Raw genomic sequence first — 100,535 nt, 5'->3', positions numbered from 1 at the left:
CCGTTGTTCCGTGTCAGTGGAGGCGCATTATAGGGAGTTTATTCTGGCTGACAAGCGTAAATTCAAAATAATTTATCGCTCGCTTTTTTTTTCACCAAATTGTGTATCAATACAGCGTAAAAAGCCCAGACTGCTGTTTTTAACACCGATCCAGTACGTCAAATGGCATACTAAAGAAAGATAAATAATAGGAATGGCCTTTATGTCTCTTAGCGCACAGCAACTTGCAGCCCAAAAAAACATCTCCTGGGTCCTGGCGGAAAAAATAGCCCAGAAGATATTAACCGGTGAATATCCACCGGAAAGCATCCTCCCCGGTGAAATGGAGCTGGGTGAGATATTCGGCGTAAGCCGCACCGCCGTCCGTGAGGCGGTAAAAACGCTCTCGGCAAAAGGTATGCTGCTTCCGCGCCCGCGCATCGGCACACGCGTAATGCCTCAGGCGCACTGGAACTTCCTTGATACCGAGCTAATCTCCTGGTGGCTAACCACCGATAACTTCCAGGCCGTCATGAAGCACTTCCTGGTGCTGCGCCGCAGCCTGGAACCACAGGCGTGTATGCTGGCCGCCACGCTCGGCACCGCCGAACAGAAAGCGCAGCTGAACACCTTAATGGCGGAAATGGCAACGCTGGAAAAATCCTTCGACCGTGAGCGATGGATCGATATCGACACCACCTGGCACGAACATATCTATGAAATGAGCGCGAATCCGTTCCTGACGTCCTTCGCCAGGCTCTTCCATTCCGTGTACCACATCTATTTCACGTCAATTACTGAAGATGAAGTGATTGAACTGGCCAGCCACCAGGCCATCGTGGATGCCATCCAGGAAGGCGATGGTCCAGGCGCATTTCAGGCCTGCCAGGCGTTATTAAACGCGCCACACATCCTGGCCGCAGTATAAAGGACAATGCATGACTGAAAAGAAAGCGCGGAGTATGGCCGGGCTACCGTGGATAGCCGCGATGGCCTTCTTTATGCAGGCGCTGGACGCCACCATTCTGAATACGGCGCTTCCCGCCATTGCGCATAGCCTCAACCGTTCACCGCTGGCGATGCAGTCGGCAATCATCAGCTATACCCTTACCGTGGCCATGCTTATCCCGGTGAGCGGCTGGCTGGCCGATCGTTTTGGTACCCGACGTATCTTTATGCTTGCGGTTAGCCTGTTCACGCTCGGTTCACTCGCCTGCGCGCTTTCCTCCTCGCTCGGTGAACTGGTTGTTTTCCGCGTAATCCAGGGCATCGGTGGCGCGATGATGATGCCCGTTGCCCGTCTGGCTCTCCTGCGCGCCTACCCGCGTAGCGAACTGCTGCCGGTGCTCAACTTTGTCACGATGCCTGGGTTAATTGGGCCAATTCTCGGCCCAGTGCTTGGCGGCGTGTTCGTCACCTGGGCCAGTTGGCACTGGATATTCCTGATTAACATTCCGATCGGCGTCGTCGGCATGCTGTACGCCCGTAAATATATGCCGAACTTCACCACGCCACGGCGGCGTTTCGATCTGGCCGGATTCCTGCTGTTTGGGCTGAGCCTGGTACTGTTCTCTATCGGCATGGAACTGCTAGGCGAGCAGATTGTGTCGGGGTGGGTTGCGTTGATGGTCGTGTTGTTCAGCTTGATTCTGCTGCTGGCCTATATCCGCCACGCGCGTCGTCACCCGACGCCGCTCATCTCGCTGGGCCTGTTTAAAACGCGCACCTTTTCTGTCGGCATCGCCGGTAACCTGGCCACCCGCCTGGGGACCGGCTGCGTACCGTTCCTGATGCCGCTGATGCTGCAAGTCGGGTTTGGCTACCCAGCGCTGATTGCCGGCTGCATGATGGCGCCAACGGCCATCGGCTCAATTATTGCAAAATCGACGGTCACTCAGGTGCTACGCCGTTTAGGCTATCGGAAAACGCTGGTAGGGGTGACATTATTCATCGGCCTGATGATTGCGCAGTTCTCGCTGCAGTCGCCATCCATGCCGGTATGGCTACTGATCCTGCCGCTGTTCGTGCTGGGGATGGCCATGTCGACGCAGTTCACCTCAATGAACACCATCACGCTTGCCGACCTCACGGATGACAACGCCAGCGGCGGCAACAGCCTGCTGGCGGTGACACAGCAGCTATCAATCAGCTTAGGCGTCGCCATCAGCGCCGCGGTGCTTCGCTCCTACCAGAGCATGGTGGATTCGACGATCGATCAGTTCCACTACACCTTTATCACCATGGGCGTGATTACGGCAGTTTCAGCGCTGATGTTTATGCTGCTGCGGCCGAAGGATGGCCGCAACCTGATAAAAGAAAAGCATTAGTCTCAGACCGAGCCTCGCACCACCAGCTCGGGCGTCAGCTGCATACGCTGCTGTTTTTGCCCGGGCTGCGTGATACGGTGAATGAGTACATCTATCGCCAGCTCGCCCAGTTCATCTTTGGGTTGATGAATAGTGGTCAGCGGCGGCGTCATATAGCGCGCCAGTTCGATATCGTCATAACCGATTACCGCCATATCCTGAGGAATGCGCAGTCCGGCCTGATACAGCGCCTGATAAGCACCCACCGCCATCGCATCGTTGCCGACGAAGACCGCATCCGGACGTTCAGGATGCGCCAGCAGTTTCTGCATCGCGTCAAAGCCGCCGCCAAACTCGAAGTTGCTGGTAATTTCATAGCCGTCCGGGATCGGCAACTGCGCGTTATGCATCGCTTCCCGATACCCTTCCAGACGCAGCCGCGCCGGCGTTTTATCCAACGGACCGGCAATACAGGCAATTCGCGTATGCCCGCGCGCGATAAGGTAGCGGGTGGCCATGTCGCCGCCCAACAGCGAATTATCCTGAATCAGATCGCTGTCGCCGTCGAACGGCGCCCAGTCCATCATGACAGAAGGAATCGAAGGGTAGCGCTGCATAATCTCCAGCGACGGCTGGTGCGTTTCGGTACACAGCAATAGCAGCCCGTCGACGCGCTTTTGCATCAGCGTCTCCAGGTTGCGATTCATTCGCTGTTCATCACCTTCGGTATTGCACAGTACCAGGCTATAGCCGCGCTCAAAGCAGCTGCGCTCCACGCCGCGTACCAGTTCAGAATAGAACGGGTTGGTACTGGCAGTGATTAGCATGCCAATGGTATGGGTCTGATTTAGCTTGAGGCTGCGCGCCAGCGCCGACGGCGCGTAGTTCAGTTCTTTAATCGCCGCATCAACTTTCTCAGTAATGGCATCGCTGACAAACCGATCTTTATTAATAACGTGAGATACCGTGGAGGTGGAAACGCCCGCCAGGCGAGCAACATCCTTCATCGTGGCCAAGCGTTACCCCTGCTGACGTAAAAATTCGTCGATCTCTTCACGCCAGGGCACAGAAGGCTGCGCGCCTTTACGCGTTACGGCAATGGCCGCTGCCGCATGCGCAAAGCGCAACGCCTCGGCCAGCGGCGTGTTTTCCAGCAGCGCGGTCATCAGAGCACCGTTGAAGGTATCACCCGCAGCAATGGTATCAATGGCCTGGACCTTAAAGCCCGGCACGCGACGGCCTTCACCCTTAACGCTGGCCCAAACGCCACGGCTGCCAAGGGTAATAATCACCGTATCGATGCCCTTGTTGTGCAGCACCTGTGCAGCCTTCGCGGCATCGTCATCGTTTTCAACCCGCACGCCCGTCAGCTTCTCAGCCTCGGTTTCGTTCGGCGTAATAATATCCACCAGCGACAGCAGCGCATCCGGCAACGCACGTGCCGGGGCCGGGTTTAATACCACGGTAGTCTGGTTCTGGTGGGCTATCTGCGCGGCCAGCAGTACGCTGTCCAGCGGGGATTCGAGCTGCATCAGCAGCGCATTCGCATTGGCAATACGTTCACGCTGTGCTTCCACCAACGCAGTAGACAGCGCCGCGTTGGCACCGGCGTGAATACCAATGACGTTCTCGCCTTCGCCGTTAACGAAGATCAGCGCGACCCCGGTAGATTCGCCGCTAATGGCGCTCACCGGTGCAACATCAATGCGATCGGTGACGAGCTGCTTACGGATACGTTCGCCAATATCGTCATCGCCGGTACAGGCGATAAACGCGATATCAGCACCGCTGCGCCCGGCTGCAACCGCCTGATTTGCGCCTTTGCCGCCAAAAGCAACCTGATAATGGCTACCGGTGACGGTTTCGCCAGGCAGGGGGAAAGATTCAAGATTGAGAATGTGATCGGCATTGATGCTGCCAAGGACGACGAGTTTGCCTGCGGTTTTCATTTTCAGAGTGTCCGGTAAGATGCGCCACCGGCATCCCGGTGGCGCGTGCCCTGCTTTTCTTTATTGATGTTGTCCCTCAGGCTTCTGGAGCCTGAATCGCATTCGCGTTTATTACTGCTTAATTACCAGCTTCAGGTCAACAGGATATTTTGCCTGTACCTTTTCGCCTTTCAGCACTTTGTCAGCGGTTTCAACGCCTTTAGCACCGATCTGGTCCGGTAACTGAGCGATAGTTGCCGCCAGTTTACCGTCGTTAACGGCCTTTTCACCGTCCGGAGTACCGTCAAAGCCCACCACCATCACATCGGACTTACCGGCTGTTTGCAGCGCACGCAGTGCACCCAGCGCCATTTCATCGTTCTGTGCGAACACGGCTTTCACATCCGGGTGAGCAGTCAGCAGGTTCTGCATCACGTTCAGACCTTTAGTACGGTCAAAGTCAGCCGGCTGGCTGGCCAGTACATTAAATTTGTGAGCAGCAACGGCCTGCTGGAAGCCTTCGCCGCGTTCACGCGCTGCTGAGGTCCCGGCAATGCCCTGCAGTTCGATAACTTTGGCGCCTTCACCGGCTTTCTTCGCGATGTAATCCCCAGCAATTTTACCGCCCAGAACGTTATCAGAAGCGATATGGCTCACGACTTCACCTTTAGACGCTACGCGGTCCAGGGTGATGACCGGGATTTTAGCCTGGTTAGCCATCTTGATGGCGTTACCCACGGCATCGGAATCAGTCGGGTTGATCAGCAGAATTTTGGTACCGCGAACCGTTAAATCCTGAACGTTAGCCAGCTCTTTCGCCGGGTTGTTCTGCGAGTCCAGAACCACCAGGTTGTAACCCAGTTTGTCGGCTTCTTTCTGCGCGCCATCCTTCAGGGAGACGAAGAACGGGTTATTCAGGGTAGAGATAACCAGCGCGATAGTATCTTTCGCCATCGCGTTCGCACTGACGGTGGCGCTCAGCGCAACCGCGGAAACCAGGGTAGCCAGTTTTTTCATGTTCATATTTAAGATGTCCTGTAGTGTCGTTAGTTACTGCTTTTTGTTGTCCACCAGCACCGCCAGCAAAATCACGACTGCTTTAACGATCATCTGGTAATAAGAAGAAACACCTAACAAATTCAAACCGTTGTTCAAGAAACCAAGAATCAGCGCACCGATAAGCGTGCCGACGATACGACCTTTACCACCCGCCAGGCTGGTCCCCCCCAGCACCACCGCCGCAATGGCATCCAGCTCATAGCCGGTACCTGCCGTCGGTTGCGCAGAGGAGAGACGCGCCACTTCGATAATCCCCGCCAGCGCCGACAGCAGCCCGCACAGAGAGTAGACGATAATTTTGACTTTGTTGACGCTGATGCCGGAAAGACGCGTTGCTGCTTCGTTACCGCCTAGCGCATAGATGTAACGGCCCAGGCGGGTATGGTGCAGCATGTACCACGCGGCCAGGAAAACAATCGCCATGATCCACACCGGCGTCGGTATCCCCAGCGGACGGCCAATACCGAACCAGCCAAAGATATCGGCGTTATCGGTAAACCCGGTGTTCACCGGGCTGCCGTTGGTGTACACCATGGTCACCCCGCGCAGCAGCAGCATCATCACGAGGGTGGCGATAAACGCCTGTACGCGCCCTTTTGCAACAATAACGCCGGTAACGGCCCCGATTGCGGCACCCAATGCGAGTGCGGCAGCAACCGCCACCAGCGCATTGACTTCAATGCCGACAATCGACGCGGCGACCGCGCCGGTCAACGCCAGCAGCGAACCGACGGACAGGTCGATCCCCGACGTTAAAATGACCAGCGTCATCCCGACCGCCATGATCGCGTTCACGGAGGTTTGCTGCAGGATGTTGAACAGGTTATTGACGGTAAAAAAGTTCGGACTCATGGTCGACACAATCGCTATCAGCACCAGCAGGGCAATCAGCGATTTTTGCTCCAGCAGCCATGCTTTAGTGAAATAGCGGCGACCCGCCACAGACTGGGTTGTCATCTTTTTTACTCCTGGTTCACGCGGTTAAGCTTGCCCACAGCGGCAGCCATTAATACTTCCTGGGTGGCCTGCTCGCGTGAAAACTCACCGCCGAGATGCCCTTCATGCATCACAATAATGCGATCGCTCATCCCCAATACTTCCGGCATCTCGGACGAGACCAGAATGATGCTCAGACCGTCGGCCTTGAATTGGTTGATCAGCTGATAAATCTCTTTCTTTGCCCCCACGTCGACGCCGCGCGTCGGCTCATCGAGGATCAGCACTTTCGGGCGAGTCATCAGACCGCGCGCAATCGCTACTTTTTGCTGGTTACCGCCGGAAAGCAGACCGATAGCCTGTTCCATCGAAGGGGTCTTCACGTTGAACAGACGGATAAAATCACCGACCGCCTGCTGCTCATCTTTATGCTTCAGGCCGCCGCCGGCGCGGCTGAAATAGCGCAGCGCGGTCAGCGACATGTTCTCTTTCACCGACATGCCCAGCACTAAACCATCGCGCTTACGGTCTTCGGAGATGTAGACAATGCCGTTGGCCAGGCCATCCTGCGGCGAGCGCGTGACCACCTCATGGCCGTCGAGGGTGACGTAACCACTGGTGCGCGGCAGCGCGCCATACAGCACCTTCATTAATTCGGTACGCCCTGCGCCCATCAGGCCGGCAACGCCAAGAATTTCACCTTTACGCAGCGTAAAAGAAACGCCGTCCACGCCAGGGCCGCACAGCGCATCGACCTTCAGGCGGATCTCACCCGGCTCTTTATCCAGATGCGGGTACTGATCTTCGAGCTTACGTCCTACCATCATTTCAATCAGACGGTCTTCATCAAGGCTTGCCACTTCACGCTCGGCAATAAACTGCCCGTCACGGAAGACCGTAACGTCGTCGCAAATCTCGAAAATCTCTTTCATGCGGTGAGAAATATAGACAATGCCGCGCCCCTGCGATTTCAGCTCGCGGATCACGCGGAACAGGGACTCAGTTTCGGTATCGGTCAACGCATCGGTGGGTTCATCCATGATGATGACCCTGGACTCAAAGCTCAGCACCTTGGCGATCTCTACCATCTGCTGATCGCCGATGGAGAGGTCCCCGACCAGACGGTCGCTCTTAAAGCGCAGGTTTAGCTTCGCCAGCAGGACGTCCGCTTCCGCATACATCTTCTTCCAGTCGATTTTGCCAAAGCGGTTCACGAACTCACGGCCGAGGAATATGTTCTCGGCAATCGTGAGCTGTGGGATCAGGTTCAGCTCCTGGTGAATGATGCCGATACCGGCTTCCTGCGAGGATTTCGGGCCGTTGAAGGTGGTATCTTTACCTAACCACAGAAGGGAACCTGCATCGCGGGTGTAGATCCCGGTCAGCACCTTCATCATGGTCGATTTACCAGCGCCGTTTTCGCCCACCAGCGCCATCACGCGACCGGCATAGACGTTTAGCGCGGCGCCGGAAAGGGCCTTCACGCCTGGGAACGATTTATCGATCCCTTTGAGTTGTAAGAGTGCGTCCATGATGGCCTCAGAAGGTGACGCCAGCACAGAGAATGATATTCGCATACGGGGAACATTCCCCGCTGCGAATCACCGCCTGACTGTCTGCGGTTTGTTGTTTGAACTGCTCATGCGAGACGTAACGAACGTCAATGCGATTTCCCTGGTGTTGCTGCAGCTGCTCAAGGTGTTTGAGCAACGCTTCGTGGAGCTGCGGATTATGCTGTTGAATTTCCGCGGCGAGAATGGCGGCCTCGACCTGCATCTCCTGCGTCACCACGCCCAGCACCTGCATAAAGGTGGGAACGCCCTGGGTGAGCGCCATATCAATGCGCGCCGTGCTGCGAGGGATGGGTAAACCCGCATCGCACACCACCAGCGTATCGGTATGACCCAGACGGGAAATGACCGATGAGATTTCAGAATTGAGTACCGTACCTTTCTTCATTTATTTTCTGGCTCCACTAGCGAAACGTTTCGCTGTTATCAGTGTAGTCTTAAGAACGTGCAGAAAACCATCGGCAGGTTATAGAAATGTGATCGCCATCGAAACGTTTCGCGAACAATGAGAAAGGGATAAAAAAACGCCCTCCGTCAAAATGAGGGAGGGCGTTGATAGCGTTAGATTTCGACCTGGGTGCCCAGTTCGATAACGCGGTTCGGCGGGATCTCGAACTGATCCGGCGCGCGCAGCGCATTGCGTTGCAACAGCAGGTACAGCTTGCCGCGCAGGCGCAGGTACCACGGACGCTTGCCGACAATCAGCGACTCATGCGACATAAAGAAGGAGGTTTCCATCATCCGGCAGCTTAAGCCTTCCAGGCCGCAGCGGTGGAACACCTCTTCCACGTTCGGCGTCTCACGCCAGCCGTAGCTGGCTACCACGCGCCAGAAGGTCGGTGAGAGCTGCTCAATCTGCACGCGCCTAACGTTGTGCACGTACGGCGCATCTTCGGTGCGCAGCGTCAGCAGGATAACCCGCTCGTGCAGCACCTTGTTATGCTTGAGGTTATGCAGCATAGCAAACGGGATCACGTTGAGCGCACGAGACATATACACCGCGGTGCCCGGCACACGTACCGGCGGTGATTTCTCCAGTGAGGCGATCATGGCCTCCAGGGAGTTACCGTGTTCATGCATCCGACGCAGCAGGCGGAAACGCTCGCTTTTCCAGGTGGTCATGATGGTGAACATGATCAGCGCCAGGCTCAGCGGCAGCCAACCGCCGGAGACGATTTTATCGAGATTCGCCGAGAACAGCGGAATGTCGATGCACATAAACGCCACGAACAGCAGCGCCACAAAGAACTTATTCCAGCGCCAGTTCTTCCGCGCCACCGTGGTGAACAGAATCGTCGTCAGAACCATGGTCCCCGTAACCGCAATACCGTACGCCGCCGCCAGGTTTGAGGAGTGCTCAAAGCTGACGATCACCACCACCACCGAGATATAAAGCAGCCAGTTGATAAACGGGATATAAATCTGGCCGGACTCCATTTCCGAGGTGTGAATAATGCGCATCGGTGACAGATACCCCAGGCGCACCGCCTGGCGAGTCAGCGAGAAGACCCCGGAGATAACCGCCTGAGAGGCGATAACCGTCGCCAATGCGGCAATCACCAGCATTGGAATCAGCGCCCAATCAGGGGCCAGCAGGAAGAACGGGTTCTTAATGGCTTCCGGGTGTTTTAACAACAGCGCGCCCTGACCAAAGTAGTTCAATACCAGCGAAGGCAGCACCACCGAGAACCAGGCCAGGCGAATCGGTAATTTCCCGAAGTGACCCATGTCGGCATACAGCGCCTCCACGCCGGTGATCGACAGCACCACCGCGCCCAGCGCCACGAAAGAAACGGTTTTGTATTGCAGGAAGAAGTTCACCGCCCAGTAAGGGTTAAGGGCATGCAGGACTTCAGGGTTTGCAATAATGCTCCGCGCGCCCAATACCGCCAGCAGCAGGAACCAGATAAGCATAATGGGCGCAAACAGTTTGCCGACCATGCTGGTACCGTGCTTCTGGATAGCAAAAAGCAGCGTCAGAACAATAATCGAAATGGGGACAATCCAGGTATCGAGCGTGGGGGCGATAATTTCCAGCCCTTCAATCGCCGACATCACCGAGATAGCCGGGGTAATGACCACTTCGCCATAGAAGAAGCTTCCCCCAATGAGTCCAAGGATCACCAGGATGGATGTCGTCTTCGCAGAGGTGTTACGCCCGGCCAGTGACATCAGCGTGAGGATCCCGCCTTCGCCGGCGTTGTCCGCCCGCATCACGAAGGTAATGTATTTGAGTGAAACCGTAAAAACGAGCAGCCAGAAAATTAATGACAGAAAGCCAAAAACCGCGTCACGTTCGACGCCAAAACCAAACTGCCCAGACAAACATTCACGAAGCGTATAAAGAGGGCTGGTACCAATATCGCCGTATACCACGCCAATTGCAGCGAGTGTAATCGCTGATAAAGATTGTTTCTTATCAGTGCTCATAGACTAGTCTTTCGTTTTTGAAACAAATGTGTGCCTAGTCCCTTGGCCCACGAAAAGCGCACAGTATGCACGATTAACGCCAAAATCGTACCCCTTAATCACATCATATTAACCTGCCTCAAGAAATTGCGAGGTAGTATTGAGGCTATTCACCTAAAGACTTAAACGTCTATACTCAGCCAGTTAGCTGATTAAACGGCGAAAGGACGCAAGTTAATTATGGCCCAACCACATTTATTAGCAGAAAGAATTTCGCGGCTGAGCGGCGCGCTGGAGAAAGGGCTATTTGAACGTAGTCATGCCATTCGTCTGTGCCTGCTGGCAGCGCTGAGCGGCGAAAGCGTCTTTTTACTTGGCCCTCCGGGCATCGCAAAAAGCCTGATAGCCCGTCGCCTGAAATTTGCTTTCCAGCACGCCCGCGCTTTCGAGTACCTGATGACGCGCTTTTCTACGCCGGAAGAAGTGTTTGGGCCACTCTCTATCCAGGCGTTAAAAGATGAAGGTCGCTATGAGCGCCTGACCGCTGGCTATCTGCCGGAAGCCGAGATCGTGTTTCTGGATGAAATCTGGAAGGCGGGCCCGGCCATTCTGAACACCTTACTTACCGCCATTAACGAACGCCATTTCCGTAACGGCGCCAGCGTTGAAAAAATTCCCATGCGTCTGCTGGTTACCGCATCGAACGAACTGCCGGAGGCCGAAAGCAGCCTGGAAGCACTGTACGACCGCATGCTGATTCGCCTGTGGCTCGACAAAGTGCAGGACAAAGGCAATTTCCGCTCCATGCTGATTAGCCAGCAGGACGAAAACGACAATCCGATCCCGGCCAGTCTTCAGGTAACGGATGAAGAGTACTTCCAGTGGCAGAAGGATATCGGCAACGTCAAGCTGCCGGACGCGGTGTTTGAGCTGATTTTCACCCTGCGCCAGCAGCTGGATAACCTACCAAACGCACCTTATGTTTCCGATCGTCGCTGGAAAAAGGCGATCCGCCTGCTGCAGGCCTGCGCCTTCTTCAGCGGCCGAGATGCGATCGCACCTATCGATCTGATCCTGCTCAAAGAGTGCCTGTGGCACGATGCTGAAAGCCTGAATCTGCTTAAACAACAGATAGATATTTTGATGACCGGACATGCGTGGCAGCAGCAGGCCATGCTCAATAAGCTGGGCGCGATTACCCAACAGCGCCTGCAAATTCAGCAACAGCAAAGCGACAAAACGGCATTGAAAGTCATCCGCCTGGGCGGCATGTTCAGCCGCAAGCCGCACTACGAGCTGCCGCCGGAGTTACAATCGCCTACGATCACCCTACTGCTGCAGCAGCCGCTGAAGCTGCACGATATTGAAGTCATTCACATAACCTTCGAGCGCCAGGCGCTGGCTAACTGGCTGGAGAAAGGCGGTGAAATTCGCGGCAAACTGAACGGCATAGGCTTTGCACTAACGCTGAATATGGAAGTCGATGCTGCGCAGCACCTGGTGGTGCGCGACGTCAGTCTGCAGGGTACCCGGCTATCGCTGCCGGGCTCCGGCAGCACGGAAAATATGCCGAGCGAAATCCGCCAGCAGCTGCTCGCCTTAGAGGAAGAATGGCACCAGCAGCACAACCGCTTTAGCGAACAGCAAAAATGCCTGTTCATCAATGAAGAGTGGCTGGGGCGTATCGAAGCCAGTCTGCAGGACGTCGCAGCGCAAATTAAGCAGGCGCAGCTTTAATGCTCACCATCGACACGCTCAACGTCATGCTGGCGGTCAGCGAAGAGGGGATGATCGAAGAGATGATCATCGCCCTGCTGGCTTCGCCGCAGCTGGCCGTGTTCTTTGAAAAATTCCCACGACTGAAAAGCGCCATTACCGACGATCTGCCCCGCTGGCGTGAGACCTTCAGAAACCGCTTAAAGGGCGCGCCGGTGCCGCAGGAGCTGGAAGAGGAGGTTATCTGCTACCAGCAGAGCCAGATTCTCTCCACCAGCCAGTTTATTGTGCAACTGCCGCAGATTCTGGCGCTGTTGATTCGGGTGCAGTCGCCGTTTGCCGGCCAGGCTCAGCAGCTGGTGGCAAACAACACCACCTTTACACCGGCCCTTCATACCCTTTTTCTACAACGCTGGCGGCTAAGCTTGGTGGTTCAGGTCACCTCGCTCAACCAACAGCTGCTGGAAGAAGAACGCGAGCAGCTGCTGAGCGAAGTGCAGGAACGTATGACCCTAAGCGGCCAGCTGGAGCCGCTGCTGGTGGAAAACGACAGCGCGGGCGGGCGACTCTGGGACATGAGCGCGGGTCAGCTTAAGCGCGGCGACTATCAGCTGATTGTTAAATACGGCGAGTTTCTCAGCCAGCAGCCAGAGCTGCTGCGCCTGGCCGAGCAGCTTGGTCGCTCACGGGAAGCGAAATCTGTGCCGAAAAAAGACGCACCGATGGAGACGTTCCGTGCGCTGGTTCGTGAACCGTCGACCGTGCCGGAACAGGTCGACGGCATCCAGCAAAGCGATGACATTCTGCGCCTGTTGCCGCCGGAGCTGGCGACGCTTGGGATCACCGAGCTGGAATACGAGTTCTATCGCCGGCTGGTGGAAAAGCAGCTGTTAACCTACCGGCTGCACGGCGACGCGTGGCGAGAGAAAATCACTGAACGTCCGGTCGTGCGCCAGGATGTCGACGAACAGCCCCGCGGGCCGTTTATTGTCTGCGTCGACACGTCTGGCTCAATGGGTGGCTTCAACGAACAGTGCGCCAAAGCGTTCTGCCTGGCGCTGATGCGGGTGGCGCTGGCCGACAACCGCCGCTGCTACATTATGCTGTTCTCCAGCGAAGTGGTGCGCTACGAGCTAACTGGCCGTCAGGGGCTGGAGCAAGCGATCCGCTTTTTGAGCCAGCGGTTTCGCGGCGGCACCGACATGGCCAGCTGTTTCCGCGCCATTATTGAGCATCTGCAAAACCCGCAGTGGCAGGACGCCGATGCGGTGGTGATTTCTGATTTTATCGCCCAACGGCTGCCGGATGAGGTGGTCAAAAAGGTAGGGGAGCTGCAGCAGAAACATCAGCATCGTTTTCACGCGGTGGCGATGTCCGCACACGGCAAACCCGGGATCATGCGCATTTTCGATCATATCTGGCGCTTTGATACCGGGTTAAGAAGCCGCCTGCTGAGGCGCTGGCGGCGTTAGACTGGGTTACAGCAGAGCAGAGACGCTTTCACGAACCTGGGCTGGCCATACGCCGCACTGCACCTGGCCGATATGAGACAGTTGCAGTAGCAGCATCGTCAAACGAGACTGACCAATACCGCCGCCGATCGTCTGCGGCATGTCACCGCGCAGCAGCGCCTGGTGCCACTCCAACTGTAAACGATCTTCATCGCCGGTGATCTGCAACTGGTGTTTCAGCGCTTTCGCATCCACGCGGATCCCCATGGAAGAAATCTCAAACGCGTCTTCCAGCACCGGGTTCCACACCAGGATATCGCCGTTTAGCCCGGCAAAACCGGAAGCGGCCTGAGTGCTCCAGTCATCATAGTCCGGCGCACGGACGTCGTGCCGCTGGCCGTCAGACAGTTTACCGCCGATACCAATCAGGAAGACCGCGCCCAGCTCTTTGGCAATTGCGCGCTCGCGCCCTTTCGCATCCAGGCCCGGGTAACGGCTCAGCAGCGTTTCGCTGTGTACAAAGTGAATCTGCTCTGGCAGGAACGGCGTCAGACCAAATTCTTTGCTTACGGCGGTTTCTGTTTCTTTAATACCCGCCCAGATAGCCTTCACGGTGCTTTCCAGCGTGCCGATATGGCGTTCATCATCACCCATCACGCGTTCCCAGTCCCACTGGTCAACGTAAACGGAGTGAATCGGAGAAAGTCGGTCTTCATCGGGGCGAAGGGCCTTCATGTGCGTGTACAGCCCTTCGCCCGCGCTGAAGTCGTGTTGTCCCAGGGTTTGACGCTTCCACTTCGCCAGTGAATGAACCACTTCGAACTGGGCGTCTGGCAGTGTTTTCACTTTCACCTGAACCGCCTTCTCGCAGCCAGACAGGTTGTCCTGTGTCCCATCGCCCACGCGGCTTAAGATCGGCGCCTGGACTTCTACGAGCCCTAGCTTCTCTTCCAACTGACGGGAAAAATAGGATTTAACGAAACTAATCTGGCGTTGTTTTGCGATGTATGCGGTTTTCATTATTTTTACTCCTGCGTCCTGTTGCCACTGATTAAGCAACAAAACCGGCCAACAATTCAATAATCAAACAACAAAAAGCCCATCTCACTTTTAATTCATCAAAATTAAAGGCTAGAATAGAAAGAATCACTAATCTTCATAAGAAAAACCTATGGAAAATTATCAGATCGACAATCTGGACCGCGGCATCCTGGAAGCGCTAATGGCCAATGCCCGTACCGCTTACGCCGAATTGGCCAAACAGTTCGCCGTGAGTCCGGGGACCATCCATGTGCGCGTAGAGAAGATGAAACAGGCAGGGATCATCACCGGTGCGCATGTGGACGTCAGCCCCAAACAACTCGGTTATGACGTAGGGTGCTTTATCGGCATCATTCTCAAGAGCGCCAAAGACTACCCATCAGCGCTGGCACGCCTGGAAAGCCTGGATGAAGTCACCGAGGCGTATTACACCACCGGCCACTACAGCATCTTTATTAAGGTGATGTGTAAATCTATCGATGCGCTGCAGCAGGTACTTATCAACAAGATCCAAACAATTGATGAAATTCAGTCCACTGAAACGCTGATCGTTCTGCAGAACCCGATCATGCGTACCATCAAGCCTTGATCGCTTTTTTTAATCCCACATTTTTCCACAGGTAGATCCCAGCTCGCTCACAGCGTACAATGCGCTCTCTCTATAAAGGTGGGCGAGCATGGCAGACATCACTTTAATCAGCGGCAGCACGCTTGGCAGTGCGGAATATGTCGCGGAACACCTGGCCGAAAAGCTGGACGACGCCGGCATGACCAGTGAAATACTGCACGGGCCGATGCTGGATGAGGTTCCGCATGAAGGAATCTGGCTGGTGGTCAGCTCAACGCATGGTGCCGGTGACATTCCGGACAACCTTCTGCCCTTATATGAAGCATTGCATGAGCAAAAACCGGATCTCTCTCAGGTTCGCTTCGGGGCTATTGGCATCGGTAGCCGCGAATATGACACCTTTTGCGGCGCGATCGATAAGCTGGAAGCCGAATTGAAAGCCTGCGGGGCAAAACAGATCGGGGAGACGCTGCGGATCAACGTACTGGAACATGAAATTCCGGAAGATCCGGCGGAAATATGGCTGCGATCGTGGCAACCAATGCTCTGAGATTTGTAAAGATCGAACTTTTTTATGTGGATAACTCTGGTTAAAAGCTTGGATCAACCGGTAGTTATCCAAAGAATAACCGTTGGCTAGTTTTTGAGTTGTGTATAACCCTCCACTTTGATCCCAGCTTATACGGTCCAGGATCACCGATCATTCACAGAAAACGATCCGCCTTAACCGGTTGATCTTAATGTCAGGATCGTACTTATCCACAAGACTTGCCGATCCTAATAAGAGATCACAATAGAACAGATCTCTAAATAAAAAGATCTTCTTTTTAATACCCAGGATCCAGACGCTTTCTCCATCGACTAAAGTTGAGTAGAATCCACGCCCGGACTTCAATCCATTTAAAAACCGCAGTACGCGAGGCAAACCACCATGTTTTATCAGGATCCTTTTGACGTCATCATCATTGGCGGGGGTCATGCAGGCACTGAGGCCGCGATGGCCGCAGCGCGAATGGGCCAACAAACCCTGCTTTTGACACACAATATCGACACTCTGGGGCAGATGAGCTGCAACCCGGCGATTGGCGGCATTGGGAAAGGACACCTGGTAAAAGAAGTGGATGCGCTTGGCGGCCTGATGGCAACGGCGATCGACCATGCAGGTATTCAGTTTAGGATACTAAACGCCAGCAAAGGCCCGGCCGTTCGTGCCACTCGCGCCCAGGCAGATCGCGTGCTTTACCGTCAGGCGGTGCGTACCGCACTGGAGAATCAGCCAAACCTGATGATCTTCCAGCAGGCGGTAGAAGATCTGATTGTCGAGAACGATCGCGTTGTCGGTGCTGTCACCCAGATGGGGCTGAAATTCCGCGCGAAAGCGGTAGTGCTGACCGTGGGGACCTTCCTTGACGGTAAAATTCATATCGGTCTGGATAACTACAGCGGTGGCCGTGCGGGCGATCCGCCGTCTATCCCGCTGTCTCGTCGTCTGCGTGAACTGCCGCTGCGCGTCAGCCGCCTGAAAACCGGTACGCCGCCGCGCATTGACGCACGGACTATCGACTTCAGCGTACTGGGCCAGCAAAACAGCGACGACCCTATGCCGGTGTTCTCGTTCCTGGGCGATGTCTCTCAGCACCCGCGTCAGATGCCGTGCTACGTGACGCACACCAACGAGAAAACCCACGACGTCATCCGCAATAACCTCGATCGTAGCCCGATGTATGCTGGCGTGATCGAAGGGATCGGCCCACGCTATTGCCCGTCGATCGAAGATAAAGTGATGCGCTTTGCCGATCGTAATCAGCACCAGATCTTCCTCGAGCCGGAAGGGCTGACGTCTAACGAAATTTATCCGAACGGTATCTCCACCAGCCTGCCGTTCGATGTGCAGATGCAGATTGTCCGCTCCATGCAGGGGATGGAAAATGCGCGCATCGTGCGCCCTGGCTACGCCATTGAATACGATTTCTTCGATCCGCGTGACCTGAAGCCAACGCTGGAAAGCAAGTATATCCACGGCCTGTTCTTTGCCGGCCAGATCAACGGCACCACCGGTTACGAAGAAGCTGCCGCACAGGGGCTGCTGGCGGGCTTGAATGCCGCCCGTCTGTCTGCCGACAAAGACGGCTGGGCGCCGCGCCGCGATCAGGCCTATCTTGGCGTACTGGTCGATGACCTCTGCACGCTGGGCACCAAAGAACCGTACCGCATGTTTACCTCACGCGCTGAATATCGCCTGATGCTGCGCGAAGACAATGCTGATCTGCGCCTGACTGAAATTGGTCGCGAGCTGGGAATGGTCGATGATGTCCGCTGGGCGCGCTTCAACGAGAAGCTGGAGAACATCGAACGTGAACGCCAGCGCCTGAAATCCACCTGGGTCGCGCCTTCGGCAGCGACGGCGGCAGAAGTGAATGCTCACCTGACCGCGCCGCTGTCTCGTGAAGCTAACGGTGAAGACCTGCTGCGTCGCCCGGAAATGACCTACGCACAGCTGACCTCTCTGACGCCGTTCTCACCGGCGCTGGACGATGTACAGGCGGCGGAACAGGTTGAAATCCAGGTGAAATACGAAGGTTATATCGCGCGTCAGCAGGATGAGATCGAAAAACAGCAGCGCAATGAAAATACGCTGCTGCCTGAAACGCTGGACTATCGCCAGGTTAACGGTTTGTCCAATGAAGTGATCGCGAAACTTAACGATCACAAACCGGTTTCTATCGGCCAGGCGTCACGCATTTCCGGGATCACCCCGGCGGCAATCTCTATTTTGCTGGTATGGCTGAAAAAACAAGGTCTGCTGCGCCGCAGCGCGTAATGATTGAACATTGCCCGGTGGCGCTATGCTTACCGGGCCTACTTTGTAGGTCGGATAAGGCGAAGTCGCCATCCGGCAGATTATCGCTAACAGGTATTCTCTGTGCTCAACAAACTCTCTCGACTGCTGAATGAAGCAGGCATTTCCCTCTCCGATCACCAGAAAAATCAGCTTGTCGGCTATGTCGATATGCTGCATAAGTGGAACAAGGCGTACAACCTGACGTCGGTGCGCGATCCGAACGAGATGCTGGTTCGCCACATCCTCGACAGCATTGTGGTGGCACCGTCGCTGAAAGGTGAACGTTTTATCGATGTCGGTACCGGGCCGGGCCTGCCGGGTATTCCGCTGTCTATCGTGCGTCCGGATGCGCACTTCACGCTGCTCGATAGCTTGGGCAAGCGCGTTCGCTTTCTGCGCCAGGTTCAGCACGAACTGAATCTGGACAACATCACGCCGGTGCAGAGCCGCGTTGAAGCATTCCCCGCTGAGCCGCCGTTTGACGGTGTCATCAGCCGCGCCTTCGCCTCGCTGACCGATATGGTGAACTGGTGTCATCATCTCCCGGGTGCGGAAGGGCGCTTCTACGCGCTGAAAGGGCAGCTGCCGGAAGATGAAATTGCGCAACTTCCAGAGGGATTTAGCGTGGAGTCCGTGGTCGAATTACGGGTTCCTCAGTTGGAAGGGGAGCGTCATTTGGTGATTATTGCACCAAACAAAATTTAATTTTTATCAAAAAAAGTAGAAAAAAAAGGCGGGTTCAGGTGTTAACAAACTGGCGACACTGCCCGCCGTTGTATGACTGAATTTTACTAGGACTTAACCTGTTTTTATCTTATCGATAACCAAGCTTTTTTTGTTAATGATGAGAATAGTAAACGTGGAAAATATCAGTCTGCTATAAATCAGCAGGTAAGTCATTTGTTCATGTTAATAATTTATTATAAATGTCAACGAATGGTTTTTGTTCTGTATCTACGTTTTTTTAAAAGAGTACTCAGATTTAGCCTTAGATATCAAAACGATGAGAACTCATATTTTGCGACGTTGATACAGAAGCCAGGCGCTAAAATGTTTAATATGTGATCTTGTGCACGCTTTATAGTCACTGTTTTCGCTGTATTTGCACTTTTGTACGATCGTTCACACTTTGACGAAAAGTAGGAAAATAGCGCGAATGAAAAATATTTAAATATTTATTCACCTTTTGGCTACTTATTGTTTGAAATCACGAGGCACCACCGTATAATTTGACCGCTTTTTGATGCTTGACTCTGAGCTTTAAAGAACGTTTTATACGACACGCGGCATACCTCAAAGGGAGCAGGAGTTCAAACGTGATGTCTATGTCGCTCGTGAGTCGAAATGTTGCTCGTAAGCTTCTGTTCATTCAGCTTCTGGCAGTGATAGCAAGTGGATTGCTGTTCAGCCTTAAAGACCCCGTCTGGGGCATCTCCGCCGCGTGTGGAGGCCTGGCAGTGTTACTGCCTAATATGTTGTTTATGATTTTTGCCTGGCGTCACCAGGTGCATACACCCGCGAAGGGCAAAGTGGCCTGGACGTTCGCCTTCGGCGAAGCGTTCAAGGTGCTAGCGATGCTGGTGTTACTGATTGTGGCGCTGGCGGTTTTAAAGGCGGTATTCTTACCGCTGATCGTTACATGGATTTTGGTGCTAGTGGTTCAGATACTGGCGCCCGCTGTAATTAACAACAAAGGGTAAAAGGCATCATGGCTTCTGAAAATATGACGCCGCAGGAATACATAGGACACCATCTGAATAACCTTCAGCTGGACCTGCGTACTTTCTCGCTGGTAGATCCGCATAACCCCCCAGCCACCTTCTGGACGCTCAATATTGACTCCATGTTCTTCTCGGTGGTGCTGGGTCTGTTGTTCCTGCTTATGTTCCGTAGCGTTGCCAAAAAAGCGACCAGCGGCGTACCAGGTAAATTTCAGACCGCGATTGAGCTGGTAATCGGCTTCGTTCATGGCAGTGTCAAAGACATGTACCATGGCAAAAGCAAGGTTATCGCTCCGCTTGCCCTGACGATCTTCGTCTGGGTCTTCCTGATGAACCTGATGGACTTACTGCCTATCGACCTGCTGCCGTATATTGCTGAGCATATACTGGGCCTGCCGGCGCTGCGCGTGGTTCCGTCTGCGGACGTAAACATCACCCTGTCTATGGCACTGGGCGTGTTTATCCTGATTCTGTTCTACAGCATCAAAATGAAAGGCATCGGTGGCTTCGCGAAAGAGCTGACACTGCAGCCGTTCAATCACTGGGCATTTATTCCTGTCAACTTAATCCTTGAAGGGGTAAGCCTGCTGTCCAAACCAGTATCTCTGGGTCTGCGACTGTTCGGCAACATGTATGCCGGTGAGCTGATTTTCATTCTGATTGCTGGTCTGTTGCCGTGGTGGTCACAGTGGATTCTGAATGTGCCGTGGGCCATTTTCCACATCCTGATCATTACGCTGCAAGCCTTCATCTTCATGGTTCTGACGATTGTCTATCTGTCGATGGCGTCTGAAGAGCATTAATTTACCAACACTACTACGTTTTAACTGAAACAAACTGGAGACTGTCATGGAAAACCTGAATATGGATCTGCTGTACATGGCTGCCGCTGTGATGATGGGTCTGGCGGCAATCGGTGCTGCGATCGGTATCGGCATCCTCGGGGGCAAATTCCTGGAAGGCGCAGCGCGTCAACCGGATCTGATTCCTCTGCTGCGTACTCAGTTCTTTATCGTTATGGGTCTGGTGGATGCTATCCCGATGATCGCTGTAGGTCTGGGTCTGTACGTGATGTTCGCTGTCGCGTAGTAAGCGTTGCTTTGAATTAAGTAAGAGCAATATCAGAACGTTAACTAGATAAGAGGCATTGTGCTGTGAATCTTAACGCAACAATCCTCGGCCAGGCCATCGCGTTTGTCCTGTTCGTTCTGTTCTGCATGAAATACGTATGGCCGCCGTTAATGGCAGCCATCGAAAAACGTCAAAAAGAGATTGCTGACGGTCTTTCTTCTGCAGAACGAGCTAAAAAGGATTTGGACCTTGCACAGGCCAATGCGACCGACCAGCTGAAAAAAGCGAAAGCGGAAGCCCAGGTGATCATCGAGCAGGCGAACAAACGTCGTTCTCAGATCCTGGACGAAGCTAAAGCTGAAGCAGAGCAGGAACGTACTAAAATCGTGGCACAGGCTCAGGCAGAAATTGATGCCGAGCGTAAACGTGCTCGCGAAGAGCTGCGTAAGCAAGTCGCTATCCTGGCTGTTGCTGGCGCCGAGAAGATCATCGAACGTTCCGTGGATGAAGCTGCTAACAGCGACATCGTGGATAAACTTGTCGCTGAACTGTAAGGAGGGAGGGGCTGATGTCTGAATTTGTTACGGTAGCTCGCCCCTACGCCAAAGCAGCTTTTGACTTTGCCGTCGAACACAAAAGCGTAGATCGCTGGCAGGACATGCTGGCGTTTGCCGCCGAAGTGACAAAGAACGAACAAATGGCAGAGCTTCTGTCTGGCGCACTGGCGCCGGAAACGCTCTCTACGTCGTTTATCGCTGTATGCGGTGAGCAACTGGACGAAAACGGCCAGAACCTGATTAAGGTCATGGCTGAAAACGGTCGTCTTAAAGTGCTCCCTGATGTTCTTGAGCAGTTCGTGCATCTGCGCGCCGCGAGTGAAGCTACCTCTGAGGTAGACGTTATCTCCGCCAATGCGTTGAATGAAGAACAGCTCGCGAAAATCACCGCCGCGATGGAAAAACGTCTGTCACGCAAAGTTAAGCTGAATTGCAAAATCGATAAGTCTGTAATGGCAGGCGTTATCATCCGTGCGGGTGATATGGTCATTGACGGTAGCGTACGCGGCCGTCTTGAACGCCTTGCAGACGTCTTGCAGTCTTAAGGGGACTGGAGCATGCAACTGAATTCCACCGAAATCAGCGAACTGATCAAGCAGCGCATTGCTCAGTTCAATGTTGTGAGTGAAGCTCACAACGAAGGTACTATTGTTTCTGTAAGTGACGGTGTTATCCGCATTCACGGCCTGGCCGATTGTATGCAGGGTGAAATGATCTCCCTGCCGGGTAACCGTTACGCTATCGCACTGAACCTGGAGCGCGACTCTGTAGGTGCTGTAGTCATGGGCCCGTACGCTGACCTTGCCGAAGGCATGACCGTCAAGTGTACTGGTCGTATCCTGGAAGTTCCGGTTGGCCGTGGCCTGCTGGGCCGTGTGGTTAACACCCTGGGTGCACCAATCGATGGTAAAGGCGCGCTGGACAACGACGGCTTCTCCGCCGTTGAAGCTATCGCACCAGGCGTAATCGAACGTCAGTCCGTTGATCAGCCAGTTCAGACTGGTTATAAATCCGTTGATGCCATGATCCCAATCGGTCGTGGTCAGCGTGAACTGATCATCGGCGACCGTCAGACCGGTAAAACCGCGCTGGCAATCGACGCCATCATCAACCAACGTGATTCCGGCATCAAGTGCGTCTACGTGGCTATCGGCCAGAAAGCGTCCACCATTTCTAACGTGGTACGTAAACTGGAAGAACACGGCGCGCTGGCTAACACCATCGTTGTTGTGGCAACCGCGTCTGAATCCGCTGCACTGCAATACCTGGCACCGTATGCCGGTTGCGCAATGGGCGAATACTTCCGCGATCGCGGCGAAGATGCGCTGATCATTTACGATGACCTGTCTAAACAGGCTGTCGCATACCGTCAGATCTCCCTGCTGCTTCGTCGTCCACCAGGACGTGAAGCATTCCCGGGCGACGTATTCTACCTCCACTCCCGTCTGCTGGAGCGTGCTGCGCGTGTTAACGCCGAATACGTTGAAGCCTTCACCAAAGGTGAAGTGAAAGGGAAAACCGGTTCACTGACCGCTCTGCCGATTATCGAAACCCAAGCGGGTGACGTTTCTGCGTTCGTTCCGACCAACGTAATTTCCATTACCGATGGTCAGATCTTCCTGGAAACCAACCTGTTTAACGCCGGTATTCGTCCTGCGGTTAACCCGGGTATCTCCGTATCCCGTGTAGGTGGTGCAGCACAGACCAAGATCATGAAGAAACTGTCCGGTGGTATCCGTACCGCGCTGGCACAGTATCGTGAACTGGCAGCGTTCTCCCAGTTCGCCTCTGACCTTGACGATGCAACCCGTAAGCAGCTGGACCACGGTCAGAAAGTAACTGAACTGCTGAAACAGAAACAGTATGCGCCGATGTCCGTCGCGCAGCAGTCTCTGGTTCTGTACGCAGCAGAACGTGGTTATCTGGCGGATGTTGAACTGGCGAAAATCGGTAGCTTCGAAGCCGCTCTGCTGGCTTACGTTGACCGTGATCACGCTCCGTTGATGCAAGAGATCAACCAGTCTGGTGGCTATAACGACGAAATCGAAGGCAAGCTGAAAGGCATCCTCGATTCCTTCAAAGCAACCCAATCCTGGTAAAGTCTGACGGCCTGTCTTAGGGCAGGCCGTAGGCATTGAGGAGAAGCTCATGGCCGGCGCAAAAGAGATACGTAGTAAGATCGCAAGCGTCCAGAACACGCAAAAGATCACTAAAGCGATGGAGATGGTCGCCGCTTCCAAAATGCGTAAATCGCAGGATCGCATGGCGGCCAGCCGTCCTTATGCAGATACCATGCGCAAAGTGATTGGTCACCTTGCGAACGGTAATCTGGAATATAAGCACCCATACCTGGAAGAACGCGACGTTAAGCGCGTGGGCTACCTGGTGGTGTCTACCGACCGTGGTCTGTGCGGTGGCTTGAACATTAACCTGTTCAAGAAACTGCTGGCGGATATGAAGGCATGGACCGAGAAAGGCGTTCAGTGCGACCTCGCAATGATCGGCTCGAAAGGTGTGTCCTTCTTTAATTCCGTAGGTGGCAACATTGTCGCTCAGGTAACCGGTATGGGCGATAAACCTGCCCTGTCCGAACTTATCGGTCCGGTAAAAGTGATGTTGCAGGCCTACGACGAAGGTCGTCTGGACAAGCTTTATATTGTCAGCAACAAATTTATTAACACCATGTCTCAGGTGCCGACGATCACCCAACTGCTGCCGTTACCGGCTTCAGAAGATGATGATCTGAAACGTAAAACCTGGGATTACCTGTACGAACCCGATCCGAAAGCGCTGCTGGATACCCTCCTGCGTCGCTATGTCGAATCTCAGGTCTATCAGGGCGTGGTAGAAAACCTGGCCAGCGAGCAGGCCGCACGTATGGTGGCGATGAAAGCCGCGACCGACAATGGCGGCAGCCTGATTAAAGAGCTGCAGTTGGTATACAACAAAGCTCGACAGGCCAGCATTACTCAGGAACTCACCGAGATCGTCGGTGGTGCATCCGCGGTATAACCAGGTTAATTCGTAGAGGATTCAAGATGGCTACTGGAAAAATTGTCCAGGTAATCGGCGCCGTAGTTGACGTCGAATTCCCTCAGGATGCCGTACCGCGCGTGTACGAAGCTCTTGAGGTGCAGAATGGTAATGAAGTTCTGGTGCTGGAAGTTCAGCAGCAGCTCGGCGGCGGTATCGTACGTACCATCGCTATGGGTTCTTCCGACGGTCTGCGTCGCGGTCTGGATGTTAAAGACCTTGAGCACCCGATCGAAGTTCCGGTAGGTAAAGCAACACTGGGTCGTATCATGAACGTTCTGGGTCAGCCAGTAGACATGAAAGGCGACATCGGTGAAGAAGAGCGTTGGGCTATCCACCGCGCAGCACCTTCCTACGAAGAGCTGTCCAGCTCTCAGGAACTGCTGGAAACCGGTATCAAAGTTATCGACCTGATGTGTCCGTTCGCGAAGGGCGGTAAAGTCGGTCTGTTCGGCGGTGCGGGTGTAGGTAAAACCGTAAACATGATGGAGCTGATCCGTAACATCGCGATCGAGCACTCCGGTTACTCCGTGTTTGCGGGCGTAGGTGAACGTACTCGTGAGGGTAACGACTTCTACCACGAAATGACCGACTCCAACGTTATCGATAAAGTATCCCTGGTATATGGCCAGATGAACGAGCCACCGGGAAACCGTCTGCGCGTTGCTCTGACCGGTCTGACCATGGCTGAGAAATTCCGTGACGAAGGTCGTGACGTACTGCTGTTCGTCGATAACATCTATCGTTACACCCTGGCCGGTACTGAAGTATCTGCACTGCTGGGTCGTATGCCTTCAGCGGTAGGTTACCAGCCGACTCTGGCGGAAGAGATGGGCGTTCTGCAGGAACGTATCACCTCCACCAAGACCGGTTCTATCACCTCCGTACAGGCAGTATACGTACCTGCGGATGACTTAACTGACCCATCCCCAGCAACGACCTTTGCGCACTTAGATGCAACCGTCGTACTGAGCCGTCAGATCGCTTCCCTGGGTATCTACCCTGCGGTTGACCCGCTGGACTCCACCAGCCGTCAGCTGGATCCGCTGGTTGTTGGTCAGGAACACTACGACACCGCTCGTGGCGTTCAGTCCATCCTGCAGCGTTATCAGGAACTGAAAGACATCATCGCCATCCTGGGTATGGATGAACTGTCTGAAGAAGACAAACTGGTGGTAGCACGCGCACGTAAAATTCAGCGCTTCCTGTCCCAGCCGTTCTTCGTAGCAGAAGTATTCACCGGTTCTCCGGGTAAATACGTTTCGCTGAAAGACACCATCCGTGGCTTTAAAGGCATCATGGACGGCGAATACGATCACCTGCCGGAGCAGGCGTTCTACATGGTCGGTTCCATTGACGAAGCAGTGGAAAAAGCCAAAAAACTTTAACGCCTTAATCGGAGGGTGATATGGCAATGACTTACCACCTGGACGTCGTCAGCGCAGAGCAACAAATGTTCTCTGGTCTGGTCGAGAAAATCCAGGTAACGGGTAGCGAAGGTGAGCTGGGTATTTACCCGGGCCACGCCCCGCTGCTCACCGCCATTAAGCCTGGTATGATTCGCATCGTTAAACAGCACGGTCACGAAGAGTTTATCTATCTGTCCGGCGGCATTCTTGAAGTGCAGTCTGGCACCGTGACCGTTCTGGCTGATACCGCGATTCGCGGTCAGGACCTCGACGAAGCGCGAGCTCTGGAAGCGAAACGTAAGGCCGAAGAGCACATTAAGAGCTCTCATGGTGACGTGGATTACGCTCAGGCGTCTGCGGAACTGGCCAAAGCGATCGCTAAACTGCGCGTTATCGAGTTGACCAAAAAAGCGATGTAACACCGGCTTGAAAGTCAAAAAGCCAGTCTGGTTTCCAGACTGGCTTTTTTTATGTCTTGTTTTAATTTAAATGAAACTGAAAAGGTATTTTAAATATTTTGTGATTAAGGTCACAAAACTGTTGATCGAAAAAATCTGGAGGAGTAGACTTCGTTTTGTGAGTTGAGTCACAAAAAATATCACTACTATCGCAGGATAAAAATCATGAAACTGATCAACAAAATCATCGCTCTCTTCAGCTCTATGAACATCTCTTTCGGTACTTTCAACCTGTAAGGTTGATGACCGCACTGACCGCCTCACCTGTAGGTCAGATGCCGTTCTGTTAAGCGCTGTACCGCTAACGAAAACCACAACACACGCGGTGTAAACAGAACCCAAAACGAAGAAGGTCGCCTCACGGCGACCTTTGTATTTTGTAGGCCGGATAAGCCGTTTACACCATCAACCGGCAATGTGCTCGCGGCATACCTGATGGCGCTGCGCTTACCAGGCCTACATGACAGACCACATTAATCCTTAGTCAGGAAATTCCCGGTATCAAAACTGCCGTCCGCATTACGCTTCAGCGGCTGCGGTAATGACAGCGACTGGAAGTCTTCCGCGCGCAGTTCCTTCCCTTCGGTATTCACGCTTTTACCCTGCTCGATAAAGTAGTTGGTGGCATCGATATTACCGACAACGGCATCATCGTATTTCCCCGGCTGGCTGCGCAGCGAAATGTTGTCGCTGAACACGCCCTGGGTGGCGGGATCGCCGTAAGGACTCGGGCGGAAGATAAAGTTGAAGCGCTGGTTATCGACCGCAACGTTGTTGACGACCACCAGCTTGCCCGGGTTGAAGTTATCGGTGAAGCCATCGAGATGGTTGCCAACCGCAATACTATTGCGGATCTCATGGGCGACCGGCTGGCCTTCGCCGCCTAGCTTAAAGCCATTGCTGGTATTATTACGGGCGATGGAGTTTTCAATCACGACCACGCCGTTGGCACCGTCTTCAATCTTGTTGAACAGGTCGTACCCATCGTCAATGTTATCATGGGAATAGCAGCCTTCCAGTCGGTTACCCTCACCCACGCGCATCTTCACGGCGAAGCCGTCGGCGTTAATCTTACCCGGGTCTTCGTTGCTATAAGACTCGGAATTCACCACCCGGTTGTAGCTGGCCCACAGCGGGCGACCAATCTTATCTGCCGAAGATATCTGAATCCCGGTATCGTCATTACGGTAAGCGGTGACGTTTTCAATCAGGTTGTGGCTCCCCTGAATACGCAGACTCTTATCGGTGATATCGATACCGCGCAGCGTCCAGTAGTGGCCGTCCAGCAGCATACCGTGGATAACCGCCTTTCCGGATGCCTCTAGCGTTTTATGGCCGTTTTCAAGGCCGCTAGCAGACAGCGGAATATCGGTCTTCGGGTAATCACCCGCAGCGAGCACAATTTTTCCGCCCGGTGGCACTAGCTCAATTGCCGTTTTCAAATCTAATGGCGAACCCTCAGTGCCTTTGGCGTCGGCCTTGCCGTCTGCTGCCGCATACAGCGTGGTAGCCGTAATGCCTTTTTCCTGGCTTACGGTCAGCTGCTGCTCAACCGGTGAACGATCTTTTCCGCTGGTGGGGGTGAAGCTAATCTGGAACGTATTGTTGTCTTTCAGCCGAGCCGGCAGGGTGAACATTTCGCCAGCTTTAACCGCTTTATTCTCCCCGATCACCACTTCATTTTGCCGTACGGTGAACTGCCCGTCGTAGTTAGCACGTGCCTGGAGGGTATACGTTGGCGTCTGACTCTTACTGCCAGAGGCTATCTGCATTACCACCGGCCACGATTTGGCGACGAAAGGTTTAGAGGCGACGGTTTGGGCCGCTGAGGTGGTTAATGACGCGTTGCTGACGGTAATCCTGGCATTACGTGATGCAAAGAAGCCGACGTAATATTGTTGCTTATCCTGAACGGAAATGAGATCGGCATGTGGTACGCGTTCGCTCACCCACTCTTCGCTATTGGCTGGAGCCCAGGCGGTGATGAAGCCGTCGTTGGTGCGTTCGAGCTTGAGGCGGAAGGTTGGTGATTGGTGAAGATCGATCCCCTCTTTATAGCTGACCTTTTTGATCTCAGAACCGGCGTTGCCCCACGGTTGAGTAATACCGTTACGTGCAATCGCCTGGAGCTTCACGCGGTAATCATCCTTTTTATCCTGCGTCATGATGGCGTTCATCACCATATTTGACGCAGCGGGGAACTCTTCATAGCCTTCTTTCAGCGGCTCCTGGCGCGGAATACCGATGATATCGCGCACCAGCAGGCCTGCGCCTTCCTGTGCTGCTGGCCTGGCGCCATTTTCCGGACCGAACTGATCCACGGTGACCGTTGCCGAAAGAACAAAGTTCTTATCGGTAGGCAGTGTGGTGTAGAAGAAGGTCAGGCCATCATGAGAGTTGGCGATTTTTCCGCCGCGGCTTTCAATGGTGATGGGTTTACTGAGATCGGCAATTTGCTGTGGTGTCAGCGTCTTACCGTCGATGGTAACGTTATTCACGCCCACTTTCTCCGCCAGTACGTTGGAGGAGAAGTTGACGTCGGTGGACTGCCCAAAAGCGATCGCTTTCCATTGCTGGGGCGTCTGGGCCTGCGCGGAGAGAGAGAGCGCTGCGCTACAGAGGGTAAGAGCCAGAGGTATCTTCTTGTTCATATTATCTTCCTGAATGGTTGAGCGCCGTAATTATCACCAAATCAAAACGCTGTTTCTTTTTTGTTCGTCACAATAATGAGTAAATAAAACGCTGTTTTAATTAGACGCGTTCTTTATTCAGGTGGCAAAAAAACAGGATAAGCAGTGAGATAGCGTAGAATCAGACTGTTGGTCTGATTTCTTACAAGACAAATGGATTTGATATGGACGAAAATAAGGAAAGAAAAACAGTGCTAAAGGGAATGTTGAACGTTTTATCGGCAGGCCATTTCATGCTGCAAAATATGTAGAATTTTCAACGATAACCCGGTTTACTTCATACTTAATCTACAGACAGGATACCTATGTCTAACCGTACCATGAGCGTTGTGATCCTTGCCGCTGGCAAAGGCACACGCATGTATTCCGAACTTCCGAAAGTGCTGCACACCCTGGCGGGAAAACCCATGGTGCAGCATGTCATTGACGCCGCTAACCATGTCGGCGCGAACCAGGTGCACCTGGTGTACGGCCACGGTGGCGATTTACTGAAGCAAACCTTAACGGAAGGTAACCTGAACTGGGTGCTTCAGGCTGAACAGCTGGGTACCGGCCACGCCATGCAGCAGGCGGCACCGTTCTTTGCTGATGACGAAGATATTCTGATGCTGTACGGCGATGTGCCGCTGATCTCGGTGGAAACGCTGCAGCGCCTGCGTGAAGCGAAGCCGCAGGGCGGCATTGGTCTGCTGACGGTCGTGCTCGACGATCCAACCGGCTATGGCCGTATTACCCGCGAAAACGGCAAAGTTTCTGGCATCGTGGAGCAGAAAGATGCGAGTGAAGAGCAGCGCCAGATTCGTGAAATTAACACCGGCATTCTGATTGCGAACGGTGCCGATCTCAAACGCTGGCTGGCGAAGCTCGACAACAACAACGCGCAGGGCGAGTTCTATATCACCGATATTATCGCGATGGCGTACCACGAAGGGCGTGAGATTGCAGCGGTTCATCCGGCGCGTATCAGTGAAACCGACGGCGTGAATAACCGCCTGCAGCTGTCACGTCTTGAGCGTATTTATCAGTCCGAACAGGCAGAAAAATTGCTGCTGGCAGGCGTGATGCTGCGCGATCCCGCGCGCTTCGACCTGCGCGGCACGCTTACGCATGGTCGCGATGTTGAGATTGATACTAACGTTATTCTTGAAGGCAACGTCGTGCTGGGCAACCGCGTCAAAATCGGTACCGGCTGCGTCATTAAAAACAGTACCATCGGTGATGGCTGCGAAATTAGTCCATACAGCGTTGTAGAAGATGCCGTTCTCGAGGCGGCCTGTACTATCGGGCCGTTTGCTCGTCTGCGTCCCGGCGCTGAGCTGCTGGAAGGGGCACACGTCGGTAACTTTGTCGAAATGAAAAAAGCGCGTCTGGGCAAGGGCTCGAAGGCCGGTCATCTGACTTACCTCGGCGACGCGGAAATTGGCGACAACGTTAACATCGGCGCAGGGACTATCACCTGCAATTATGATGGTGCGAACAAGTTTAAAACCATTATCGGCGATGACGTGTTCGTCGGTTCCGACAGCCAGCTGGTGGCACCGGTCACCATCGGTAACGGCGTGACCATCGCCGCAGGAACCACGGTTACCCGTAATGTGGCCGATAATGAGCTGGTGCTGAGCCGCGTACCGCAGGTACACAAGCAAGGCTGGCAGCGTCCGGTGAAGAAGAAGTAGTTTTTTGTAGGCCTGATAAGGCGTAGCCGCTATCAGGCTGACAGGGGCGAGGCGATAACATAATCTCCCGCCCAACATGCAGTACCTATAAAAATAACCCCATTCTCTACAAGGCTCGGGGCGCCCGGTATACGGGCAACAGGTTGACCGACAACGCGTAAAAAATCGGAACATAAAACTATGTGTGGAATTGTTGGCGCAGTCGCGCAACGTGATGTAGCTGAAATCCTTCTTGAAGGGCTTCGTCGTCTGGAATACCGCGGATATGACTCTGCCGGTCTGGCCGTCGTCGATGGGCAAGGGCATATGACCCGCCTGCGCCGCCTGGGCAAAGTCCAGATGCTGGCACAGGCTGCGGAAGAGCACCCGCTGCCAGGCGGCACCGGTATCGCTCACACCCGCTGGGCAACGCATGGTGAACCTTCAGAAGGCAATGCGCACCCGCATGTGTCTGATCACATTGCGGTGGTGCATAACGGCATCATCGAAAACCACGAACCGCTGCGTGAAATGCTGCAAGCACGCGGCTATGTCTTCGTTTCAGCGACCGACACCGAAGTGATTGCTCACCTGGTGCACTGGGAAATGGAACAGGGCGGTACATTACGTGAAGCCGTGCTGCGCGCGATTCCGCAGCTGCGCGGAGCGTACGGTACGGTGATCATGGATTCTCGCGATCCGAGCACGCTGCTGGCAGCGCGTTCCGGCAGTCCTTTGGTTATCGGTCTGGGCATGGGCGAGAACTTTATCGCTTCTGACCAATTAGCGCTGCTGCCGGTCACCCGTCGCTTTATCTTCCTGGAAGAGGGCGATATCGCGGAGGTTACCCGTCGTACCGTGGCCATTTTCGATAAGACTGGCGCGGAAGTGAAGCGTCAGGATATTGAATCCAACGTGCAGTATGATGCGGGTGATAAAGGCATCTACCGCCACTACATGCAAAAAGAGATCTACGAGCAGCCGAACGCGATCAAAAACACCTTAACCGGGCGTATCAGCCACGGTCAGGTGGATCTGAGCGAGCTGGGGCCAGAGGCCGATGCGCTGCTCGCTAAGGTTGAGCACATTCAGATTATCGCCTGCGGAACGTCCTATAACTCGGGCATGGTCGCGCGCTACTGGTTTGAATCGCTGGCCGGTATGCCGTGCGATGTCGAAATCGCCTCTGAATTCCGCTACCGCAAATCAGCCGTGCGCCCGAATAGCCTGGTGATCACCCTGTCGCAGTCCGGAGAAACCGCCGATACGCTGGCAGGCCTGCGTCTGACCAAGGAGCTGGGTTACCTGGGCTCGCTGGCGATTTGTAACGTGGCGGGTTCGTCGTTGGTGCGCGAGTCGGATTTGTCGATCATGACCAAGGCCGGTGCGGAAATTGGCGTCGCGTCGACCAAAGCATTCACCACTCAGCTGACCGTTTTGCTGCTGCTGGTGGCGAAAATGGCGCGTCTGAAAGGTCAGGATGCGTCCGTTGAGCACGATATCGTCCACGGTTTGCAGGCGCTGCCGAGCCGTATTGAGCAGATGCTCTCGCAGGATAAACGCATTGAAGCGCTGGCAGAAGATTTCTCTGACAAGCATCACGCGCTGTTCCTGGGCCGCGGCGATCAGTACCCCATCGCACTGGAAGGGGCATTGAAGCTGAAAGAGATCTCCTACATTCACGCAGAAGCGTATGCGGCGGGTGAACTGAAGCACGGCCCGCTGGCGCTGATTGACGCCGATATGCCGGTGATTGTTGTCGCGCCGAACAACGAGCTGCTGGAGAAACTGAAATCCAACATCGAAGAAGTGCGCGCGCGCGGCGGTGAGCTGTATGTCTTCGCCGATCAGGATGCGGCGTTCAGCAACAGCGATAACATGCATATCATCGAACTGCCGCACGTCGAAGAGGTGATTGCGCCTATCTTCTACACCGTGCCGCTGCAGCTGCTGTCTTACCACGTGGCGCTGATTAAGGGCACCGATGTGGATCAGCCGCGTAACCTGGCGAAATCGGTGACAGTCGAATAAGGTATTACTCTCTGGTAAAAAAGGCCGCATAGCGGCCTTTTTTTATCGGTGACATGGCACAATAATCGTGTGATTTTTCGTTCGAAACTTAACCATGGCACAAAATGCAAATAAAATAGCGGAATAATGATTATTCTATTTTTATTTTTTTTGATATTGATTTCTTTAGCGTTATTTTAACTCCGGTATAAATTTATTCTGAATTATCATGCATTTTATGCAAAAATCTTAATGTATGTGTATAATTTAAGTATGTTATATATATATTTTGTTTTTGATTTTTGCGTGTGATATTGAAATATTACAATAATTCCATCGAGATAAATAAATTTTCATTCTGGAAATTAATTTATTTATCTTGTGACTAATTCGACTCCAGATGTATCATCCTCCTGCAATTAAACCTCTATGTATATTATCGATAAAAATAGTGGTTATTATAATCAATGTTTATGGAGTCTAAAATGAAAGGAAAATTAACGGCTATTTCTTTAGCATTGTCCTCAGTATTTTTTGTCGGACATGCGATGGCCTCTGATGGTACCGTCCACTTTCGTGGTGAAGTGATTGACAGTACGTGTGAAGTGACCGCAGATACCAAAGATCAGAGTGTCGACTTAGGTAAAGTAAACCGTACTGCATTCACCGGTGCAGGTTCTACCGCCGCGCCGACGGCTTTCCATATTGACCTGGAGAAATGCCCGGATACATATACCAAAGCGGGCGTTCGTTTCGATGGCACAGAAGCCTCTGATGGTAATGGCGACCTGGCTATTGGCGATCCGCTGAATACGACAACTCCTGGTGATTATACCGGTACTGAACCTGCACCGATTACCGCAACAGGTGTTGCCATCCGTATCTATAACAAAGCTGATAACTCTCAGGTTAAGCTGTATACAAAATCAGCGGAAACCCCGATTGTTGCGACTAAAGCGTCTATGCAGTTTGTTGCTCGTTATATTGCCACTTCTGCGACAGTGACTGCCGGTACCGCTAACGCCGATTCCCAGTTCACCGTTGAATATGTGAAGTAATACCAAGAGTCATTCGTTTCAATTGAATATTCATTGTTAATTAAATGGCGCTCGTTATTGTGCTATTGCTTTTTCTTTGTTATAGCGAGCGTCTTTTTTATTTCTGGATACATGTATGCCTGGTCATTATTTTAAAATAGTTCTGTTTATGGTCTTTTCATTTTATTCATCGGTGTCTTTTTCAGGTATCGTTGTTGGAGGCACGCGAGTTATTTTTCCAGGTAATGCACCCGATGCAACGATATCTATTTATAATAAAGAATCTAAGCTCCCTTATTTAATTCAGTCGTGGGTCGATCCATTTGACAAAAATGATAAGAGCAAACCGCCCTTTACGACAATTCCTCCTGTGTCGCGACTTGAGGCTGGGCAAGAAAAAATATTACGTATTATTAAAACAGAGGGCAATCTTCCTACCGATCGTGAATCTGTTTTTTGGTTTAATGTTAAAAATATTCCCCCGTCAACGAATAAAAAAGAGGGGAGCTCTCTTGAAATTGCTATTAAAACACGAATTAAGCTTTTCTGGCGTCCCGCGTCGATAACCATTACGCCGGAAAAGGCAGTAGCCAAAGTATCCTGGCAGCGTCAGGGAAATAAACTGATGGTGAATAATCCAACGCCTATTCATATCAATGTGATGAGCGTAATTGTTGACGGAAAAGATATCACCTTAAATATGATTAAACCGTTTGAAACGATAGCCCTGGACATTCCTGAAGGGACTGCTGGGCGTTCGTTGGTATGGCAATTTATTAATGATTATGGCGCGATCAGCGATCCGATAAAAAGGGCCCTTTAACTACCCGACAAGGACGTCACGATGATTGATTCAGGTCGTTATTTCATACTGGTTTCCGGCGTTTTTATGAGCGCTACTTTTCAGAGTATGGCGCAAGATTCATTATTTAACCCGAATCTTCTGGAGATCGATCACCCGGTTAATGTCGATATCCGTCAGTTTAACCGCTCAAATGCGCTTCCTCCTGGTAATTATAAGGTTGATGTAATCGTTAACGGTCGTTTTTTTGAACGACAGGATATTAAATTTATTCAGGATTCACCGGAAGGGGAGCTTCACCCCTGCTTTATTGCCATAAAGGATGTTTTATCTTCCTATGGTGTAAAAGTTAATGCGCTGAAGGAACTGAATGAAGCTGATAGTGAAGCGTGTATCAATCCGGTTCCCTTGATCGATGGCTCATCGTGGTTTTTTGATGCTAACAAACTGGCGTTGAATATTTCTGTTCCACAAATTTATCTGGATAGTTCGGCGGCTGATTATATCAGCCCCTCCCGCTGGGATCAGGGGATTAATGCGCTGATGGTTAACTATGATTTCTCCGGAGCACACACATTAAAATCCAATTATGACTCCTCTGAGGATGACAGCTATTACCTCAACTTACGCAACGGTTTGAATATCGGTGCCTGGCGGCTACGTAACTACAGCACCTTAAACGCGACGGAAAACAGTACTGAATACCACTCTATCAGTAGCTACGTTCAGCGAGATATTGCCGCGCTGCGTAGCCAGATTATGCTGGGTGATACCTGGACGGCGAGTGATGTTTTTGACAGCACGCAAATCCGCGGGGCGAGGTTGTATACCGACGATGATATGTTGCCATCCAGCCAGAATGGCTTTGCGCCAATAGTTCGTGGTATCGCTAAAAGCAATGCGACGGTGATTATCCGGCAGAATAATTACGTTATCTATCAGTCGGCAGTGCCGCAAGGTGCGTTTGAAATCACCGATCTGAATACCACCAGCGGTGGTGGCGACCTTGAGGTGACTATCAAAGAAGAGGATGGCAGCGAGCAGCATTTCACTCAGCCCTATGCTTCACTGGCCATTCTTAAGCGCGAAGGACAAACCGATGTGGACATTAGCGTCGGTGAAATGCGCGATGAGAGCGGTTTTACCCCCAACGTGCTACAGGCTCAGGTTCTTCATGGTTTGCCATGGGGCCTGACGCTGTATGGCGGCACGCAGATAGCGAATGATTATGCTTCTGCGGCGATGGGGATGGGTAAAGATATGGGCTCGCTCGGTGCGCTGTCATTGGATGTGACTCACGCGCATGCCAATTTTGACGATGGCGATGATGAAACCGGGCAATCTTATCGCTTTCTCTATTCTAAGCGTTTCGATGAAACCGATACGAATTTCCGTCTGGTTGGATACCGTTACTCCACGGAAGGATATTACACGCTCAATGAATGGGCATCCCGGCAGAATAATGATGAAGATTTCTGGATGACCGGCAACCGACGTAGCCGGATTGAGGGGACGTGGTCGCAATCTTTTGCCCGGGGCTACGGTAATATTTACCTGACGGTGAGCCGGCAGCAGTACTGGAAAACGGATAACGTCGAGCGGCTGGTTCAATTTGGTTATGCCAATACCTGGCGGCGTATTTCATGGAACGTTTCCTGGAACTATACCGATTCTGCCAATAGTTATACGGGTAGCGAGTCTAATGATAATGAGAACGACCATGAGCATATTTTTATGCTGTCGGTTTCGGTACCGCTTTCCGGCTGGCTGGAGAACAGTTACGTCAATTATTCGCTGACGCAAAACAATCATAATGACAGCACGATGCAGGTCGGATTGGGCGGTACCGCGCTGGAAGATCATAACCTTGCCTATAACGTTCAGGAATCATGGGTTAGCGATCCGCAAGACAGCTATAGCAGTAACGCCAGCCTGAGCTATGACGGTACCTATGGCTCAGTTAACGGTAGCTATGCCTATAGTCAGGATTCACAGCGCCTTAACTACGGGGTTCGCGGCGGTATTCTGGTTCACAGCGGCGGCATCACTTTTTCGCAAGAGCTAGGGGAAACGGTGGCATTGGTTGAAGCACCGGGGGCAGATGGCCTCTCAGTGGAGAACGCCACCGGCGTATCCACCGACTGGCGAGGCTATACGGTAAAAACGCAAATGAATCCGTATGATGAAAACCGGGTGGCGATCAACAGCAATTATTTCTCGCGCGCTAATGTCGAACTGGAAAATACCGTTGTCAATCTGGTACCGACGCGCGGCGCTGTGGTGAAAGCGACGTTTGTCACTCATGTTGGTTATCGTGTGTTGTTTACGGTAACGATGCCAGATGGTAAACCCGCGCCATTTGGCGCTATGGCCTCGGCGGATCTGGAGTCCGGCACGGTAACGGGGATTGTAGGTGATAATGGTGAGCTTTATTTATCCGGAATGCCGGCAGAAGGTCATTTTACGATTACGGGTAATCTTGGCACCTGTTCTGCACATTACCATTTTTCTGAACCGAAAGATAATGAACTGATTCAGGTTAAAGTTGGCTGCAAATAAAAAGGATATTAATTTGAGACTGGTTATCTGTTTTATATTTCTCACGTCTGCTATTTTTTGCAAAAATATATTAGCCGCCGACGTTTATTGTGAGGCAGATGGTGGAACGCATCATAGTATATTAACATTCCCCAATAAAACAATTAGTGCAACTCAAAATAAAAGTGGGCAAACATTTGAGCAGCATGTTGATAATGGAAATAGGTATCATGGGTTTTGCTACTGTACTAGTAATTTTAACTATGTTTATTATACTGCCGTGGAAAATTCCTCGTTAGCTAAATCAGGTGTGCGGAGTAATATACAATATTATAATCTTAATGAACATTTGGATGTGGGGATCTCCATCGCTATTCTCGGTAGAGGTTATATTAATGTTCCTTTTTCCAATCAACCTAACAATCCTGATGGCAAAAACACATGTACAGATAATAAAAAAATAGCGACTTTTGATAGTGGGTCAGATGCGATTATTTATTTTTATGTCAAGGAGCCATTTATTGGAAAAGTGACTATTCCAACTATGTTAATGGCTTCTTTGTATGGTAAAACGAACGCCACTGGTGCAGATAGTCCCACTGCGTTAGCCGATGTCTATATCCAGGGGGATATCACCGCTCCACAGGAGTGTGAAGTTAACGGTGGGCAAGTGATTGAAGTCAATTTTGAAAAAATACCGGCTTCTGAATTTTCGTCAACGCCGGGTTCGGCGATAACCAGCCGTAAAATTCCGATCAAAGCATCGGTGAAGTGTACGGGAATGGCGGCTGGGCAAGATGTTGAAGTTTCGCTACATGCGACGCAGACGGCGGCATCGCCCACAATGTTACAGACATCAAACGACGATGTTGGAATCAAGATTTATGATGAATACGATAAAGAAGTTGATGTGAACGGCGGGCGCATGGAAACAGATATGGGAAAACGTTCGCGTTTGGGTGAAGAAGATGGCGAGTTCAATTTCTCTGCCGCGCCCGGTAGCGCCACCGGCGCCAGGCCAAAACCCGGTACCTTTAACGCCAATGCCACGATCATCATGGAAATTAAAAACTAACGTCTTCAAGCACAACGGCTGTTTATGACAGCCGTTGTCATATTTGCCATTCTGAACCCGTCTTATTCAAAAAAAACAAGAATCTACGTGAATTATTTTTCATAATTATCAATTAGTTATGTTTTACGTGTTTGCTGTCATTAAACTGTCATAAACCTTACATATAACTGTCACCTGTTTGTCCTATTTTGCTCATCGTAGCCACTAAACAACGATTTACGAATTCTTGCAGGAGACATTATGAAAGTTATGCGTACCACTGTCGCAACTGTTGTCGCCGCGACCTTATCGATGAGCGCTTTCTCTGCCTTTGCAGCAGCAAGCCTGACGGGCGCGGGTGCAACTTTCCCTGCGCCGGTGTATGCCAAATGGGCGGATACCTACCAGAAAGAAACCGGTAATAAAGTCAATTACCAGGGTATCGGCTCCTCCGGTGGCGTAAAACAAATTACCGCTAACACCGTGGATTTCGGCGCATCTGATGCTCCGCTGTCTGACGAAAAACTGGCGCAGGAAGGCCTGTTCCAGTTCCCGACCGTGATCGGCGGTGTGGTGCTGGCCGTTAATATCCCTGGCCTGAAATCCGGCGAGCTGGTGCTCGACGGTAAAACGCTGGGCGACATCTACCTGGGTAAAATTAAGAAGTGGGATGACGAAGCCATCACCAAACTGAACCCGGGCGTGAAGCTGCCTTCTCAGAATATCGCCGTGGTCCGTCGTGCTGACGGTTCCGGCACCTCCTTCGTCTTCACCAGCTACCTGGCGAAAGTGAACGAAGAGTGGAAATCCAAAATTGGCGCGGGCTCTACCGTTAACTGGCCGACCGGTCTGGGCGGTAAAGGTAACGACGGTATTGCGGCGTTCGTACAGCGTCTGCCGGGCTCCATCGGCTATGTTGAATACGCGTATGCTAAGCAGAATAACCTGGCTTACACCAAGCTGGTTTCTGCTGATGGCAAACCGGTTAGCCCAACCGAAGACAACTTCGCTAACGCCGCTAAAGGCGTTGACTGGAGCAAAACCTTCGCGCAGGACCTGACCAACCAGAAAGGTGATAACGCGTGGCCGATTACCTCCACCACCTTTATCCTGGTCCACAAAGAGCAGAAGAAACCAGAGCAGGGCGCTGAAGTGCTGAAGTTCTTTGACTGGGCGTACAAAAACGGCGGCAAACAGGCTAACGAACTGGATTATGCCTCTCTGCCGGAAAGCGTGGTTGAGCAGGTTCGTGCTGCATGGAAAACCAACGTAAAAGACAGCAGCGGTAAAGCGCTGTACTGATGACGGTCGCCCGGCGGCAACGCCGGGCAGCTGTCAGCGTCGTGGCGGATTTTAAACTGGAAAGAGTGATTTATGGCTGCAACTAAGCCTGCTTTTAACCCACCGGGTAAAAAGGGTGACATGATATTCAGCGCGCTGGTAAGACTGGCTGCGCTGATTGTGCTATTGATGTTGGGCGGGATTATCGTTTCTCTGATCATCTCCTCCTGGCCCAGTATGGAGAAGTTCGGCTTCGCCTTCCTGTGGACCAAAGAGTGGGATGCGCCTAACGACATTTACGGCGCGCTGGTGCCGATTTACGGTACGCTCGTGACCTCCTTTATCGCGCTGCTGATCGCCGTTCCGGTGAGTTTCGGTATCGCACTCTTCCTGACCGAACTGGCGCCAAACTGGCTCAAACGCCCGTTAGGTATCGCCATTGAGCTGCTGGCGGCCATCCCCAGTATCGTGTACGGCATGTGGGGCCTGTTTATCTTCGCGCCGCTGTTCGCGACCTACTTCCAGGAGCCGGTCGGCAATATTCTTTCTAACATCCCGTTTGTCGGCGCGCTGTTCTCCGGCCCGGCGTTTGGTATCGGTATCCTCGCGGCCGGGGTTATCCTCGCCATCATGATCATCCCGTATATCTCTGCCGTGATGCGTGATGTGTTCGAGCAAACCCCGGTGATGATGAAAGAGTCGGCCTACGGCATCGGCTGCACCACCTGGGAGGTTATCTGGCGTATCGTTCTGCCATTCACTAAAAACGGGGTGATAGGCGGCGTCATGCTCGGCCTGGGCCGCGCGCTGGGTGAAACGATGGCGGTGACCTTTATCATCGGCAACACCTACCAGCTCGATAGCGCCTCGCTGTATATGCCAGGCAACAGCATTACCTCCGCGCTGGCGAACGAATTCGCCGAAGCGGAATCTGGCCTGCACGTGTCTGCGCTGATGGAACTGGGCCTGATCCTGTTTGCGATTACCTTTATCGTACTGGCCGCATCGAAGTTCATGATCATGCGCCTCGCGAAGAATGAGGGGGCACGCTAATGGCTACGCTGGAAATGCAAAACACCGCTGCGCTGGCAGAGTCCCGTCGCAAAATGCAGGCCAGACGCCGCATGAAGAACCGCATTGCGCTGACGCTCTCTATGGCCACCATGATCTTCGGCCTGTTCTGGCTGGTGTGGATCCTGATGGCGACCATCACCCGCGGGATCGATGGCATGTCGCTGGCGCTGTTTACCGAAATGACGCCGCCGCCAAACACCGCCGGCGGCGGTCTGGCTAACGCCCTCGCGGGCAGCGGCCTGCTGATTCTGTGGGCCACCGTGTTTGGTACCCCGCTGGGTATTATGGCGGGCATTTACCTGGCCGAGTACGGGCGTAAGTCCTGGCTTGCCGAGGTTATCCGCTTTATTAACGACATTCTGCTTTCCGCTCCGTCGATCGTTGTGGGCCTGTTTGTCTACACCATCGTCGTGGCGCAGATGCAGCACTTCTCCGGCTGGGCGGGCGTGATTGCGCTGGCGCTGTTACAGGTGCCGATCGTCATTCGTACCACCGAAAACATGCTGAAGCTGGTGCCGGATAGCCTGCGTGAGGCCGCGTATGCGCTGGGTACGCCGAAATGGAAGATGATCTCCGCCATTACGCTAAAAGCGTCTATCTCCGGGATCATGACCGGTATCCTGCTGGCGATTGCGCGCATTGCTGGTGAAACGGCACCGCTGCTGTTTACCGCGCTCTCGAACCAGTTCTGGAGCACCGACATGATGCAGCCCATCGCCAACCTGCCGGTCACCATTTTTAAATTTGCTATGAGCCCGTTTGCTGAGTGGCAGCAGCTGGCCTGGGCCGGGGTGCTGATTATCACGCTGTGCGTCCTGCTGCTGAACATTCTGGCGCGCGTCATTTTCGCGAAGAAGAAACACGGTTAAGTTTATTGCCTTGCCGGATGGCGGCGTAAACGCCTTATCCGGCCTACGAATGACATAGATGTAGGCCTGAAAGCTGCGCGCCATCAGGCATGATGAGGAAGAGATTGAGATGAGTATGGTTAACACGACACCGGGTAAGATTTCAGTACGTGACCTGAACTTCTACTACGGCAAATTCCATGCCCTGAAGAACATCAACCTGGATATCGCCAAAAACCAGGTGACGGCGTTTATCGGACCGTCGGGCTGCGGCAAATCAACGCTGCTGCGTACCTTCAACAAAATGTTTGAGCTTTACCCGGAGCAGCGTGCGGAAGGTGAAATTCTGCTGGATGGTGACAACATTCTCACCAACACCCAGGATATCGCCCTGCTGCGCGCCAAGGTCGGCATGGTTTTCCAGAAGCCGACGCCGTTCCCGATGTCTATCTACGACAACATTGCCTTCGGCGTACGCCTGTTTGAAAAGCTGTCGCGCACCGATATGGACGAGCGCGTGCAGTGGGCCTTGACCAAGGCCGCATTATGGAATGAAACCAAAGATAAACTGCACCAGAGCGGGTACTCTCTTTCCGGTGGTCAGCAGCAGCGTCTGTGCATCGCGCGCGGTATCGCCATTCGCCCGGAAGTGCTGTTGCTGGATGAGCCGTGTTCCGCGCTCGACCCGATCTCCACCGGGCGTATCGAGGAGCTTATCACCGAGCTGAAAGAGGATTACACCGTCGTGATCGTGACCCACAACATGCAGCAGGCTGCACGTTGCTCCGACCACACGGCATTTATGTATCTGGGCGAGTTGATTGAGTTCAGCAACACGGACGATCTGTTCACCAAGCCTGCGAAGAAACAAACTGAAGACTACATTACTGGCCGCTACGGTTGATCGGGAGAGAACTGTGGACAATTTAAATCTTAATAAACATATTTCCGGCCAGTTCAACGCAGAACTGGAAAGCATCCGCACCCAGGTCATGACCATGGGCGGCATGGTTGAGCAGCAGCTTTCTGATGCTATTACCGCGATGCACAACCAGGATAGCGAGCTGGCGAAGCGCGTTATCGACGGCGACAAGCACGTCAACATGATGGAAGTGGCGATTGATGAAGCCTGTGTGCGTATCATCGCTAAACGCCAGCCTACGGCGAGCGACCTGCGTCTGGTGATGGCGATTATCAAAACCATCGCCGAGCTGGAACGTATTGGCGATGTGGCGGACAAAATCTGTCGCACCGCGCTGGAGAAATTTTCCCAGCAACACCAGCCGCTGCTGGTCAGCCTGGAGTCGCTGGGCCGTCACACCGTGCAGATGCTGCACGATGTGCTGGATGCGTTCGCGCGTATGGATCTTGATGAAGCGGTACGTATCTACCGTGAAGACAAGAAAGTGGACCAGGAATATGAAGGCATTGTGCGTCAGCTGATGACCTACATGATGGAAGACTCACGGACGATCCCAAGCGTGCTGACCGCGCTGTTCTGCGCACGCTCCATCGAGCGTATCGGCGACCGCTGCCAGAATATCTGTGAATACATCTTCTACTTCGTGAAGGGGCAGGATTTCCGCCACGTGGGCGGCGATGAGCTGGACAAGCTGCTGGCGGGGAAAGATCCTAAGGAATAAGCGGCCGCCGGGAGCACCCGGCGCCGCTGTTGTAGGCCGGATAAGGCGTTACGCCGCCATCCGGCATTCTGCGTAATGCTGCATGATGGCGCTTCGCTTATCAGGCCTACGGTTTAACCGACAATATTCCACCCGCGCGCTTTCCACAGCGCAGGCAGTTCCGCGAGATCGGTAAACGTCGTCACCTTTGGATGGTTAATCGGTTTGTTGTGCGGGTCGGCGCAGAAGTAGAACACCTCCATGCCTGCATCAATGCCCGACTGGGCGCCAGCAGAGGAGTCATCTACCAGAATACAGTGCTCAACGTTGACGTTCATCGCCTTTGCCGCGTGGAACATCAGGGCCGGATCGGGCTTCCAGCGCTGGATATCGTAGCCGCTGAACAGCTTTTCCGGGAAATGATGCAACATGCCCAGCTTACCCAGCGAGTGCTGCATTTTACTGACCGGGCCGTTAGAGACCACACACATCGGTACGCTTACCGCATCCAACAGCGCGTTGGCGCCGGCAATCACCTCCAGCTCGGTGTCGAAGAGGCGTGCGACCTCGGCGCGATAAACCGGCTCCAGATCCGCTTTCGCCAGGTTAACCCCGTGCTCTGCGTTGATGATATCGATGATCTCGTAGAGCTTTACGCCCTTAAAACGTTTAAAAATCTCTTCCAGATCGAGCGTGATGCCAAATGTTTTGAACATATGGACGTAGGCCCGTGAACAGATCACTTCGCTGTCGACCAGCGTACCGTCACAGTCGAAAAAAACCGCTTCAACTCCGGACATGTCATTTCCTTTTTAACAAGTTTAACGTTTACCTGATGCTGAATTGAGAGACGCAATCGTTGCCGTATAAGCAAAACCAATGAAAAAAAATATCTCACAACCGCGCCTATTGTCGCATTTTGGTATAGGATAGCGACGAATTTTCCTCCCTTTCTGCGGAAATAGATAATGAGTCAACAACACACCACCCCGGCAACTTCCGGTCAGGGGATACTGGAGCGCGTGTTTAAACTGCGCGAGCATGGCACAACGGCACGCACCGAAGTGATCGCCGGTTTCACTACCTTCCTGACGATGGTCTACATCGTTTTCGTAAACCCGCAAATTCTTGGCGTTGCCGGCATGGATACCAGCGCGGTGTTCGTGACCACCTGCCTGATTGCGGCGCTGGGCAGTATCCTGATGGGCGTATTTGCTAACCTGCCGGTCGCGCTGGCGCCAGCGATGGGCCTGAACGCCTTCTTCGCCTTCGTGGTGGTGCAGGCCATGGGGCTGCCTTGGCAAGTCGGTATGGGTGCTATCTTCTGGGGCGCCATTGGCCTGCTGCTGTTGACCATTTTCCGCGTCCGCTACTGGATGATTGCCAATATTCCGGTCAGCCTGCGCGTGGGGATCACCAGCGGTATCGGCCTGTTTATCGGCATGATGGGGCTGAAAAACGCCGGCGTCATCGTCGCAAACCCGGACACGCTGGTTTCCATCGGTAACCTGACCTCGCACAGCGTCCTGCTGGGCGTGCTGGGCTTCTTTATCATTGCGATTCTGGCGTCGCGCAATATCCACGCGGCGGTGCTGGTGTCTATCGTAGTCACCACTCTGCTGGGCTGGATGCTGGGCGATGTGCACTACAGCGGCATCGTCTCTGCGCCACCGAGCATCACCTCCGTGGTGGGCCACGTTGATCTGGCCGGGTCGTTTAACCTGGGACTGGCGGGCGTCATCTTCTCCTTTATGCTGGTTAACCTGTTCGACTCCTCCGGTACCCTGATTGGCGTAACGGATAAAGCCGGGCTGGCCGATGCGAAAGGTAAGTTCCCGCGTATGAAGCAGGCGCTGTTCGTCGATAGCGTGTCCTCCGTTGCCGGTTCCTTTATTGGTACTTCTTCCGTCACCGCGTACATTGAATCCTCCTCTGGCGTCTCCGTGGGCGGCCGTACAGGGCTGACGGCAGTGGTTGTGGGTATTCTGTTCCTGCTGGTGATTTTCCTGTCGCCGCTGGCAGGCATGGTACCGGGCTACGCTGCTGCGGGTGCGCTGATCTACGTTGGGGTGCTGATGACCTCCAGCCTGGCGCGCGTGAAGTGGGATGATCTGACCGAAGCCGTTCCGGCGTTTATTACCGCCGTGATGATGCCGTTCAGTTTCTCAATTACCGAAGGGATTGCACTGGGCTTTATCTCTTACTGCGTGATGAAAATCGGTACCGGTCGTTTCCGCGACCTCAGCCCGTGCGTGATTGTTGTCGCGCTGCTGTTTGTACTGAAGATTGTGTTTATTGACGCACACTGATGAAGTGAACCCTCACCCCATCGGGGTGAGGGTTTTTAAAGAACTTACGCTTTTACGCGCTGAATATACTCGCCAAACGCGGTCAACTGACCGGCCAGATGATCTAATGTACCTTGCTCGATCACTTCACCCAGCTGCGGGTCGACTTTGTTCTGAATCACGCCACCCATAAACTCCGGCTTGTTCATCACCATCGCATCCAGGAACACCAGAATCTGGCGCAGGTGATACTGACAGCGTGCGCCGCCGATAGCGCCCATCGAACTGGTCTGAATCAGTACCGGTTTACCGGACAGTGGCTGGTCCGGCATACGGGACAGCCAGTCGATAGCGTTCTTCAGCCCACCCGGGACGGAATAGTTGTATTCGGGCGTCACGATAACGACGCCGTCGGCCTGACGAATTTGCTCAGCCAGCGCCTCAACGCTCTGAGGGAACCCTTCTTCTTGCTGGAGATCGGCATCGTACAGTGGGATATCGCCGATGGACGGCAGTGCTTCAACGCTCATGCCCGCCGGGGCGATTTTCGGCAGGGTGCGTGCCACCATACCGTTAAATGAACCTTTGCGCAGGCTTCCCAATAACGTAACTACTTTCAACGCTTCAGACATGATTACTCCTTTGCATCATGAGGCTGTTTCCCAGCCGAATCAGTTGAGTATAAGCGCTTTCTCTGCCGGAAGGCTCGTGAATCTCATCAACCGCGCGGCCGGTTCGTTGGCCCGCGCCTGAGCGTCGGGCAGGCTGCGCCAGCCGTACTTACCGTCAAACTCCCATACCTTCAATTTTTCAATCGAGGGTGAGGCAGACAGCGACCACACCAGAATATCTTCTGCATCGCATATCGCTTCGAGCTGCTCGGTATGCGCGGCGCGCAGGCGGCCGGAGCCGGGCAGCAGCTGGAGCATTTGTGGGGAGTCGCGGTGAACGTCGCCGGTCATTTTCAGCACGCTCTGGCGCAGCGTAATCAGCTGTGCACGCGCTTCATGCGGGTCGTTCTGGTTGTTGATCCACAGATTTTCATTACTGGTAAAGCGGTAGTTTTCCATTATTGTGGCCTGCGGCGTGTTACGCAGCACGCGCAGCAGTTCCATATCCAGGCCGCAGCGGCCTTCGGTCGTTAGCGCTACGCCGACAATATTACCCGCATAGGAAATGGAAAAATCAGGCAGGTGGCTATCCTTAAAGTGCGGCTTGCCCTCATCAGGCGTGACAATTTCCGGTAATTCACTGATGCCATACAGCATAAACAGCAGCTCGGCTAACAGCGCGCGTGAAGCCAGGTAACGCGTGCGGCGGTGTGCCGGTAGCTGGCGTGCGATGTTATGGCTGGTGGATGATAGCCGAACCGACAGTAGATGCCCGTCCTTAAGGATCCCTCTTGCAAAGTGCGTCGCCATTTTTCGCTCCGTGATTAATGGACAGTGGTTTATAGGAGAGTAACATTTACGCTAGTTATGATCAGGTTTTACTGCCTAAAAATGCGATTGAAAAGGGGTATTACGAGACTTTTACACTTTCCCCTAACTGAAATGGACTATTTTTACGAATAACTCATCAGGAAACACCGAGATATAAGGCTTTAAGCGTTTCACGCAGCCAGATAATTTTCGGGTTGTGACTATTTCGTTTATGCCAGAGCAGGGTGAACGGCACCAGCAGCTTATCTTGCTGTGCGGCGTCGAATGGCAGGGGGCGAGCGACCAACGGCAGCTGGTGAAGTTGATTGTAATACTGACAGTAGCGCGGCGCGGTCGCCAGCATGGTGTGATCCGGCTGAGCGGCCATAAACAGCGACTGCTCGAACCCCGGCAGGCTGAGGGCAATATTGCGCTCGCGGCCCATCTCTTGCAGGACATCGTCCAGCGCCCAGGTGTCGCTTTGCTCCCAGCAAATACTGATGTGGGGATAGCGCAGAAACGTCTCCAGGTTCCACTCTTCCTGCAGCGCCGGATGATCCTCACGCAGCCACACCCACGGAAGATCGGTGAATAGCACTTCGTAATCGATCGACAGCGGCAGCAGGCTTAGCAGCTCGCGGGATCGCGGATGGCTCTCGCGCCCGGTAAAACCGATGTCGACCTCACCGCGGATGATGGCGTCCAGTGAATCGTAGTCCCAGTTGCGGACTTTGATCGTGGCCTGTGGATAACGTTGATAGATCTGTTGTGACAGGGCGTTGAACAGGATCATGATCAGCGGCGATTCGGCCACCAGATCGAACTTCAGCCCACGCGGCGTTTCATGATGCGGCTTATCGAGCAGCTGGTTGGCCATCTGCATCCACTCCGCCAGGCTTTGCTCCATGCTAAACATCAGCGGCGTCGGCGTCAGCCCCAGCGGTGTGTTCACAAACAACGGATCGTCAAACCAGGCGCGCAGCTTCGCCAGAGATTTACTCACCGCCGACGGCGTGACGTTCATCCGTTTGGCGGTTTTGGTAACGCTGCGCTCCTGCATCAGGAGCTGCAGGCAAAGCAGAAGGTTAAGATCGAGGCTGGTGAGCGGTTTCTTCATGTGCAGACGCGGACCGGTTAGGAGCAACTGAAATAATCAGCATGATGCTCACTATGCTACAGCCAATCAGTATCCCGATCAGCATATTCAGCGCGTCGAAGCCAAGGATAGCCGCCAGCCAAATCCACAGCGATGAGCCGCACACCTGCGCAATCCCCAGCGCCGAGCTGGCGACGCCCGCGCGCAGGGAGAACGGGCCTAGCGCCTGGCTCATCGCCACGCCAAATCCCACCGAGAAACCGGCACAGATTAAGGTCAGCCCGAAGAGGGTGAACGCGTGGGTTGTCGCGAGAATTAAGACGATACCCGCGGCCAGGAATAACGTCTGTGAAGTGAGCATCAGCGTACGGGGTTTAAACAGACTCAGGGCGAACGGGGTAGAGAAGGAGACCGCCATGCTGATGCCTGCGGTCATCGCCATGGTGGTGGCGTATTCGCCGCGGTCGAAGCCCATCACTTCCATCAGCAGCACCGGAGAGGTGTTTACGAAGGTGAGGATCACCGACACGCTGAGGGTGGTTATCGCCAGGCGACTCAGGAAAAAGCGATTTAGCAGCGATTCGGCAGCGTGATGCTGCTGCGTCGAGGCCGTCAGAGCCGCTGGACGCGATTCTCGCAGGATAAATACCGACAGCAGGCAAACGACCACGCCCATGCCGATCATCGTGTAGAACAGGCTCTGCCACGGGTATTTGAGCATAATCAGGTGCCCCATGACCGGCGCCAGTACCGGCACGATACAGGTAATCCCGTTGAGCAACGACAGCACTTTAGCCCGACGGCGGTCGTCAAGCGTATCGCGCAGAATCGCGAAAGCCACCACGTAGCAGCAGCCCGCGCCGATGCCCTGAATAAAGCGGCCGACGAGAAACGGCGTGCCGCTTTCTGCCAGTGAGCAGAGAGCGGAGGCTGCGATGTAAATCAACGCGCCGACAATCGCGACCGGCTTACGTCCTGATTGGTCGGCAACTTTACCGGCAAACAACATGGCGGTGGCCATGCCGGCCAGATAGACCGAGAAGGCGATATGCAGCTGCGCTTCGCTGGCCTGTAAATCGGCCGCAATGCGGGGCAACCCGACCAGATACATATCGATACCGGCGGGATAAAGCAAAACTAAGGCAAAACTGCACAGAAGAAAGCGTGTCATAGCGACCTCACGGGAAATGTGGCGCTAAGCATACGGGGAGAGCGGTGATGTCACGAGTTGCCATTTGGGCAACAGTGATTTCCTGCTGGGAAATCACTTGTCGCCGGAGGGCGGCCTTGCCTTATCCGGCCAACGGGGCCTGTAGGCCCGGTAAGCATCGCGCCACCGGGCAACACACCGTTATTTACCGATACAGAAGCTGGAGAAAATCCGCCCTAGCAGGTCGTCGGAGGTAAATTCCCCGGTGATCTCACTGAGATTCTGCTGTGCCAGACGAAGCTCCTCTGCCAGCAATTCTCCGGCCCAGGCACCCAGAAGCTGGGCTTTACCCTGCTGTAGGTGTTCTGCGGCCTCTGAAAGTGCCTGCAGGTGACGACGGCGCGCCAGGAAACCGCCTTCCATATTGGTTTCAAAGCCCATGCTCTGCTTGAGATGGTTACGCAGCACGTCCACGCCTTCGCCGGTACGGGCGGAGAGGCGAACAAGTGAGTACTCATTCACTTCACTCAGACCCAGCGTCTCGCCGGTGATATCCGCTTTGTTACGCACCACGGTAATCGGCAGGTTTTTCGGCAGGCGGGCGATAAAGTCTGGCCAAATCTCTGCCGGGTCGGTGGCGCTGGTGGTGGTGCCGTCCACCATAAACAGTACGCGATCGGCCTGCTCAATTTCCTGCCACGCACGTTCGATACCGATACGCTCGACTTCATCGTTGGCGTCGCGCAGACCGGCGGTATCGATGATATGCAGCGGCATCCCGTCGATGTGGATATGCTCGCGCAGCACGTCGCGGGTGGTACCGGCAATATCGGTAACGATAGCCGCTTCACGTCCCGCCAGCGCGTTCAACAGGCTCGATTTCCCGGCGTTCGGGCGCCCGGCGATAACCACCTTCATCCCTTCGCGCAGCAGGCTGCCCTGGCGCGCTTCGGCGCGGACGGCGTCGAGATCGGCAATCACGGTATTAAGTTGCGCTTCGATTTTACCGTCGGAGAGGAAGTCGATCTCCTCGTCCGGGAAGTCGATGGCCGCTTCGACGTAGATGCGCAGGTGAGTAAGTGCTTCCACAAGGTGATTTACGCGGGTGGAAAATGCACCTTGCAGCGAGTTCAGCGCGGAGCGTGCGGCCTGCTCGGAGCTGGCGTCGATGAGGTCGGCAATGGCTTCAGCCTGGGCCAGATCGAGCTTATCGTTTAAAAACGCGCGCTCGGAGAATTCGCCCGGGTTGGCGATACGCACGCCCGGCAGCGTCAGAATACGTTTGAGTAGCAGGTCGAGGATCACCGGGCCGCCGTGGCCCTGAAGCTCCAGCACATCTTCACCGGTAAAGGAATTCGGGCCTGGGAACCACAGCGCAATGCCCTGATCCAGCGCGCTGCCATCGACGTCTCTAAACGGCAGGTAGTCGGCATAGCGCGGCTTTGGCAGCTTGCCCAGCACCGCCTGCGCCACGTCGCGAGCCTTCAGGCCGGAGATGCGCAGAATGCCCACCCCACCGCGTCCCGGTGGGGTAGCCTGGGCGACGATAGTGTCGTTATGGCTCATGGTTTGTCTCAACTTTGTTGCAATAAAAAAAGGCGGTCATTCGACCGCCCTTTGATTTTCGTTCCGTTTGCCGGATGGCGGCTTCGCCTTATCCGGCCTACAACCTACAACCGAATCAGGATTTTTTCTTCTCGCGGCTATGCAGGCCACGTTTTTCCAGACCACGGTAGATCAGCTGCTGCTGAATAATGGTTACCAGGTTGCTGACGATATAGTAAACCACCAGACCTGACGGGAACCACAGGAAGAACACCGTGAAGATGACCGGCATAAAGGTCATGATCTTCTGCTGCATCGGGTCGGTCACGGTAGTCGGAGACATCTTCTGGATGAAGAACATCGTCGCGCCCATGATGATCGGCAGGATGTAGTACGGGTCCTGTGCGGACAAGTCGTGGATCCACAGGATAAACGGCGCATGACGCAGTTCAACTGAGGCGCTCAGCATGTAGTACAGCGCAAGGAAGATTGGCATCTGAATAATCAGCGGGAAGCAGCCACCCAGTGGGTTAACTTTTTCCGCTTTATACAGGGCCATCATTTCCTGGCTCTGACGCTGTTTGTCATCGCCCAGACGCTCACGCATTGCCTGAATCTTCGGCTGCAGCATACGCATCTTCGCCATGGAGGTGTACTGCGCTTTGGTCAGCGGGTACATGATGCCACGAACGATAAAGGTGATAACGATGATGGAGAAGCCCCAGTTACCCAGGAAGCTATGGATCCATTTCAGCAGTTTGAACAGCGGCTGAGAGATGAACCACAGCCAGCCGTAGTCGACGGTCAGATCCAGGTGCGGCGCAACGGCGGCCATTTTGTCCTGAATTGCCGGGCCAACCCACAGGGTGCTCTGCAGTTTATCTGCCTGGCCTGGCTGTACCAGAACCGGCTGAGATTTGTAGCCAATCGCCACTACGCCGTTACCGAGGTTAGCGGTGTAGAAGTTATTGGTACCGTTGTTCTGCGGAACCCATGCAGTCGTGAAGTACTGCTGCAGCATGGCAACCCAACCGTTTTTGGTGTTGGTGTTCAGGTTCTCGTTATCAACGATGGTATCGAATTTATATTTTTCGTACTTAGAGTCAGACGTTGAATACGCTGCGCCACGGAAGGTGTGCATGGTAGACAGGCCGCCGGTCTGCGTATCACGCGCAGTAGGCAGGGCCGCAGTCTGCTTCAGCTGACCGAAGGTAGACACTTCCAGCGGTTTCTCGCCGGCGTTCTTCACGTCGTAGCCAACGTTCACCGCATAATCACCGCGTTTCAGGGTGAAAGTTTTGGTGAAGACGTTGCCTGCTTTATCGGTATAGGTCAGCGGAACGACGATTTCGTTCTGGCCATCGGCCAGTACAAACGCATCTTTATCGACGTTATACAGCGGACGCGGGCCATTAGCCGGGTTGTCCGGGCCGTCACGACCGGTTAAGCCGCTCTGTGCCTGATAGACAAACTGAGGAGTGGTTTCCAGTAACTGGAACGGTTCGTCAGACTTCAGCGTTTTTGGGTACGCCGGAAGCAGCGCTTGCTCAATATCACCACCGCGGGTGTTGATAGTCAGCTCAAGCACGTCAGTTTTAACCGTAATCAGTTTTCCTTGGCCACTGGCCGGTACGCCCTGGTCGGCGGCGCTACCCGCTGCTGTGGTCGTAGTCTGCGTGGTCTGCTGCTGGGTCTGAGGATTGTGGTCCTGTTCCCAAGCTTGCCAGATCATGAAAGACACGAACAACAAAGCGATGATAAGAAGATTGCGTTGCGAATCCATCGTTAGTGTTCTCTGGTATCAAATGGTCCGGGCGGGACGGGATCGTCACCACCAGGGTGTAAAGGGTGGCATTTTAATACGCGTTTCACTGTCAACCAACTGCCTTTTATCACTCCAAACCTGCGCAATGCCTCAATTCCGTATTGAGAACAGGTTGGGGTGAAACGGCAATGCGGCCCGAGTAGCGGACTAATCAGGCGCTGATAGACCCGAATCAGGCCTATCAGGAGCCGCGAGAAAGGCGACAGTGACGGCGCCATAATTTTTCCAACGCTTCCGAGAGAGCACGGTTATCGAGGTCGGCAACCCCTTTCTTCGCCACCACCACGAAATCCATTGGCGGGAGTTCATGCTGACGCAAACGGAAGCTTTCACGCGTCAGACGTTTAATCCGATTGCGTTCATGTGCGCGTTTAACGTTTTTCTTGGCGACGGTAAGACCGATACGGGGATGCCCCAGCGAATTCAGGCGGCCGAGGATGGTGATTTGCGGCGTGCCAGCCCGTTGTGGCTGCTGGAAGACGAATGTGAAATGATTGGGAGTTAACAAGCGTAACTCCCTGGGAAATGCTAGCTTAACCACTCGAGGGGTTAGCTTTATTACTTAGAAACGGTCAGACGAGAACGGCCTTTAGCACGACGACGTGCCAGAACCTGACGACCATTTTTAGTAGCCATACGAGCACGGAAGCCGTGAGAACGGTTGCGCTTCAGTACAGACGGTTGAAAAGTGCGTTTCATGGCGATTTCTACCTAAACTTGAATAAATTCAATGGCTTTATTGGATATCCGACCGAAAATTGAACGACGGACGCCGAAGCCATGGGTGATTAAAGAGGCCGGATTGTAATAATTGTACACTCCGGAGTCAATTCTCTTTCCTTATTTACCGCGTAAAAAACCGCGTTCGACCGCCGTTTTTTGCCCGGTAAATGAGCAGCGTCCCTCACCGAAATTCGAGCAGTACACGCCGGGTGGGGGATTATACGGGCTGCCCGTTAAAGCGCAAGGATCATCCTGGATCTTTGTTAGATCATTTAAGCAGAAATTTGTCGCTAGTCATTAATTTTTCCAATATGCGAAGGAAATCGTGCCTTCTCCTTGCCGGGATCGTTTACACTTAGCGCTTCTGGATCCACCCTGTGGATAAATCGGGAAGAATCTGTGAGAAACAGAAGATCTCTGGCGCAGTTTACGCTATGATCCTCGGCCCGATCGCGATCGGTGGATCGTAACAGGGGAAAATAACCGCGTTATTTCAGCAGAATGTCTGAAAGAGGCCGTTGAAAACCGCAGATAGCGGTTCGCACGTCACCCGCTTGCATCGGGTCTTTTCGACGTGTGCCAAAAATCACGAATTTTTAATCTTATACACAGCATCGTTCGGGCTGCATTTGCGCAGCGGCTGAATGAATCCCCGCCAGCATTCTGTTTTTCTGGTGGCAGGATCGTCAGAGGGTCGCCTACAGGCTTGCCTGAGGATGATGTGTATCGACTTTTTTCGAGTGGAGTCCGCCGTGTCACTTTCGCTTTGGCAGCAATGTCTTGCCCGATTGCAGGATGAGTTACCAGCCACAGAATTCAGCATGTGGATCCGCCCGTTGCAGGCGGAACTGAGCGATAACACGCTGGCCCTGTATGCGCCAAATCGTTTTGTGCTTGATTGGGTGAGAGATAAATACCTCAATAACATCAACGGCCTGTTGAATGATTTCTGCGGTGCGGATGCCCCGCAGCTGCGTTTTGAGGTGGGCACCAAGCCGGTAACCCAAACGCTAAGAGAAACGGCGAACGTCAGCGCCCCGGCGCAAACGGCACAGGTGCACGCCCCGCGCGTTGCGCCAGCCCCGCGCGCCGGCTGGGACAACGTTCCGGCACCCGCTGAGCCTTCTTACCGATCCAACGTCAACGTTAAACATACCTTTGACAACTTCGTCGAAGGTAAATCGAACCAGCTTGCCCGCGCAGCGGCACGCCAGGTGGCGGATAACCCAGGCGGTGCCTACAACCCGCTGTTCCTGTACGGCGGTACGGGTTTAGGTAAAACGCACCTGCTGCACGCGGTGGGTAACGGCATTATCGCCCGCAAACCGAACGCCAAAGTGGTGTATATGCACTCCGAGCGCTTTGTCCAGGACATGGTAAAAGCCCTGCAAAACAATGCGATCGAAGAGTTTAAACGCTATTACCGTTCCGTTGATGCGCTGCTGATCGATGACATCCAATTCTTTGCCAATAAAGAGCGTTCGCAGGAAGAGTTTTTCCACACCTTCAACGCCCTGCTGGAAGGTAATCAACAGATTATCCTCACCTCGGATCGCTATCCGAAAGAGATCAACGGCGTTGAAGATCGTCTGAAATCCCGCTTTGGCTGGGGTCTGACGGTCGCCATCGAGCCGCCTGAGCTTGAGACCCGCGTCGCTATCCTGATGAAAAAAGCCGACGAAAACGACATTCGTCTGCCCGGTGAGGTGGCGTTCTTTATCGCCAAGCGTCTACGCTCTAACGTGCGTGAGCTGGAAGGCGCACTGAACCGCGTTATCGCCAACGCCAACTTTACCGGCCGGGCGATCACCATCGATTTCGTGCGTGAAGCGCTGCGCGATCTGCTGGCGTTGCAGGAAAAGCTGGTCACCATCGACAATATTCAGAAGACGGTGGCGGAGTATTACAAGATTAAAGTGGCGGATCTGCTCTCCAAGCGACGCTCTCGCTCGGTAGCACGTCCGCGTCAGATGGCGATGGCGTTGGCGAAAGAGCTCACCAACCACAGTCTGCCGGAGATTGGCGATGCGTTTGGTGGCCGTGACCATACCACCGTGCTGCACGCCTGCCGTAAGATTGAGCAGCTGCGTGAAGAAAGCCACGATATCAAAGAAGATTTTTCCAATTTAATCAGAACACTGTCGTCGTGATCCTATGAAATTTACCGTAGAACGTGAACATTTATTAAAACCGTTACAACAGGTGAGTGGCCCGTTAGGCGGGCGTCCGACATTGCCGATTCTGGGTAACCTGCTGCTGCAGGTGGCGGACGGCACGCTGTCGCTGACCGGTACCGATTTGGAAATGGAAATGGTAGCGCGCGTGGCGCTGCTGCAGGCGCATGAACCGGGCGCGACTACCGTCCCGGCGCGTAAATTCTTCGACATCTGCCGTGGCCTGCCGGAAGGCGCGGAAATCGCCGTACAGCTGGAAGGTGACCGCATGCTGGTGCGCTCCGGCCGTAGCCGTTTCTCGCTGTCTACGCTGCCTGCCGCCGATTTCCCGAATCTCGACGACTGGCAGAGTGACGTCGAGTTCACGCTGCCGCAGGCGACGATGAAACGTCTGATTGAAGCCACCCAGTTCTCGATGGCGCATCAGGACGTCCGTTATTACTTAAACGGCATGCTGTTTGAAACCGAAGGTGAAGAGCTGCGTACCGTCGCGACCGACGGTCACCGCCTGGCGGTGTGCTCAATGCCGGTTGGGCAGTCGCTGCCGAGCCATTCGGTGATCGTACCGCGTAAAGGCGTGATTGAACTGATGCGTATGCTCGACGGCGGCGATACGCCGCTGCGCGTGCAGATCGGCAGTAACAATATCCGCGCACACGTTGGCGACTTTATCTTTACTTCCAAGCTGGTTGATGGTCGTTTCCCGGATTATCGCCGCGTATTGCCGAAGAACCCGGATAAACATCTGGAAGCCGGCTGCGATATTCTCAAGCAGGCGTTTGCTCGCGCGGCGATTCTCTCCAACGAGAAATTCCGCGGCGTGCGTCTGTACGTCAGCGAAAACCAGCTGAAAATTACCGCGAATAACCCGGAACAGGAAGAAGCGGAAGAGATCCTCGACGTGACCTACGGCGGTACGGAGATGGAAATCGGCTTTAACGTGAGCTATGTGCTGGATGTGCTGAACGCGCTGAAGTGCGAAAACGTCCGTATTCTGCTGACCGACTCCGTCTCCAGCGTACAAATTGAAGATGCGGCGTCTCAGAGTGCTGCCTATGTTGTTATGCCAATGAGACTGTAATGTCGCTCTCCCGTCTGTTGATCCGCGATTTTCGCAATATCGAAAACGCGGATCTTGCCTTATCCCCCGGCTTTAACTTCCTGGTTGGTGCCAACGGCAGCGGCAAAACCAGCGTGCTGGAGGCCATCTATACGCTCGGTCACGGCCGGGCGTTTCGCAGCTTGCAGATTGGGCGCGTCATTCGCCATGAGCAGGACGCTTTCGTGCTGCACGGCCGTTTACAGGGCGCCGAGCGTGAAACGTCCATCGGTTTGACCAAAGACAAACTGGGCGACAGCAAAGTGCGTATTGACGGCACCGACGGCCATAAGGTCGCCGAGCTGGCGCTGCTGATGCCGATGCAGCTGATTACGCCCGAGGGGTTTACTTTGCTCAACGGCGGCCCCAAATACAGAAGAGCATTCCTTGATTGGGGATGCTTCCACAATGAAGCCGGATTCTTCACCGCCTGGAGTAATCTCAAGCGTTTGCTCAAGCAGCGCAACGCCGCGCTACGCCAGGTGAGCCGCTACGCGCAGCTGCGGCCGTGGGATCAGGAACTTATCCCGCTAGCCGAGCAAATCAGCCGCTGGCGGGCGGAATACAGTACCGGTATCGCTGAGGATATGGCTGATACCTGTAAACAATTTCTCCCGGAATTCTCTCTCACCTTCTCCTTCCAGCGCGGCTGGGAGAAAGAAACCGATTATGCAGAGGTGCTGGAGAGAAATTTCGAGCGCGACCGTATGCTGACCTACACGGCACACGGCCCGCACAAGGCGGACTTCCGCATTCGCGCCGACGGCGCGCCGGTGGAAGACACCTTATCGCGCGGGCAGCTAAAGCTGCTGATGTGCGCGTTACGCCTGGCGCAGGGTGAGTTTCTGACCCGCGAAAGCGGCAGACGCTGCCTGTACCTGATAGATGATTTTGCCTCGGAGCTTGATGACGCGCGGCGCGGCCTGCTGGCCAGTCGTTTAAAAGCCACGCAGTCACAGGTTTTCGTCAGCGCGATTAGCGCTGAACACGTTCTGGACATGTCCGATGAAAATTCGAAGATGTTTACCGTGGAAAAGGGTAAAATAACGGATTAACCCAAGATTAAATGAGCGAGAAACGTTGATGTCGAATTCTTATGACTCCTCCAGTATCAAAGTCCTGAAAGGGCTGGATGCGGTGCGTAAGCGCCCGGGTATGTATATCGGCGACACGGATGACGGCACCGGTCTGCACCACATGGTATTTGAGGTTGTGGATAACGCTATCGACGAAGCGCTCGCTGGTTACTGCAAAGATATCGTTGTCACCATCCACAGCGACAACTCCGTCTCCGTACAGGATGATGGCCGCGGCATCCCAACCGGTATTCACCCGGAAGAGGGCGTCTCTGCGGCGGAAGTTATCATGACCGTCCTGCACGCCGGCGGTAAATTCGATGATAACTCCTATAAAGTGTCCGGCGGTCTGCACGGCGTAGGCGTCTCCGTAGTTAACGCCCTGTCGCAGAAACTGGAGCTGGTTATCCAGCGCGATAACAAAATTCATCGTCAGATCTACGCTCACGGCGTGCCGCAGGCGCCGCTGGCCGTCACCGGTGATACCGACAAAACCGGGACGATGGTGCGTTTCTGGCCGAGCTATGAAACCTTCACCAACGTCACTGAATTTGAATACGACATTCTGGCAAAACGTCTGCGCGAGCTGTCATTCCTGAACTCCGGCGTCTCTATCCGCCTGAAAGACAAGCGCGACGGCAAAGAAGACCATTTCCACTACGAAGGCGGCATCAAGGCGTTTGTTGAGTATCTCAACAAGAACAAAACGCCGATCCACCCGAATATCTTCTACTTCTCCACCGAAAAAGACGGTATCGGCGTTGAAGTGGCGCTGCAGTGGAACGATGGCTTCCAGGAAAACATCTACTGCTTCACCAACAACATTCCGCAGCGCGATGGCGGTACCCACCTGGCGGGCTTCCGTGCGGCGATGACCCGTACCCTGAACGCCTACATGGACAAAGAAGGCTACAGCAAAAAAGCCAAAGTCAGTGCCACCGGTGACGATGCCCGTGAAGGTCTGATTGCTGTAGTGTCCGTGAAGGTGCCGGATCCGAAATTCTCCTCCCAGACCAAAGACAAGCTGGTCTCTTCTGAGGTGAAATCAGCGGTTGAACAGCAGATGAACGAACTGCTGGCCGAGTACCTGCTGGAAAACCCGTCCGACGCGAAAATCGTCGTCGGCAAGATTATCGACGCGGCGCGTGCGCGTGAAGCGGCACGTAAAGCCCGTGAAATGACCCGCCGTAAAGGCGCGCTGGACTTAGCAGGCCTGCCGGGCAAACTGGCCGACTGCCAGGAACGCGACCCGGCGCTGTCCGAACTGTACCTGGTGGAAGGGGACTCCGCGGGCGGCTCTGCGAAGCAGGGGCGTAACCGTAAGAACCAGGCGATTCTGCCGCTGAAGGGTAAAATCCTCAACGTTGAGAAAGCGCGCTTCGACAAGATGCTCTCTTCTCAGGAAGTCGCAACGCTGATTACCGCGCTGGGCTGCGGTATCGGTCGTGACGAGTACAACCCGGACAAACTGCGTTATCACAGCATCATCATCATGACCGATGCGGACGTCGACGGCTCGCACATCCGTACGCTGCTGTTGACCTTCTTCTACCGTCAGATGCCGGAAATCGTTGAACGTGGCCATGTCTATATTGCTCAGCCGCCGCTGTACAAAGTGAAAAAAGGCAAGCAGGAACAGTACATTAAAGACGACGAAGCGATGGACCAGTATCAGATCTCCATCGCCCTCGACGGCGCGACCCTGCACACCAACGCCAGTGCTCCGGCCCTGGCTGGCGAACCGCTGGAACGCCTGGTGGCCGAGTTCAACGGCACGCAGAAAATGATTAACCGCATGGAGCGTCGCTTCCCGAAAGCGCTGCTGAAAGAACTCATCTATCAGCCAACGCTGGTGGAAGCGGACCTGTCCGACGAGCAGAAAGTCACTCGCTGGGTGAACGCGCTGGTGACCGAGCTGAACGAAAAAGAGCAGCACGGCAGCCAGTGGAAGTTTGATATTCAGCACAATGCTGAACAACAGCATTTCGAGCCGATTATTCGCGTGCGTACCCACGGCGTGGATACCGACTATGTGCTGGACAGCGAGTTCGTTAACGGTGGCGAATACCGTCGTATCTTCACGCTGGGCGAGAAGCTGCGTGGCCTGGTGGAAGAAGACGCGTTCATCGAACGTGGCGAACGCCGTCAGCCGGTGACCAGCTTCGAGCAGGCGCTGGATTGGCTGGTGAAAGAGTCCCGTCGTGGTCTCGCGATTCAGCGTTATAAAGGTCTGGGCGAGATGAACCCGGATCAGCTGTGGGAAACCACCATGGACCCGGACAGCCGCCGCATGCTGCGCGTGACCGTGAAGGATGCGATTGCTGCCGACCAGCTGTTCACCACGCTGATGGGCGACGCCGTTGAACCGCGTCGTGCGTTTATCGAAGAGAACGCCCTGAAAGCGGCGAACATCGATATCTAATCACCTTATGTATGTTGCAAACGGGCGGACCGATCTCCGCCCGTTTTTTTTTGCCTAATAAAACGTGACGCCCTGTTCTTTCATATGCTGATGCAGTTGCTTTGGTGGAATATTACCGACCGGACACTCTGTCTCCACCGCCAGTGCGGCGGCCACCCCAGCGGCTTGCCCCAGAGCAAAACAGGTAGGCATAACGCGGGCGGAAGAGAGTGCAACATGGCTTGCCGAGAGGATTCTTCCCGCGACCAGCAGCCGGTCGACGCCTTGTGGCACGAGGCAGCGATAGGGAATATCGTAACCATTGATTTTTCGTTCATCACAGACCTTTTCTCCCTGCGGGCTGTGAATATCAATCTCATAATTCGTTTGCGCCACCACGTCGGGAAAGCGGCGAGCATGCAGCAGGTCGTCCTCGGTAAGGGTGTAGCGCCCGCAAATACGGTGACTTTCGCGAACGCCGGTTTCAGCGGCAATATGGGAAAGAATATAGTTTTCGAAGCCGTTACGCTGGAGATAGTTAGCGACGGAGAAGACTTGTTTTATCCCTTCGGTTTCAGCATAGCTACTGTCGGCAATGGTGGCGCCGTTGCCCTTGATCCGGGTCATATTGACGATGAGCGTACCGTCGGGTTGGAGCTCCCACAGCAGACGTCGCCCCTGCGGTAGATCGGCAACTGTTTCATAGTGGTAGCAACCTTCTGGTAATATCTGCTGCACCGGTTGACCGGTATTTTGCATCTGAAACATCAGCGTCATGGGCTGAGTCAGACCATCGGATACTCTTCCCGTTTCATAAGGTACACCGGCAGAAATAGCCAGCTCCGCATTACCGGTGCAGTCGATAAACTGAGAACCTTGAATCACTTTCACACCTTCGCGTGTTTTGACCACGACGGCGGTCACTGCGCCATGGCTCACAATCGGCGTAATGAAATCGGTATGTAGCATGAGCTGGATATTTTCGCTTTCTACCATGCGATGAAGATGGTAACGCAGCAGCAGCGGGTTAAACTGAATTTTGAGTTTCTCCGGCTGGGTGTGTTGTGCCAGAAAATCGGGTCGTATGGCGGCGATAATCTCTTTATAGATCCCCGTCAGGTTGCCAACGGTCATAAAAATACTCACGTTGCCAAGTGTTGCCATACCGCCGAGCTGCCCTGAACGTTCAATCAGGATGACGCGCGCGTGACTGCGCGCCGCCGCAATCGCTGCAGCGACCCCGGCTGGCCCTCCCCCCACAACCACAACATCTGCTGTCGCATAAACGGGGGCCTGAAGCGCTATTTGCATCATTTCATTCATTTTTTGCTTACTCCACTGATTCAACGGCGCGATCGAAAGCGTCACGATATTCCCCAACGCGCATGCCAAAAATAATATGGTATTCATCGGGGGCGGGTTGGGTGACGCCTAAGGCATCACTAATGGTCTTCATTCCGGCGGCATCAACGTGCTGCGGTGCATTAATCTTTATTCGCAGACGTGAGATACAATTATTGATTTCTTTAATATTCGCTTTGCCACCGAGTTTGCGAAGGATTTCTGCGGCAACGTCATCCGTTGATTTATTTTGCCGCAGCAGTCTGGACGAGAGAATTTCTGCCGCTTTAGTCTCATCGTTATCGGCAGTGCCTTCCCGGCCTGGGGTCAGAACGTTAAATTTTTCGATATACCATTTAAAGGTGATGAGGTAGATAAAGAACAGGGCAATACCTAATAAAACAATCGGTATCCACGTTGATTTGTGCCCCTGTAAAATACCGTTAAATAATATTTCAATCAGCGTGCTGCCGCCGAGATAAGAGGCATGGGTTGCGTCAAGAATGGCAAACGATAGGCCCTGAAGGGTGCAATCAATTAAAAATAGCGGCGGGGCAAGAAACAGATACATAAAGGTGAACGGTTCCACCACGCCCGCAAACATCGCCGCCACGGCGGCAGAGATTAAGACTGTTTTTACGCGATCGCGGTCTTTGGCCGCCAGATAAATACCCAGCAACGCGCCGGGAATACCAAAGACTTTGCCCGGCGTATCTCCCTGGCCCAACCACAACCGCGTAATCTGGTGAATATTGTCATTAAAGTCTGGCGTTGCCAGCGCCGCCATGGTGATGGCCTTTGTACCCACATAGGTCTGCCCGCTAATTTCTAACGTACCGCCGACCTGCGTGTAATGCACCAGAGAGTACCAGACGTGCTGTAGCCCGGTTGGTAGCAGCAGTTTCTCAATAAATCCGAACATAAATGAACCGAATATACCGGCTTTTGCCAGCGCCGACGCCGCATAGTAAAGCCCGCCGCCGATCCACGGCCAGATAAAGGGAACGATTAATCCAATGGTCAGGCCGGCAAGGCCGCTAAGGATCGGCGGAAGATGCCGGCCCTGGTAAAAACCGAAAATCAGCGGTAGTTTACGGGCGCTATTACGGTTGGTGATAACGGCCGATAGCGCACCGATAATGATGCCGCCCAGTACACCGGTATCAACGGTCTGAATGCCAAGCACCACGTTCTGCATCGCCTGGCGCATCGCAAGCGTCTGGGAAATTGCCAGAACGTTGCTTTGCGCGTTAATGCCGACGTCGGGTTTCAGCAGCATGCCTGAGGCGCTCAGCATCAAACCGGAAAAGACGAGCATAAAAATGTAGGCAATAAGTGCCGACAGCGCTGCCGTTTCTTTTTTACCTTTTTCTGCCATTCCGATAGCAATCGCCAGACAAAAAATAAGCGGCATATAAGCAATAATCACCATGCCTGTTTGGGTGAGTAAATTCGCCAGAAATGCGACAGGAGTGGACTGCAGTGCCGGAATATCGTTGATAAAATGTGGGTTTTTTAGCACAGCGCCAATCGAAAGGAGTAAAGCAAAACAGCTCATCACTGCGACGGCAGGAATAAACGAGCGGCCAAGAGAAGAGAAGTAATCCTGTATTTTAGCTCTCATGAATATATCCGTTATTAAAATTATGAATATTAATTGTGGTAATTATATTTATCTCTTATGTATTCTTTTCGTGAGTTTTGCGCAGGTGCTAATATTATTAGTGGAGAATAACAGCATCGGTTTAAATACAAATGGGAACGTTCCCCTTTTTCGTTCGTGATCACAATTTATATCGAATGGTTGAACCGCCATCGAAACCGCTGTAGAGCGGTATTCCTGCGGCGCATCTATACTTCAAACAGCGTTATGATTGATTGCTATGAGGAGTGAAAAATGGGGCTTTTTGATGATGTAGTCGGCTCGCTGCTTAGCGGTGATGCGGGGAAATATCAAGCAATCCTGAGTTGGGTAAATGAGCAGGGCGGCATTCAGGCGCTACTGGAGAAGCTGCAAAGCGGCGGGCTCAGTGACATTGTGTCATCCTGGATCAGTAACCAACAAAGTAACCAATCCATTAGCAGCGACCAGGTCGTCTCGGCGCTGGGCGCACCTGCGGTGTCGGATCTGGGGGAAAAGCTCGGCACCGATGCCAGCTCCGCTTCAACGATGCTGGCGGAATATTTGCCGAAAATTGTTGATGCGCTTTCCCCACAGGGTGAAGTTGACCCGCAGGCGCACAGCGACCTGCTGTCGGCCGGTATGAACCTGCTGAAGGGCGGCAAACTCTTTGGTTGAGCAGCTAACAAAAGGGGAGCATGCATAACGCGTTGTATCCCCCTTTTCGGCACCCTTTAGTGCTGTTTTTTGAGCTAAACCGAGTTAGCATGAGGACAGGCTCATTTAACCTGGGGATCTCATGGCTATTAAACTGATTGCAATCGACATGGACGGAACGTTGCTGTTGCCGGACCACACTATCTCTCCTGCGGTGAAAAACGCCCTCGCGGCGGCACGCGCAAAAGGGGTTAACGTGGTGCTGACCACCGGGCGTCCCTATGCCGGCGTGCACAGCTATCTGAAAGAGCTGGGCATGAACGAGCCGGGAGATTACTGCATTACCTATAACGGCGCGCTGGTGCAGAAAGCGGGCGACGGCAGTACGGTGGCGCAAACGGCGCTGAAGTATGAAGACTACCGCTTCCTGGAAGAACTTTCTCGCAAGGTCGGCTCCCACTTCCACGCGCTGGATCGCAACACGCTTTATACCGCTAACCGTGATATCAGCTACTACACCGTGCATGAATCCTTTGTCGCCACGATTCCGCTGGTGTTCTGCGAAGCCGAGAAGATGGACCCCTCGATTGAGTTCCTGAAGGTGATGATGATCGACGAACCGGCCATCCTCGACAAAGCGATTGCCCGTATTCCGGCGGAAGTGAAAGAAAAATACACGGTGCTGAAAAGCTCACCATACTTCCTCGAAATCCTCGATAAGCGCGTTAACAAAGGCACCGGCGTGAAGTCGCTGGCCGACGTGTTGGGCATCAAGCCAGAAGAAATTATGGCCATTGGCGACCAGGAGAACGACATCGCGATGATTGAGTTCGCCGGCGTCGGCGTGGCGATGGATAACGCTATTCCGGCGGTGAAAGAAGCGGCAAACTTTATCACCAAATCCAATCTGGAAGACGGCGTCGCCTGGGCGATAGAGAAATACGTGCTTAGCTAAGACTGCCCTCTTTAGCACTTCCGCTAAAGGCTTGTGGGATAAGCCTTTAGCGTGGTAAAACCAGGCGGTATCTTTCTATCCGGACACCGCCATGAAACAAGTCACCTTTGCGCCGCACCATCATCAGTTAACCAACACCCGTACGTGGACGCCAGACAGCCAGTGGCTGGTCTACGATGTGCGCCCGTCCGGAGCCTCGTTTACTGGTGAAACCATCGAGCGCGTGAACGTCCATAGCGGCGAGGTCGAGGTGATTTATCGGGCGAGTGCAGGCGCCCATGTTGGTGTCGTGACGGTACACCCCCGCGATGAACAATACGTCTTCATCCACGGCCCGGAAAACCCGGACGCCAACTGGCAATATGACTTCCACCATCGCCGCGGCGTGGTGGCGGCGCGCGGTGATACCCACAATCTCGATGCCATGGACATTACCGCGCCCTTCACGCCCGGCGCGCTGCGCGGCGGTAGTCACGTTCACGTCTATAGCCCCTGCGGGCAGTTCGTCAGCTTTACCTATAACGACCACGTGATGCACGAATACGATCCGGTACGTGATCAGCGCAACGTCGGCGTGGCCGTACCTTACGGCCCGGTCGCACCGCGCGGCCAGCACCCGCGCGAATACGGCGGTAGCCACTGGTGCGTGCTGGTCAGCCAGACCACCGTTGATCCACGGCCCGGTAGCGATGAGATTAACCGCGCCTATGAAGAGGGCTGGGTGGGTTCGCGAGCGCTGGCGTTTATTGGTGATACCGTCTCGCAAACCGGTGACAAAGTGCCGGAACTGTTCCTGGTTGAACTGCCGCACGACGAGCGTGGCTGGAAACAGGCCGGCGACAGACCATTGCAGGGCACGGCAACCACGCTTCCCGCGCCGCCTGCGGGCGTACGCCAACGGCGTTTAACCTTTACCCATCAGCGTGCGTTTCCCGGGTTGGTGAACGTGCCGCGCCACTGGGTACGCAGTAACCCACAGGGCACGCAAATTGCCTTCCTGATGCGTGATGATAAAGGCATCGTGCAGCTGTGGCTGATATCGCCGCAAGGCGGAGCACCGCTGCAGCTCACGCACAACGCTTCAGATATTCAGTCGGCCTTTAACTGGCACCCATCTGGAAACGGACTCGGTGTGGTCCTGGACGGGCGTATTGCCTGGTGTGACGCCACGAGCGGTGACATGATTTTTTTAACCACAGGACACGCGAATCCGCCGTCAGCGGATGCGGTGGTCTTTTCGCCCGATGGGCGATGGATTGCCTGGATGGAAGATACGGCTGGCTTCCGCCAGCTGTGGGTCACCGAGATCGGCGACTAAGTTATTGAGCGGGCATCGGGGCCGGTGGGATCACCGAATTGGTGGCCAGCGTCTCTTGCTCGCTTTTTTCAACCCGTGAACGGACCGAGCTGTCCTTACGGAAGAAGTCCCACGGAAGCAGCACGGTATCCATGACCGCCGTAAACGGCATATCCAGGGCAACCAGCGATTTGGTGGCCCAGCCGTTTTCACCGTCGCTCAGCATTTCTGCGCTGGCGCGCGTACCGGGATAGGTACCGTCTTTGCCGCCGGTGTGCGACATGACGCTGGAACATCCTACTGACAAGAGGATCCCCCCAACCAGCGTCGTTTTAATCAGCAGATTTTTCATCATGAGCTCTTCATTGTTATGAGCATAAAAAAGCTCGTCCTCCGGGTTATAGCCACCCGTTGCCAAAATAGAAAGCCCAGGCTCACCGCTCTGTGGCGGCTGTCGCAATTTAGCCTTTCGTGCTATCACCCAGTGTAAGCCTTATCGGGGAAAGTGCAAAAAAAGTCGGCCAGAAGGTCTTGAAAAAGATCTTTCCCCCCTCATTTTATAGGTGTAGCCGAAGAGAACATGCCTGCGGGGTGTTCTGGCTTCATGGCCTGTCCACGATGGAAGGTCGATAATTTCTCGCTGATTTCCAGGAGCTATTTGATTATGCGTAACTTTGACTTATCCCCGTTATACCGTTCTGCCATTGGTTTTGACCGTCTGTTCAACCTGTTAGAAAACAATCAAACACAAAGCAACGGTGGCTATCCTCCGTACAACGTTGAGCTGGTTGATGAAAACCATTATCGCATCGCGATTGCCGTGGCGGGTTTTGCGGAAAGCGAGCTGGAAATTACCGCGCAGGACAACATGCTGGTGGTAAAAGGCGCGCATGCTGCGGAACAGAAAGAACGTACCTATCTCTACCAGGGCATTGCCGAGCGCAACTTTGAACGCAAATTCCAGTTAGCGGAAAACATCCACGTTCGCGGCGCCAACCTGGTTAACGGCCTGCTGTATATCGAACTGGAACGCGTGATTCCGGAAGCGAATAAACCGCGCCGTATCGAAATTAACTAATTCTGCCGGGCCGCGCCTGCGGCCCCGTTAATCACCCGGCTTGCCGTCAGGGAGCCAGATGCGAATCCTCAGGATTTGCAGGTACTTACTCGCTTCTTAGAAGGAGAAACACAATGCGTAACTACGATTTATCCCCTCTGCTGCGTCAATGGATCGGCTTTGACAAACTGGCGAACGCGCTGCAAACCAGCAGTGAAGGCCAGAGCTTCCCGCCGTATAACATCGAAAAAAGTGACGATAACCACTACCGCATTACGCTGGCGCTGGCGGGGTTCCGTCAGGAAGATCTGGACGTGCAGCTGGAAGGCACCCGCCTGACCGTGAAGGGCACGCCGCAGCCGCAGGAGAAAGAGACCAAATGGCTGCACCAGGGGCTGGTGACCCAGGCCTTTAGCCTGAGCTTTACGCTGGCCGAAAATATGGAAGTCTCCGGAGCAACCTTCACTAACGGCCTGCTGCATATTGATTTAACCCGCAATGAGCCGGAAGCCATTGCCCCACAGCGTATCGCAATTAGCGAGCGCCCTGCGCTGAATAGCTAACCCGATTTGCCCAATTAGCCCCGAGTTATCGGGGCTTTTTTTTATCCTGTTTCCCCGCGGTAATCCGCCTATTATTGTGCGCAGTCCTGCATACAACCCGCCCTCCTTCGGCCATAATCCTCATTGTTATTAATGTTATTCACAGGGAATAAGACGATGAGTGATATAGCATTGACGGTCAGCGTGTTGGCGCTGGTGGCGGTAGTCGGGCTGTGGATCGGCAATATCAAGATTCGCGGCATTGGTTTTGGTATCGGCGGGGTGCTGTTCGGCGGCATTATCGTCGGTCACTTTGTCGATCAGGCAGGGATTACCCTGAGCAGCCCGATGCTGCATTTCATTCAGGAGTTTGGCCTGATCCTGTTCGTTTATACCATTGGTATTCAGGTCGGGCCGGGCTTTTTTGCTTCGCTGCGCGTTTCGGGGCTACGGCTGAACCTGTTCGCTATTCTGATCGTTATCCTCGGCGGTCTGGTGACCACGCTGCTGCATAAAATCTTTGCCATTCCGCTACCGGTGGTGCTTGGTATCTTCTCCGGTGCCGTCACTAACACCCCTGCGCTGGGTGCTGGTCAGCAAATACTGCGCGATCTCGGCGAACCGTTCAGCGTTGTGGACCAGATGGGCATGAGCTACGCGATGGCTTATCCGTTTGGGATTTGTGGCATTTTGCTGACCATGTGGCTGGTGCGCCTGTTTTTCCGTATTAACGTTGAGAAAGAGGCCCAGCGGTTTGATGAGCAGGCCGGCTCCGGCCATTCGCACCTCAAGACCATCAACATTCGCGTGGAAAACCCGAACCTGAACCGCATGGCGATTCAGGATGTCCCGGTGATTAACAGCGATAAAATTATCTGCTCGCGCCTCAAACGCGGTGACACGCTGATGGTACCGTCGCCGACCACGGTGATTGAAACCGGCGATTTGCTGCATCTGGTGGGGGAAGCCGCCGATTTGCACAATGCGCAGTTAGTGATTGGTAAAGAGGTAGAAACGTCGCTCTCCACGCGTGGGACGGACCTGAAAGTTGAAAGGGTTGTCGTCACCAATGAGAAGGTGTTAGGAAAGAAAATCCGCGATTTGCACTATAAACAGCGCTATGACGTGGTGATCTCTCGTCTTAACCGCGCGGGGGTAGAGCTGGTGGCCAGCAGCAATGCCAGCCTGCAGTTCGGCGATATTCTCAATCTGGTTGGCCGCCCGGCGGCGATTGACGCGGTGGCGTCGGACCTCGGTAACGCACAGCAAAAATTGCAGCAGGTGCAAATGCTGCCGGTCTTTATCGGTATTGGTCTGGGCGTGCTGCTGGGCTCGGTCCCGCTGTTTATCCCGGGATTCCCGGTTGCGCTGAAGCTGGGTCTGGCGGGCGGGCCGCTTATCATGGCGCTGATCCTCGGGCGTATTGGCAGCATCGGTAAGCTGTACTGGTTTATGCCGCCCAGCGCTAACTTGGCACTGCGCGAGCTGGGGATCGTGCTGTTTCTGTCGGTGGTGGGGCTGAAGTCTGGCGGTGATTTTGTCGAGACGCTGGTTAACGGCGAGGGGCTCAGCTGGATTGGCTACGGCATCTTTATTACCGGGATTCCGCTGCTGACGGTGGGGATTCTGGCGCGAATTTTCGCCGGGATGAACTATCTGACGCTGTGCGGCATGCTGGCTGGCTCTATGACCGATCCGCCAGCGTTGGCCTTTGCCAACAACCTGCATGCCACCAGCGGCGCGGCGGCGTTGTCCTACGCGACGGTTTATCCGCTGGTGATGTTCCTGCGTATTATCACGCCGCAGCTGCTGGCTGTGCTCTTCTGGGGGATGGGCTAGGATGTCTGGACGCGCCTCAGGTGATAATCCACCTGGTATTCACTGGCGTTACGGAACATCACCGAGTAGTTAAGAAATTCGCCGCTGTCGCTGTAAGACAAGGAGGTAATACGCAGCAGCGGCGTTTGTTCCGGTACGTTCATCGACTGCGCCAGCTGCTTGTCTGCCAGCACCGGCGTCAGGCTTTCATAGTTACCGCTGATGGTTATACCGCACTCTTTTTCGATGTAATCGAATTTTGACCCTTCAAGGTGGACCAGCGACAGGTTGCGAAACAGTTTGACTGGCATATAGCTGTCTTCCAGCATCAACGGCTTACCGTCGACATAGCGCACGCGCCGGGAAAAATAGATCCGCTCATTAATCTGAATACGCAGCTGGCTGGCAATCGCGGGCGGCGCTGGCATCATTTCGAAGATTAATACTTTACTGACCACCTCTTTTCCCTGCTTGCGCAGCACTTCAGCCAGGCCGGTCAGGTTGGTTGTTTCATGATGAATATCTTTGTGGGCAACGTAGGTGCCGCTGCCGTGTCGCCGCACGACCAGCCCCCATTCAACCAGCAGGTCGATGGCTTTGCGGATGGTCATCCGCGCCACGCCAAACTCATCCGCCAGCTTTTTCTCCCCCGGCAGCGGGCTACCGATGTTGAAATCGGAAGAGTTGAGCCGCAGACGCAGCCTTTCTGCAATAGATTTATAGATCACAAGTAGACCTCTATCGTCCGCATCTGGATGAATATTGAACCAGCGTTTCTTATTAAAAAGTAGCTTATTACATACAGCTAACGTGAATTCAAAGCACGAGGAAAAATTACGCTGATTAAGTTGTCTATTTTTATTAAAAAAATTAGACAACATTGCGTTAATTAAAACCATGAAAGCGATCACGAATCGTCGCGGCGTTGCATGTTGTTGGGCAAGCAAATTCCTATCCTCGTATCAGGCCAGAGATCAACATGAATAAGGCCACTTACCCTACGAGTTGTTATATGAGGATTCCCAAATGCTCAGTCAAATACAACGCTTTGGCGGCGCCATGTTCACCCCGGTTTTATTGTTTCCGTTTGAGGGGATTGTGGTGGGTATCGCCATTATGCTGCGCAACCCGCTGTTTGTTGGCGAAGCGCTGACCGCACCTGATAGCCTGTTTGCGCAGATTGTTCACATTATCGAAGAAGGCGGCTGGACGGTGTTCCGCAACATGCCGCTGATTTTTGCCGTCGGTTTGCCAATCGGTTTGGCAAAACAGGCGCAGGGGCGTGCGTGCCTTGCCGTTCTGGTGAGCTTCCTGACCTGGAACTACTTTATTAACGCCATGGGCATGACCTGGGGCCACTTCTTTGGCGTTGATTTCAGCGTCGATCCCACTGCCGGCAGCGGTTTAACGATGATAGCCGGTATTAAAACGCTCGATACCAGCATTATCGGGGCGATCGTGATTTCCGGCATCGTGACCGCGCTGCATAACCGCTACTTCGATAAACCGCTGCCGGTATTCCTCGGGATTTTCCAGGGATCGTCCTTTGTGGTGATTGTCGCGTTCCTGGTCATGATCCCCTGCGCATGGCTGACGCTGCTTGGCTGGCCTAAAGTCCAGATGGGTATTGAGTCGCTACAAGCCTTCCTGCGCGGCGCCGGGGCGCTGGGAGTATGGGTTTACACCTTCCTTGAACGCATCCTGATCCCAACGGGCTTACACCACTTCGTTTACGGTCCCTTTATTTTCGGCCCTGCGGCGGTAGAAGGGGGCATTCAGGTTTACTGGGCGGAGCATCTGCAGGCGTTTAGCCAGAGCACTGAGCCGCTGAAAGCGCTGTTCCCGGAAGGAGGCTTTGCGCTGCACGGTAACTCGAAAGCGTTTGGCTCTGTCGGTATCGCGCTGGCGCTGTACTTCACCGCTTCGCCGGAGAACCGTGTAAAAGTCGCTGGCCTGCTGATCCCGGCCACGCTTACGGCGATGCTGGTGGGGATTACCGAGCCGCTGGAATTCACCTTCCTGTTTATTTCCCCGCTGCTGTTCGCCATTCATGCGGTGCTGGCGGCCACCATGGCGACCGTGATGTATATCTGTGGCGTCGTCGGGAATTTCGGTGGCGGCCTGTTGGATCAGTTCCTGCCGCAGAACTGGATACCGATGTTCCATAACCATGCCGCAATGATGTTTACCCAAATCGGCATCGGCGTTTGCTTTACCGCCCTCTATTTCGTGGTGTTTCGCACGCTGATCCTGCGTTTTAACCTCAAAACGCCGGGTCGCGAAGATAGCGAAGTCAAACTCTACAGTAAGGCCGACTATCAGGCCGCACGCGGTAAAACCTCTGCCGCAGGGGCGCCAGCCGGTCAGCAGGGCCAGGCGGTCGGTATTCTCCAGGCGTTGGGCGGTACTGCCAATATCGAGAGCATCAATAACTGTGCTACCCGATTGCGCATTGCGCTGGTCGATATGGCGAAAACACAAAGCGACGACGTCTTTAAAGCACTTGGCGCACACGGCGTCGTGCGCCGCGGAAACGGTATTCAGGTGATTGTTGGCCTGCATGTCCCGCAGGTACGCGATCAGCTGGAACGCCTGATGAAAGATTCTCTACAGACCGAACATCCCACCATGACGGAGGCAGTATCATGAAAAAATTCTCAGTTGTTATCGCAGGCGGCGGCAGTACTTTTACACCCGGCATCGTGCTGATGCTGTTGGCAAACCAGGATCGTTTCCCGCTGCGGTCGCTGAAATTTTACGATAACGACGGCGCGCGTCAGGAGACAATCGCCGAAGCCTGTAAGGTTATCCTCAAAGAGCAGGCGCCGGAGATCGCGTTCAGCTACACCACTGACCCGAAGGAAGCCTTCACCGACGTGGATTTTGTGATGGCGCATATTCGCGTGGGTAAATACCCGATGCGTGAAAAAGACGAAAAAATCCCGCTGCGTCACGGGGTGCTGGGCCAGGAAACCTGCGGGCCGGGCGGAATTGCCTACGGTATGCGTTCTATCGGCGGCGTGTTGGAACTGGTGGATTACATGGAAAAATACTCGCCTGACGCCTGGATGCTGAACTACTCCAACCCGGCGGCAATCGTGGCGGAAGCCACCCGTCGCCTGCGTCCGAACGCGAAAATTCTCAACATCTGCGATATGCCGATTGGTATCGAAGGCCGGATGGCGCAGATCGTCGGCCTGAAGGACCGCAAGCAGATGCGCGTGCGCTACTACGGACTGAACCACTTTGGCTGGTGGACATCGATTGAAGACCTTGAAGGGAACGATCTGATGCCAAAACTGCGCGAACATGTGGCGAAATACGGCTATGTTCCCCCTTCTAACGACCCGCATACCGAAGCAAGCTGGAATGACACCTTCGCGAAGGCGAAAGATGTGCAGGCGCTGGATCCGGACACCATGCCGAACACTTACCTGAAATACTATCTGTTCCCGGACTACGTTGTGGCGCACTCTAACCCGGAACGTACCCGCGCTAACGAGGTGATGGATCACCGCGAGAAGAACGTTTTCAGCGCCTGCCGGGCGATTATTGCCGCCGGAAAATCATCGGCTGGCGACCTCGAAATTGATGAGCACGCGTCCTACATTGTCGATCTGGCGACGGCCATTGCCTTCAACACGCAGGAACGAATGCTGCTGATTGTGCCGAACAACGGCGCGATTCATAACTTCGACGCCGATGCGATGGTGGAGATTCCCTGTCTGGTGGGCCATAACGGGCCGGAGCCGCTGACGGTGGGCGATATTCCGAACTTCCAGAAAGGGATGATGAGCCAGCAGGTGGCGGTGGAAAAACTGGTGGTGGATGCCTGGGAACAGCGTTCTTACCATAAACTGTGGCAGGCCATTACGCTGTCGAAAACCGTGCCAAGCGCATCGGTAGCGAAGGCGATTCTGGATGATTTAATTGCGGCGAATAAGGATTATTGGCCTGAGCTGCATTGACAAAAATGCCCGCCGACTGGACATCGGCGGGCCTCATTCAGGCTAGATTCAAGCGGGTAAACTGCTCCTCCGGTGCCTGATTTTTTATCATCCAGCGCTTAATTTCAGCCGCGAATAGGGCTTCCGTTTCCGGCGCATTCAGCGGATGGAGCTGCTGATAATCCTCCTGTAAATCAAACAACAGCGTACCTTCCAGCCCCTGTGATAATTGCGGTATTTTCAGTAATGGGCAGCCTTTCGCAAACGGGAAACTTTCGGTCGGCGGCACGAATGTGGCGGTGGCCAGCAGCGCCGGCGACATGCGGTAATTCATATAGCATGGCATCAGCGTGTACTCGTTGACCGTTTGTCCATTTTTCCCGCCGTGCATATAGACATAGCGGCCGTCGGTGACGTTGACCTCTTTGCCAAAGTAGCCAAAAATCAGCGAGTTGTGAACCGGGGTATCATTATCGATGACCGGCTGTAGATCTTTACCGTCCATATCGGCAGTGGGTTCAAGATTGAAGAATTTCAGCAGCGTTGGCGCCATATCAATCATTGATGCCAACCCCTGGCGGCTCTCATTTTTATGCTGGCCGCGCGGATCCCAGATAAACAGGGGCGTATGGGCCACTTCGCAGTAGCTTGGGGGCAGGTTCTTTGCCCACCACCCGTGCTCGCCGAACATAAAGCCGTGATCGGTATTCACAATCAGCATGGTGTCATCCCATAGATTGTGTTTATCCATCACATCCAGCAGGTGATTCAGATATTTATCGCACAGTGAAAACATGGCACGCGCACGATTTTTACAGTGTTCAACCATCTCCGGGCTCTCTTCAACCTGGCGGTAGAATGGCCAGTCAAAGTGCGGCCCATCGTAGTTTTCCGGATACAGCGCCTGACATTCTGGTGAGGAGAAGTACGGCTCATGCGGGTCGAAGGCTTCCAGATGTAAAAACCAGTTATCTTCGGCGTGGTGCTTTTCTAAAAACTCTTCAGCCAGCGAGAAAACCTGCGGCGTACACATTTTTTCTTCGCTATCCATATAGGAACGGTTAATGAAATCACGCTTCTCAAGATCTTTACGCCAGCCTGACAGCGACGGGTCGTAGTTATCGGGAAAGACCGGGTCGATAATCGCCGCTTTGTACTCGTCGACCTCCTGCCCGCGAACAAACTCCGCCGAGGCGTAGCGGTTGTGGTAAGTAGCGCCACCATCCTGCCAGTAGTGGTAGTGATCGGTAATTAAATGGCTATAAATACCGTTATTTTTCAGTATTTCCGGCAGTGAATCGTCGAACGGTTCAATCGGCCCCCAGGCCCGATGCAGAAAGTTATAGCGACCGGTGTGCAGATCGCGGCGAGCGGGCATACAGGGCATTGAGCCAATCCACGATTGGTCGAAGCGCAGGCTATGTTCCGCCAGACGCTGAAAACCCGGGGTCTGCACATCGGTCGCGCCGTAGGGCGACAGCATGCGGCGGCAGAGGGAATCAAACATAACCATGATGGCTTTCATACGGTCTTACCTCCGCTCCGGTTTTTTCAGCCCTAAGCGTTCGTATTGTTCCTCCGGCGCATCGTTCTCGGCCATCAGCCGGGTGATTTCTTTTTGCAACCGGGCGACGACTTCGGGATTATGCTGAGGCGTTGACTGGCGCGGATCGTCAGTTACGTTAAACAGTACGCTCTGCCAGTTATGTTCCAGCGGTACCATGCCGAGGCCAATATCAGCGATTTTCATCAGGCGACAGCCTTTGGTGAAACTAAAGGACTCCACAAGCTCCGTTTGCTGCAACTCCTGCGGCGTGAACGGGTGACGCATATGCGTTGGCATCAGCGTGTAGTGATTCAGCGGGCGGTTCGCTTTGGTTGGGGCGTGCGTATAAACCCAGGTGCCGTCGGTGCAGCTGACCTGCGCGCCATAGACGCCAAAGAGCGCGGTTTCTCGTACCGCGACATCATTAGCGATAGTCTCTTTCAGCGCTTTCCCCTGCATGTCCTGCGGGATAGAAAGATTAAAGTAATCCAGCAGCGTGGGGGCTAAATCGATGGTCTGTACTAGCTGTTGGCTTCGGCCCGTTTTCTTACTGCGCGGATCGTAGATAAATAAAGGCGTATGCGAGACTTCTTCATAGAAATTGGCATCGTTGGCTTTGGCCCACCAGTCGTGCTCACCCAGTAAATAACCGTGATCGGTATTAATAATCAGTAAGGTGTCTTCCCACAAATTGTATTTATCCATCATGTCGAGTACGCGGCCAATACCGACGTCGCACATATTTAATAGGCCACGATATTCTTCACGAAGATTATTTTTCCACGGGAGTTCTGCATCCGTAACCTGCGCATAATGAGGCCAGTCGAATTCCGGCCCAGCGATTTTTTCTTTCTGTCGTCGATGGAAAAAGGGTTCGTGTGGATCGAATGTTTCAATTTGCAAAAACCAGTTATCCTCAGCGTGGAATTTTTCGATAAATTTCATTCCCAGATCAAATGTTTTTTCGATGGGGAATTTATCCTGTTGAAGTATTTTTTCCCGGTTTGCCTGGTCTTGCGACATCATTTGTCCAAGGTGCGGTGGAAACTCGCGTTTTTTAATATTGGGTTCCCAGTGGTCACCTTCCTGACCGCGCACGATTTCCCACGATGCATAGCGATTATGGTAAGTACAGCCACCGTCCTCCCAATAATGATAATGGTCGCTGATGAGATGACTGTGTACGCCATTATTTTTCATGATCTCAAAGCAGGAGTCATCGAAAGGTTCCAGCGGGCCCCAGCTACGGTGCAGAAAGTTGTAGCGCCCGGTATGCAGCTCGCGCCTGGCGGGCATACAGGGCAGGCTTCCTACGTAGCTTTTGTCGAAAACCATGCAGTTGTTTGCCAGACGGGTAAAATTCGGCGTGTCGCTGCGGCTGGAATTATATGGCCCGAGGTAATGTCTGTTTAATGAATCATACATAACCATAATGGCTTTCATGATATCTCCTGATGATATTGTTATTTATGTGAAACTAATCGTTGTAATGGTTATTTGTATTAGAGAACGATCACAAATAAGAGTAATCATAAATGGCTTGTGGAAAATCGTAACTCGAACGGGAAGGGAATAGGGTACTGCGTTACTTGCTAATAATGTTGGGTTTGTGAAGAGTGCTGGATTTCATTTGAAGCGAGAGATTGTGTAATATCTTTCTGAGGGACGTTTTTGTTTCGCTGGAGATATATATTTTCTGAATAATAATAATATCAAATCCATGAATGCATTAGAAATATATGGGAGTGGCTTCACAAATAAAAATAAACATAACCAGCTAATTAAAAATCATAATAACGACATCAGAAATGCTATCTCTACTATGTCACCACTTTAATTCACAACACAGGAAGTGGTATGAGCGATAACACACTCTCTTTAAAAGAAAAAATAGGTTATAGCCTTGGCGATGCGGCAAGCCATATCGTCTTTGACAACGTCATGCTATATCTCATGTTTTTTTATACCGATATCGCGGGTTTACCTGCGGCCTTTGTTGGCACCATGTTTTTAGTCACCCGTATCCTGGATGCAATCTCCGATCCGTGTATGGGGCTGCTTGCCGACCGCACGCGGTCACGCTGGGGGAAATTCCGCCCCTGGATCCTCTGGGCCGCTATTCCCTTTGGCATCAGCTGCTACTTTACCTATACCGTACCAGACCTGTCTCTTGGCGGAAAAATGGTCTATGCCACAGTGACTTATATTGTACTCACGCTGCTTTATACGATAGTGAACATTCCCTATTGCGCGCTCGGTGCGGTGATTACTAACGATCCGCAGCAGCGTATTTCCATGCAGTCATGGCGCTTTGTGCTGGCTACGGCTGGCGGCATGTTGTCTACAGCGCTGATGATGAAAATGGTGGAGTGGATTGGCGGGGACGATAAAGCTTATGGTTTTCAGATGAGTATCGCCATTCTGGCCGTGCTGGCGATCGTGATGTTTTTTATCTGTTTTGCGACAACGAAGGAGCGAGTCGTTGCGCCGCCAACCAGTGATGGCTTTAAAGGGATGCTCAGCGACCTGAAAGATATCTGGCAGAACAGCCAATGGCGCGTGGTGGGCTATTTAACGGTCTTCGCGATTATTGGGACTTCGGTGCGCGGCGGCGCGATGATGTATTACGTCACGTGGATTATGGAGTCGCCTAAGCTATTTTCTCTATTTCTGACGACTTACTGCGTCGGTAATATTATCGGCAGTGCGATAGCCAAACCGCTTACCGGTCACTTCTGCAAAGTGAAGGTGTTTATTAGCTGTAACGTGGCGCTGACGTTACTGAGTTTTTGTATGTTCTTTGCCCCGATGGATACCGTCACGTTGATGTTTTGCCTGATCTTTATCATCGGTGTTCTGCACCAGGTGATGACGCCGATCAAGTGGGTAATGATGGCGGATACCGTTGACTATGGCGAAGCCTGCAATGGCAAACGTCTGACCGGAATCAGCTTTGCGGGAACCCTGTTTGTGCTGAAAATGGGGCTAGCCGTTGGCGGGGCGGTTATCGGTTGGATGCTGGCGGCCGGGGGCTATCAGGCGGGGGCCACGTCGCAGTCTGCTGCGACGCTGACCACCATCACGCTGCTGTTTACCGTGGCACCGGGTATTTGCTATTTACTGTGCGCGGTAACGGCAAAAGCGTTCTATAAACTAGACAGCGAAGCGATGGTGCGCGTTAATGCCACTCTCAAAAGCAGAGCATAATCAGCTGAGATAAAGATACAAAAGGAGCCGTCATGAAAATTTCCCGCCTCGGAGAAGCGCCTGATTACCGTTTCTCACTGGCCAACGAGCGTACGTTTCTGGCCTGGATTCGCACGTCGCTGGGCTTTCTGGCGGCGGGAGTCGGGCTCGATCAGCTGGCGCCAGACTTCGCGACCCCGGCTATCCGCGAAGCGCTGGCGCTGCTGTTGTGCCTGTTTGCCGGCGGGCTGGCTATCTACGGCTACCTGCGCTGGTTGCGTAACGAAAAGGCGATGCGGCTGAAGGAAGATTTACCCTATACCCGCAGTCTGCTGGTGATAAGCCTCATGCTTACCTTCGTGGCGGCGGTGGTGATGCTGCTGGTGCTGTATGCCGGATAGTCGCAAAGCCCGGCGTCAGGCTGACCCGGGCTTGCAGCCTGAGCGCACGTCGCTGGCATGGTTTCGCACCCTGCTCGGCTATGGCGCGCTGATGGCGTTAGCGCTTAAACACAACTGGCATCAGGCGGGTATGCTGTTCTGGGTATCGCTTGGCGTGCTGGCGATTGTCGCCGTTATCCTGTGGCAATATACCCGCAACCGTAACGTGATGGATGTAACGCAGGATGATTTTGCGCAATCGCGCGCGGTGCGTGACAAATTCTTGATCTCCCTCGCGGTGTTATCCCTCGCAATATTGTTTGCTATTACCCACATTCGCCAACTTATTATTTTTCTAAGGGATTTTACATGACAGGATGTCAGGTGATGGCCAAACCGGCCAGCTCTCGCTGTAACCTCAACTGCCGCTACTGCTTTTACCTCGAAAAACCCGAACAGCCGATGATGGATGAGGCCACGCTGGAGCGCTTTGTCAGCCAACACATTGCGGCGCAGCCTGGGCCAGAAGTCACTTTTGCCTGGCAGGGCGGGGAGCCAACGCTGTGCGGGCTGGCGTTTTTCCAGCGCGCGCTGGCGCTGCAAAAGCAGTACGCTAACGGCAAACAGATCCACAATGCCTTCCAGACCAACGGTCTGCTGCTCAATGACAGCTGGTGTCGCTTCTTTAGGGAGAACGGCTGGCTGGTCGGGATCTCACTGGACGGTCCGGCCGATCTCCACGATACCTATCGTGTTAACCGCAGCGGTAAGCCGAGCCACCACAAAGTGATGAAAGCCATTGAGATGCTCTCTCAACACGGCGTCGAATTTAATCTGCTGGTGGTGGTCAATCGTCTGAATAGCCAGCAGCCTCAACGTCTCTATCGTTACCTGCGCGGTCTCGGCACCGCCTTTTTACAGTTTATTCCGCTGGTTGAGCGCGATGAGCATGGCAAGCTCAGCGCGGAGTCGGTTACCGCCGATGCGTGGGGCGCATTCCTGACGGGCGTGTTTAACCAGTGGGTCCATGAAGATATTGGCCGTGTTTATATACAGCTGTTTGATTCAACATTAGGCGTCTGGAGCGGCCATCGGTCGCAGATGTGCGCGTTCAGCGAAACCTGCGGTCACGCTTTTGCGCTGGAGGCCAACGGCGATCTCTACCAGTGCGATCACTTCGTTTACCCCGAGTTTTATCTGGGAAACATCCATCAGCAGACGTTACAGGCGCTGAATGCTACGCCGCAAGCCGCCGCCTTCAGCCAGCAAAAACAGCGTGGGCTAACAGACGCGTGCCGCCAGTGCACCGTGCTGCCGTTCTGCCAGGGCGATTGCCCAAAGCACCGAAACGCCGATGGAAAAAGCGCACTGTGTGAGGGCTATCGCCAGTTCTTTACCCACAGCGCGCCGTATATGAAAGCGATGCGCGATCTCCTGAAACAACGCCGCTCACCGGTGGAATTAATGGTGATGTTAAATCAGAGCCGATAAGCTTTCTCTGTTTGCCAGCCGCCGAAGACGAATGGCAAACAGGTCAAGGCGAACGCCGTCTGTTCTGGTATCACTAGCGTACTGAGTGATAACCCGTCAGGAGTGTCTATGTCGCTTGTGCTACCCCGTGATACCCATTTCCGCCACCCGCAGGAGAGCGTGGTGTTCCATTTCTGGCATCCGGAGAAAAGCATCAGCCATGAACATACGCACGAATACTGCGAGCTGTTCCTGGTCGGCAGCGGAAGCGGAATTCATGTTATCAATGAAAAGCCCTACCTGTTGAGCAGCGGCACGCTGTGCTATCTGAACCGGCAGGATTATCACCTGTTTGAAGAGATGAAGGATTTGCAGCAGGTGAACCTGCTGTATCTGGGGCGCGATAGCTTCAATTTTATCAAGCACATCGATTATCTGCTGCCGCAGGAAGGGGAGAGCAACGTCTGGCAGCTGGATGTCGGCATTATGCAGCGCATATTTGACCGTCTGGCGAGTCATCGCGAAGAAGAGTTTAGCGACCCTCTGCTGGCGGAAAGCCATAAGGAGATGATTTTCCTGGAAGTGTTACATACGCTGAACCTCTGGCGCTACAAAACGCAGGCGTTTCACTCCAGCGAAGACCGCATTAGCCAGGTGCTGATTCACCTGAACGGTCGCTGGCAGCAGCCGCTCGATCTCGACGGTTTATGTCAGATGTTTGCTATTTCACGGCGTACGCTTCAGCGTGGATTTAGCGACTACACCGGCGTTTCGCCGCAGCAGTATCTGGCCCGTGTGCGGCTGCTGCAGGCACGCTACCAGCTGCGTTTTACGCAAGATACGGTCAATGAAATAGCCATACGCTGCGGATTTGGCGACGTTAGCTACTTTTCGCGCGCGTTTCGCCGTCAGTTTGGCGTTTCGCCCAATCAGTGCCGCTAGCTATCAGGCTGGCGGGTGATTCGCTGCGCCACCGGTGTCAATCATTGCACGGGATGAGCAGGCCGGATAAGCGCAGCGCCATCCGGCATTTTGGTTTTGTTGTCGCCTTATATTTTCCTTTCAATCACTTCCAACTGCGTAGCGCCGGGCCTTTCTTCGTGCGGCACATCGCGGAAAATCGGCAGAGCCTCCCAGCGTAGCCAATAGCGGCTTTGCGGGCTGTAATCACTGTTCTGCGCGGCGACCAGCTGCACTTCGGCCCGTGGCGCAATGTTCTGCCGGGGCCGCCATTGTTCGGCTGGCAGCGGCGGTGTGGGCGTGCGGTGAGCGACAACACTAAGCGTCCGGTCATCAATAATCCACTCACCGCTTCCGGCCCCGGCGGTGCTCCAGTCCACGGCCATTTGCCCGTTACCGATCGCGCGCGGCGCGCTGAGGGTGACGTCCGGTGGAATCGAGCCGCCGCCGCTGAAATCCCAGCGGAACGCCCACTGGCTAATCTGCGCCTTTTGCCAGCTTCCCTTACCGTCCGGGCGCGCCAGATAAGCCTGCGACAGCCCCCGATCATCATAACGATGGTAAATCAGCACCGGGCGCGCCTGATTATCAAAACCGACTTCCTGCACCATATTGATAAGCCCGCCGCCGATACCGGCGTCATCGACAATTTCACCCTGATGGCGGGCAATCGGCAGGGCGAGCGGCGTACCGTCTGATTTCTCCCAGCGCTGCAGGTCGCGGCTGCGGGCGTAGGAAAGATTATTGTTGGTCTCGCAGTGCGGCGTTTCGCGCCACATCCAGATCATATGCCAGTAACCGTCTGGCCCCAGCAGCGGCTGGCGGGCATAGCCGTTGCGCGCGCCTTCTCCGTTGAGTAGCGGGGTCTCTAACAGGCGCGTCCAGCGCTGGCGCTCAACGTCGTAAATGTTATACAGATCGTCACCATTGCCGCTACAACCATCGCGATAGCGGAAGATCAGCCGCCCCTGCGCATCCTTAAAAAACACCGGGTAGGTCGCACGCGCTTCGCGTTTGCCGGTCATCGCCGGTATGCATTCCAGCGTGGTGATGTCCAGCGGCTGGCGGCTGCGGAAGTAAATAAGCGGATCAACGTGCATATTGCCGGAAAGATGCAGGAATCCGCCGCTATCAACCGCCATCGTCAGATAATTGTGCGAATCAAACTCGGTGATATGCGAGTAGCGTTCGCGCTCTGGTAGCCAAATGCCCTCTGGCTGAAACGTCTGCCATGGGCCGTCGGGCAATTCACGCTGGCCCACAGTGATGCGGTGCTCGGCGTCATACCAGGCGGCGAACTGGTGGTTGTCGTGATTAATCAGACAGTAAAGTACGGTGAAATCTGCGCAGGCGTGTGCCACGGGCGCAACAACGATATCGGTCATCAGACGGTCTCCGGACGAGAAACAAACGATTTTTTACGACGCAGGAAGAAGGCGGCCAGCACCAGCGCGCCGATGGGGTGCAGGGTCGCACCGGCATAAATCGGCATCGAATAACCAAAGTGGTCGATAATAGTGCCGACAAAGCCGTTAAAGATAATGGAGGTCACGCCGCCCAGCGCGCTCATCACGCCGATAGCGGTGGCGATGGCCACGCGCGGTGCCAGCCCGCCCATCATGATGGTGGCCATACTGAGCCAGGCGGTGCACATAAAGTTAATCACCGTCATGATCGCCACCGCCGCGTAGGCGTTGCTGATGGATGGCAGCAGAAAGACCAGCGGCGCCAGGCAGGTGACGGACCAGATAATGGTTAAGCGGGCGCGGGTGGCATCCATACCGCGCGCAACGAGGCGGTCGGAGGCCCAGCAGACTGCCAGCACGCCAAAGACGGCAACCAGCGGCGGCAGCCACATCAACTTGCCGACTTCCGCCAGCGTCAGGCCGATTTTTTCCTGCATAAAGCCGACCTGCCAGTACTGATAGAAAAACCAGAACGGGTCGGTGAGCAGGCGTGCAATCAACAGCGCCCAGATAGGTTTTGAGGTCAGCACCATCCTGTAGCGCTCAACCAGCGGCACGCTGACGGCGCTCACCTGCGGCGTGTCGTCGGCTGCAGGCGGTGTTTTACGGCTGGAGAAATACCACATCACCCCGACCGCCACCCCCGCCATGGCTGGAATAAAGAACGCCCAGCGCCAGCCGGTAGATATCGTCACCCAGGCGACAAACGGTGGCGCAAGAATCAGCCCTAATGACTGAATAATATTGGTGAGCTGGAAGGCAAAGGCGCGCTGCTCGGCGCGAAACCAGGTAAACACCGCCAGCGTTAGCGCCGGTACGATCCCGGACTCCGCCAGCCCCAGCATCACGCGCCCGACAATAAGCCCGGTCATCGAGTGCGACAGGCCGGTAATCAGCGTAGCCAGCGACATCAGTATCATGAGTGCGCACAGCACGTAGCGGCTGCCGAATCGGTCAACGATACCGCCCACAAAGAAATACATGAAGGTATAGGGGATCATAAAGGCGCTGATCAGCACCGAATAATCGCTGTTATCGAGCCCCAGCTCCTGCATCAGCGTGGTTTTCAGGATGGAAACAATTTGTCGGTCGAGCGAGAAGAAAAACAGCACGCAGCCGAGAAGCAATAGCAGCACCCAGATGAGCAGGGTGAAGCCGCCCCGGCTGATATTTTTGTCAGCCTGTTGCATTGTGTTCTCCGGTTTATCGTAGAAATACGAGGTAATCCGGAGTATATCGGTGTGTTTTTTATGCGGGAGAGAAGGGCTGACGGAGTGTGACGTAAGACAATACGCTTTGACTTCCCGCGCCAAAATGGCGCGGGATCTGGCATGAATGTCCCTCTTCTGCGGCGTGGGGTTAGCGGCCTTTGGCCAGGTACTGCGCCATTTCGGCTTCTGGCACCATGCCGCCGCCCGTCGCCCATACCAGATGGGTGGCGTGATTGAGCTGCTCTGTGCTGAAGTCATGCATCTGCTGGTAAGCCCTGGAGGCACAAACGTGCTGAGGGCCAGCCATGCCTGCCAGCGCCGACGGCTCAAGACGAATGCCTTCTTCCTGCGCCAGCCAGCCCAGCATGTCGTACATTGTCTGATCGTCCAGGGTGTACAGACCGTCGAGCAGACGCTCCATCGCCCGGCCGACAAAGCCCGAGGCGCGACCGACCGCTAGCCCATCCGCCGCCGTCAGGTTATCGATGCCGATATCTTGTACGGAAATGGTATCGTGCAGCCCGGTGTAAATCCCCAGCAGCATACACGGTGAATGAGTCGGTTCAGCGAAGAAGCAGTGCACGTTATCGCCGAATGCCAGCTTCAGGCCAAATGCCACGCCGCCAGGGCCGCCACCGACACCGCACGGTAGGTAGACAAACAGAGGATGATCGGCATCCACCACGCGCCCCTGCTGGGTAAACTGCGCTTTCAGACGCTGACCGGCGACCGCATAGCCTAAGAACAGCGTGCGGGAATTTTCATCATCGATAAAGAAGCAGTTCGGATCGGACTCTGCCGCCTTACGACCTTGTTCAACCGCCACGCCATAATCTTCTTCGTACTCCACCACCGTCACGCCGTGGCTGCGCAGCTTGGCTTTTTTCCACGCGCGGGCATCGGCAGACATATGCACCGTAACGTTAAAGCCGATGCGGGCACTCATGATACCAATCGACATCCCCAGGTTGCCGGTGGAGCCAACCGCGATGCTGTACTGGCTGAAAAACTGTTTGAACTCCGGCGAAAGCAGAACGCGGTAATCGTCTTTGGTGGTCAGCAGACCGGCTTCCAGCGCCAGTTTTTCCGCATGGGTCAGTACTTCATAAATGCCGCCACGCGCTTTAATCGAGCCTGAAATCGGCAAATGACTGTCTTTCTTCAGCAGGAGTTCGCCGTTAATGTGCTGCCCGAACGCTTTTTCCAACCGTTTTTGCATGGCAGGGATTGCGGCCAGCTCAGATTCGATAATGCCCCCGGTGGCGGCGGTTTCCGGGAAGGCCTGCGCCAGATACGGTGCGAAGCGCGTCAGACGCGCGTGGGCGTCCTCAACGTCGTGTGCTGTCAGGCCAACATAGGGTAAACCTTCCGCAAGAGAGGTGGTGCCAGGGTTAAACCAGGTTGTCTCTTTCAGAGCCACCAGATCTTCCACTAAAGGATGCTGGGCGATAAGTGTTTGAATGTTTTCCATAGTCAGTCTCTTCGCGCTTAGATAATAAAGGAAAGCAGGAATGTGCACGCCAGTGCAATCACCGACGCGATAAATGTCGCAGTCGTATAGTATTTGAACGTTTCATTCAGGGTGGCGCCACAGTACTGCTTCACCAGCCAGAACAGGGAATCGGTGACGATCGTGCAACCAATAGCGCCGGAACCGATGGCAATAGCGATGATCTCCGGGCTTACGTTAGGGTAGAGTGGCAGCATCGGTGCCACGATTGCCGTCGCGCCCATCATCGCCACCGTGGCAGAGCCTACCGCTGCGTGCAGAATCAGCGCAACCAGCCAGGCCAGCAGAATCGGGTGCATATGCATGTTCGAAAGGATCAGCGCGAGGGTATCCGCCAGCCCGCTGCTCTTGAGGATAGCGTTGAATGCGCCGCCTGCGCCGATAATCAGCAAAATGTTAGCAATCGAGCCAAAACCGTTTTCGGTGTGGGTCAGCAGCGCACCCATGCCAATGTGCTGGCGCAGGCCGAGAATGTAATAGGCCACGAAAACGGCGATAAACATCGCGGTGATCGGGTTACCAATAAACTCCAGCAGCGTATACACCGTACTGCCTTTTGCCATGTTCAGTTCCGCGACGGTTTTCACCAGCATCAGGCCAATTGGCAGCAGTACGGTAAACAGCGTCGCGCCCAGCGATGGCAGCGTGCTTTCATCACGCACTTTCAGGTCGGAAAACTCAGCCGGTACTGGCTTAAACGGCAGACGATTACCGAGAAACTTCAGGTACAGCGGCCCGCCGATTAGCGATGCCATTAAGCCCACCAGTAAACCGTAGACAATCACGGTGCCAATGTCTGCGCCCAGCTTGTTGGCCACGAACAGCGCCGCCGGATGCGGTGGTACGACGCAGTGCACAGCCATCAGCGCGGTACACAGCGGGATCGCCAGCTTTAGCAGCGAAGTATTGGTCTTTTTGGCAATTGAGAATGCCAGTGGAATTAATAGCACCACGCCCACTTCAACGAACAGCGTGATCCCGCAAATCAGCCCGACCAGCACCATAATGACGTCGGCGGAAAGCCAGCGGCAGCGCTGTAGCGTCAGGCCGATGCGTTCGGCCGCGCCGGAGACTTCCATCATTTTTCCAAGGATAGTCCCAAGGCCAATAACCGCCGCGAGGAAGCCCAGCGTACCGCCGATGCCGTTCTCGATGGCATTGACCATATCCAGCGGCCCCATACCCATCATCGTCCCCACGAAGAAACTGGCTAACAGCAGCGCCAGAAACGGGTGGAATTTGAACTTCACGATGGTCAAAACGATTAACACGATGCTTATCAGCAGCGTGCTCACAACCCAGATCTGAGAGTGCATAGCTCACCTTGCCCTGTGATTAATATGGGTTTATTGGACAAAAATAAGGCACCCGCTGACAAACGATATAAATCGTCCTTCACATGAGCCAGATTGAATCAAAATGGTGATTTACGTCTTATTACCGGTAATTTATGCGACATGAATCATTCTGATTCATCTTTGTGCTGATTTTGCCGGTGATTTTTTTTACACTCCGGCGAAAACAGGCAATACGGAGAGGAATATGGAACCCCTGCGCGAGGGCAGAAATCGTCTGCTGAACGGCTGGCAGCTATCAAAGCTGTATACCTTCGAAGTGGCGGCCCGGCATCAGTCGTTTGCGCTGGCGGCAGACGAGCTGTCATTAAGCCCCAGCGCCGTCAGCCATCGCATTAACCAGCTGGAAGAGGAGCTGGGTATTCAGCTCTTTGTCCGCTCGCATCGTAAAGTAGAGCTCACCCACGAAGGTAAACGCGTGTTCTGGGCGCTGAAATCATCGCTGGATACGCTCAACCAGGAGATTCTTGATATTAAAAATCAGGAGCTATCGGGGACGCTCACCGTCTACTCGCGGCCTTCTATCGCCCAGTGCTGGCTGGTTCCGGCGCTCGGCGACTTTACCCGCCGCTACCCGTCCATTTCACTGACCATCCTGACCGGCAACGACAACGTCAATTTACAGCGCGCCGGGGTTGATTTGGCTCTCTATTTTGACGATGCGCCTTCCGCACAGCTCGCGCATCACTTCCTGATGGATGAAGAAATTCTGCCGGTATGCAGCCCGGAATACGCCCGCCGCTACGCTCTGACCGGCTCGCTGGTAAACCTGCCACACTGTACGCTACTGCACGACAGGCAGGCGTGGAGCAACGACTCAGGGACCGATGAATGGCACAGCTGGGCGCAGCAGTATGCGGTGAATTTGCCGACATCGTCGGGCATTGGTTTCGATCGTTCTGATTTAGCGGTGATTGCGGCGATGAACCACATCGGCGTGGCGATGGGGCGAAAGCGGCTGGTGCAAAAGCGCCTCGACAGCGGGGAGCTGGTGGCGCCTTTTGGTGATAAGGCGCTGAAATGTCATCAGCATTATTACGTCACCACGCTGCCCGGCAGGCAGTGGCCGAAAATTGAGGCGTTTATTGGTTGGCTTCAGGAGCAGGTTAAATAGGCGTTTTATGCCGGGTGGCGGCTCCGCCTTACCCGGCCTACTCATGCCCAACGTAGGCCTGATAAGCGAAGCGCCATCAGGCAACGGTCAGACGCGATTACACCGCCTGACCCTGATGCGCAAAGCGCGACGCCAGCGGCAGCCAGCAGAGGAAAATCAGCAGCCCCATCAGCGTCATCAGCAGCCCGATGCTGGCCTGACCGGTTTGCGGCATCATCGCCGACAGCCAGGCCAGCACGCCGGAGCCGATATTTTGCAGGCCGCCAACCAGCGCCCCGGCGGTACCGGCGAGGAACGGGAAGGGCTCCATTGCACCGCTGGTGGCCAGCGGGAACAGCATACCTGCGCCGAAGAAGAACAACGCGGCGGGCACCAGCAGCGTCCAGATATTCATCACGCCTAATAGCCCCGGAATCCACATCATCAGACCCGCCAGCAGGCAGCTCACCACCGATTGCCACATCATGGTCGGGAAGCGTTTTTTCGGCCGTCCGGCAAACCAGGCGCCGAAGAATGCGGCCGGAATCGGCAGAATAAACAGGATACTAACCGTCATACTGCTCAAGCCCAGCACGCCGCCCATTAGCACGCCGGAGCTGGCTTCAAATACCGCAATACCGGCCAGGCCGCCAATCAGCATCAGCAGGTAGCAGTTAAAGCCGCTATTACCGAACAGCGTTTTGTAGTTGCTGATAAGCCGGGTTTTCGGTGCGCCGGTCGGGCGCGTTTCCGGCATCCAGCGCGCCATGCTGAAGGTGACACCTGCGCAGAGCACCAGCAGGAAACCATAGCAGGCGCGCCAGTTGATGAGTGTCTCCAGCACGCCGCCAATCAGCGGCGCCAGCAGCGGGCTCACCAGAATACCCATATTTAACAGACTGTTGGCGTGGCGAAGCTGGCTGCCCTCGTACAGATCGCGCGGCAGCGTTCGCGCCATTACGCCGCCAACTCCGGTTCCCATACCCTGTAGGGCGCTGGCGGCAATCAGCACCGTCAGGCTATGGGTTGTCACGGCAACCAGAGTCGCCAGCATAAAAATCGACATCCCGGTGAGGATCACCGGGCGGCGGCCCACGCGGTCGGACAGCGGGCCGTAAAACAGCTGCGAAACGCCGTAGGTCAACAGATACGCGGCCATTACGCTCTGCACTGCGCCTTCGCGAACGTTCAGATCGCTCGCCATCTGGGCAATGGCGGGGATGTATATGGTTTGCGCCATCTGACCGACGGCCACAAGCAGCACCAGCATCACCAGGATGTTGACGTTTCTATCTCTTTTCATTTCGCTGATTACTTTATGGAAATTGAGTTTATAAGAATAAATATCCAGGCAAGACGCCAAATCGGAGAGGAATCTACCACACTGAGGTCGCAATTTAACCATGCGTCATGTAAATGAAATGTGTGATGCAGGCAGGATTTATACACGTAAACGGCAACAATAGTTGCCAGTTTATCAGGACAGCCGCAGCAGGATAGCGCCAGCGGCAATCCCGCAGGCGGCGACCATGCGCAGCCCGGCGACCCGCTCTTTGAGCAGCAGCCAGGCAATCAGCGCGCCGAACAAAATTGAGCTTTCACGTAGCGCGGCGACCACCGCTAGCGGGGCCTGGGTCATCGCCCACAGCGCCAGGCCGTAGGAGCCCATCGTTCCCATGCCGCCTAAAATGCCTTTTTTCCAGTGCGTTGCCAGATAGCGTGCGGCTTCACGGCGGCGGGCGATTATTGCCCAGCACAGCAGGCTGGAACCGTTGAGGAAAAACGACCACAGCGTATAGCCCAGCGCGGTGCCGGAAAGCCGCACGCCGGTGCCGTCAATCAGGGTGTAGCTCGCAATGATACAGGCGTTGAGCAACGACAACACAATACCCGCCTGAGACCCCGAGCGGCCGTTGAAGGCCATCGCCAGAATGGCCGAACAGATGACCGCAATACCGCCCCAGGCCAACGGAGAAAGGTGGTCGCCAAGACACAGCACGCTGATGGTGGCCACCAGAAGCGGCGCGGTGCCGCGCATCAGCGGGTAGGTCTGGCTCATGTCGGCAATCTGATAGGTACGCGCGACCAGCACGGTGTAAATCACCTGCAAAACGGTAGAGGCGATCATAAACGGCACGCTGGCCGCCGAGGGCGTTGGGGCGAAGGGTAAAAGCAGCAGCGCGATAAGCGCAGCGGAGCCGGTGACGCCGATAGCCGAATAGAGTTTATCGTTTCCCGCCTTAACGATGGCGTTCCAGCTCGCGTGCAAAAGTGCGGCAAATAGCAAAATGCAGAAAACAGAGAGCGTCATGATAATACGTGGCCTGACAAGTTTTAACCAAAACGTAACACAGCCGATGGGCAACGAACAGGGCCAGAAATAGGGAAATGCCGGGACAGATTAGAGGATTCTCCTCCGTGTGGAAGTGTGATCGCTGCTGCATTTTTGTGCGGATGAAAATATTTCCATTGTCAGCCTGAAAAAGCTGTGTTTGTATGAATTCACTAAACGAATTGAGAGAAGACCCTTAATGACCCCATCAATGCTGACTTCGACCCTACTAAAAACCGCGCTACCAGCCGCGGTGGTCGTCGTGCGTGTGGTGGTGGTCGTCGGCAATGCGCCGTAGGGTCAGGAACACACACGATTCCAAACCCCGCCGGCGCAAACCGGGCGGGGTTTTTAGTTTCTAGCCCCCTCCGGATAGTCGGCCTAGTTGAAAGGACTGGAGCATGGCAATTTCGGGCACCACATCAAAGACCACGCGTTTTACCGGCGCGCAATTAATCGTTCATTTACTGGAACGCCAGGGTATTACCATGGTCACCGGCATTCCCGGCGGCACGGTTCTGCCGCTGTATGACGCCTTGAGCCAAAGCACCCAGATCCGTCATATTCTGGCGCGACACGAGCAGGGCGCAGGCTTTATTGCCCAGGGCATGGCGCGTACCCACGGCAAACCGGCGGTATGCATGGCCTGTAGCGGGCCGGGCGCGACCAACCTGGTCACCGCCATTGCCGATGCGCGTCTCGACTCCATCCCGCTGGTGTGTATCACCGGCCAGGTGGCCTCCTCGTTAATCGGTACCGACGCGTTTCAGGAAGTCGACACCTACGGCATCTCTATCCCCATCACTAAACACAACTACTTAGTCCGCAACATCAATGAATTACCGAAGGTTATTGCTGATGCTTTCCGGATTGCACAGTCTGGCCGCCCAGGCCCGGTGTGGATAGACATTCCTAAGGACGTTCAGACCGCGGAAATCGATATCAGCGAATTGCCAGAGCCCGGCGGCCGCGCGGCAACGCCGGAATTCAGCGCAGAGAGCGTGAGCGAAGCGGCAGCGATGATCAACGCCGCACAGCGTCCGGTGCTCTATCTGGGCGGCGGCGTTATCAACGCGCCGGAACGCGTTCGCGAGCTGGCGGAAAAAGCCAACCTGCCCACCACCATGACCCTGATGGCGCTGGGCATGCTGCCAAAAGCCCACCCGCTGTCATTAGGTATGCTGGGAATGCACGGTGCGCGCAGTACTAACTTTATTCTGCAACAGTCTGATTTACTGGTTGTTTTAGGTGCGCGTTTTGATGACCGGGCGACGGGTAAAGTGGCTGAATTCTGCCCGAATGCGAAGATTATCCACGTTGATATCGACCGCGCCGAGCTGGGTAAAATCAAACAGGCGCACGTGGCGATTCAGGCCGACGTTGACGACGTACTGGCGCAGCTGCTGCCGCAAATTGACGCCCAGCCGCGCGCTGAATGGCGCGGCAAAGTGGCGGAATTGCAACAAGAGTTCCCGGGGGCGATTCCTCAAGCGGGCGACCCGCTCAGCCATTACGGCCTGATCAACGCCGTTGCCGCCTGCGTGGACGACAGCGCGATTATCACCACCGACGTGGGCCAGCATCAGATGTGGACGGCGCAGGCTTACCCGCTGAACCGTCCGCGCCAGTGGCTGACCTCCGGCGGCCTCGGCACCATGGGCTTTGGCCTGCCTGCGGCCATCGGCGCGGCGCTGGCGAACCCGGACAAAAAAGTGCTGTGCTTCTCCGGTGACGGCAGCCTGATGATGAACATTCAGGAGATGGCGACCGCGGCGGAAAATCAGCTGGATGTGAAAATCATCCTGATGAACAACCAGGCGCTGGGTCTGGTACACCAGCAGCAGAGCCTGTTCTACAAACAGGGCGTATTTGCCGCCACCTACCCAGGCATGATTAACTTTATGCAGATTGCCGCCGGTTTCGGTCTGGAAACCTGCGATTTAAACAATGAAACAGACCCGCAGGCGGCGCTGCAGGCGATTATCAATCGCCCGGGCCCGGCGTTGATTCACGTGCGAATCGATGCAGAAGAAAAGGTGTATCCGATGGTGCCGCCGGGTGCGGCAAATAGCGAAATGGTGGGGGAATAAGCCATGCAAAAACAAACTCATGACAACGTTATCCTGGAACTCACCGTGCGCAACCACCCGGGCGTAATGACTCACGTCTGCGGGCTCTTTGCTCGCCGAGCGTTCAACGTCGAAGGCATCCTATGCCTACCGATTCACGGCAGCGACCATAGCCGCATCTGGCTGTTGGTGAACGACGATCAGCGCCTTGAGCAGATGATGAGCCAGATCGACAAGCTGGAAGATGTGGTGAAAGTGGCGCGAAATCAGTCCGACCCGTCGATGTTTAACAAAATCAGCGTCTTCTTTGAGTAATCCGCTCAAGGCTTGAACAGTCACGCGCTTATCGTTAAGGTAAGCGCTTTTGCCGGATGGCGGCGTAAACGCCTTATCCGGCCTACCACGGCTCCCGCCCGTAGGCCTGATAAGCGCAGCGCCATCAGGCATTTTCAAGCACCAGGACAACATCCATGATCACCATCGCCCTTATCGACGACCACACTATCGTCCGCTCCGGCTTTGCCCAACTGCTGGGGCTCGAAGCTGATTTGCAGGTCGTCGCCGAATTCGGTTCAGGGCGCGAGGCGCTGGCTGGGTTGCCGGGGCGCGGCGTGCAGGTGTGTATCTGTGATATCTCAATGCCGGATATCTCCGGTCTTGAACTGTTAAGCCAGTTGCCAAAAGGCATGGCGATTATCATGCTCTCCGTCCACGACAGCCCGGCGCTGGTGGAACAGGCGCTTAACGCAGGCGCACGCGGCTTCCTTTCCAAACGCTGTAGTCCGGATGAACTGATTGCCGCCGTGCATACTGTAGCAACCGGCGGCTGTTATTTGACGCCGGACATCGCCGTCAAGCTGGCGGCCGGGCGTCAGGACCCGCTGACCAAACGCGAACGCCAGGTGGCGGAAAAGCTGGCGCAGGGGATGGCGGTCAAAGAGATTGCCGCCGAACTGGGCCTGTCGCCGAAAACGGTACACGTCCACCGCGCTAACCTGATGGAAAAGTTGGGCGTCAGCAACGACGTTGAGCTGGCGCGCCGCATGTTTGATGGCTGGCAATGAACGCACTTTTCTCCCGGCTGATCACCGTTGTCGCCTGCTTTTTTATTTTCTCCGCCGCCTGGTTTTGCCTGTGGAGTATCAGCCTTCACCTGGTTGAGCGCCCGGAGCTGGCGGTACTGCTGTTCCCGTTTGGTCTCAGGCTAGGGCTGATGCTGCAATGTCCGCGCGGCTACTGGCCGGTGCTGGTGGGCGCTGAGTGGCTGCTGGTCTACTGGCTGGCGCAGGAGGTGGCGCTGGCGCATCTGCCTATTTTGATGATCGGTAGCTTCCTCACGCTGCTGCCGGTGACGCTGATCTCGCGCTACCGCCATCAACGCGATTGGCGAACATTGTTGTTACAGGGCGCGGCGCTCACGGCGGCAGCGCTGCTGCAATCGCTGCCCTGGCTGGGGCAAGGGGAAACCGCATGGACCGCGCTGCTGCTGACCCTCACCGGCGGGCTGACGCTGGCCCCTATCTGCCTCGTGTTCTGGCACTACCTCACCAGCACCACCTGGCTGCCGCTTGGCCCGGCGCTGGTGTCGCAGCCGGTGAACTGGCGCGGGCGGCATCTGGTCTGGTATCTGCTGCTGTTTACCGTCAGCCTGTGGCTACAGCTCGGTTTGCCCGCAGAACTCTCGCGCTTTACCCCGTTTTGTCTCGCTTTACCGATTATCGCGCTGGCCTGGCACTACGGCTGGCAGGGGGCGCTGATCGCCACCCTGATGAACGCCATCGCCCTGATTGCCAGCCAGACCTGGCACGATCACCCCGTTGATTTATTGCTTTCGCTGCTGGCGCAAAGCCTGACCGGGCTGCTGCTCGGCGCGGGCATCCAGCGACTGCGCGAGCTAAACCAGTCGCTGCAAAACGAACTGGCGCGCAACCACCGGCTGGCGGAACGCCTGCTGGAAACCGAAGAGAGCGTGCGGCGCGACGTGGCGCGTGAGCTGCATGACGATATCGGCCAGACCATCACCGCCATTCGCACCCAGGCGGGCATCGTCCAGCGGTTGGCGCCTGAAAACGCGGGTGTGAAGCAGAGCGGGGCGCATATTGAGCAGCTGTCGCTGGGCGTTTACGACGCCGTACGCCGCCTGCTGGGTCGGCTGCGCCCGCGCCAGCTCGATGACCTCTCGCTGGAACAGGCCATTCGCTCGCTGATGCGCGAAATGGAGCTGGAAAGCCGGGGCATCGTCAGCCACCTCGACTGGCGAATTGATGAATCAACGCTGAGCGAAAGCCAGCGGGTAACGCTGTTCCGCGTCTGCCAGGAAGGGCTCAACAACATTGTGAAGCACGCGAACGCCAGCGCGGTGACGCTACAGGGCTGGCAGCAGGATGAACGGCTGATGCTGGTGATGGAAGATGACGGCAGCGGCCTGCCGCCGGGGTCGAATCAACAGGGCTTTGGCCTCACCGGCATGCGCGAACGCGTGACCGCGCTCGGCGGCTCGCTCACGATTTCCTGCATGCACGGCACGCGGGTCAGCGTCTCTTTGCCTCTGCGCTACGTGTAAGGAACGGCAATGTTTCAATTTCTCAAGGCGCCGGCTAACGCCCTGCGCATTACCGACAAGCAGGAAGTGGATGCCCAGTACCGCTACTGGCGTCGGCATATTTTGCTGACCATCTGGCTTGGCTACGCGCTGTTTTACTTCACCCGCAAAAGCTTCAACGCCGCGGTGCCGGAGATTCTCACCACCGGCGTGCTGACCCGCAGCGATATTGGCCTGCTGGCGACGCTGTTTTACATCACCTACGGGCTGTCGAAATTTATCTCGGGCATCGTCAGCGATCGCTCCAACGCCCGCTATTTTATGGGGATCGGGCTGATTGCCACCGGGGTGGTCAATATTCTGTTCGGCTTCTCCACTTCGTTGTGGGCCTTCGCCCTGCTGTGGGCGCTGAACGCCTTCTTCCAGGGCTGGGGCGCGCCGGTCTGCGCCCGCCTGCTCACCGCCTGGTACTCGCGCAACGAGCGCGGCGGCTGGTGGGCCATCTGGAATACCGCGCACAACGTCGGCGGGGCGCTGATCCCTATCGTGATGGGCGCGGCGGCGCTGCACTACGGCTGGCGTGCGGGGATGACCATCGCGGGAACCATGGCGATTGTGGTCGGCCTGTTCCTCTGCTGGCGACTGCGCGATCGTCCGCAGGCCATTGGTCTGCCGCCGATTGGCGACTGGCGGCACGACGAACTGGAGATAGCCCAACAGCAGGAAGGGGCCGGGCTGACGCGCAAAGAGATCTTCACCCGCTACGTGCTGCTCAACCCCTACATCTGGCTGCTGTCGCTGTGCTATGTGCTGGTGTACGTGGTGCGCGCGGCGATCAACGATTGGGGCAATTTATACATGTCCGAGACGCTGGGCGTCGATTTGGTGACGGCGAATACCGCAGTGACCATGTTTGAGCTAGGCGGTTTCATCGGCGCGCTGGTGGCGGGCTGGGGCTCGGACAAACTGTTTAATGGTAACCGTGGGCCGATGAACCTGATCTTCGCCGCCGGGATTTTGCTCTCGGTGGGCTCGCTGTGGCTGATGCCGTTTGCCAGCTACGTCATGCAGGCGGCGTGCTTCTTCACCACCGGCTTCTTCGTCTTCGGCCCGCAGATGCTGATCGGTATGGCGGCGGCGGAGTGCTCGCACAAAGAGGCGGCGGGTGCGGCCACCGGTTTCGTCGGGCTGTTTGCCTACCTTGGCGCGTCGCTTTCCGGCTGGCCGCTGGCGAAGGTGATGGAAGTGTGGCACTGGACGGGCTTTTTCGTGGTGATTGCCATTGCGGCGGGCATCTCCGCGCTGCTGCTGCTGCCGTTCTTAAACGCCCAGGCGCCGCGAGAAGCGTGACCCGCTTCACTTTTCTAAGACGAATGACCTAAAACTAGGAAATTTTCCCGGTTTCACCTGGACGCTGTCTCAGGCCAGCCGCGCCGCTGATTTTTACAATACCGGCTATCACGCAGGTATATAAAAATCAGGAGATACCCATGCTGGCCTTCTTAAACCAGGTGCGCAAGCCGACCCTGGATCTGCCGCTCGATGTGCGGCGCAAAATGTGGTTCAAACCGTTCATGCAGTCCTATCTGGTGGTCTTTATCGGCTACTTGACGATGTATCTGATTCGTAAGAACTTTAACATCGCGCAGAACGACATGATCTCCACCTACGGGCTGAGCATGACCCAGCTCGGTATGATTGGTCTCGGCTTCTCCATCACCTACGGCGTGGGTAAAACGCTGGTCTCCTACTATGCCGACGGTAAGAACACCAAGCAGTTCCTGCCGTTTATGCTGATTCTCTCCGCCATTTGTATGCTCGGCTTCAGCGCCAGTATGGGCGCGGGTTCGACCAGCCTGTTCCTGATGATTGCCTTCTACGCGCTGAGCGGTTTCTTCCAGAGTACCGGTGGCTCGTGTAGCTATTCGACCATCACCAAATGGACGCCGCGTCGCAAGCGCGGTTCTTACCTCGGCATGTGGAACATCTCCCACAACCTCGGCGGCGCGGGTGCGGCAGGCGTGGCGCTGTTTGGCGCCAACTACCTGTTCGACGGTCACGTCATCGGCATGTTTATCTTCCCGTCGATTATTGCGCTGGTAGTGGGCTTTATCGGCCTGCGCTACGGTAGCGACTCCCCGGAATCTTACGGCCTCGGCAAAGCGGAAGAGCTGTTCGGTGAAGAGATCAGCGAAGAGGACAAAGAGACTGAAGAAAACGAGATGACCAAATGGCAGATCTTTGTTGAGTACGTGCTGAAAAACAAAGTGATTTGGTTGTTATGTTTCTCGAACATCTTCCTGTACGTGGTGCGTATCGGTATTGACCAGTGGTCCACCGTCTACGCCTTCCAGGAGCTGAAGCTCTCCAAAGAAGTGGCGATTCAGGGCTTTACCCTGTTTGAAGTCGGCGCGCTGGTGGGCACCCTGCTGTGGGGCTGGCTCTCCGATCTGGCCAATGGGCGTCGTGCGCTGGTGGCCTGCGTGGCGCTGGCATTGATCATTGCCACGCTGGGCGTTTATCAGCACGCCAGCAATCAGTATGTCTATCTGGCGTCGTTGTTTGCCCTCGGCTTCCTGGTCTTCGGCCCGCAGCTGTTGATTGGCGTGGCAGCGGTTGGCTTCGTTCCTAAAAAAGCGATCGGCGCGGCCGATGGCATCAAAGGCACCTTCGCCTACCTGATTGGCGACAGCTTTGCCAAGCTGGGTCTGGGGATGATTGCCGACGGTACGCCAATCTTCGGCCTCACCGGCTGGGCGGGCACTTTCGCCGCGCTGGATACCGCCGCTATCGGCTGTATCTGCCTGATGGCCATCGTCGCGATATTTGAAGAACGTAAAATTCGCCGCGAGAAAAAGATTCAGCAGTTAAAAATGGCGTAAGTGTGTTTGGTCACTTCTTTGCCCGGTTCTGCACCGGGCTTTTTTATGCCTGCTGGCTGGTCTCATGCAGCAATTCACGCAGCCACTGCTGCGCCGGGTCGCGATGCGTACGCTCATGCCAGGCCATGCTTTTGGTAAAGCCGTGAATCGCCACCGGCGGATCCTGCACGCAGATTGACGCGCGCGCGCTGGCAAGACGGCTCGGCACGACGGCAATCATTTCGCTGACGGCCAGCACTTCCGGCAGCACCAGGAAGCTGCTTACCGACAGCCCAATCCGCCGCTGACGGCCCACTTTCGCCAGCGCGTCGTCGGTTACGCCCCAGAAACTCTCGCCTTCGTAAGAGACCAGAATATGTTCCAGCGCGCAGAAGCGGTCGAGGCTTAACGGCTGCTGTGCATCGGGGTGGTCGGCGCGGAGCATACAGACATAGCGTTCATCATACAGCGTACGGCTGTGCAGATCGCCCGGCGTGGTGCTGGGGGTCAGCAGCGCGAGGTCGATTTTCCCCTGCTCAAACTGTGCGGTCAGCCGCTCCGGCTCAACCGGAATGACCCGCACACGAATCCCCGGCGCGCGGACTTTCAACGCGGCGATAAATGGCACGACTACCGCTTTCAGCGCGTAATCGGTGGCGGCGAGGGTAAAGGTGAAGCTGGCGGTCAGCGGATCGAAGCGGGCTGGCTGTAACAGCGTGTCGATATCACGAAGAATTTGCTTTACCGCGGGCGCTAGCTGCTGGGCGCGCAGCGTGGGCACCATACCGTGCGGGGCGCGGATAAACAGCGAATCGTTAAAGTTATCCCGCAGCCGGGTCAACATACCGCTGACGGCGGGCTGGGTGAGCGACAGCCTTGTCGCCGCGCGGGTCACGCTGCGTTCATCCAGCAGCGCATCCAGCGTTTTCAGCAGGTTGAGGTCAAGCGTTCTGAGATCCGGTTTCATCGGCGGCTTCCTTCAGGGAGGTAACGCACATTATGGCATGTTCGAATATCGACAGGGCGCGAAATCCCATTATTATGTCGGGGTTTAGCTAAGTGAGAGCGTGCATGATCTGGTTAATTCTGGCCACCCTGGCGGTGGTATTTGTTGTCGGATTTCGGATCCTGACCTCCAGTTCACGACGGGCCATCCGCCGTCTGAGTGAGCGACTGGCGATCACGCCAGAGCCGGTCGAATCGATGATCGACCAGCTAGGGAAAGCGCAGGGCGAAGAGTTTTTACGTTATCTGGAGCGCCCGAACGAAGCCCATTTGCAGAATGCGGCGCAGATGCTGCTGATCTGGCAGGTGTGCATCGTTGATGGCAGCGAAGCCAATATGCAGGGATGGCACCGTCGGCTGCAAAAGGCCCGCCTGGCCGCGCCGATCACCGATGCCCAGATACGGCTGGCGCTGAGCTTTTTACGCGAGCTGGAGCCGGATATGAGCGAGCTGAATGCCTTCCAGTGTCGCTACAACGCCCTGTTCCACGATGAAAACGGCGTCCACTGGCTGCATTGATATCATTTGACGTGATGTTGTTTATCAATATTGATGATTATATTTATATCACTCGTGGGCGCATGATGAACCTCGTCAACACACTTACTCACGAGGTTCATCATGAAACAGTCAATGCAGCAAAGCGCAATCGTCTGGCCGGAAGGCTACCTGCCGGGCACCACCGACAACTTTGCCTCTAACGAAATTATCGTCAGCGGCCTGAGCGCAAAAGACATTTGGGCGCAGCTCGACGACACTACCCTGTGGCCAACCTACTACAGCAACGTGGCGGATATCCATTTCCACGACGGCAGCGGCCCGATGCTGAGCGCCAATGCTCGCTTCCGCTTCTCTACCTTCGGCTTCCCGATTGAAGCGCAGATTACCGAATACGTGCCGCCGGCCGACGGTCAGGCCGCACGCATTGCCTGGCACGGCTGGGCAGAAGGCGATGCCACCACCCGCCTGGATGTCATTCACGCCTGGCTGTTCGAAGATTTACCGGGTAACCGCGTGCGTATTCTGACCCAGGAGTCACAGATTGGCGTCCCGGCGCAGGAGCTGGCGCGCACCGTGCCAAACCCGATGATTAACGGCCACCAGGAGTGGATCACCGGGCTGGTGAAATCCGCGCGCGGCGAGTGAGTTTTGCAGGATGGCGCAGCTGCCATCCGGCAAACCATACGGAAAATAATCATATTGGCGATGAGGGAGCGTGTTATTCCCCGGGATAAAATCGGGTTAAATGAAAAGAAATTCTATAAAGAGATGATTAAACTTGCTGATTCCGAGCACCGTAAGCACCTTAAAAAATAAGGAATGATGATGGCGACCCTTAAAGAGTTAATGGCTAAACAGAGCTCGGAAAGTCAGAAACGTATTGCTGAGAAGGTTGAAGAGATGCGTCAGACGACAGTCAGCGAAGCGTCGGCCAAACAGTTATCAAAACGTTAAATGCGTCACACTTTAAATGCTACACTGCGTGACCTTTTCGCAAAGACCCTCCGCAGGTAACAAAATGAGTGCACATATCGAAGAAAAAAACCGCGCCGACGTCGTTGCGCGGCCCAACTGGTCGGCGGTTTTTGCCGTGGCGTTTTGCGTCGCCTGCCTGATTACCGTTGAATTTTTGCCGGTCAGCCTGCTGACGCCGATGGCGCAGGATTTGGGTATTTCCGAGGGCGTTGCCGGGCAGTCGGTGACTGTGACGGCGTTTGTCGCCATGTTCTCCAGCCTGTTCATTACCCAGGCCATTGGCGCCACCAATCGCCGCTATGTGGTGATTTTGTTCTCCGTTTTGCTGACGCTCTCTTGCCTGCTGGTGTCGTTCTCCAGCTCCTTCACGCTGCTACTGCTTGGCCGCGCCTGTCTGGGGCTGGCGCTCGGCGGGTTTTGGGCGATGTCGGCATCGTTGACGATGCGGCTGGTGCCGGCGCGTACGGTGCCAAAAGCGCTGTCGGTGATCTTTGGTGCGGTGTCCATCGCGCTGGTGATTGCTGCGCCGCTGGGCAGTTTTTTGGGCGGCATTATCGGCTGGCGTAACGTTTTTAACGGCGCAGCGGTGATGGGCGTGCTGTGTACGTTTTGGGTGCTGAAAGCATTGCCTTCTCTGCCGGGTGAACCGGCGCACCACAAGCAAAACATGTTTAGCCTGCTGCAACGTCCCGGCGTGATGGCCGGGATGATTGCTATCTTTATGTCCTTTGCCGGACAGTTCGCCTTCTTCACTTATATTCGCCCGGTGTATATGAATCTGGCGGGTTTTGACGTTGACGGCCTGACGCTGGTGCTGCTGAGCTTCGGTATCGCCAGCTTTGTCGGTACCTCGTTCTCGTCGGTGATTCTCAAGCGCTCGGTCAAACTGGCGCTGGCCGGTGCGCCGCTGGTACTGGCGATCAGCGCGCTGGTGCTTACGTTATGGGGCAGTGAGAAAGTGGTCGCCGCAGGCATTGCGATTATCTGGGGGCTGGCGTTCGCGCTGGTGCCGGTAGGCTGGTCGACGTGGATCACGCGCTCATTGGCCGATCAGGCGGAAAAAGCCGGTTCCATTCAGGTGGCGGTGATTCAGCTGGCGAATACCTGTGGGGCGGCGGTGGGTGGCCTGGCGCTGGACCATTTAGGGCTGACGTCGCCGTTGATGCTTTCCGGCGTATTGATGTTGCTGACGGCCCTGCTGGTCACCGCAAAGGTCAGAATTCGCTGATGGTGTTGCCGGATGGCGGCGTAAACGCCTTATCCGGCCTACGTGCTGTAAACCTGTAGGCCGGGCAAGCGCAGCGCCCCCGGCAATGCGCCGGATGGCGGCGTAAACGCCTTATCCGGCCTACGTGCTGTAAACCTGTAGGCCGG

Annotated in this window: 90 protein-coding genes, 2 pseudogenes and 1 other annotated feature; of the genes and pseudogenes, 59 read left to right on the top strand and 33 right to left on the bottom strand. The window is 54.6% G+C overall.

Going from position 1 to position 100,535, the window contains the following annotated elements; translation table 11 throughout:
• The first annotated feature begins 202 nt into the window (after positions 1-202).
• Positions 203-907 carry a FadR/GntR family transcriptional regulator gene (locus V6942_RS13140; protein WP_106930073.1) on the top strand — a complete coding sequence of 235 codons (705 nt, stop codon included), beginning with the start codon at positions 203-205 and terminating at the stop codon, positions 905-907.
• A gap of 10 nt (positions 908-917) precedes the next feature.
• A complete protein-coding gene (gene mdtD / locus V6942_RS13135; protein ID WP_106930075.1) occupies positions 918-2,306 on the top strand; it encodes a multidrug transporter subunit MdtD in 1,389 nt (462 codons plus the stop codon).
• Positions 2,307-2,308: 2 nt separating this feature from the next.
• On the opposite strand, the gene rbsR is transcribed toward mdtD, so the two are convergent.
• The 7 genes from rbsR to kup form a co-directional block, all read right to left on the bottom strand.
• Positions 2,309-3,301: a ribose operon transcriptional repressor RbsR gene (gene rbsR, locus V6942_RS13130; protein ID WP_106930077.1), complete on the bottom strand. Its 993-nt coding sequence runs from the start codon at positions 3,299-3,301 to the stop codon at positions 2,309-2,311.
• Between the two features lie 3 nt (positions 3,302-3,304).
• The gene (gene rbsK, locus V6942_RS13125) at positions 3,305-4,234 is read right to left on the bottom strand and encodes a ribokinase (RefSeq protein WP_106930079.1); all 930 of its coding nucleotides are present in this window, start codon (positions 4,232-4,234) and stop codon (positions 3,305-3,307) included.
• A gap of 111 nt (positions 4,235-4,345) precedes the next feature.
• Positions 4,346-5,236, bottom strand: coding sequence for a ribose ABC transporter substrate-binding protein RbsB (gene rbsB / locus V6942_RS13120; protein WP_106930081.1), 891 nt, complete (start codon positions 5,234-5,236; stop codon positions 4,346-4,348).
• A gap of 27 nt (positions 5,237-5,263) precedes the next feature.
• On the bottom strand, positions 5,264-6,229 hold the full coding sequence (gene rbsC, locus V6942_RS13115; protein ID WP_106930083.1) for a ribose ABC transporter permease: 966 nt from the start codon (positions 6,227-6,229) through the stop codon (positions 5,264-5,266).
• A gap of 5 nt (positions 6,230-6,234) precedes the next feature.
• On the bottom strand, positions 6,235-7,740 hold the full coding sequence (gene rbsA, locus V6942_RS13110; protein ID WP_106930085.1) for a ribose ABC transporter ATP-binding protein RbsA: 1,506 nt from the start codon (positions 7,738-7,740) through the stop codon (positions 6,235-6,237).
• A gap of 7 nt (positions 7,741-7,747) precedes the next feature.
• The gene (rbsD, locus tag V6942_RS13105; RefSeq protein WP_106930087.1) at positions 7,748-8,167 is read right to left on the bottom strand and encodes a D-ribose pyranase; all 420 of its coding nucleotides are present in this window, start codon (positions 8,165-8,167) and stop codon (positions 7,748-7,750) included.
• Positions 8,168-8,340: 173 nt separating this feature from the next.
• The gene (gene kup, locus V6942_RS13100; RefSeq protein WP_106930089.1) at positions 8,341-10,209 is read right to left on the bottom strand and encodes a low affinity potassium transporter Kup; all 1,869 of its coding nucleotides are present in this window, start codon (positions 10,207-10,209) and stop codon (positions 8,341-8,343) included.
• Positions 10,210-10,428: 219 nt separating this feature from the next.
• On the opposite strand from kup, the gene ravA reads away from it, so the two are divergent.
• Both ravA and viaA read left to right on the top strand, forming a co-directional pair.
• Positions 10,429-11,925: an ATPase RavA gene (ravA, locus tag V6942_RS13095; protein ID WP_333501329.1), complete on the top strand. Its 1,497-nt coding sequence runs from the start codon at positions 10,429-10,431 to the stop codon at positions 11,923-11,925.
• Complete coding sequence (viaA, locus tag V6942_RS13090; protein ID WP_106930093.1) at positions 11,925-13,376, top strand: ATPase RavA stimulator ViaA; 1,452 nt, start codon at positions 11,925-11,927, stop codon at positions 13,374-13,376. Before ravA ends, viaA begins: the two co-directional genes overlap by 1 nt.
• Before the next feature lie 6 nt (positions 13,377-13,382).
• On the opposite strand, the gene asnA is transcribed toward viaA, so the two are convergent.
• Positions 13,383-14,375: an aspartate--ammonia ligase gene (asnA, locus tag V6942_RS13085; protein WP_106930095.1), complete on the bottom strand. Its 993-nt coding sequence runs from the start codon at positions 14,373-14,375 to the stop codon at positions 13,383-13,385.
• Positions 14,376-14,526: 151 nt separating this feature from the next.
• Here asnA and asnC point away from each other — a divergent pair, with 151 nt between their 5' ends.
• From asnC to V6942_RS13020, 13 genes are all read left to right on the top strand, one after another.
• Positions 14,527-14,985 (top strand): transcriptional regulator AsnC, encoded by a 459-nt coding sequence (gene asnC, locus V6942_RS13080; RefSeq protein WP_035893632.1) that lies wholly within the window; start codon positions 14,527-14,529, stop codon positions 14,983-14,985.
• Between the two features lie 88 nt (positions 14,986-15,073).
• A complete protein-coding gene (gene mioC, locus V6942_RS13075; protein WP_106930097.1) occupies positions 15,074-15,514 on the top strand; it encodes an FMN-binding protein MioC in 441 nt (146 codons plus the stop codon).
• Between the two features lie 381 nt (positions 15,515-15,895).
• Entirely contained in the window at positions 15,896-17,785 is a 1,890-nt protein-coding gene (gene mnmG / locus V6942_RS13070) for a tRNA uridine-5-carboxymethylaminomethyl(34) synthesis enzyme MnmG (RefSeq protein WP_106930099.1), read from the top strand.
• A 102-nt stretch (positions 17,786-17,887) separates the two neighbouring features.
• Positions 17,888-18,511, top strand: a complete 624-nt coding sequence (gene rsmG / locus V6942_RS13065; protein WP_182929742.1) for a 16S rRNA (guanine(527)-N(7))-methyltransferase RsmG — start codon at positions 17,888-17,890, stop codon at positions 18,509-18,511.
• Between the two features lie 614 nt (positions 18,512-19,125).
• Positions 19,126-19,506 (top strand): F0F1 ATP synthase subunit I, encoded by a 381-nt coding sequence (atpI, locus tag V6942_RS13060; protein WP_106930103.1) that lies wholly within the window; start codon positions 19,126-19,128, stop codon positions 19,504-19,506.
• 8 nt (positions 19,507-19,514) lie between these two features.
• Positions 19,515-20,330, top strand: coding sequence for a F0F1 ATP synthase subunit A (atpB, locus tag V6942_RS13055; RefSeq protein WP_005121454.1), 816 nt, complete (start codon positions 19,515-19,517; stop codon positions 20,328-20,330).
• Between the two features lie 46 nt (positions 20,331-20,376).
• Entirely contained in the window at positions 20,377-20,616 is a 240-nt protein-coding gene (gene atpE / locus V6942_RS13050; RefSeq protein ID WP_000429386.1) for a F0F1 ATP synthase subunit C, read from the top strand.
• Between the two features lie 65 nt (positions 20,617-20,681).
• Positions 20,682-21,152, top strand: coding sequence for a F0F1 ATP synthase subunit B (gene atpF / locus V6942_RS13045; RefSeq protein WP_064540589.1), 471 nt, complete (start codon positions 20,682-20,684; stop codon positions 21,150-21,152).
• A 14-nt stretch (positions 21,153-21,166) separates the two neighbouring features.
• Positions 21,167-21,700, top strand: coding sequence for a F0F1 ATP synthase subunit delta (gene atpH, locus V6942_RS13040; RefSeq protein WP_106930105.1), 534 nt, complete (start codon positions 21,167-21,169; stop codon positions 21,698-21,700).
• Positions 21,701-21,712: 12 nt separating this feature from the next.
• Positions 21,713-23,254, top strand: a complete 1,542-nt coding sequence (gene atpA / locus V6942_RS13035; RefSeq protein WP_106930107.1) for a F0F1 ATP synthase subunit alpha — start codon at positions 21,713-21,715, stop codon at positions 23,252-23,254.
• 49 nt (positions 23,255-23,303) lie between these two features.
• The gene (gene atpG / locus V6942_RS13030) at positions 23,304-24,167 is read left to right on the top strand and encodes a F0F1 ATP synthase subunit gamma (RefSeq protein ID WP_035893615.1); all 864 of its coding nucleotides are present in this window, start codon (positions 23,304-23,306) and stop codon (positions 24,165-24,167) included.
• Positions 24,168-24,193: 26 nt separating this feature from the next.
• Positions 24,194-25,576 carry a F0F1 ATP synthase subunit beta gene (atpD, locus tag V6942_RS13025; RefSeq protein WP_035893613.1) on the top strand — a complete coding sequence of 461 codons (1,383 nt, stop codon included), beginning with the start codon at positions 24,194-24,196 and terminating at the stop codon, positions 25,574-25,576.
• A 20-nt stretch (positions 25,577-25,596) separates the two neighbouring features.
• Positions 25,597-26,016 (top strand): F0F1 ATP synthase subunit epsilon, encoded by a 420-nt coding sequence (locus V6942_RS13020; RefSeq protein ID WP_064540602.1) that lies wholly within the window; start codon positions 25,597-25,599, stop codon positions 26,014-26,016.
• A gap of 512 nt (positions 26,017-26,528) precedes the next feature.
• Here V6942_RS13020 and V6942_RS13015 read toward each other — a convergent pair.
• The gene (locus V6942_RS13015) at positions 26,529-28,706 is read right to left on the bottom strand and encodes a right-handed parallel beta-helix repeat-containing protein (RefSeq protein ID WP_182929744.1); all 2,178 of its coding nucleotides are present in this window, start codon (positions 28,704-28,706) and stop codon (positions 26,529-26,531) included.
• Between the two features lie 344 nt (positions 28,707-29,050).
• Here V6942_RS13015 and glmU point away from each other — a divergent pair, with 344 nt between their 5' ends.
• The 11 genes from glmU (at position 29,051) to phoU (ending at position 42,687) form a co-directional block, all read left to right on the top strand.
• Positions 29,051-30,421, top strand: a complete 1,371-nt coding sequence (glmU, locus tag V6942_RS13010) for a bifunctional UDP-N-acetylglucosamine diphosphorylase/glucosamine-1-phosphate N-acetyltransferase GlmU (protein ID WP_106930113.1) — start codon at positions 29,051-29,053, stop codon at positions 30,419-30,421.
• 180 nt (positions 30,422-30,601) lie between these two features.
• Complete coding sequence (gene glmS, locus V6942_RS13005) at positions 30,602-32,431, top strand: glutamine--fructose-6-phosphate transaminase (isomerizing) (RefSeq protein ID WP_106930116.1); 1,830 nt, start codon at positions 30,602-30,604, stop codon at positions 32,429-32,431.
• A gap of 464 nt (positions 32,432-32,895) precedes the next feature.
• Positions 32,896-33,468 (top strand): chaperone-usher fimbrial major subunit, encoded by a 573-nt coding sequence (locus tag V6942_RS13000; RefSeq protein WP_182929746.1) that lies wholly within the window; start codon positions 32,896-32,898, stop codon positions 33,466-33,468.
• Between the two features lie 115 nt (positions 33,469-33,583).
• Positions 33,584-34,270, top strand: coding sequence for a fimbrial chaperone (locus V6942_RS12995; protein ID WP_333501328.1), 687 nt, complete (start codon positions 33,584-33,586; stop codon positions 34,268-34,270).
• 21 nt (positions 34,271-34,291) lie between these two features.
• The gene (locus V6942_RS12990; protein WP_182966628.1) at positions 34,292-36,808 is read left to right on the top strand and encodes a fimbria/pilus outer membrane usher protein; all 2,517 of its coding nucleotides are present in this window, start codon (positions 34,292-34,294) and stop codon (positions 36,806-36,808) included.
• Positions 36,795-37,862: a fimbrial protein gene (locus tag V6942_RS12985; RefSeq protein ID WP_182966630.1), complete on the top strand. Its 1,068-nt coding sequence runs from the start codon at positions 36,795-36,797 to the stop codon at positions 37,860-37,862. The genes V6942_RS12990 and V6942_RS12985 overlap by 14 nt, the downstream gene beginning before the upstream one ends.
• 240 nt (positions 37,863-38,102) lie before the next feature.
• Positions 38,103-39,143 carry a phosphate ABC transporter substrate-binding protein PstS gene (gene pstS / locus V6942_RS12980; protein ID WP_106930129.1) on the top strand — a complete coding sequence of 347 codons (1,041 nt, stop codon included), beginning with the start codon at positions 38,103-38,105 and terminating at the stop codon, positions 39,141-39,143.
• 72 nt (positions 39,144-39,215) lie between these two features.
• Positions 39,216-40,175, top strand: coding sequence for a phosphate ABC transporter permease PstC (gene pstC / locus V6942_RS12975; protein ID WP_106930132.1), 960 nt, complete (start codon positions 39,216-39,218; stop codon positions 40,173-40,175).
• Positions 40,175-41,065 (top strand): phosphate ABC transporter permease PstA, encoded by an 891-nt coding sequence (pstA, locus tag V6942_RS12970; RefSeq protein ID WP_106930134.1) that lies wholly within the window; start codon positions 40,175-40,177, stop codon positions 41,063-41,065. The genes pstC and pstA overlap by 1 nt, the downstream gene beginning before the upstream one ends.
• Positions 41,066-41,174: 109 nt before the next feature.
• Entirely contained in the window at positions 41,175-41,948 is a 774-nt protein-coding gene (gene pstB, locus V6942_RS12965; RefSeq protein ID WP_035893601.1) for a phosphate ABC transporter ATP-binding protein PstB, read from the top strand.
• 13 nt (positions 41,949-41,961) lie between these two features.
• Positions 41,962-42,687: a phosphate signaling complex protein PhoU gene (gene phoU, locus V6942_RS12960; protein WP_012907987.1), complete on the top strand. Its 726-nt coding sequence runs from the start codon at positions 41,962-41,964 to the stop codon at positions 42,685-42,687.
• Between the two features lie 113 nt (positions 42,688-42,800).
• Here phoU and yieH read toward each other — a convergent pair whose 3' ends face one another.
• Complete coding sequence (gene yieH, locus V6942_RS12955) at positions 42,801-43,466, bottom strand: 6-phosphogluconate phosphatase (protein ID WP_106930136.1); 666 nt, start codon at positions 43,464-43,466, stop codon at positions 42,801-42,803.
• Between the two features lie 168 nt (positions 43,467-43,634).
• Between yieH and adeP the strand changes: the two genes are divergently transcribed.
• On the top strand, positions 43,635-44,975 hold the full coding sequence (gene adeP / locus V6942_RS12950) for an adenine permease AdeP (protein WP_333501327.1): 1,341 nt from the start codon (positions 43,635-43,637) through the stop codon (positions 44,973-44,975).
• A 44-nt stretch (positions 44,976-45,019) separates the two neighbouring features.
• Here the strand turns inward: adeP and V6942_RS12945 are convergent, their stop codons facing one another.
• The 9 genes from V6942_RS12945 to rpmH all read right to left on the bottom strand — a co-directional run bounded on the left by V6942_RS12945 (position 45,020) and on the right by rpmH (position 52,690).
• Complete coding sequence (locus V6942_RS12945) at positions 45,020-45,586, bottom strand: NADPH-dependent FMN reductase (RefSeq protein ID WP_106930142.1); 567 nt, start codon at positions 45,584-45,586, stop codon at positions 45,020-45,022.
• A 39-nt stretch (positions 45,587-45,625) separates the two neighbouring features.
• Entirely contained in the window at positions 45,626-46,375 is a 750-nt protein-coding gene (locus V6942_RS12940) for a 4'-phosphopantetheinyl transferase family protein (RefSeq protein ID WP_106930144.1), read from the bottom strand.
• Positions 46,376-46,532: 157 nt separating this feature from the next.
• Entirely contained in the window at positions 46,533-47,492 is a 960-nt protein-coding gene (yidZ, locus tag V6942_RS12935; protein ID WP_182929750.1) for an HTH-type transcriptional regulator YidZ, read from the bottom strand.
• A complete protein-coding gene (locus V6942_RS12930; protein ID WP_106930150.1) occupies positions 47,461-48,642 on the bottom strand; it encodes an MFS transporter in 1,182 nt (393 codons plus the stop codon). The genes yidZ and V6942_RS12930 overlap by 32 nt, the downstream gene beginning before the upstream one ends.
• Positions 48,643-48,822: 180 nt before the next feature.
• A complete protein-coding gene (gene mnmE / locus V6942_RS12925) occupies positions 48,823-50,187 on the bottom strand; it encodes a tRNA uridine-5-carboxymethylaminomethyl(34) synthesis GTPase MnmE (protein WP_182929751.1) in 1,365 nt (454 codons plus the stop codon).
• 115 nt (positions 50,188-50,302) lie between these two features.
• A complete protein-coding gene (yidC, locus tag V6942_RS12920) occupies positions 50,303-51,949 on the bottom strand; it encodes a membrane protein insertase YidC (protein WP_106930155.1) in 1,647 nt (548 codons plus the stop codon).
• Between the two features lie 2 nt (positions 51,950-51,951).
• Complete coding sequence (gene yidD / locus V6942_RS12915) at positions 51,952-52,209, bottom strand: membrane protein insertion efficiency factor YidD (RefSeq protein WP_106930158.1); 258 nt, start codon at positions 52,207-52,209, stop codon at positions 51,952-51,954.
• Positions 52,173-52,532, bottom strand: a complete 360-nt coding sequence (gene rnpA / locus V6942_RS12910; RefSeq protein WP_106930161.1) for a ribonuclease P protein component — start codon at positions 52,530-52,532, stop codon at positions 52,173-52,175. The genes yidD and rnpA overlap by 37 nt, the downstream gene beginning before the upstream one ends.
• A 17-nt stretch (positions 52,533-52,549) precedes the next feature.
• Complete coding sequence (gene rpmH, locus V6942_RS12905; RefSeq protein ID WP_003849659.1) at positions 52,550-52,690, bottom strand: 50S ribosomal protein L34; 141 nt, start codon at positions 52,688-52,690, stop codon at positions 52,550-52,552.
• Between the two features lie 776 nt (positions 52,691-53,466).
• Between rpmH and dnaA the strand changes: the two genes are divergently transcribed.
• Genes dnaA through gyrB form a run of 4 tightly spaced genes read left to right on the top strand, consistent with a single transcriptional unit; the run spans position 53,467 to position 59,485 of the window.
• Positions 53,467-54,864 carry a chromosomal replication initiator protein DnaA gene (gene dnaA, locus V6942_RS12900; protein WP_163447642.1) on the top strand — a complete coding sequence of 466 codons (1,398 nt, stop codon included), beginning with the start codon at positions 53,467-53,469 and terminating at the stop codon, positions 54,862-54,864.
• Positions 54,865-54,868: 4 nt separating this feature from the next.
• Positions 54,869-55,969, top strand: a complete 1,101-nt coding sequence (gene dnaN, locus V6942_RS12895; protein WP_106930165.1) for a DNA polymerase III subunit beta — start codon at positions 54,869-54,871, stop codon at positions 55,967-55,969.
• On the top strand, positions 55,969-57,042 hold the full coding sequence (recF, locus tag V6942_RS12890) for a DNA replication/repair protein RecF (protein WP_106930167.1): 1,074 nt from the start codon (positions 55,969-55,971) through the stop codon (positions 57,040-57,042). Before dnaN ends, recF begins: the two co-directional genes overlap by 1 nt.
• Before the next feature lie 28 nt (positions 57,043-57,070).
• Positions 57,071-59,485 carry a DNA topoisomerase (ATP-hydrolyzing) subunit B gene (gene gyrB / locus V6942_RS12885; protein WP_106930169.1) on the top strand — a complete coding sequence of 805 codons (2,415 nt, stop codon included), beginning with the start codon at positions 57,071-57,073 and terminating at the stop codon, positions 59,483-59,485.
• 54 nt (positions 59,486-59,539) lie between these two features.
• Here gyrB and V6942_RS12880 read toward each other — a convergent pair whose 3' ends face one another.
• Both V6942_RS12880 and V6942_RS12875 read right to left on the bottom strand, forming a co-directional pair.
• Positions 59,540-60,832 (bottom strand): FAD-dependent oxidoreductase, encoded by a 1,293-nt coding sequence (locus tag V6942_RS12880; RefSeq protein WP_223878964.1) that lies wholly within the window; start codon positions 60,830-60,832, stop codon positions 59,540-59,542.
• On the bottom strand, positions 60,795-62,429 hold the full coding sequence (locus V6942_RS12875; RefSeq protein ID WP_106930173.1) for a PTS transporter subunit EIIC: 1,635 nt from the start codon (positions 62,427-62,429) through the stop codon (positions 60,795-60,797). The genes V6942_RS12880 and V6942_RS12875 overlap by 38 nt, the downstream gene beginning before the upstream one ends.
• Positions 62,430-62,702: 273 nt before the next feature.
• Here V6942_RS12875 and V6942_RS12870 point away from each other — a divergent pair, with 273 nt between their 5' ends.
• The 3 genes from V6942_RS12870 (at position 62,703) to V6942_RS12860 (ending at position 65,356) form a co-directional block, all read left to right on the top strand.
• The gene (locus tag V6942_RS12870; protein WP_106930175.1) at positions 62,703-63,104 is read left to right on the top strand and encodes a YidB family protein; all 402 of its coding nucleotides are present in this window, start codon (positions 62,703-62,705) and stop codon (positions 63,102-63,104) included.
• A gap of 121 nt (positions 63,105-63,225) precedes the next feature.
• Complete coding sequence (gene yidA / locus V6942_RS12865) at positions 63,226-64,038, top strand: sugar-phosphatase (protein ID WP_106930177.1); 813 nt, start codon at positions 63,226-63,228, stop codon at positions 64,036-64,038.
• Positions 64,039-64,129: 91 nt separating this feature from the next.
• Complete coding sequence (locus V6942_RS12860) at positions 64,130-65,356, top strand: DUF3748 domain-containing protein (RefSeq protein WP_182929753.1); 1,227 nt, start codon at positions 64,130-64,132, stop codon at positions 65,354-65,356.
• Position 65,357: 1 nt separating this feature from the next.
• Here the strand turns inward: V6942_RS12860 and V6942_RS12855 are convergent, their stop codons facing one another.
• Positions 65,358-65,690, bottom strand: coding sequence for a YceK/YidQ family lipoprotein (locus tag V6942_RS12855; RefSeq protein ID WP_181358042.1), 333 nt, complete (start codon positions 65,688-65,690; stop codon positions 65,358-65,360).
• Between the two features lie 240 nt (positions 65,691-65,930).
• Positions 65,931-66,006: a sequence feature (ROSE (Repression Of Heat Shock gene Expression) occurs in the 5'-region of heat shock genes and acts as an RNA thermometer to modulate expression.), on the top strand.
• On the opposite strand from V6942_RS12855, the gene ibpA reads away from it, so the two are divergent.
• The 3 genes from ibpA (at position 66,000) to V6942_RS12840 (ending at position 68,773) form a co-directional block, all read left to right on the top strand.
• Complete coding sequence (ibpA, locus tag V6942_RS12850) at positions 66,000-66,413, top strand: small heat shock chaperone IbpA (RefSeq protein WP_015343937.1); 414 nt, start codon at positions 66,000-66,002, stop codon at positions 66,411-66,413. It overlaps the preceding feature by 7 nt.
• A 113-nt stretch (positions 66,414-66,526) precedes the next feature.
• Entirely contained in the window at positions 66,527-66,955 is a 429-nt protein-coding gene (gene ibpB / locus V6942_RS12845; RefSeq protein WP_106930181.1) for a small heat shock chaperone IbpB, read from the top strand.
• A 156-nt stretch (positions 66,956-67,111) separates the two neighbouring features.
• A complete protein-coding gene (locus V6942_RS12840; protein ID WP_106930183.1) occupies positions 67,112-68,773 on the top strand; it encodes a putative transporter in 1,662 nt (553 codons plus the stop codon).
• On the opposite strand, the gene V6942_RS12835 is transcribed toward V6942_RS12840, so the two are convergent.
• Positions 68,770-69,480: a GntR family transcriptional regulator gene (locus V6942_RS12835; RefSeq protein ID WP_106930186.1), complete on the bottom strand. Its 711-nt coding sequence runs from the start codon at positions 69,478-69,480 to the stop codon at positions 68,770-68,772. The two genes, V6942_RS12840 and V6942_RS12835, sit on opposite strands and share 4 nt — an antisense overlap.
• Before the next feature lie 298 nt (positions 69,481-69,778).
• Here V6942_RS12835 and V6942_RS12830 point away from each other — a divergent pair, with 298 nt between their 5' ends.
• Together V6942_RS12830 and V6942_RS12825 are read left to right on the top strand one after the other, a co-directional pair.
• Positions 69,779-71,401, top strand: coding sequence for an alpha-glucoside-specific PTS transporter subunit IIBC (locus V6942_RS12830; RefSeq protein ID WP_333501326.1), 1,623 nt, complete (start codon positions 69,779-69,781; stop codon positions 71,399-71,401).
• Positions 71,398-72,720, top strand: a complete 1,323-nt coding sequence (locus V6942_RS12825; RefSeq protein WP_333501325.1) for a 6-phospho-alpha-glucosidase — start codon at positions 71,398-71,400, stop codon at positions 72,718-72,720. The genes V6942_RS12830 and V6942_RS12825 overlap by 4 nt, the downstream gene beginning before the upstream one ends.
• 37 nt (positions 72,721-72,757) lie before the next feature.
• Here the strand turns inward: V6942_RS12825 and V6942_RS12820 are convergent, their stop codons facing one another.
• On the bottom strand, positions 72,758-74,224 hold the full coding sequence (locus V6942_RS12820) for a sulfatase (RefSeq protein WP_182966638.1): 1,467 nt from the start codon (positions 74,222-74,224) through the stop codon (positions 72,758-72,760).
• 6 nt (positions 74,225-74,230) lie between these two features.
• Complete coding sequence (locus tag V6942_RS12815) at positions 74,231-75,688, bottom strand: sulfatase (protein WP_333501324.1); 1,458 nt, start codon at positions 75,686-75,688, stop codon at positions 74,231-74,233.
• 414 nt (positions 75,689-76,102) lie between these two features.
• Between V6942_RS12815 and V6942_RS12810 the strand changes: the two genes are divergently transcribed.
• The 5 genes from V6942_RS12810 to V6942_RS12790 all read left to right on the top strand — a co-directional run bounded on the left by V6942_RS12810 (position 76,103) and on the right by V6942_RS12790 (position 80,223).
• A complete protein-coding gene (locus V6942_RS12810) occupies positions 76,103-77,452 on the top strand; it encodes a glycoside-pentoside-hexuronide (GPH):cation symporter (protein WP_106924816.1) in 1,350 nt (449 codons plus the stop codon).
• A 32-nt stretch (positions 77,453-77,484) separates the two neighbouring features.
• Positions 77,485-77,832 (top strand): YidH family protein, encoded by a 348-nt coding sequence (locus V6942_RS12805; RefSeq protein WP_106924817.1) that lies wholly within the window; start codon positions 77,485-77,487, stop codon positions 77,830-77,832.
• Positions 77,822-78,184 carry a DUF202 domain-containing protein gene (locus tag V6942_RS12800; RefSeq protein ID WP_333501323.1) on the top strand — a complete coding sequence of 121 codons (363 nt, stop codon included), beginning with the start codon at positions 77,822-77,824 and terminating at the stop codon, positions 78,182-78,184. Before V6942_RS12805 ends, V6942_RS12800 begins: the two co-directional genes overlap by 11 nt.
• On the top strand, positions 78,181-79,302 hold the full coding sequence (locus V6942_RS12795) for an anaerobic sulfatase maturase (RefSeq protein ID WP_181357966.1): 1,122 nt from the start codon (positions 78,181-78,183) through the stop codon (positions 79,300-79,302). The genes V6942_RS12800 and V6942_RS12795 overlap by 4 nt, the downstream gene beginning before the upstream one ends.
• Before the next feature lie 108 nt (positions 79,303-79,410).
• Positions 79,411-80,223, top strand: a complete 813-nt coding sequence (locus tag V6942_RS12790) for a helix-turn-helix domain-containing protein (protein WP_106924820.1) — start codon at positions 79,411-79,413, stop codon at positions 80,221-80,223.
• A gap of 107 nt (positions 80,224-80,330) precedes the next feature.
• Here the strand turns inward: V6942_RS12790 and V6942_RS12785 are convergent, their stop codons facing one another.
• From V6942_RS12785 to dsdX, 4 genes are all read right to left on the bottom strand, one after another.
• Complete coding sequence (locus V6942_RS12785; protein ID WP_333501322.1) at positions 80,331-81,626, bottom strand: BNR repeat-containing protein; 1,296 nt, start codon at positions 81,624-81,626, stop codon at positions 80,331-80,333.
• Positions 81,626-82,897, bottom strand: a complete 1,272-nt coding sequence (locus tag V6942_RS12780) for an MFS transporter (RefSeq protein WP_181357967.1) — start codon at positions 82,895-82,897, stop codon at positions 81,626-81,628. Before V6942_RS12780 ends, V6942_RS12785 begins: the two co-directional genes overlap by 1 nt.
• 169 nt (positions 82,898-83,066) lie before the next feature.
• Positions 83,067-84,389: a D-serine ammonia-lyase gene (dsdA, locus tag V6942_RS12775; RefSeq protein ID WP_333501321.1), complete on the bottom strand. Its 1,323-nt coding sequence runs from the start codon at positions 84,387-84,389 to the stop codon at positions 83,067-83,069.
• 17 nt (positions 84,390-84,406) lie between these two features.
• Positions 84,407-85,744 carry a D-serine transporter DsdX gene (dsdX, locus tag V6942_RS12770; RefSeq protein WP_035895020.1) on the bottom strand — a complete coding sequence of 446 codons (1,338 nt, stop codon included), beginning with the start codon at positions 85,742-85,744 and terminating at the stop codon, positions 84,407-84,409.
• Positions 85,745-85,970: 226 nt separating this feature from the next.
• Between dsdX and dsdC the strand changes: the two genes are divergently transcribed.
• On the top strand, positions 85,971-86,897 hold the full coding sequence (dsdC, locus tag V6942_RS12765) for a DNA-binding transcriptional regulator DsdC (RefSeq protein ID WP_035895021.1): 927 nt from the start codon (positions 85,971-85,973) through the stop codon (positions 86,895-86,897).
• 97 nt (positions 86,898-86,994) lie between these two features.
• Here dsdC and emrD read toward each other — a convergent pair whose 3' ends face one another.
• Together emrD and V6942_RS12755 are read right to left on the bottom strand one after the other, a co-directional pair.
• Positions 86,995-88,179, bottom strand: a complete 1,185-nt coding sequence (gene emrD, locus V6942_RS12760) for a multidrug efflux MFS transporter EmrD (RefSeq protein ID WP_106925173.1) — start codon at positions 88,177-88,179, stop codon at positions 86,995-86,997.
• 174 nt (positions 88,180-88,353) lie between these two features.
• Positions 88,354-89,187 (bottom strand): DMT family transporter, encoded by an 834-nt coding sequence (locus tag V6942_RS12755; RefSeq protein WP_106924824.1) that lies wholly within the window; start codon positions 89,185-89,187, stop codon positions 88,354-88,356.
• A gap of 220 nt (positions 89,188-89,407) precedes the next feature.
• Here V6942_RS12755 and ivbL point away from each other — a divergent pair, with 220 nt between their 5' ends.
• The 3 genes from ivbL to ilvN all read left to right on the top strand — a co-directional run bounded on the left by ivbL (position 89,408) and on the right by ilvN (position 91,592).
• Positions 89,408-89,506: an ilvB operon leader peptide IvbL gene (gene ivbL, locus V6942_RS12750; protein ID WP_072011409.1), complete on the top strand. Its 99-nt coding sequence runs from the start codon at positions 89,408-89,410 to the stop codon at positions 89,504-89,506.
• Positions 89,507-89,609: 103 nt separating this feature from the next.
• Positions 89,610-91,298: an acetolactate synthase large subunit gene (gene ilvB / locus V6942_RS12745; RefSeq protein ID WP_106924826.1), complete on the top strand. Its 1,689-nt coding sequence runs from the start codon at positions 89,610-89,612 to the stop codon at positions 91,296-91,298.
• A gap of 3 nt (positions 91,299-91,301) precedes the next feature.
• Positions 91,302-91,592, top strand: coding sequence for an acetolactate synthase small subunit (gene ilvN, locus V6942_RS12740; RefSeq protein WP_065357373.1), 291 nt, complete (start codon positions 91,302-91,304; stop codon positions 91,590-91,592).
• 36 nt (positions 91,593-91,628) lie between these two features.
• Here the strand turns inward: ilvN and V6942_RS23450 are convergent.
• A pseudogene (locus V6942_RS23450) lies at positions 91,629-91,724 on the bottom strand (hypothetical protein); the annotation flags it as partial.
• 23 nt (positions 91,725-91,747) lie between these two features.
• Here V6942_RS23450 and uhpA point away from each other — a divergent pair.
• From uhpA to uhpT, 4 genes are all read left to right on the top strand, one after another.
• Positions 91,748-92,341: a transcriptional regulator UhpA gene (gene uhpA, locus V6942_RS12735; RefSeq protein ID WP_106924827.1), complete on the top strand. Its 594-nt coding sequence runs from the start codon at positions 91,748-91,750 to the stop codon at positions 92,339-92,341.
• Positions 92,338-93,840 carry a signal transduction histidine-protein kinase/phosphatase UhpB gene (gene uhpB, locus V6942_RS12730; protein ID WP_182929763.1) on the top strand — a complete coding sequence of 501 codons (1,503 nt, stop codon included), beginning with the start codon at positions 92,338-92,340 and terminating at the stop codon, positions 93,838-93,840. Before uhpA ends, uhpB begins: the two co-directional genes overlap by 4 nt.
• 9 nt (positions 93,841-93,849) lie before the next feature.
• Positions 93,850-95,169, top strand: a complete 1,320-nt coding sequence (locus tag V6942_RS12725) for an MFS transporter (RefSeq protein ID WP_333501320.1) — start codon at positions 93,850-93,852, stop codon at positions 95,167-95,169.
• A gap of 140 nt (positions 95,170-95,309) precedes the next feature.
• Positions 95,310-96,701 (top strand): hexose-6-phosphate:phosphate antiporter, encoded by a 1,392-nt coding sequence (uhpT, locus tag V6942_RS12720; RefSeq protein WP_106924830.1) that lies wholly within the window; start codon positions 95,310-95,312, stop codon positions 96,699-96,701.
• A gap of 43 nt (positions 96,702-96,744) precedes the next feature.
• Here uhpT and V6942_RS12715 read toward each other — a convergent pair whose 3' ends face one another.
• Complete coding sequence (locus tag V6942_RS12715) at positions 96,745-97,647, bottom strand: LysR family transcriptional regulator (RefSeq protein WP_333501319.1); 903 nt, start codon at positions 97,645-97,647, stop codon at positions 96,745-96,747.
• A 104-nt stretch (positions 97,648-97,751) separates the two neighbouring features.
• Here V6942_RS12715 and V6942_RS12710 point away from each other — a divergent pair, with 104 nt between their 5' ends.
• From V6942_RS12710 to nepI, 5 genes and pseudogenes are all read left to right on the top strand, one after another.
• Entirely contained in the window at positions 97,752-98,204 is a 453-nt protein-coding gene (locus V6942_RS12710; protein WP_106924832.1) for a DUF1198 domain-containing protein, read from the top strand.
• 114 nt (positions 98,205-98,318) lie between these two features.
• Complete coding sequence (locus tag V6942_RS12705; RefSeq protein WP_181357973.1) at positions 98,319-98,831, top strand: SRPBCC domain-containing protein; 513 nt, start codon at positions 98,319-98,321, stop codon at positions 98,829-98,831.
• Between the two features lie 84 nt (positions 98,832-98,915).
• Positions 98,916-99,002 (top strand): annotated as a pseudogene (locus V6942_RS12700) (type II toxin-antitoxin system RelE/ParE family toxin); the annotation flags it as partial.
• A 9-nt stretch (positions 99,003-99,011) separates the two neighbouring features.
• A complete protein-coding gene (locus tag V6942_RS12695) occupies positions 99,012-99,140 on the top strand; it encodes a hypothetical protein (protein ID WP_374956734.1) in 129 nt (42 codons plus the stop codon).
• 64 nt (positions 99,141-99,204) lie between these two features.
• The gene (nepI, locus tag V6942_RS12690) at positions 99,205-100,389 is read left to right on the top strand and encodes a purine ribonucleoside efflux pump NepI (RefSeq protein WP_106924834.1); all 1,185 of its coding nucleotides are present in this window, start codon (positions 99,205-99,207) and stop codon (positions 100,387-100,389) included.
• Positions 100,390-100,535: the final 146 nt, after the last annotated feature.

Source organism: Kluyvera genomosp. 2, assembly GCF_036759865.1.
Classification (GTDB): Bacteria; Pseudomonadota; Gammaproteobacteria; order Enterobacterales; family Enterobacteriaceae; genus Kluyvera; species Kluyvera ascorbata_B.
The sequence above is the reverse complement of the archived record's forward strand: the minus strand, read 5'-3'. Positions and strand labels throughout refer to the sequence as shown.

Excerpts from the sequence above, each read along its gene's own strand:
- adeP (WP_333501327.1), top strand. The coding sequence starts at position 43,635 with ATGAGTCAACAACACACCACCCCGGCAACTTCCGGTCAGGGGATACTG.
- yidD (WP_106930158.1), bottom strand. The coding sequence starts at position 52,209 with ATGGCGCCGTCACTGTCGCCTTTCTCGCGGCTCCTGATAGGCCTGATT.
- V6942_RS12860 (WP_182929753.1), top strand. The coding sequence starts at position 64,130 with ATGAAACAAGTCACCTTTGCGCCGCACCATCATCAGTTAACCAACACC.
- viaA (WP_106930093.1), top strand. The coding sequence starts at position 11,925 with ATGCTCACCATCGACACGCTCAACGTCATGCTGGCGGTCAGCGAAGAG.
- emrD (WP_106925173.1), bottom strand. The coding sequence starts at position 88,179 with ATGAAAAGAGATAGAAACGTCAACATCCTGGTGATGCTGGTGCTGCTT.
- uhpB (WP_182929763.1), top strand. The coding sequence starts at position 92,338 with ATGAACGCACTTTTCTCCCGGCTGATCACCGTTGTCGCCTGCTTTTTT.
- V6942_RS12930 (WP_106930150.1), bottom strand. The coding sequence starts at position 48,642 with ATGACACGCTTTCTTCTGTGCAGTTTTGCCTTAGTTTTGCTTTATCCC.
- yidC (WP_106930155.1), bottom strand. The coding sequence starts at position 51,949 with ATGGATTCGCAACGCAATCTTCTTATCATCGCTTTGTTGTTCGTGTCT.
- glmU (WP_106930113.1), top strand. The coding sequence starts at position 29,051 with ATGTCTAACCGTACCATGAGCGTTGTGATCCTTGCCGCTGGCAAAGGC.
- nepI (WP_106924834.1), top strand. The coding sequence starts at position 99,205 with ATGAGTGCACATATCGAAGAAAAAAACCGCGCCGACGTCGTTGCGCGG.
- V6942_RS12815 (WP_333501324.1), bottom strand. The coding sequence starts at position 75,688 with ATGAAAGCCATTATGGTTATGTATGATTCATTAAACAGACATTACCTC.
- V6942_RS12870 (WP_106930175.1), top strand. The coding sequence starts at position 62,703 with ATGGGGCTTTTTGATGATGTAGTCGGCTCGCTGCTTAGCGGTGATGCG.
- V6942_RS12800 (WP_333501323.1), top strand. The coding sequence starts at position 77,822 with ATGCCGGATAGTCGCAAAGCCCGGCGTCAGGCTGACCCGGGCTTGCAG.
- V6942_RS13140 (WP_106930073.1), top strand. The coding sequence starts at position 203 with ATGTCTCTTAGCGCACAGCAACTTGCAGCCCAAAAAAACATCTCCTGG.
- kup (WP_106930089.1), bottom strand. The coding sequence starts at position 10,209 with ATGAGCACTGATAAGAAACAATCTTTATCAGCGATTACACTCGCTGCA.
- V6942_RS12785 (WP_333501322.1), bottom strand. The coding sequence starts at position 81,626 with ATGACCGATATCGTTGTTGCGCCCGTGGCACACGCCTGCGCAGATTTC.
- dnaN (WP_106930165.1), top strand. The coding sequence starts at position 54,869 with ATGAAATTTACCGTAGAACGTGAACATTTATTAAAACCGTTACAACAG.
- uhpT (WP_106924830.1), top strand. The coding sequence starts at position 95,310 with ATGCTGGCCTTCTTAAACCAGGTGCGCAAGCCGACCCTGGATCTGCCG.
- V6942_RS12875 (WP_106930173.1), bottom strand. The coding sequence starts at position 62,429 with ATGAGAGCTAAAATACAGGATTACTTCTCTTCTCTTGGCCGCTCGTTT.
- ivbL (WP_072011409.1), top strand. The coding sequence starts at position 89,408 with ATGACCCCATCAATGCTGACTTCGACCCTACTAAAAACCGCGCTACCA.
- V6942_RS12725 (WP_333501320.1), top strand. The coding sequence starts at position 93,850 with ATGTTTCAATTTCTCAAGGCGCCGGCTAACGCCCTGCGCATTACCGAC.
- V6942_RS12710 (WP_106924832.1), top strand. The coding sequence starts at position 97,752 with ATGATCTGGTTAATTCTGGCCACCCTGGCGGTGGTATTTGTTGTCGGA.
- V6942_RS12825 (WP_333501325.1), top strand. The coding sequence starts at position 71,398 with ATGAAAAAATTCTCAGTTGTTATCGCAGGCGGCGGCAGTACTTTTACA.
- V6942_RS12945 (WP_106930142.1), bottom strand. The coding sequence starts at position 45,586 with ATGTCTGAAGCGTTGAAAGTAGTTACGTTATTGGGAAGCCTGCGCAAA.
- atpH (WP_106930105.1), top strand. The coding sequence starts at position 21,167 with ATGTCTGAATTTGTTACGGTAGCTCGCCCCTACGCCAAAGCAGCTTTT.
- rpmH (WP_003849659.1), bottom strand. The coding sequence starts at position 52,690 with ATGAAACGCACTTTTCAACCGTCTGTACTGAAGCGCAACCGTTCTCAC.
- asnA (WP_106930095.1), bottom strand. The coding sequence starts at position 14,375 with ATGAAAACCGCATACATCGCAAAACAACGCCAGATTAGTTTCGTTAAA.
- rbsC (WP_106930083.1), bottom strand. The coding sequence starts at position 6,229 with ATGACAACCCAGTCTGTGGCGGGTCGCCGCTATTTCACTAAAGCATGG.
- atpB (WP_005121454.1), top strand. The coding sequence starts at position 19,515 with ATGGCTTCTGAAAATATGACGCCGCAGGAATACATAGGACACCATCTG.
- pstC (WP_106930132.1), top strand. The coding sequence starts at position 39,216 with ATGGCTGCAACTAAGCCTGCTTTTAACCCACCGGGTAAAAAGGGTGAC.
- ibpA (WP_015343937.1), top strand. The coding sequence starts at position 66,000 with ATGCGTAACTTTGACTTATCCCCGTTATACCGTTCTGCCATTGGTTTT.
- V6942_RS12940 (WP_106930144.1), bottom strand. The coding sequence starts at position 46,375 with ATGGCGACGCACTTTGCAAGAGGGATCCTTAAGGACGGGCATCTACTG.
- ravA (WP_333501329.1), top strand. The coding sequence starts at position 10,429 with ATGGCCCAACCACATTTATTAGCAGAAAGAATTTCGCGGCTGAGCGGC.
- rbsK (WP_106930079.1), bottom strand. The coding sequence starts at position 4,234 with ATGAAAACCGCAGGCAAACTCGTCGTCCTTGGCAGCATCAATGCCGAT.
- pstA (WP_106930134.1), top strand. The coding sequence starts at position 40,175 with ATGGCTACGCTGGAAATGCAAAACACCGCTGCGCTGGCAGAGTCCCGT.
- dsdA (WP_333501321.1), bottom strand. The coding sequence starts at position 84,389 with ATGGAAAACATTCAAACACTTATCGCCCAGCATCCTTTAGTGGAAGAT.
- V6942_RS12990 (WP_182966628.1), top strand. The coding sequence starts at position 34,292 with ATGATTGATTCAGGTCGTTATTTCATACTGGTTTCCGGCGTTTTTATG.
- V6942_RS13015 (WP_182929744.1), bottom strand. The coding sequence starts at position 28,706 with ATGAACAAGAAGATACCTCTGGCTCTTACCCTCTGTAGCGCAGCGCTC.
- V6942_RS12795 (WP_181357966.1), top strand. The coding sequence starts at position 78,181 with ATGACAGGATGTCAGGTGATGGCCAAACCGGCCAGCTCTCGCTGTAAC.
- uhpA (WP_106924827.1), top strand. The coding sequence starts at position 91,748 with ATGATCACCATCGCCCTTATCGACGACCACACTATCGTCCGCTCCGGC.
- V6942_RS12805 (WP_106924817.1), top strand. The coding sequence starts at position 77,485 with ATGAAAATTTCCCGCCTCGGAGAAGCGCCTGATTACCGTTTCTCACTG.
- mnmE (WP_182929751.1), bottom strand. The coding sequence starts at position 50,187 with ATGAGCCATAACGACACTATCGTCGCCCAGGCTACCCCACCGGGACGC.
- atpI (WP_106930103.1), top strand. The coding sequence starts at position 19,126 with ATGTCTATGTCGCTCGTGAGTCGAAATGTTGCTCGTAAGCTTCTGTTC.
- atpA (WP_106930107.1), top strand. The coding sequence starts at position 21,713 with ATGCAACTGAATTCCACCGAAATCAGCGAACTGATCAAGCAGCGCATT.
- V6942_RS12995 (WP_333501328.1), top strand. The coding sequence starts at position 33,584 with ATGCCTGGTCATTATTTTAAAATAGTTCTGTTTATGGTCTTTTCATTT.
- dsdX (WP_035895020.1), bottom strand. The coding sequence starts at position 85,744 with ATGCACTCTCAGATCTGGGTTGTGAGCACGCTGCTGATAAGCATCGTG.
- pstB (WP_035893601.1), top strand. The coding sequence starts at position 41,175 with ATGAGTATGGTTAACACGACACCGGGTAAGATTTCAGTACGTGACCTG.
- V6942_RS12715 (WP_333501319.1), bottom strand. The coding sequence starts at position 97,647 with ATGAAACCGGATCTCAGAACGCTTGACCTCAACCTGCTGAAAACGCTG.
- yidA (WP_106930177.1), top strand. The coding sequence starts at position 63,226 with ATGGCTATTAAACTGATTGCAATCGACATGGACGGAACGTTGCTGTTG.
- atpE (WP_000429386.1), top strand. The coding sequence starts at position 20,377 with ATGGAAAACCTGAATATGGATCTGCTGTACATGGCTGCCGCTGTGATG.
- V6942_RS12820 (WP_182966638.1), bottom strand. The coding sequence starts at position 74,224 with ATGAAAGCCATCATGGTTATGTTTGATTCCCTCTGCCGCCGCATGCTG.
- pstS (WP_106930129.1), top strand. The coding sequence starts at position 38,103 with ATGAAAGTTATGCGTACCACTGTCGCAACTGTTGTCGCCGCGACCTTA.
- mnmG (WP_106930099.1), top strand. The coding sequence starts at position 15,896 with ATGTTTTATCAGGATCCTTTTGACGTCATCATCATTGGCGGGGGTCAT.
- recF (WP_106930167.1), top strand. The coding sequence starts at position 55,969 with ATGTCGCTCTCCCGTCTGTTGATCCGCGATTTTCGCAATATCGAAAAC.
- rbsD (WP_106930087.1), bottom strand. The coding sequence starts at position 8,167 with ATGAAGAAAGGTACGGTACTCAATTCTGAAATCTCATCGGTCATTTCC.
- V6942_RS12810 (WP_106924816.1), top strand. The coding sequence starts at position 76,103 with ATGAGCGATAACACACTCTCTTTAAAAGAAAAAATAGGTTATAGCCTT.
- V6942_RS12830 (WP_333501326.1), top strand. The coding sequence starts at position 69,779 with ATGCTCAGTCAAATACAACGCTTTGGCGGCGCCATGTTCACCCCGGTT.
- atpD (WP_035893613.1), top strand. The coding sequence starts at position 24,194 with ATGGCTACTGGAAAAATTGTCCAGGTAATCGGCGCCGTAGTTGACGTC.
- V6942_RS12695 (WP_374956734.1), top strand. The coding sequence starts at position 99,012 with ATGGCGACCCTTAAAGAGTTAATGGCTAAACAGAGCTCGGAAAGTCAG.
- ilvN (WP_065357373.1), top strand. The coding sequence starts at position 91,302 with ATGCAAAAACAAACTCATGACAACGTTATCCTGGAACTCACCGTGCGC.
- V6942_RS12705 (WP_181357973.1), top strand. The coding sequence starts at position 98,319 with ATGCAGCAAAGCGCAATCGTCTGGCCGGAAGGCTACCTGCCGGGCACC.
- rbsB (WP_106930081.1), bottom strand. The coding sequence starts at position 5,236 with ATGAACATGAAAAAACTGGCTACCCTGGTTTCCGCGGTTGCGCTGAGC.
- mioC (WP_106930097.1), top strand. The coding sequence starts at position 15,074 with ATGGCAGACATCACTTTAATCAGCGGCAGCACGCTTGGCAGTGCGGAA.
- glmS (WP_106930116.1), top strand. The coding sequence starts at position 30,602 with ATGTGTGGAATTGTTGGCGCAGTCGCGCAACGTGATGTAGCTGAAATC.
- rbsA (WP_106930085.1), bottom strand. The coding sequence starts at position 7,740 with ATGGACGCACTCTTACAACTCAAAGGGATCGATAAATCGTTCCCAGGC.
- gyrB (WP_106930169.1), top strand. The coding sequence starts at position 57,071 with ATGTCGAATTCTTATGACTCCTCCAGTATCAAAGTCCTGAAAGGGCTG.
- V6942_RS13000 (WP_182929746.1), top strand. The coding sequence starts at position 32,896 with ATGAAAGGAAAATTAACGGCTATTTCTTTAGCATTGTCCTCAGTATTT.
- ibpB (WP_106930181.1), top strand. The coding sequence starts at position 66,527 with ATGCGTAACTACGATTTATCCCCTCTGCTGCGTCAATGGATCGGCTTT.
- yieH (WP_106930136.1), bottom strand. The coding sequence starts at position 43,466 with ATGTCCGGAGTTGAAGCGGTTTTTTTCGACTGTGACGGTACGCTGGTC.
- mdtD (WP_106930075.1), top strand. The coding sequence starts at position 918 with ATGACTGAAAAGAAAGCGCGGAGTATGGCCGGGCTACCGTGGATAGCC.
- V6942_RS12755 (WP_106924824.1), bottom strand. The coding sequence starts at position 89,187 with ATGACGCTCTCTGTTTTCTGCATTTTGCTATTTGCCGCACTTTTGCAC.
- V6942_RS12840 (WP_106930183.1), top strand. The coding sequence starts at position 67,112 with ATGAGTGATATAGCATTGACGGTCAGCGTGTTGGCGCTGGTGGCGGTA.
- V6942_RS13020 (WP_064540602.1), top strand. The coding sequence starts at position 25,597 with ATGGCAATGACTTACCACCTGGACGTCGTCAGCGCAGAGCAACAAATG.
- dsdC (WP_035895021.1), top strand. The coding sequence starts at position 85,971 with ATGGAACCCCTGCGCGAGGGCAGAAATCGTCTGCTGAACGGCTGGCAG.
- V6942_RS12780 (WP_181357967.1), bottom strand. The coding sequence starts at position 82,897 with ATGCAACAGGCTGACAAAAATATCAGCCGGGGCGGCTTCACCCTGCTC.
- asnC (WP_035893632.1), top strand. The coding sequence starts at position 14,527 with ATGGAAAATTATCAGATCGACAATCTGGACCGCGGCATCCTGGAAGCG.
- ilvB (WP_106924826.1), top strand. The coding sequence starts at position 89,610 with ATGGCAATTTCGGGCACCACATCAAAGACCACGCGTTTTACCGGCGCG.
- V6942_RS12855 (WP_181358042.1), bottom strand. The coding sequence starts at position 65,690 with ATGATGAAAAATCTGCTGATTAAAACGACGCTGGTTGGGGGGATCCTC.
- V6942_RS12790 (WP_106924820.1), top strand. The coding sequence starts at position 79,411 with ATGTCGCTTGTGCTACCCCGTGATACCCATTTCCGCCACCCGCAGGAG.
- yidZ (WP_182929750.1), bottom strand. The coding sequence starts at position 47,492 with ATGAAGAAACCGCTCACCAGCCTCGATCTTAACCTTCTGCTTTGCCTG.
- atpG (WP_035893615.1), top strand. The coding sequence starts at position 23,304 with ATGGCCGGCGCAAAAGAGATACGTAGTAAGATCGCAAGCGTCCAGAAC.